Origin of the sequence: Sphingomonas sp. BAUL-RG-20F-R05-02 (assembly GCF_022662305.1) — a bacterium.
GTDB lineage: Bacteria > Pseudomonadota > Alphaproteobacteria > Sphingomonadales > Sphingomonadaceae > Sphingomonas.
Genome location: NZ_JAKNQH010000001.1, coordinates 968,114 through 1,059,081 on the forward strand (window position 1 = coordinate 968,114; position 90,968 = coordinate 1,059,081).

The following is a 90,968-nucleotide window of genomic DNA, read 5'->3' on the forward strand; positions in this document are numbered from 1 at the left end:
CTCCGCCAATCAGGGCGCATTGCAAGGTGGCATGGCAAGCCTCGGCAGCGTGGCGGAGGTGATCGGGCCGCTGGTGATGACCCAAACGCTTGCGTTCGGAGCGGAGCATGGCGCGCCGGGCGCGGCGTTTCTGCTGGCGGCGGCGTTGGCGGCAGTGGCGCTCGCGGTGCTGTGGTGGGGTATCGTTCGGCTGAAGCGACCGACGGTGGCGCAATTTCATTAGGCGTGACGGCGTGCGCTGGTGATCGAGCCGCGGATGCTACGGCCTTGATCCGCTCACTGCGGGCTGGCCTTCGCACCGCTTGCCCGGCAGCGATCCGAGCAGAACTTCACGTTCTCCCAATCCCGCTCCCACTTCTTGCGCCACGCGAAGGGGCGCTCGCAGGCCACACAAAGTTTGGTTGGAAGATGAGCTTTCTTATGCGCCATGCCGCTCCAACGCGCGATCGCCCGATTGGGCGCCGACGACAAATTGCGACACTTATCCCCGCCCGCTGACACACCGACGGCACAGGCTTTGTCTAGACCATGCTCGACGATCCGGATCAGCCCGGGTTCAGCGATAAGGGACGACATACCATGAATAGGCTTTTCCTGGCCGCAGCGCTTTCCGGATCGGTGTTCGCCGGGGTGGCTGGCACGGCGGCGGTGGCGCAGCGCGGCGGTGGCATGATGGCGAGCGCGGATGCCAACGGCGACGGCATCATCACACATGAAGAATTCGCCGCTCAGGCGGCACAGCGGTTCCAGCGGATGGACGCCAACAACGACGGCAAGCTTTCCGGCGACGAACTGCGTGGCCGCATGGCGGAGCGCGCGCAGGGCGGCGTCATAACCAAGGCGCAGTTCATGGCCGACGCCGACGAACGCTTTCAGAAGATGGATGCCAATCACGACGGCCGCATCACGCAGGACGAAATGCAGGCGATGATGCAGGCGTTCCGGGATCGCCGCGAACAGAATGGCGGTCAGCCGGCCGGCGATCGCGCCATGGCCCCGCCCCCTGGCGGCCCACGTGGCGAGGAGCGGCTCGAACGGATCGACACCAATCACGACGGCCGGATCAGTCGCGAGGAGATGCGCGCGGCCTCCGACCGCCGCTTCGACAAGATGGACACCAACCACGACGGTTTCATCGATCAGGCGGAGATGAGCGCCGGTCGACCGCCGATGCGGGGTGGCGACATGCCACCGCCGGATGCAGGCGCACCGGATCGAGATGCCGGCCAGTAAACCCCCGACTGGTCAGGCCTGCCGGGCGGGTACTCCCCTGCCCGCCCGGCGAACTTGGCAGACTGGAGCATTATGCTAAGCCCCGATCCCATGGGTGACACGCCGCATCTCCTGCTCGTCGACGATGAGCGTTCGATCCGCGAACCGCTCGCGCAGTTTCTTACCAAGCAGGGTTTTCGCGTTACGCAGGCCGGCGACGCCGAAGGCGCGCGGATGCGGATGGCGGCGTATGCGATCGATCTCGTCATCCTCGACATCATGATGCCGGGCGAGGACGGGCTCAGCCTGTGCCGTCACATCCGCGCGACCGGCGACACGCCCGTGATCCTGCTCACCGCCAAGACGGAGGAGACAGACCGCATCGTTGGGTTGGAGATCGGCGCCGACGATTACGTGGTGAAACCGTTTTCCCCGCGCGAACTCACCGCGCGCATCAAGGTGATCCTGCGCCGCGCCGCCGCCGGTGGCGTGCGGCAACACGCCCCCGCCGCTGGGTCGTTCGCCTTTGCCGGATGGGTGCTGAAATCGGGCGAACGCGCGCTGGTCGATCACGACGGCGTGTCGGTGCCGCTGTCGACCGGCGAGTATAATCTACTCCACGCACTGGTGACGCGCCCGCGCCAGGTCCTCACCCGCGACCAGTTGCTCGATCTGACGCAGGGGCGCGAGGCGGCGGCGTTCGACCGCGCGATCGACAATCAGGTCAGCCGCCTGCGCCGCAAGATCGAAGAAGATCCCAAAAATCCCGAACTCATCAAGACGGTATGGGGCGGTGGCTACACACTGGCCGCGGAGGTTACTCGCCTTTGAGGTTCCGCCCGCGCCTGTGGCCGCGCAGCCTGTCGGGTCAGATGGCGCTTGTCATCGCGGTTGCGCTGTTCGTGGCGCAGGCGATCAACTTCGCGCTCATCCTTCAGGAACGTCAACGCGCGCGGATTGATGGTACCACCGGGCCGGTGGTCGCGCGCATCGCCGATGCGGTCGAGCGCAATACGTTCGCCAAGCCTACCCGCTTCGATCGTGGACGCGTGCGGAGTGCCGCCAGCTCGCCCGTGTCGCCGACGGGCGAGCATCGCCGAGACATCGAACAAAGTCTGCGGACTGCGCTTGGCGAAGCCGGTTTGAACGCCGGCCGTGTCGAGACGGAGGTGCACCGCTTCGTGCCCGACGACTTCCGGCTGCGCTACACCGGCAAGGAACGCCGCGAACGCTTCCGCCGTGCGGGCGGCGAATTGATGATCGCCGTCGAGCGGCCGGGCAAGGACTGGCTGGTGCTGTCGGTGCCGTGGTTCGGCGGCAACGACTGGATCTTCTGGCGGCTGATCTGGCAAACGGTGATTCTCTACATCGTCGTGCTCGTGCCAGTGCTGGTCGCCGCGCGGCAGATTTCTAAGCCGCTGCGCACACTCGCCTTTGCGGCGCGCGGATTTCGCCCCGGCGGATCGGTCGACGCGCTCGCTGAAGCCGGGCCGCAGGACGTGCGCGACGTGATCGCCGCATTCAATGCGTTACGGCTGCGGGTTACCGCCATGCTGGACGAGAAGGACCGGATGCTTGGGGCGATCGGGCACGATCTACGCACACCACTTGCGGCCTTGAGGGTTCGCATCGAATCGGTCGACGACGATACCGACCGGCTGCGCATGGCTGAGACCATCGCCGAGATGAATCGCATGCTCGACGATATCCTGTCGCTCGCCCGGCTGGGGCGGCCAAGCGAACCCCTTACCGAGGTCGATCTGGCCGCGCTGGTCGAGGCAGTGGTCGACGATTTCCTCGATCTCGGCGAAAATGTCGCGTTCGAGGAGCGCGCGCGGCTGCGGATGCGGCTGCGCCCGTCGCTGATGCGGCGGGCGTTGCGTAACCTCATCGAGAATGCGCTGAAGTACGGCAGCGAGGTGGACGTGCAGCTTGCCGAACAACCCGATCAGGTTCGCATCATCGTGTGCGATCGGGGGCCCGGCATCCCTGAGGATCGCCTGAACGACGTTTTCGAGGCGTTCACCCGCCTCGAAAACTCGCGCAACAAGGATACCGGAGGGATCGGGCTCGGCCTTGCGCTCGCGCGTGCGATCGTGCGCGAGGCGGGCGGAGACATCCTGCTCGCCAACCGGGTCGGCGGCGGATTGACGGCGACCATCACGCTGCGCCGCTAAGCGCCCCACGAGTCGCCATGCTGGCGGTTAGGAACGCCTGGGCGCGAAGCTGGCGGGATGGACTTCGAAACCGACGATCAGGCGGCGAGCGCACTCTTGTGGCGCGGGCCGGCCACACTGAAACTGTCGTCGAGCCGGTTCCGATCGGTGCGGCGGCGCAGCTTCTCGGCGATGACGCGGCCGATCAGTTCATGGTCGGCCCGGAAATAGATGACACCGTTCATAGCGGATACTCCCTCATGGCGATGGGCGAACCTCCTTACTCACCTCATCGCCGATACTGCACGTCTTAACGCTAAGACTGAGGTATTGTTCCACCTCCGATCCTCGATCGCGGCGAGCCGGGGGCGGGGTGACGAATGCTGCGCTGCATGATAAGCGCTGCGCCATGCTCAATATCAACGGTATCACGGTGCGCCTCGGTGGACGGACGATCCTCGACAATGCGTCCGCGGCGCTTCCCGGCAAGAGCCGCGTCGGGCTGATCGGCCGCAACGGCGCGGGCAAGTCGACACTGATGAAGGTGATGATCGGCTCGATCGACCCCGACAATGGCGAGATCGAGATGCCGCGCAAGACGCGCATCGGCTATCTCAAGCAGGACGCGCCGCAGGGCACCGCCACGCCGGTAGAAACCGTGCTCGCCGCCGATGTCGAACGCGCGTCGCTGCTGACCGAATCGGAAGCGTGCGAGGATGCCGACCGCCTCGGCGAAATCTACGAGCGGCTGGGCGCGATCGATGCCTATACCGCGCCGTCGCGCGCCTCCTCGATCCTGGTCGGGCTCGGCTTCGACGAGGAGATGCAGAACCGCCCGCTCGACAGCTATTCGGGCGGCTGGAAGATGCGCGTCGCGCTCGCCGCGCTGCTGTTCTCCGAGCCCGATCTGCTGCTGCTCGACGAACCGTCGAACCACCTCGACCTCGAAGCGACCTTGTGGCTCGAGAACTTCCTCAAGTCATACCCCAACATGATGGTCGTCATCAGCCACGAGCGCGATCTGCTCAACAACGTGGTCGACACGATCCTCCACGTCGAGGGCGGCCGCGTCGCGATGTACTCGGGCAATTACGACAGCTTCGAACGGCAACGCGCCGAACGCGCCGCGCAATTGGCGGCCGCGAAGGCGTCGCAGGACGCGCAGCGTGCGAAGCTGCAGGAATATATCGCCAAGAATTCGGCGCGCGCCTCCACCGCGAAACAGGCGCAGTCGCGCCAGAAGATGCTCGCTAAGATGCAGCCGATCGCATCGATGGCGGAAGACCCCACGCTGTCGTTCGAATTCCCCAGCCCCGACGAGCTGAAGCCGCCGCTCATCACGCTCGATATGGCGGCGGTCGGCTATAACGAGAAGCCGATCCTCCAGCGCCTCAACCTGCGGCTTGACCCCGATGATCGCGTCGCGCTGCTGGGGCGCAACGGCAACGGCAAGACCACGCTCGCCCGCCTGCTCGCCGCACAACTCGCCCCGCTCGATGGCGGGATGACTTCGAGCGGCAAGATGCGCGTCGGCTACTTCACCCAGTATCAGGTCGAGGAGCTTGACGGCAACGACACGCCGCTCGAAACCATGGTCCGCGTCATGCCCGGCAAGACCCCGGCGGCGGTACGCGCGCAGCTTGGCCGGTTCGGCTTCCAGGGCGACAAGGCGGTCACCAAAGTCGGCAAACTGTCGGGCGGCGAACGCGCCCGCCTCGCACTCGCGCTCATCACCCGCGACGCCCCGCACATGCTGATCCTCGACGAGCCGACCAACCACTTGGACGTCGATGCGCGCGAGGCGCTGGTGCAGGCATTGAACGCCTATGACGGCGCGGTCATCCTCGTCAGCCACGATCGCCACATGGTCGAACTCACCGCAGACCGGCTGGTGCTGGTCGATAACGGCACGGCACGCGAATATAACGGCAGCATGGAGGATTACATCGCCTTCGTGCTGGCGGGCGATCCCACCAGCGGCGAAGGTGCCAAGAAGGCCAAGCCGGTCGACAAGGCCGCCGACGAGGCCCGCCGTCAGGCCGACGCGCTCAAGAAGCGCGCACACGAGGCGGAGGCGCTCGTCGCCAAGCTCACCCGCCAGCGCGACGCGATCGACCGCGCGATCGCCGATCCATCCGCCGCCGAGCCGTGGCTGGCGCGGATGAACGAACATGCCCGCAAGAAGGAACACGCGACGGTTTCGAAGAAGCTGGAAGCCGCCGAGGCGGTGTGGTTCGAGATCAGTGAATCGCTGGAGGGGATCGCGGCGTAACACCCGCCTCCTTCTGGACGAACCTCCGGGAAACACGCATGACGGCCACTACCCCCCGCATCCTCGTCGATGGCGACGCCTGCCCGGTCAAGGACGAGATCTACAAGGTCGCCTACCGCCGTGCGGTACCGGTGGTGATCGTCAGCAACAGCCACTTCCGCATTCCCCAGCATCCGCTGGTCAGCCGCGTGGTGGTGTCGGACGGGTTCGACGCCGCCGACGACTGGATCGCCGAACAGGCGGATAGCGCGAGCGTCGTCGTCACCGCCGACATCCTGCTCGCCGATCGCGCGCTGAAGGCCGGCGCGACCGTGCTCGCCCCCACCGGCAAGCCGTTCACCGCCAGCTCGATCGGCGGGGCGATCGCCACCCGCGCGATCATGGCCGACCTGCGCGCCGGCGGCGACGTGATCGGCGGCCCAGCACCCTTCGCCAAGACCGACCGCTCGCGCTTTCTGCAAGCGCTCGACACCGCGCTAGTGAAGCTCGCCCGATGAGTGCCGATCTTGCCATCCGGACGCGCCGCGCCGCCTTCAACCGCGCGCTGGCGGAAGCGAACCTTGCCGCGATCGGACCTTTGCTGGCAGCGGACGTGATCCTCATTACCGGCACCGACAGCGCCGTCATCTCGGGTCGCAAGGCGCAGCTCGCGGCATGGAAACGCGAGTTCGCCGCGCCCTCGCGCACCATCTATACCCGCACGCCCGACACGGTCGTTGCCTCGTCCGTCGAACCGATCGCGCTCGAACATGGCCATTGGCAAGGCGCCGTTGCAGGAACCGTGGTGGCGTCCGGTGCCTACTCCGCCAAGTGGCGTGCGACAGCCGGTGCGTGGGTCTTGGAGGCGGAGATCTACCTCACGCTTGCCTGAGGTCGATATAGCCGAAGAGCTAGTCCGATCCCGTTGCGACGAGCGCGAAAAGCCTGCGGTCTGACATAGGTGCAAGAACAGGCGGCTACGGTGATCCCGCGAGCTTGCCGGAAAACATCGGCAACCGTTTTAATCAGGGTGTCTGGCGATGACAGGAAGACTGCGCCTTGCGGAGTACGCGGGCGGCAACTTGAACTTCACGCGCTGAACGCATCCCCGCTGCCCGGTGGCGCCCTCTGCCACGTGGGCGTTCATGAAGGCATCGCGCGCTACGGTACCGAACATTTCATCCGGTTCCGACAGAAGCACCTTTACGTTCCCGACCGCACCCCACGGTGCCGTGTCATAACCGACGATCGCCACCCCTTCGATCCGACGCCGCGCGAACGGCGTTGGATAAGCGCTTCCGTTTAGCAGGCCGGAGATCGACTTCGGGTCGACCATGCATCCGGGTTGATCTGCTGAACCGCCAGGTGCGTCGGCAGGCAAGTCGGGTGCAGGATGGTCGGTCACGTCCGACAGGTGGAAGTGGTACGTGCAGCCGCGGTAGCCAGGCCCGGGCGCATAGCGGTTCGCAAGCAAGGCATGACGCCCCGCTGCGTCCAGTTCTGCATCACCGGATGTTCCAAGAACACGCACATCGGCCGGCTTGCCGCGGGCATCAACGTCAAAGGCAAAGAACACCCAAGCGGGATCGCCGGAAATTGGCCGCATTTTTTCGAACGCCGGCAGGTTCAGCCGGCGGTATTGGCCCGGTTCCCGGGGGCAGGTTGATCCCGCAGGTCGCACCCGCTCGTACAGGCTTGGCGCGTTCCCCGCCGGCTCGGGCCGGCTTGCCAGTTCGTACAGGTCCGACATGGCCGCCGTTTCGATTGGATCACATGACGCTTTATAGCGAATGGAGCATCTGTCGTGTGGGGCGCCGGCAGGGAAACGCGAGGCGGCAAGCGAGGGCGCGAGATCGCTCGCGTCGAAATAATAGGTTGGTGGCGGAGTAGCATCGCGCCGGATCGTGCGCACGCGCCCTTGCCCATCGATTGCGAAATCGAACCGGTACGTCGGCGGCGGTGCCGCATCGGAAACGGAACCGTACCGCGTCCAGACCGTCGTCCGCGGCCGGACAAGATCACCAGTCGCGACGGGACCGTTAGCGCACAAGATTTGCTCAACCTTAAAAGAAACGATCTCCGCGCGAGAATAGCCCGGCAGTGTCGGTGGCGCAGGAACGCTGAGTGAGGCGAGCAACGCGACAAGCATGCCTTGATCTCCGATCAACGTAGCTCGAGTCGTCCCGCTACAGTTCGGAGTTTAGCGCGCGCATCGCCGCTCGTGAATGGCTTGAGATGGTGGATAGCTGCCGTTCGCTATTGCGGCGAGACGTGCGATCCGCGAGTCAGCGGCCCTATCGAGGCAGGTGAATTCGGCGCAGGCGAACTCAGGAGTTGGGGCTTGGGAAGCTTTAATGGCGCACAAGCGGCGTCTCTGCAGATCCCATCTCTGCTGCTCGATCTGGAGGCGCGACGAAGCACGCGAACCCTTTTTAGCATGGAGGTTTTTGAGCGTGAGCTGCAAACGGCGCTCTGTCTCGTCGTGGGCCGTTTCGGCGAGGCACAAAGTGTAAGGCCGCATGCCCTCGGGGGTCGGGTGCGTGCATTCCCGTGGCCCGATCTCAATTGGGCCTATTTGCCACGCATCCTCCGTTTTCGTGATGCCGGAACGGTAGGAACCTGCGGCCTGAGCATGAACTGAGGCCAACGACTGGATCAGGAGCAGCACGACAAGAGCGGATCGGATCATAATTACCTGTAGGCGAGAGTTATGCTCATCGGGCGATGTCGGAAAGCAGGCAGCATCAGTCGCCAAACAAACACGAACAATCATCATGGCACGTGCGCGCCGGCTGCAGCCCACTTTGCGCACGGCGCAAGACCGGATAGCATTGGCGCCATGGTTCCAGCTCTTTTCGTACTCGCAGCCGCCGCGCCAGCATCGCTCCCCATCCCCGCTCCGATCCTCACCACGCCGCAAGCGCGGGACACGCTATCCTTTGCGCAACCTGAAACGGCGCGCGTTACGCATGTCGATCTCGATCTCACCGCCGACTTCGCCACGCAGCGCCTGAGCGGCACCGCCACGCTCGACATTCTCGCCAAACCGGGTGCCGACCGGATCGTTCTGGACGACGACGGGCTCGTCATCGCCCGCATCACAGACACCGACGGCCGCGCGCTGCCCTATACCGTCGGCGCGAGCGTCGCGGAAAAAGGCGCGCCGCTCACCGTTCGCATCGGCGCGGCGCGGCGGATCGTCGTCACCTACACGTCCGCGCCGAAAGCGAGCGCGCTGCAATGGCTGCCGCCTGCGCTCACCGCCGGCAAGTCCAAGCCGTTCCTGTTCAGCCAGGGCGAGCCGACCAACAACCGGAGCTGGATCCCCACGCAGGACAGTCCCGGTATCCGGCAGAGCTGGTCCGCGCACATCACCGTCCCCGCCAGCATGATGGCGGTGATGAGCGCCAACCGCCTCACGCCTGAGGGCGAGCCTGCGGGCAAGGGTGAGAAGCGCTTCGCCTTCAACATGCCGCATGCTGTGCCGCCGTATCTGATCGCGCTCGCGGTCGGCGATCTCGCGTTCAAGCCGCTCGGTCCCACTACCGGAATCTATGCCGAACCCGCCACGCTGGCACGCGCCGCCGCCGAACTCGACGATACGCAGAAGATGGTGGCGGCGGCGAGTGCGCTGTACGGGCCGTATCGTTGGGGCCGCTACGACATCCTGATGCTGCCGCCGTCGTTTCCCTACGGCGGTATGGAGAACCCCACCCTCACCTTCGCTACGCCGACGATCCTGACCGGCGACAAGTCAAACGTCGACGTGATCGCCCACGAACTCGCGCATAGCTGGTCGGGCAATCTGGTCACCAACGCGACCTGGTCGGACGTCTGGCTGAACGAGGGTTTCACCACCTATTTCGAAAACCGCATCGACGAAGCGGTGTACGGAAAGGAGCGTGCGGCAACGCTGGCCGATCTGAGCTGGGATAACCTCCAACGGGATCTGAAGGGTGCCGGTGGACCGGATGCACCTTCGACACGCCTACATGGCGACCCGAACGGCACCTACGGCGAGCTCGATTACAACAAGGGCGCGACCTTCCTGCGCACCATCGAGTACCGCGTCGGACGGGCGAAATGGGACGCGTATCTGCGCAGCTATTTCGATCGTCACGCTTTCCAGCCGCAGACGACCGCCGGCTTCCTTGCCGATCTGCGCGCCAATCTGATCCACGGCGATGTCGCGCTGGAGAAGGACCTGCAACTCGACCGCTGGGCCTACCAACCGGGCCTGCCCGACAATGCCGTCCATGTCCGTTCAGCGACTCTCGCGGCGATCGACACAAAGCTCGCCGCGTTCGACGCCGGTGCGCCCGCGACGTCGCTCGATAGGTCGAAATGGAGTACGCAGGAGTGGCTGCGCTTCCTTAACGGGCTGCCGCGCAAGCAGTCGCCCGCCCGGCTCGCCGAAATGGATTCGGCGTGGGGCCTGTCCAGATCGCCCAGCGCCTATATCGGCTTTGCGTGGTTCAGCCTTGCGATCTCCAATCACTACGACCCGGTGGTGCCGGCCTTGGATCATTATCTCCACACGATCGGGCGCGGGCTGTTCGTGTTCCCACTGTACCGTGGGCTGATGGCGCAAGGCCCATGGGGTCAACCGATCGCTCGCCGCATCTTCGCGACCGCGCGCGCAACCTATCACCCGACGGTTGCCGCCGCACTCGACAGCATCATCACCAAACCGTCTTAATGAGACCCTGTTCATAACCGCCGCAGAACGTATCGTGGCGCTCTATTTGCGTACGCATAGCGAAGCCTGAAGGCGCCTCGGGCCTAGGCCACTTCAAGTCTTCGGCTTTGGTGCGGGCGGTCGGGGTCGAACCGACACTCCTTTCGGAACGGGATTTTGAGTCCCGCGCGTCTACCAATTTCACCACGCCCGCAAGGCAACCGGCTTAGCCGGACAGCGAAGCGCGGCCTATATGCAAAGCTGGCGCGGATTTCCAGAGCCAATCGAAAGATCGTGACGCTTACGTGCGTCATCGAGCGCGGCGGACGATCACCTCGCAATCATCGCTGAACTCATATTGTGCAACTGCGAACGCGATCTTCGCATTTGTCACGGCACCCTCGGCCGATCATATCGCCGGTGACGTTGCAATGCAGCAAACCCAGAGGTCTAAGATGTTCACGCTTGTCTACCTGCTGCTCTCGATGCGGAGCAAAACCATGGTCGATGCCCCTAGCGCCGCCAACGATGCCGAAGCGCGGCAGGTTGCCCGCGCGGCCTGAACGTCTGTCCGGGCGGCAGCTTTGGGTACCGGCAGGGCTGCAAGTATTTCGGCGCGGTTATCTAGCCGAAGTCCGAACGCCGTTCTGACAGCAGCAGAGTCGACGTAGCGGAGGCATACAGCTTGTCATCCGCCCCAAGCAGCTTCGCCTCGGTATAGGCGACCCGCTTGCCGAGCGACAATAACCGACCAACCGCGCGCACTTCACCAGACCGTGCGGTCAACGCGGCATGGTAGCTGATCTTGATCTCCAGCGTAACGCAATTCATCGCCACAGCGGTGGCGCTGCTTGCGGCGAGCCCGCAGGCGGAATCGAGCAGCGTTGCCGCAAACCCGCCGTGGACGATGCCAAGCGGGTTGTAATGCAATCCGCTCGGCGTAGCGGTAAAGACGACGTAGCCGTGCTCGACTTCGGCAAGGTCGATGTCGAGCAGTTCCATCATCGGCGGGCGTTCACCGGCCGCGATCATCGCGCGTATCTCGTCCAGCCCGCTCATGCACACGCCTCCCGATACTGCGCGATCAGCGTTGCGCACAGCGCGCGCGCCGGCTGTACCGCCTGCGCCGCGCCTACGCCGTGCCCCGCCGACCAGATCGACTTCCACGCGCGCGCTTCCTCGGCAAGCGAGAGGCCGCCATGCGCATCCGGCAGGGTCGCAGCGTCGAGGCTGGGCTTGAGGAAATTGGCGGCAACGCCGGTTACGCGGTCGGTATGGACGATATCGGCGGCGCGCGCGCCGATCATCATCGCCTTTTGCGCGTCGCTTGCCATGCTCTCCTCTGCCACGATGAAGTGGGAGCCGAGATAGGCGAGATCGGCGCCCATCATCCGCGCGGCGGCGATGTGCCGCCCCTCGGTAATCGCGCCTGCCAACGCGAGCGGTCCGTCGAAGAACGACCGGATTTCCGCCACCAAGGCGAACGGGCTGAGCGTGCCGGCATGACCACCCGCACCCGCGCACACCGCGATCAGCCCGTCCGCGCCGGCGGCGACTGCCTTTTCCGCATGGCGGACGTTGATGACGTCGTGCAGCACGATGCCGCCGTACGAATGCACCGCCGCGACGATATCAGGCACCGCGCCAAGAGAGGTGATGACCACCGGCACCTTGTGCCCGACGATGCGGGCAAGATCGGCCTCCTGCCGGACGTTGCTCTTGTGGACGATCAGATTGATGCCGAATGGCGAGGCCTCGGCGCCCAGCCGGCTCTCTATCGCGTCCAGCCAGCGTTCGAGATCGTCACCCGTCCGCGCGTTGAGCGCCGGAAACGTGCCGAGCAGCCCCGCCGAGCAGCACGCCACCACCAGTTCCACGCCAGAAACGAGGAACATCGGCGCGACGATCGCCGGGATGGCGAGCCGCTCGGTCAGTACTGCCGGCAGCGTCAGAACGCCTCCGCGTCGAGCGCCATCATCGATTTCTTGCCCGCCTTGATCTGGAGGAACAGGGCGGCGGTCTGCGGCAGGATGCGTTCGTAGAAGAACGTCGCGGTCTTGATCTTGGCGTCGTAGAACGCCTTGTCCTCCGCGCCGAACATCAGCTTCAGCGCCGACAGCTTGGTCGCCTTGGCATAGCAATAGGCGATCGCTACCAGCCCGAGCAGCCGCAGGTAATCGGTCGAGGCCGCACCCGCTTCCTCAGGGTCGGCGAGCCCGCGCTGCGCGATGGTGGCGGTGGAGAGCTGTAATGCGCCGAACGCCCGGGCGAGGCCGTCGACCATCGGCTTGAGCGGCCCCTCGCCACTATTCTCCTCGATGAACTGCGACACCGGATGGAAGAAGCTGCGCAGATACCGCCCGGTATGCGCGCCCAGCTTACGGCCGACCAGATCGAGCGCCTGAATGCCGTTGGTGCCTTCATAGATCATCGCGATCCGGGCATCGCGGGCATATTGCTCGACACCGCTCTCGCGAATGTAGCCGTGGCCGCCGTAGCATTGCACCGCGAGATGCGCGCTTTCGTGGCCGAGATCGGTGAACAGCGCCTTCACCACCGGCGTCATCAGCGCCACGAAATCCTCCGCGCGCTGCCGCACCTCCGGGTCGGGCGAATGTTTCTCCGCGTCGAGCGCGCGCGACACCCATGCCGACAACGCGCGGCACCCTTCGTTATACGCGCGCATCGTCATCAGCATGCGGCGCACGTCGGGATGGACGATGATCGGATCGGCGGGGCCGTCCGGGTTCTTGACGCCCGACAGCGCACGGCCCTGCAGCCGATCCTTCGCGTAATACACCGCCGCCTGATACGCCGCCTCACCGACGCCAAGCCCCTGAATGCCAACCGAGACGCGCTCGGTGTTCATCATTGTGAACATCGCGGCCATGCCCTTGTTCGGCTCGCCGACCAGCCAGCCGGTCGAATCCTCGAAATTCATCTGGCACGTCGCCGAGGCTTTGAGACCCATCTTGTGCTCGATATTGGCGCACAGCACGCCGTTCGACGGGCCGACCGAGCCATCGTCCTTGGGGAGATACTTCGGCACCAGGAAGAGGCTGATCCCCTTCACGCCCTTGGGCGCATCGGGCAGCCGCGCGAGCACGAGGTGGACGATGTTCTCGGTCAGGTCATGCTCACCCGCCGAGATGAAAATTTTCGAGCCGGTGATACGGTAGCTGCCGTCGTCCTGCGGCACCGCGCGGGTGCGCAACATGCCGAGATCGGTGCCGCAATGCGCTTCCGTCAGGCACATTGTGCCCGACCATTTGCCGCTGACCATATTGGGCAAATAGGCCTGTTTGAGGTCCTCGCTGGCATAGCCCATGATCGCCGTGGTCGCGCCGGCGGCAAGGCCGGGATACAGGCCGAACGAGAGGTTGGCCGAACAGCTCATCTCCTCGACCAGCTTGTTGAGCGCCTCGGGCAAGCCCTGCCCGCCCCACTGCGGATCGGCGGCGAGCGACGTCCAGCCGCTATCGGCGAACTGCTGGTACGCCTCCCTGAAGCCCTCGGGCGTTCGCACGACGCCGTTTTCGTAGTGGCAGCCCTCCTCATCGCCCGACCGGTTAAGCGGTGCGAGTATCTCGCGGCTGAACCGCGCGGCTTCCTCCAGCACGGCGTCGGTCAGATCGGGCGTAAACTCGGCGAGCGCGGGGATGTCCCCGAAGCCATCGTCGGTGTGCAGCTCGTTGAGGACGAAGCGCATGTCGCGCAGCGGGGCGTCATAGACTTGCATGGGTGCGGTCTCTCAATTGCGGAGCGGTTTGCCGGTGTCGAGAATATGCTCGATCCGCGCCTGCGTGCGGGGGTCGCGCACCAGCTTGGCGAAGGCCTTGCGTTCGAGCGCGAGCAGGTCGGCTTCGGTGACGGTATCGACCAGATCTGCCTCGCCGCCGGTCAGCACATCGGCGAGATAGCCCGAGACGACGCCGTCATACTCGGTGGCGAGGCCGCGCTTCTGGAAGCCCTTCACCGCCATGTCGAGCGCAGTGCGGCCGCTCGGCCCAGGCAGGCGGAACTCGGGTGGCTTGGGCGGCTGATAGCCATCGACCAGCGATAGTGCCTTGGCCTTGGCGTCGGCGAGCAGCCGGTCGCGGTTCATGGTGACGCCGTCGTTGGGCCGCAGGAAGCCGATCTCCTTCGCCTGCGCAGCGGATTTGGATACGGTCGCGGTTGAGACGGTTTCGAACACCTTGGCGACGGCGGGCATCGGCCCCTTCGGCATGCCGGCTGCGCTGCGGAGGCGGTCGATCATCTCGCCGCAGCCGCCCCAACCGGGGACGAGGCCAACGCCGCATTCGACCAGACCGGTATAGGTCTCGGCATGTGCCTGCACCGCATCGCTGTTGAGCAGGATCTCGCACCCCCCGCCCAGCGCCATGCCGAACGGCGCGCTCACCACCGGGAACGGTGCGTATTTCAGCGCCTTGTACGCCTCCTGACCACCGGCGACGAGCTTGTCGATCTCCCCCCACGCCGCGATGTTGAGCGCGAACATGGCGAGGCCGAGGTTGGCACCGGCCGAGAAGTTGCTGCCCTCATTGTAGATCACCAGCGCCTTGAACTTCTCAGACACGATCGGAATGGCGAGGCCGATCGCCTTCATCACCTCTCCGTCGAGCGCGTTCATCTTGCCGGCGAATTCGAGCGCGGCAACGCCGTCACCGACATCCCACAGCGCGGCGGAGCCGGTCTTGACCAGCGGCTTGGCGGTGAGCTTCACATCGGCGAGCAGGGTCACGCCCGCGGGGCGCACCACGTCGTGATAGTCGCCGTCGAGGCCGAGGAACTGGCGCTTGCCGTCCTCCACCCGGTAGAAGCTGCGCTCCCCCGCGAGGCCGAGGATCGGCGGCACCGGCTTGCCCTCTGCCGCCAGCCGCTCTGCGAGCTTGGCCGCGCCGATCTTATCGATCAACTCGAACGGGCCGTACGTCCAGTTGTAGCCGAGCTTCATCGCGGTATCGACGCCGATCACATCGTCCGCCGCGTCCGGCACGAGGCTGGCGGCATAGGAGAGCGTCGCGCCGAGGATCGCCCAGGCGTATGCACCGACCTTGCCCGGAACGCTCAGCAGCGCGGCGAGATCGCCTTTCGCCGCCGCGCCCGGCAGCGACGCCGGAGCGACGACCGGGCGGTATTCGCCGGTGGTGAGATCGATCGCTTCCTTGCGCTTGCCCGCCTCGCGGTTGAGCCGGTAGAAACCGCCCTTGCCCTTGCGGCCGGTATAGCCGTCGGCGATCATCCGCTCGATCAGCGGCGGGATCGCCGAGATCGCCTGATAGGGATCGTCCTTCGCGAGCGTCCCGGTCAGGCTCTTCTGCAGATGCGGCATCAGGTCGATGCCGACCAGATCGACCAGCCCGAACACGCCGGTCTTAGGCACGCCCATCGGCTTGCCGGCGATCGCATCAGCTTCCTCGACGGTGAGGCCGAGCTCGAACGCCGCGTTGATCGCCGCCTGGATCCAGAAGGTGCCGACGCGGTTGGCGATGAAGCCGGGGGTATCCTTGGCGTGGACGATGGTCTTGCCCATGCGGCGATCGGCGAAATCGGCGACACGCGCGACCAGCGCGGCATCGGTCTGCGGTGCCGAGACGATCTCAAGCAACCGCATGTAGCGCGGCGGATTAAAGAAGTGGGTGATGAGGAAATCGCGCGCGAAGGTCTCCGACCGGCCTTCGGTCAGGTGCGCGAGCGGGATGGTCGAGGTGTTCGACGACACCGCCGTGCCGGGGCGGCGCACCGCCTCGATCTTCTCGTAAAGAGCCTGTTTGAGGTCGATCCGCTCGACGATCGCCTCGACAATCCAGTCGCACTCGGCGACGCGGGCGAGATCATCCTCGATATTGCCGACCTCGACCAGCTTCGCCGCCGCCTTCGACATGAACGGTGCCGGCTCGGTCTTGAGCATCTTTGCCACCGCCCCCGCCGCGACTGCGTTGCGATCCTCCGCGTCGCGGACGATGTCGAGCAGAAGCACCGGCACCCCGGCATTGGCGACCTGCGCGGCGATGCCCGCACCCATCGTGCCCGCGCCGATCACGCAGACTTTTGCGATCGTGTCACTCATTCCACCGCCTCCAGCACGGTGGCGATGCCCTGCCCGCCGCCAATACACTGGGTGGCGAGCGCGTATTTGCCGCCCTCGCGGCTGAGCAGCGCCGCCGCCTTGCCAACGATACGCGCGCCGGTCGCGCCGAGTGGATGGCCGATCGCGATCGCGCCGCCGTCAAGATTGACCTTGGCCTGATCGAGCCCGAGATCGCCGATGCAGGCGAGTGCCTGACTGGCGAATGCCTCGTTGAGTTCCACCACGTCGAGCTGGCCAACCTCGACCCCCGCCCGCGCCAGCGCCTTGCGCGACGCCTCAACCGGACCGATCCCCATAATCTCGGGCGAGCAGCCCGACACCGCCACCGACTTGATCCGCGCGAGGATCGTCAGGCCGTTGGCGCGCGCATAGTCCTCGCTCGTCACCAGCACCGCGCTGGCGCCGTCGGTGAGCGGCGAGGCGGTGCCCGCCGTCACCGTGCCGTCCTGGCTGAACGCGGGCTTCAGCCCGGCGAGCGCCTCCGCCGTGGTGCGGGGGCGCGGCGTGCCGTCCTTGTCGACCACACCCGCCTTGGTGGTGATCGGTACGATCTCGGCGTCGAGCTTGCCCGCCGCGATCGCCGCCACCGCCTTGTCCTGACTCGTCACCGCGAACGCTTCCTGCTGGGCGCGCGTAATCTGATACTTGGTCGCGACGTTCTCGGCGGTGTCGCCCATGCCCATGTAGGCGTCGCTCTTCTTGGCAAGCGCGGGGTTGGGCAGCGGGTTGAAGCCCATCATCGGCACCCGGCTCATCGCCTCGACGCCCGCGCAGATGAACGCCTCGCCCGCACCAAGCTGGATCTGGCCGGCGGCGATGTGGATCGCGCTCATCGACGATCCGCAGAACCGGTTCACCGTCATGCCGCCGACCGACAGCGGCAGATCGGCAAGCAGCCCGACCAGCCGCGCGATGTTGAAGCCCTGCTCGCCCTCGGGAAAGGCACAGCCGAGGATGATATCCTCGATATCCTCCGCCTTCACGCCGGTGCGTTCGATCAGCCCGCGGATCACGCTCGCGGCGAGATCGTCCGGGCGGACCCGCGCCAGCGCACCCTTGTTCGCCAGATGAAAGGGAGAGCGGGCATAGCCCGCGATAACCACGTCGCGCATCGAACAGCCTCTCCAAAGGACGCGGGAATCACCGTCCCGCTCACCATCCCCTAATGGTGCGATAATTGACCTATACGTCAACTGATTTTTGCGGCAGACTGCGATTCGCGGATTTCGTAAACAGCGGAACCGTCTGCGCCAGCACGCCGGATCAACCGGTATCGCGATGGTCGAAGGAGAGAGGATGTTAGAGCTTTTGGCAGCAGCGGCGGCCTATACGGCCACCCCGGATGCGGCGATCGGTCGCTGGCAGACGCCGGTGCGGCACGGCGTCGTCGAGATCACGAAATGCGGCGCATCGATCTGCGGATCGCTGATGGATTCGGATGGCCTGCGCGCCGATCCGCACCTGAAGGACATCAAGAACAAGGATGCCGCGAAACGGTCGCGCGCGCTGAAGGGGCTGGTGATCCTCGAAGGCTTCGCGTGGAAATCCAACGCGTGGGCGGATGGCACGATCTACAACGCCGACGACGGCGGCACCTATACCGCCACGCTCACCCCGACGAGCGCCAACCAGATCAAGCTGAAAGGTTGCATCGTGTGGCCGCTGTGCAAGACGCAGGTTTGGACGCGGATCCGCTGATCCGAAGATCACGGACATAAGAAAAGACGTAGGATGGAGGATTATATGCGCAATTTTCGGAAGATCTCCTCGCTCGCGGTGATGCCGGTGGCGTTCTTTGCCTATTCCGGCGCGGGCCACGCGAGTGCGTTCTACCTTCAGGAACAGTCGGTGAAAGGCGCCGGTCGCGCCTTCTCCGGCGAAGTCGCCGATCAGGGACCGGAGTCGCTGTGGTGGAACCCGGCGTCGATCGCCGATCAGCAGGGCTGCGCAGGCTCGCTCGGTGTCAGCGGGATCTTGCCAAAGGGCACCGTCGTCAACCAGGGTACGGTAATCGTGCGCCCCGGCCAGCCGGCACGGGCAGTCGGCGGCGATGCCCGCAGCGCCAATCCGATCCGCAACGGCGTACTACCCTCAGGCGCAATTTCCTGCGCGATCACGCCGCGCCTGAGCATCGGCCTGGCCGCGACTTCGCCGTTCAGCTTCACGACGGATTACCCGCTGACGAGCTGGGTACGCTACACCGCCGATCGCACCAAGCTGCGCACCTACGATCTCCAGCCCTCGGTCGCCTTCATGGTGACGCCGCAGATCGCGATCGGCGCGGCGCTCAACGCCGAATATTCCGATGCGCAATTGTCGAACGCGCTGCCGAACCTATCGCCCCTTCTCGCCGATGGGCATCAGGAGTTGAAGGGCAACGGCTGGGACTTCGGCTACACGGTTGGCGCGCAGTTCCGCACCGGGCCGATCACGCTCGCGGCGAGTTACAAGTCGAAGATCGAACATAACCTGAAAGGTTCGGTGACGACCACCGGGTTGCTGGGGCCACTCGCGGCGCAGAACAGCCGTATCGCCACCGACGCGCGGTTCAGCACCCCCTGGCAGGTGACGTTCGGCGCGCGCGCGGCGGTGTCGCCAAAGGTCACGCTCAACGCGCAGGCGGTGCGGTCCGGCTGGTCGGAATTCGACGCGATCCGGATCGGCGCGCCGCTCAACGTTGCGATCCCCGAAGGCTACCACGACACATGGAGCTATGCCGGCGGCATCGACGTCGCGGTCGCGCCGCAGTTGACGCTGCGTGCGGGCGTGCAGCACGACGACAGCCCGACCAGCGACGGCGACCGCGATGCGCGCGTACCGGATGCCGACCGCTGGAACTTCGCGACCGGCGCGAGCATTGCCGTCACCAAGGCGTTCACGCTCGACACTGCGGTGTCGTACATCATGTTCAAGAACGCCAAGATCGACCGGCTGACCGCCGCATACGCCGGCACCGCTGCGCAAACGCCGATCCTTGTCAACGGCGAGTTGCAGAAGGCGAGCGCGGTCGTGCTGTCGCTCGGCGGCCGGTTGCGGTTCTGATGCGGGAACGCTGACATGCCCACACTCGCATCCTCGCACCTGGACGCGTCGGAACCGGAGTTCCGGCCGCGCCTGCTGACCGATCTTCTCGACCATGCGGTCACCACATGGCCCGAGCGGATCGCGGTCGACTTTCTTGGACGCACCTGGACGTACAAGGCGATCGGCAGACTGGTCGATCATGCGGCGCGTGGACTTCAGGACCGGGGGCTGAAGCCGGGCGACCGCTTCGGCCTCTGCCTGCCGAACTGTCCATATTATGTGGTGCTGTACTTCGCGGCGCTGCGGGTCGGTGCGATTGTCGTGCCGTTCAACCCGCTCTACACCAAGCCGGAGCTCGACCATCAGATCCGCGACTCCGGCACGCGGATGATCGCGGTGCCCGATCTCGACGTGATCCACGGCAAGGTGCAGGCGGTCGCCTCCGCCGCCGGCATCGAACAGATCGTGTTGTGCGGCATGACGGACATGCTGCCGACCTTGCAGGCGATCGGCTTCCAGTTCTTCAAACGCAAGGATCACGCGCACGTCGCGGACGAAAGCCATACCATCCGGCTGCGCGCGCTGCTGTCGAACCATACCGCGCCCGATCGCGTCGAGATGAGCTCGCACAACGTCGCGGTGCTGCAATATACCGGCGGGACCACCGGCACGCCCAAGGGTGCGATGCTGACCCACGCCAATCTTGCCGCCAACAGCGCGCAGATGCTGGTGCATGTCGGCGGGCGCAAGCCGTACCAGGACCGCACGCTCGGCGTATTGCCGATGTTCCACGTCTTCGCGCTGACCACCGTGCTCAACTTCTCGGTCGAAATCGGCGCGGAAATGGTGCTGCTGCCGCGTTTCAACATGGCGCAGATGCTCGCCACCATGAAACGCAAACCGCCGACGCAGTTCTTCGGCGTGCCCACAATCTATGGCGCGATGAACGAATTGCCGAAGCACCAGATCCCAGACCTATCGCATGTCCGCGCCTGCATCTCGGGCGGCGCGCCGCTGCCGCTCGACATCCGCGAGACATTCGAGCGGCGCACCGGCGCGCGCGTGGTCGAGGGCTACGGCCTGTCGGAAAGCGCGCCGATCATCGCGTGCAACCCGCTCGACGGATTGGTCAAGGACGACAGTTGCGGGCCACGCTTCCCCGGCACCACCCTCGAAATCCGGGCATTAGCCGCTCCGCACTCCATCCTGCCGGAGGGCGAGCGCGGCGAGGTCTGCGCGCGCGGACCGCAGATCATGAAGGGTTATTGGCGCAAGCCCGAGGATAGCGAGGCGGTGTTTGTCGATGGCGCGCTGCGCACCGGCGATATCGGTTATCTCGACGCCGATGGCTATCTGTTCCTGGTCGATCGTATCAAGGACGTCATCCTGTGCGGCGGCTACAACGTCTACCCGCGCATGATCGAGGATGCCGCCTATCAGCACCCCGCCATCAAGGAAGCGATCGCGATCGCCATCCCCGACGCCTATCGCGGGCAGTCGCCGAAGCTGTTCGTCGCGCTGCATGAAGGCATGGAACTCGCCATCCCGGACCTGCAACATTTCCTGGAGGAGCGGCTCAACAAGATCGAGGTACCGCGCGCGTTCGAGATCCGCGACAGCCTGCCGAAAACGCTGATCGGCAAACTTTCCAAGAAGGAACTGGTCGAGGAAGAACGGGCGCGACTCGCTTGACGGGCCCGCAGGCGCTTGATTGGTGTTCCGCCACGGGTGGGCAAGATGTTGGATAGCAGGAACGCGGAACATGCCGGGGCACATTCTTTGGATGACGCGATGACCACGCGCGTGGAAAGCTCGCTCGATACGATGCGGGCCGTCGTGCGCAAACACGCGGTCGACGATGCCGGTAAGGGCATTCAGGAGGTCGCGCGCCAACTCGGCGTCACGCAGCGGACATTGCGATTTTACGAAGACAAGGGACTGGTCGAACCGCAGCGGATTGGTAGCACACGCGTCTACTCGAAACGCGACGTCGGCCGGATGCAGCTTATCCTGCGTGGCAAGCGGCTCGGATTCTCGATCCGGGAAATCAAGGAATTCCTCGACCTGTACGATGTCGACCCGGATCACGTCGAACAGATGGCGCGGCTCGCCGGTCGTGTGCGGGAGCGGATCGATGATCTCGAACACCAGCGTGCGGCGATCGAGGAAACCATACAGGAGCTGCGCCAGATCGAACAGGAAGCATCGGCGCGCGTCCGGCAGATCGGGCGAGCCGAAAGCCGCGACTGAGCGCCTGCGCCGTGCCCGACCACACCTTCTTCGAGCGTGACGCCGATCAGGTCGCACGCGACCTGATCGGCGTCTCGATCTTCGTTCGCGGTGTGGGCGGCGCGATCGTCGAAACCGAAGCGTATGATTCGGATGATCCCGCCGCGCACACGTTTCGCGGACCGACACGGCGCAACGCGAGCATGTTCGGCCCTGCCGCCCACGCGTATGTTTATCGCAGCCACGGCCTGCACTGGTGCATGAACGTCACCTGCGGGCACGGCGCCGGCGTGTTGATCCGCGCGATCACGCCGGACGTCGGCGTCGCGGCGATGCGCGCGCGGCGCGGTGCCGTCGATGACCGGCTGTTGTGCGCCGGGCCGGGTCGGCTGTGTCAGGCACTCGGCATCGACGGCCGCTTCGACGGCCTGCCGCTTGACCAGCCACCTTTCACGTTCGGTTTGCGAGAAGCCGAACCCACAATCATCTCGGGCCCACGGATCGGCATCAGCGTCGCGGTCGAACTGCCGAGGCGTTTCTGTCTGGACGGATCACGGTTTCTAAGCCGTCCCGCCGGTGCGCGCCGGCCGCGACGCAGCGCCTGACACCAGCTCGCTCGTCAATCACGGCCCCGTTCCGCACGTGTCGGCACCACGAGCTGTTCGACGAAGTTACGGATTTCAACCGAGCGCCGTTCTGGCACCGTCACCTCACGATCGAGACCGAGCCGCCACGCGAGATCGCGGCGATCCGGCGCGTCGTGCAGCGCCTCGATCAACGCGGCGTGCTCCTCGATCGCGCCGGCATCGCAAGCGAGTCCGTTTTCAAGCAGATCATCCGTCTGCCGGCGCAGCGCCGCCGCCACTTCGAACAGGCTGATCTCGGGGTGATATTGCACACCCCAGAACACACCCTTGCCATAGCGGATCTCGGCCGCCTGGACGTGCGTGGTGCCATTCGACGCCAGGAGTGTGGCACCATCGGGCAGTTGCTCGACCTCGTCCGTATGGATCGCCGGTGCGTCGAAGCTCGCCGCCCGCCCGGCAAGCAGCGGATGGTAGCGCCCGACGTCCGTCGCGACGATGCGGCGCGCGAAGCCCGCCTCGCGCCGCTCGCCCATCGGCCGCACGCTGCCGCCGGCCGCGACCGTGGCGACCTGAAGCCCTGCGCACGATCCGAACGCCGGCGTGCCGGAGGCGAACACCGCGCGCATGAAGTCGACGATCCGCCGACATTCCGGCGCATCCTCGTAAAGGTGCAACGGCGATCCGGTGATGAAGACGGCGTCGTAGTCGGCAAGCGTGTCGCTGCCGAGTGGTGCATCGCGATCGTCGGCCGGCGCAACGCGCGTACACCGCGCGCCGGGCGCGACGTGGCCGAGCAGCGCTTCGTAGGTTTCGCCAGAGCTTTTGCCGACGCTCTTGCGGCGTTTCTCGCGCGCGGCCGGTGGTTCGCTTTCGGCGATGAGGAAGTTCAACTGTCTGCTTGTCATAGGCTCGCTCGGTCGGAGCAGGCACCAACGGTCCAACAGTGGTTCAGGTCCGCAAAGACCGCCATTCCTCAAGAATATCAATATTCTGCGTGTAACAACCACCCGCCTGCGACGAAACGCCCGAGGGCGCGTTCAGCCAAGGATGATCGACCGCAGTTTCTCGCTACGCGCACACGCCAAGCACGGCATCGTCCAGCAAGTCGTTGGACTGTTCAACGATACATCCCGGGGCGAGCGGCCCGTCGTGCGCAGTGCCAACGCGCTGTTCACACCCGATTCGGCGATCTGGCGCGTGCACGGCGACGTTACCACGATGATTATCGGCGGCGTCTCGGCGCTGTTGCTTCAGATGCTGCATCCGGCGGTCCTCGCGGGGGTATGGGACCATTCCAACTTCCGCAAAGACATGGTCGGCCGGCTCCGGCGAACGGCGCGCTTCGTGTCGACCACGACCTACGGCGATCGCGCCGATGCCACTGCGGCGATTGCCCGCGTGCGTGCGGTTCACAGCCATATCGGCGGCACGCTGGTGGACGGCACGCCCTATCGCGCGGATGATCCCGATCTGCTTGCATGGGTTCATATCACCGAGGCGTGGTGCTTTCTTGCGGCGTGGCAACGCTACGGCAACCGGCGGCTTCCGCGCTCGGCGGAGGACCGCTATTTCGAGGATTTCGCCAGGGTCGGCGCGGCACTGGGGGCGAGCGATCTCCCGGTCGACAAGGCACACACCGCACGCGCGCTGGAATCTGCCCGGCCGCAGCTCGTCGCGGATGATCGCACGCGCGAGGTCGCGCGGCTCGTGCTCGGCCACATGCCGGACAATCCGCTGGCGATACCGCTGCAACGCGTGACGATGCAAGCGGCGGTCGATCTGCTGCCCGACTGGGCACGCCGGATGCATGGCCTCCCCGCCTCCCCGACGCTGGTGCGCCCGATCGTCAGCACCGGCGCGCTAGGCCTCGCCAAGACGCTGCGGTGGGCGTTCGCGACCCCCTGAGCCCTTATTTCGGTAATGCGTAGGCGATCACCGAGTCGCCGAGCCTGGTGCCGAGCGAGCCGTGTCCGCCTGCCACCACCACCACGAACTGCCGACCACTCGCCGCCGAACGGTACGACATCGGCGTCGCCTGACCGCCCGCCGGCAGCCGTGCCCGCCACAGCACTTTGCCGGTGCGGGTGTCGTATGCGCGCACGTAGTTGTCGATCGCCGCTGCCATGAAGGCGACGCCGCCGGCCGTCGTGATTGGTCCGCCAAGCGATGGCACGCCGAGCTTCAGCGCGATCGGCAGCGGCGTTTCGTCGCGTATCGTGCCGTTCTTATGCTCCCACACCTTTTTGCCGGTGGTGAGATCGATGCCCGCGACATAGCCCCATGGCGGCTGCTGGCACGGCAGGCCGGTGAACGACAGGAACGGGTTCATATCGACCGCAAACGGCGCGCCTGTGTTGGGGTTGTAGCCTTCTTCCGTCGATCCACGCCGATCCGAGCCGCCCGCTGGGCCGCGTTCGTTGGGCCCGCCGGCATCGTCCTTGCGCGGCACCAACCGATCGACGAACGCGACGTAGTTCGGGTGCGCAAAGGCAATCTGCCGTACCGGATCGATCGAGATGCCGCCCCAGTCCATCACCCCGAAATTACCCGGAAACACCAACGAGCCTTTCAGCGACGGCGGCGTGAACGCACCGCGATAGTCGAGCGAACGATAGCGGATGCGGCACCACAGTTGGTCGATCATGGTCGCGCCCCACATATCCTTCTCGCGCACAGGTGCGGGCATCAGCGACACGGACGAGAACGGCTGCGTCGGCGACGTGTGGTCGCCCGGCACGGCGCCGGCCGGCACCGGTCTTTCGGGGGCCGGAAAGATCGGCCGGCCGGTGCGCCGATCTAGCACGAACAGATTGCCCGTCTTGGTCGATTGTACCAGCGCCGGCACGCTGCCCCGGCCGGGCAGGTTCAGATCGACCAACACGGGCTGCGCGGGCACGTCCATGTCCCACAGGTCATGGTGCACGGTCTGGTAGATCCAGCGCGGCTTGCCGGTAGCGATGTCGAGTGCCAGCACCGACGTGGCGAACCGCTCGGTCGTGGCGGGGCGGTTGCCGCCCCATTGGTCGACCGCGCCCATCCCCATCGGCAGATACACCAGCCCGAGCGTCTCGTCGGCAGCCGGCGTGCTCCACGTATTCGGCGACGATGGCGTATACTGCCTGCCCGCACCCAGCGGGGCAGTGTCGCCGGGGTTGCCCGGATCGAAGTTCCACACGAGTTTGCCGGTGGCGGCGTCATAGCCACGGATCACGCCCGAGGGTACCTTGGTGGAGATATTGTCGAACACCGCGCCGCCGGTGATGACCATTCCGCGCGCCACCAGCGGGGCGGAGGTCACCTGATACCAGCCCTGGTTGTAATGCGGTTGGCCGGGCAGCAGGCTGACCGTACCGTTCTGCCCGAAGCTTCGGCACAACGTGCCGGTGCGCGGATCGAGCGCGATCAGGCGGCTGTCGTTGGTGGCGAGGAAGATGCGCTGCGGGCAATCCGCCGTGCTCGCGCCTGCCTTGGCGCTATCCCAGTAGGAGACGCCGCGACACGTCAGGTGCTGCATATTCTTCTTGGACGTGGCGATATGCGGGTCGAAGCGCCAGCGCTGCTTGCCGGTTTCCGCATCCACCGCGATCACCCAGTTGTGCGGCGTGCAGAGGTACACCGTGTTACCGATCTTGATCGGCGTCATTTCGTAAGTAGTCTCGCCGGGATCGCTCTCGCGCTTGATGTCGCCCGTTTCCAGCTGCCACGCGACCTTGAGATTGCCGACGTTGGCGGGCGTGATCTGCGCCAGCGGTGAGAATTTATCGCCGAACCAGCTGCGCGCATATGCCTGCCAGTCATCGTCAGCTACGCCGTGCAGGTTCGCAGCCAGCGCGACCCGTGGCCCCGGCAACGTTCCGTCGAGATCGTGCACATCGCGTGTCAGCGATATCGCGCCGAACAGGGCGGCGACAACCAACGCGATGGCGAGCGGCCCGCCCGCGCGCACCCAGCCGGCAGCCGGCGTGAGCCGCTTGACCGTTCCCGGCAGCACCAGCAACGCACCGAACACGAAGATGATGTCGCCGCGTGGCACCAGCGGCCACCAATCCGCGCCGATCTCCGCCCAGGCCCAGACGACCGTGCCCAGCACCAGCGCGGCGAACACATACAGAGCCGCCGTCCTCCGCCGCCACAACAGCACCGCGGTGGCGAGCATTGTCAGCCCCGCAATCGCATAAAACAGACTGCCACCAAGTGCCGCCAGCCAGCCGCCGCCGACGAGATTCACCACGCCCGCCACACCGATGATGATGGCGAGAATGCGAGGCCACCGCGCAGGGCGTCGAGCGTGGTTCATCATGAAACTCCGAATTCGCCGCTAGGACTCTCATGGCGCGGCAATGTTCCGGTGAGACGTCCTATACTACCGCACGACAGTTTTCAGCGCGGCAAAGGCGGCACGACCGTAGATTTCCGAGCTGGCCTCCTCCCCCTCCAACCACGCCGCAGTGGCCAGCTTGAGAAGGGAGATCGCGGCAGCGGCGGTGACACGGCAGCGAATATCGGTATCGGGCAGCCCCTTGCGATCGGCGAGTGCCTTGGCGAGCACGCGCTCGACCTTCTCGTATTTCGCCTGATCGCCCGCGCTCAGCGCCGGGGTGTCGCGGATCAGTCTCGCCAGATCGCGGGTCTGTGCGGACAGATGCCGCCGCGCCATGTCGATCAGCGCGTTCTCGACCATGTCGAGCAGCGGCTCATCCGCCGGCCGCGCCGCCACCGCTTGCCCAAGATGATCGGGAAAGTCGGCCTTTGCGGAAAAGACGATCTCTTCCTTGGAGGCGAAATAGTGAAACAGGCTGCGACGCGAGACATCGGCGGCGCGCGCGATGTCGTCCATCGTCGTCGGTTCGAAGCCGCGCTCCAGAAACAAACGCAATGCCGTTGCCTGAATACGGGCATGCGTCTCCGCGCGTTTGCGCGCCCGCAAGGAGGCCGAAGCGGAAGTACCTGCTTTTTGCACTTCTTGCATATTTGCACTCAATGCATGATATTGCAACCGCGCTGCCGTGGCGCGTGATCATGCAAGGGGTAGCGACGTTGGCGAACTGGACCATTGACGACATCCCGGATCTCTCGGGCAAACTGGCGATCGTGACCGGGGCGACCGGCGGACTTGGGCTGGAAACGGCGATCGCGCTGGCGGGAGCGGGTGCGGAGGTGATCCTCGCCGGCCGCAACACCGCGAAGGGCAATGCCGCCGAAACGACGATCCGCGCGCGCCATACCGACGCCAGGGTTCGTTTTGAGGCGATGGATCTCGCCAGCCTCGCATCGGTGGCGGCGTTCACCGACCGGATGCTGTTGGCGGGGCAGCCGATCGACATTCTCGTCAACAATGCCGGCGTGATGGCGCTACCCAGCCGCGAGACGACCGTAGACGGATTCGAGCGGCAGTTCGGCACCAACTACCTTTCCCATTTCGCGCTGACCGGCCGGCTGCTGCCGTTGCTGATCGCCGGCAGCGCCCGGGTCGTGCAACTCTCCAGCATCGCGCACCGCGCCGGCACGATCCGTCTCGACGATCTCAACTATGCACACGGTTACAAGCCGTGGCCGGTATATTCGCAATCAAAGCTGGCGATGCTGATGTTCGCGCTGGAGCTCGACCGTCGCAGCCGTGCGTACGGCTGGGGGCTGACCAGCGTCGCCGCACATCCGGGCATCGCCACCACCAACCTGATGACCAACGGACCGGCGGCGGGCAACTCGCTGATGACGATGGCGAGCCGGATTGCCGTAAACCTGATCGGCCAGCCGGCGCGCCTCGGCGCTTTGCCGCAACTGATGGCGGCGACCCTCCCGGTGGCGGTCGGCGGAATATATTTCGGGCCCAGCGGCTGGAAGGAACTGAAGGGCGCGCCGGGCATCGCCAAGGCTGCGCCGCAGGCATTTGACGCGGCGGTTGCCGCACAACTGTGGGCGCAATCGGAAGCGCTGACCGGCGTGACGTTCGGCTGAGCCCCTCACCCGCACTGCTCGTAGCCCGGCCATAGCCTTCATCAAGAGACCCCGCACGATGTTCAATCTGGTGTTTGCGCTACCCTGGCTCTACGTCGCCACGCGCTCGATCTGGCCATTGCCGTGGGACGTCACCGCCAAGCTCGCGGTCGCGCTGGTCCTGCTGATCGGCTCGCAATTCCATTACTGGAGCAAGCTGTCGTCCGGCTCGGTGTTCTCACCTGAATTTCCGCGCCCGGTGGTGATCGCGTTCAACTGGGCATTCGGCGCGGTGGTCCTGCTCGCCGCGTTCCAGATCGCGCTCGATCTCGCCCATCTGCTCGCGATCATCGTCCGCATCGGCGCCGGTGGCGTGTGGGTCATGCCGCGATACATCGCTGGCGCCACCGCCTTTCTGCTCGCCGGGTTCGGCGTGTCGCAGGCGGCGCGCGTACCGCGCCTCAAGGACGTGACGGTCGGCATCGCCAACCTTCCCGAAGCCTTCGATGGCTACACGCTGGTGCAACTCACCGATCTGCACATCAGCCGGCTGTTCCCGCCCGCCTGGACGCAAGCGGTTGTGGACGCCACCAACGCGCTCGGTGTGGACCTGATCGTCGTCACCGGCGATGTGATCGACGGCAGCGTCGCCAACCGCTGCGCCGCAGTAGCGCCGCTACGCGACCTTGCCGCGCGCGAGGGCGTGTACCTGATCCCCGGCAATCACGAATACCTCTCCGGCTACGATCCGTGGATGCAGCATCTCGCCGGCCTCGGCATGCGGATCCTCGCCAACGCCCACGTCGCGCTGACGCGTAGCGACGCGACGCTGGTGCTCGCCGGCGTCACCGATCCGTCGGCGCGCGGCGCCGGCAAGCCGCTGCCCGATTTAGCAGCCGCGCTGGCCGGTGCGCCGGTCGGTGCGCCCATCGTGCTGCTCGACCACGAACCCTCGCGGGCGCGACAGGCGGCGGAGCGCGGCGTCGCGCTCCAACTGTCCGGCCACACGCACGGCGGTATGATCGTCGGCCTCGACCGGATCGTCGCGCGCGCCAACGGCGGCTTCGTTTCGGGGCGCTACGCGGTCGGCGGGATGACGCTCTACGTCAACAACGGCACCGGCATCTGGCCCGGTTTCGCGCTGCGGCTCGGCAGGCCATCCGAACTGACCCGGATCACGCTGCGCCGGGCATGACTCCGCACCGGAATATCTTGGACGCGCTGTCGCAAACCAGCGACAAGCCGCGATGATCGATCAGGAGAAACAAAAGTGAGCGTGGCATTCCGACGCGAGAGCGACGAGGAGCATAAGGAACCCCGGTTCGAGCTGCCGATTCCGCCTGGCGCCAACCTCGTCACCGCACGCGGGCTGAACCTGATCCGTGAACAGGTCGTGCACTTCCGCGCCCGTGTCGCCGCGAGCGAAGGCGAGGACCGCGCCCTTGCCGAGCGTGACCTGCGCTATTGGGCGACGCGCGAAACGACGGCCGAAGTCGCCGCCCCGGCAACCGGCGATGCGGTCGCGATCGGCACCCGGGTCGGCTTTATCCTGAACGGCGCGCCCCGCGAGATCGAGATCGTCGGCTTTGACGAAAGCGACCCGGCGGCCGGTCGCATCGCCTTCTCCGCGCCGCTCGCCCGCGCGATGATCGGGGCGGAAGTGGGCGAGACCATCGATTTCGCTGGCAAGGCCGATGCGATCGAAGTGATGTCGATCACGCCGGCCGTCTGACCTCCCCGCGCGGATCGGCGCCGTAGTGATTTGCGCCGCCGGTACCCGGCCGACACAGGAAAAACAGCACGATCAGCGTACCGACATACGGCACGAGGTACAGCAGCAGGAACCAGCCCGACATGTCTTGATCGTGAAAGCGCCGCACGAGAACCGCGACGGATGGGATGAGCGTGCCGAGCGCGAACAGCAAAAGCAGCGCCATGAAGATCTGGAAGGCAAGCACCGGCCGGCCGGTGCCCGCGCCCTGTTCGAAACCGACGATTGTGGCCAGCAGCACATATCCGACTGCCAGCACGGTGATCTGAACCGCCTGCAAGGCCCAGACCTCCGCAGCACGCGATCGTCCCGAGAAGTCGGCATAGTGTCTGAACGGACGTATTATCAAGACCATCCGGCGTCCTTCTAATTCACCGGCGCACGCCGCCGATAGCTGAGCGCCTCGGCGATGTGTAGTCGCCCAACGCGCTCGCTCCCCGCCAGATCGGCGATCGTGCGCGCGACCCGCAGAATGCGCGTGTAGCCGCGTGCGGAGAGCCGCATCGTCTCCGACGCTTGCGCGAGCAAGGCGCGCCCCGCGTCATCGGGCGTAGAGAACGTATCGAGCAACACACCGTCCGCCTCCGCGTTGGTCCGCACCGGCTGGCCGGCATACCGTTCGGTTTGCACCGCCCGCGCCGCCGCAACGCGCCCGCGCACCTCCGCCGAGCCCTCCGCTGCGGGCGGCAGTACCAGATCGGCGGCGGTCAGCGCCTGCACCTCGACATGCAGGTCGATGCGGTCGAGCAGCGGGCCGGACACCTTGGCCTGATAATCCGCCGCGCATTTCGGTGCACGCGAACACGCCAGCGCCGCATCGCCGAGATGCCCGCAGCGGCACGGGTTCATCGCCGCGACCAGTTGTACGCGCGCCGGGAAGGTGACGTGCGCATTGGCCCGCGCCACACTGACCGTGCCGGTCTCCAGCGGCTGACGCAGCGAATCGAGCACCGCACGCTGGAACTCGGGCAGCTCATCAAGGAACAGCACGCCGAGATGCGCGAGGCTGACCTCGCCCGGTTTGACCTTGAGGCCGCCGCCGGTCAGCGCCGCCATCGACGCGGAATGGTGGGGCGCGCGGAACGGCCGCGCCCGCGTCAGCCGCCCGCCCGCGAGCGTGCCCGCGACGCTCGCCACCATCGACACCTCCAGCGCTTCTCCAGCGTCCAGCGGGGGCAGGATGCCGGGCAGGCACGCCGCCATCAGCGACTTTCCCGCGCCGGGCGGGCCGATCATCAGCAGGTTTTATATAGCTACACCTAGAAGGTTCCGCAGTCATCGATCCCCATTCACCTGAGCACGAACGTTGTAAGGAAGCTGAGCATGTACGATCGGGTGAGAGAGAAGATCATGTCGGAGGCGGCGATTAGCCGGGCGTGCGCGAACTTCCTTTCGGATGTGGATCTGAAACCCGGCCTCGCGCAGAGCGGAGGTGGCATCAACAGATCCGGCAGACAGCAAGTGCGGTTCGTGGCGAACCCTTACGGTGTCGACTCCGATTGCAACGTGCTCGTGCAAATGCGTGGTCTGGTGAGGGGCTCGCTCACGCACCAACGCTACCATCCGCGTGCGGTACTCGATCTCGAGTATAGCTGGTGCCGATACCGCGAGCATCTCCCGGGCACTTCGTCGCTGACGCTGTTCGACGTATCCCTTCCCGAGCAGGTCTGCATCGGTCTTCCGCGCGAAACCTACAGACTTTGTAAAATCATCGACTTCAGCAGATACAAGCCGTGGTTCTTCATTCGTGCGAACCCCATCGTGCGCTCCATTCGCAACGTCAAACGACTGCGAACCATGGAAAACGGTAACCGCGTACGAAGTGAAGGCCTCCTCTTTACCATGGTGGACGAATGGGCGCACGAACACTGGGCCTACTGGTCGAGCGAGAAGGGTTATTCCGATCGGATGGATTGATCCGAGGCTTGCAGCCCAGCTGTGCGACGCGCCCGTTTGCGCCAGCGAGCGGATCCACTCACACTCGCCCAAAAGGCGAATGGCCAATCAGCGTTCACGAAGACAAGACCGCCGCCACGTCCTCAGCATCTCCGCGTTGCGGACGACTCGTCTGATGTCGCGAGCTAGTACGTCAGCGTCGGAGATCGGATCCCGCCAAGGCAAGGCGTACCTAAGAACTGGGAGAGTTCAAGCGGACAGGCTTCGCGACGATCGACATTGCGGCCGACGGCGGGGGCAAGCTGGCGCGAGAGGTCGACGTAGACGTAGACGAGCAACGGTCCGCTCGGCGCGATGGCGCCCGCCCAGACCCACTCCCCCGGCTTCAGCTTCTCAGCCTGCCTCGCCAACTCCGGCGCTGAACTCGCCTTCGCCCCCTGTGCGAAGGCGGGAGTGTGCAGGACCATCGCGGAAACCGCGGCGAAGACTGTAAAGCAACGATCACGCATTCACGACTCCCGCTCGGCAGAACGCCGATCCCAAACAAGCCATGGCGGACGGCGATAATGATGTTGCCGCCCCGGGAACGATGATACCTAGGGATAGGAAAGGTCTACCCCCACGCGCCGTTGGCCCCGCCGAGGTGCACGGGCGTCCCTCATCCGTGAAGTCATCCGTGATGCGCTTGTCCCGGCACTACCGACGAAGACCCCGATCAGCCATCCCGCCGCTCCATTTCCGACACCCGGCGCGAAACCACCCGAGCCGCTCCAAGTCACGGGAGATGGTCCTCAGCCTGGCACCCGCATCCTTGCCGCTAGCGTGGCCGTCATGGGTCACTTGCGATCATGTGCTCCACAGCTGATCGACGCCTTGACCTTTAAGCTGGCCGGAAGTGCGAGCCGTCAAGTCGGTAAAGCAGTCAACGTTCCTTGACGTTGCGGAACGCCGAAGGGCGGGTTCGCCGCCGACGGACCGTAACGCCTCAGCTGCCTCCCGGCCAAGTGGCAAGCAGCCATTGCTGGATCTGCAGCGTCGCCTCCTCGCTCAGCTCGACCCAACTTCTGCGTCGATCCTTGGGATCTCGACATTCCGTGACGACCTTGGAGGCAAGCAGGCGGCGAACGTACCTGAACCCGGTCGTGCTGGGCACTCCTCCCGCGACGCTCGCCTCCATGATGCTCACCTCCCTGCCCGTGAGCTTCGCGCAGAAGAGGTCGAGCATGATGTCCCAGGCGGGTTCGCGAAGTAGCTCACCGCCCAAGGCGCCTCTGCGTAGCCGGCGTTGTCGCAGGTAGTGCCTGGCGAGTTCGAGCGACCGGACCGTGCCGCGAGCGTCGGTCCGAAGATCGTCCGCTGCCTTAACTTCGTTGCGGTAGGAATCTCCCGGGTCCAAACGAGTCGGAGCGGCTTCGATGATATCAAGCCTCATGCCTTCGGCCCCAGTCCAGCAGGACGCCAAGCAGCAGGATAACCAACTTCACAGGCGACCAGACGCTCTCCATCACAAAGTAGGCGCGAGCGTCGAAGGAGCCCACGAACCAGACCGACGCGTGCGACGTCACGGTCAGCACGTGGAGGCCGGCAATCCAGATGGTCCAATAGCGATTGCTGTTCAGCGCGACCGCCATGAGGCCGACCAGCAGAGAAAGATCCACGAGGAAGACCGGCAGGTGCGGACTTGCCCATGTGGGCACGGCGAGACGCGCGTAGTGCGTGCCGACGATTGCCAATCCATAGAGAAGTGCCACCCACCGGCCATCCCTTCCGCCGAGAAGCGCCGCCGTGCCGCAGCAAGCGACGGCCAGTGCAAGGAAGATCGCTCCGATCATCGCGCCCGCGCGTTCGGTTCAGTGTCCGCGCCGACGCTTTGTCGCATCCGCGATCAGGCTGCCGCCACGACGTCGATGCCGTCGGAGCGGCCCATCGGCGAGACGAAGCTCTGCGGAAATCCGTCCGCGCAGCCTTCCAGCCGCTCTTCGACACCCTTCGTGCGTGCGATCGCATGGAGCGTGCCGATCGACTCCGCCATCGCCTTCCGGCTCTGCAGGATGCCCTGCACCCCCTGGTCGAAGGACGTGTATAGACGCTGCGTCACGGCGATCCGGAGCGGGTGGGCCTTCGCCGCCTGCAGCGCAGTCACGAGCAGCTGGGCCTGGGCGAGAAGGGCGTCGTCAATGGCGGTCAGGGCCGCCCGTGTGTCCGCCACGATGACGTCGGCGGCGGCAGTGCAGTCGAAGTTGTTATCGATCTTCATGTGAACCCCTTCGCGCCGCAGTCACCTGCCCATCAGCCACACCAGCCCGCTGCCCAGCAGGACCAGCGCCGCGAAGACGGCGAGAGAGACCATGGCGACCTTCAGAATCGAGAAAGCGATCTCGACGCGGTTGAGACGATGCTCACCACCCCCGATCGGAGGAACGGTCAGCAGCCACCGCAACGCGGTGACTGCCGATAAACGACGCACTTCAGGCTCCAGAACAAGCCCCGCAAATCTGGATACAGAAGCCTGTACAGAATTCGGTTGAACGCCTCCTCCGGCGTCCACGAACGCCTTCGCCGCCTCCTCCCGTCCGCTGACGCCGAGTTGCCGCGCGGCACGCGAGAGGTAGTTGTCGACCGAGGAAGGTGCGAGACCAAGCTGCCCGGCGATCACCTTTGAACTGGTCACGCCCGCCGCCACCAGCCTCAGGCAATCGATCTGTCGCTCAGAAAGCCCGGTAGTCATCTCGCATGATCCTCGTTGCCGGCCATCAGAACAGTCTACATGCACAATAGTCGTTCTGAAAACCTCTCGGTCGCTGAACGCCTGCGACCCCATTCCCGCCCTTACTCCGGAGCGCGGTCGCTTCGCATCATGCAGTCGGCTCCCTGGATGCTGCCTCCGCGCACAGGCCATCGCCTTCACTACTGCTGCCAAAGATCAGTCGGCGTGCTGCAGCTAAAGTACGTGCTATATTTCATTCCATTATGAAACTACAAAGAAGCGCGCGCGTCGACGGCGTGGCCGGCCGAGTCGAGATCCTCGCTTCAGGCGGTCGGGCCAAGCCGGGGCGGGAGACCGCCTCGGCTTGGTCTTGAGTCGATCTACTGCCGCGAAGGCGGGCTGAACCACCATAACGAAAACGTCGGCTTCTGCCCGACCGCCGTCAATGGACCGCGTCCTCCTTGACCGACGCCAACCCTCACTGCGACATTGAGGCGAAATGGCTCGCTCGCTGCGCGGAGCTTGGCCCGCGCGAAGCTGTCCTCGATGATCCAAACACGCTAGCGGTTGATCCGACGTCCAGATGTTTCCCCTCGATCAGACTTGGCCGCAATGCCTGAAGGACGCACCGATCAGCCGTAGCGCTCCTCGTTCCAGGGATCGCCCCGCATGTGGTAGCCGTTGACCTCCCAGAAGCCTGGCTCGTCGGCTCCGATGAAGCCGATCGCGCTTATCCACTTCGCGCTCTTCCAGAGATAGAGATGCGGGATCACCAGGCGCAACGGTCCACCATGGTCGCGCGACAGGGGCTTGCCCTGCCAAGCGTGCGCCAGGATCGCGTCCTCCGCGGCAAAGTCGGCGAGCGGTACGTTCGTCGTGTAGCCGTCGTAGCCGTGGAGCATCACGAACGCCGCCTCCGGATCCGGCTGAACCAACGAGAGCAGGTCCCGCGTCCTCACGCCGACCCAGTCGTTGTCGTAGCGCGACCAGGTCGTCACGCAGTGGATATCAGAACGGGACTTCGTCTGCGGCATTGCCATGAGCGCGGCCCAGTCCAGCGTAACGGGCCGCTCTAACAGGCCTCCGACCTTCAATCGCCATCGCTCGTGCGAGATGTCCGGCTGCCGCCCGAGGTCGAGCACCGGCCAGTTCTGCACGAGATGCTGGCCAGGCGGCAGCCGCGCCTGATCCGACCGGCTCGCCCGGCCGGTGAGGAATCGACCCTCATCGGCCCAGTGCCGCTTCGAACGCGTCAGCTTCGATGGTTCGGGCAGGTCGTCTTCCAAGGTCGTCTCCGTCTTCCGGGCCGCGCAGCCTGCTGCAGACCGTCCCGATCATGGCGCTGCCTTCCCATCATCGGCTCGGGGTCGATATCCCGCAAGCCGCCGACGATGCCGCATGTGCGATCGGCCAGTCTCGTGTCGCTGGCGGCGATCGCTCCAGATCCTTCGTCGCGCGGCAACCATGAAGCCACGGCAGGTGTTCAGCAGCCATGCAATCCGAACTCCCGCCCAGCCTCAACACTTGGACCGAAGCACCGCGCGTGCGTCGATTGAACGAAGCTCCCGTGCAAAGCGCAGGCCGCTACCTCCTGTGCTGGCTGCAGCAGGCGCTGCGCGCGCGCGACAACCCCGTCATCGACGCGGCCGTACGGCTCGGCAACGAGCTGGGCCTGCCGGTGCTGATCTATCACGGGCTGCGTGAGGATTATCCATTCGCCTCGGACCGGCTCCACCGCTTCGTCCTCGGCGCGAGCCGGGATGTCGCGATCGAATGCGGGAAGCGCGGGATCGCCTGCGTCCAGTACGTCGATCGCGAGGAGAAGCGGGAACGCGGACTCGTCTACCAGCTGGCGGCACACGCCGCGGTGGTGATGCTCGAGGATCAGCCTGCTTTCGTCGCGCAGTGGCAGTCGGAACGACTGGCGGCAAAGACCGCGACGGCCGTCTTCGCCGTGAACGCCGCGTGCCTAGTCCCGCCGGCAGCGATCGAGCAGGGTGTCGGCACGACGTCCGCCTTCCGGCGCCGGCACGAGAAGGCACGCGCCGCATGGACGTACCACGTCGACGAGGAACCCGACGTGCCGCCGTATGATGGAGCGCTCGCGTTCGTCCCGGACCGGTTAGCCGAGATGGACGACGCCGAACTGGATGCGCTCGTCGCGTCGCTCGACATCGATCACGCACTTCCGCCGAGCGCCATGCTGCCCGGCTCCCGGTACGAGGCGCTGCTCAGGCTCGATCGGCTCACGCGCGAGGTCCTGCCCGCCTATGCCTACGCCCGCAACAATGCGGCCCGGCCGGAGGGTGCCAGCACGCTGTCGCCCTACCTGCACTTCGGGGTGATCGGACCGCGCGAGGTGATGGCGGTGATCGAGACTAGCGACGTCGCCGCCGACAAGCGCGAGAAATTCGCGGACGAGCTGCTCACCTGGCGCGAGTGGTTCCACTACAAGGCCCGAACTCTGCGCGTGCCTGAGAGCTACGCTCGGATCCCGAACTTCGCGAGGAAGCAGCTGGCCGCCCATTCGGACGATCCCAGACCGGAACTCGAGACGCTCGACGCGCTGATCCACGGCACGACGCCCGACGAGACGTGGAACGCGTGTCAGAAGCAGTATCTGATCGACGGCTGGATGCACAACAACCTGCGCATGTACTGGGCCAAGCGCATCATCGCGATGACCACTGATCCACAGACCGGCTGGGCGACCGCCTGCTACCTCAACGACCGGCTGAGCCTCGACGGCCGGGACCCATCGACCTACGGAAACCTTGCATGGGCGTGGGGCGACGCCGCGCCCGGCTACCGCGACGTTCCGATCTACGGCCTGGTGCAGACCAGGACCGACCGGTCGATCCGGGAGCGCACCGGCGGATCGGAGTGGCTGGCCGAGGCGGCCGCAAGGCCACCGCCCCGGCTGGACGTGCCCGACAACGTTCCGAGATCACCATACCTAGACGAGCGGCTTCCGATCTGACGCAAGCGGCCGAACGGTCATCTTCCCAAAAGGCTCGCGCCGACCTACAGAGACGCCGCTGACGTCGCGTGCGACGGATATTCGGGCCGCCCAGGCTTCCCCTTGTCCTCTACTAGCCTCACCGAAGCCGGGATGCGCCATGTCGGACGCATGCCCGTCAATCTTGGATAGGGATACTCCACATGATCACCGGAACCGTGAAATTCTTCGACGCCACCAAGGGCTACGGCTTCATCGCACCCGAGACGGGCGGCCCGGACGCCTTCGTCCACGTCACCGCCGTCGAGCGCGCCGGCATGCAGACGCTCGAGAAGGATCAGCGCGTCTCGTACGATTTGGAGCAGGACCGTCGCGGCAAAATGTCGGCCGTTAACCTGCAGGCAGCCTGAATTTGGACGCTGGGCGGCGGACCGCCGCCCGGCATCTGAAATCGTGGCCGCGAGGCGGCGCGGAGAGACGCAGAGCTGGCACACCGACGACACGACCGGCGACGCGCTTCCGGATCGGGCAGCGGAGCGCCTAACGATCCTTCAGAAGATGCCGGCGTCATCCCAATCGGTCATCAGCCCACGGTTGATCACCCGGATGGTCAGGTTCGGATCGTAGCAGCGCTCGTGAACGATATCCGTACGCCCAAACATTTAACGGTGACTCTGCTCAACACGACGCACGAGCGTGTCGATCTGACCGGCTCAAGCAGAAGGCCGTGAGCCCGCTGCAGGGCCTCATCGATCCCCGCGAGAGCCTGCATGTCACAGTGCTAGCACCCATGACACTTTCGAACAAAGGCGGGATCATCAGCTTGATCGATGCGGGCGGAGGGAAGGTGGACGGCGTCTCGTACACCGGCCAGTCCGCATCGCAGCCGGGCGCTCACTGATCGTCCGATGAGCGGCTCTCCCCCGGCAGCGGACACGGCAGCCTTGAGCGATGCACAGTCTGGAAGTCCACGAAGACACTTTGGCTTGTTACCGTCGATCACAGTAGTGGTCGCTGAACGGGATCCTGCGCCGCCACTCCGTCGTCGACCCCACGCCGACGCAACTCATTGCCGGCACTGTACCGCACGTCCACGTCGCGATCGCGCACGTAGCCGGCAAGTGACTCGTTGCTGAGGTCGCTCCACGGACGCCGGCGATACGGCCCCGCTGGCACGCGCGGCAGAAGGCCGGGCTGTTCGCTCCAGACGAGCAACTGTTCGAGCGAGGCAGCGTTCAGCATGTCCCTGAGATGATGCGCGGTGACATAGGCATCGGGCAGCGCCCGGTGCGCCGGAAGTCCGATCGTCCGGTCTAAGCCGACGGGCATGAGCTCGTAGCGCAGGCGCTGGTTCGAGAAGCTCGGTAGATCTGGCCAGGTCCGTAGCGCGCACTTCCATGTGCAGATCCACCGCGCACCGCCCGACAGTCTTGGTGTGCAGAAGCGCTGCTCGAAGGTCGCCCGGTGCGCCGCGAGCGCGACCGCTCCCCCGGTCGGCTGCAGGATCGGCGGCGCCGCATCCTTCCAAAACGGCGCGCCTGCGACGTCGGCGTCGATGATGTGATGGACCGCCATGGTCTCGGTCGAGATAGGCGCGCCAGGGTTGACGAACACGGCGCCACGTTCGTCGTCAACCGACCAGTGTCCGTCGTCGCCTTGTATCACATCCTGCCAGCCGATCTCGCAGACGTTGTGCGTCGATGGCCCGGACGTCTCCAGATCGATGACCCGTATGCGTCTCCCGCCGCGTACTTCCTCAGCGCTCACGCACCCCGGATAGCATACCCACGCGTTCTTGCAATGTTCTCATCCTGTGCAGTGCTGAAGCGCCGCTCGTCATCGCGAATGCCCTGCTGTGATGGACGGAATACCTTCAGGGACATACTTCTCATGATCCCTCACGCCCCACCCTTCCACCTAAATTCCAGGCAATCCAGCTAGTGGCAACCGCGCGCGCCATGTTGGCCGCTGCGGCAGGCGAACGGTTGCATTAGCTTTGACAGACGCCGCGCCGCCGGCGATGACCGTGCCCGAAGGGGAACGCGCATCCATGCTGAATCGTCGCGAAACACTGCTTATCGGCGTGGGCGCCGGTGCCTTGGGCTCCGCCGCGATGGCCGCCACACCCGGCGCGTGGCCCGCCTATCCTGCGGAGGAGATCGATTTGTGGCCGGGCACCTCACCCGGCGCCCCCGCGGTGTTGCCGGTCGAGCAGGTCATCGAGAACGGCACCGCGCAGCATCACGGCCGCATGGTCAAGGGCATCGCCCGTCCGCGCATGAAGGTGTTCAGGCCCGCGAAGCCGAACGGATCGGCGCTGCTTGTGACGCCCGGCGGCGGCTTCTCGGTAATCGTCATCGACGTTGAAGGATATCAGATCGGGCCCTGGCTCGCCGATCGCGGCTGGACGGTCTTCGTCCTCTACTACCGGCTACCGGGCGAAGGCTGGGCGAACCGGGCGGACGTGCCGCTGGCGGACGCCCAGCGCGCGATGCGGCTTATACGCTCGCGGGCGACGCGCTACGGCGTGAATCAGGCAAAGATCGGCGCGCTCGGCTTCTCCGCCGGCGGTCATGTCTGCGGAGACCTCGCCACGCGCCACGACGCGAAGGTGTACGCGCGCGTCGATGCCGCCGACCGGTTGAGCGCGCGGCCCGCGTTTGCGGCGCCGATCTACGCCGTCCAGTCGATGAGTCCGCCGCTCGCGCACGAAGGCTCTCGCGACATGCTGCTCGGACCGGATCCTTCGCCTGAGGTGTGTCGCGCGCACAGCCCGGCACACAACGTCACCGCCGCCGCGCCCCCCTTCTTCATGGCACATGCCGAGGACGACACGACCGTGTCGGTCGAGAACACCGTCGAAATGCGCGCCGCGCTGAAGGCTGCCGGGATGAAGGTTGAGACCCATCTGTTCACTGCAGGCCAGCACGGCCTCGGTCTGCCGGGTCCGGCGGGGGAGCCCGCGCGGCACTGGAGGGACATGTTCGCCGTCTGGGCCGAAGCCCAGGAAGTCGGCTGATAGGTCCCGGCCTGGCCCCACCCCCGCGATGTGCGATCGACGGCGCGAGATCGCAATCGGCAGCGTCATGGACGCCGTTCTTCGATAGGAAAAGGCGCGGTCGTTCCGAAGGCGGGCATCTTTGCGCGCGACCGCGACGCCTATGGCCTGACGGCGGTCACAGTGCTTCGGCCGCGCCTTGAAGCTCGCCATGTTCAATTCCGGCCCTCATCGGCGGCGCTGCGGCAAGCGGCCGCACGTGCTTGCGGTGCCACGCGAAAGCCTCCTGCATGCCAACCGCGGGCGGCGTATCCGGCGGAACCTTGGTCATGACGACAACGCCGATCATGAGGCGGTTGCCTACAGCCGGCCCGTCGACGATACCGTTCAGATGCATCGCCCGCAGCTGGACCGCTGCGCCGCTGTAGGGGGAACCGTGATGATCGGCTGGCGCATCTGCAGCACGGTGGTTCTGGCTCTGCTCGCCACCGCGTCGCTCGCGGCGGGCCCCTGGAACGCCGAGCAGGATCATGCCGACATGATGCGTCAGCTCGGCATAAAGGAACTCCGCCCTGGCGCGAACGGCGACCCGACCCCACCGAATGCCGCCAACTACGACCCAGCAAAGGCGAACCCGTACCCAATCTGGCCCGACCTGATGAGGATGGCCGACGGGCGGCCGGTGACCAACGCGGCGATGTGGCGAGAGCAGCGGCGGCCCGAACTCATCAATTTGTTCGAACGCGAAGTGTATGGCCGCATCCCATCAGGCGTGCCCGGCGTCACCTGGCGCGTCGAGGCCACGGATCGCGAGTACTTCGGCGGCAGGGCTGTCATGGCGCAGCAGATCGTCGGTCATGTCGACAATCGAGCGGCACCCGGCATTACTGTCGACATCCGCGCGACCCTATTGCTACCGGCCGGTGCCAGAGCCGCCGCACCTCTGCTCGTCATGTTCGCACCGGCACGGTATCCTTCTCCAAGCCAACCCAACCCAGTTGAGGCGGCGCGGCTCGACGCGGCCCTGAAGGCGACCCTGCTCGCGCGCGATGTTACGTTCGCAGCGATCTTCGCCGCGCACCCGGGGTTCGAGTTCGTCAAGCCCGGCGGCTTCCTCACGCCCCCGCCCGAAGATGACCGGGTGACCAAGCTCATCGCAGACGGCTGGGGCGTGGCGCTGCTCGACACCGCCACAATCCAGGCCGACGATGGCGCCGGACTTCGCCAAGGGATCATCGGCCTCGTCAACAAGGGTGCGCCGCGCACCCCCGAACAGTGGGGCGCCCTGCGCGCCTGGGGATGGGGTGCGAGCCGGCTGCTCGACTATCTAGGCACGCGTGAGGAAGTCGACGCCTCGCACGTGGGTATCGAAGGCGTGTCCCGCTCGGGCAAGGCGGCGCTGGTGACGGCCGCCTTCGACCAGCGCTTCGCCATGGTCCTGATCGGCTCGTCGGGGGAAGGCGGCGTCAAACCCCACCGCCGCAACTTCGGCGAGCAAATCGAAAACCTGACCGGAGCCGCCGAGTACCACTGGATGGCAGGCAACTTCCTCAAATACGGCACCGAACGGGGACGCCTTGGCCGCCGGACGGCAGAGGATCTCCCGGTGGAGTCGCACGAGCTGCTCGCTCTGGTGACGCCCCGTCTCGCGTTCGTCAGCTATGGCATCCCCGAGCAGGGTGACGCCAGATGGCTCGATCAGCAGGGAAGCTACATGGCCACGGTCGCCGCGGGGCGCGCCTGGACCCTCCTCGGTGCGCACGACCTCGGTCGCGGCAATGATTATCGCGCGGCGACCCTGCCCCCACAGGGAACGGATCTGCTAGACGGCGAACTCGCCTGGCGGCAACACGAGGGCGGCCACACCGACGCGCCGAACATGAGCCACTTCATCGCATGGGCCGATCAGAAGATGGGCCGCACGCCCCTTCCCTGACCACCCGAATGCCTCCGGCGCGCGCGCGACAGTCATCGGCCCTCCGGGCGAGACGGCAAATAGCGCACCATCCGACGAAGGCCGCCATCCAGGTGTCTGCCTGACGCGCGTGCGCGACGGCCGAACCAAATCGGCAGATCGCTCGTTCCACGTCATTGCCTGACGAAGCGAGATGACCAATGGAATACACGAAGCTCGGAACCACTGGCATGGACGTTTCGCGGCTCTGCCTCGGCTGCATGACGTTCGGCACGCCTGATCGCGGCAGTCATGCCTGGACGTTGGACGAGTACGCGAGCCGGCCGATCCTGCGCAAGGCCATCGAGGCGGGCATAAACTTCTTCGACACCGCCAACGTCTATTCGGACGGCACTTCCGAGGAAATCGTCGGCCGCGCGCTCAAGGAGTTCGCCAGTCGCGACGAACTCGTGATCGCGACCAAGGTCTACAACCGCATGCGGCCGGGACCCAACGGCGACGGCCTCAGCCGCAAGGCGATCATGACGGAGATCGACGCGAGCCTGACCCGGCTAGGCACCGACTATGTCGATCTCTACCAAATCCACCGCTTCGACCACGACGTGCCGATCGAGGAGACGCTGGAGGCGCTTCACGACGTCGTGAAGGCCGGCAAGGCGCGCTACATCGGCGCGTCCTCGATGTACGCTTGGCAGTTCGCGACAATGCTCCACGTCTCGGAGGCCAACGGCTGGACGCGCTTCGCCACGATGCAGAACTACCTGAACCTGCTCTACCGCGAGGAGGAGCGCGAGATGCTGCCGCTCTGTGCGGCGGAAGGCATCGGTGTGATCCCGTGGAGCCCGCTCGCCCGCGGCCGACTGACGCGCGACTGGGACGACACTACGGAACGCTCGCAGACGGACGAGTTCGGGCGGACGCTCTACGCACACACCATGGAAGCGGACCGACGGGTCATCGAAGCGGTGGCGGTCGTCGCCGGCGAGCGTGGCGTGCCCCGCGCGCAGGTCGCACTTGCCTGGGTGCTGGCGAAGCCGGAAGTCTCCGCACCGATCGTCGGGACGTCTAAGCCTGCACATCTCGACGATGCGATCGCCGCTCTGGAGCTCGGCCTCTCCGAGCAGGAGATCGCGCGCCTGGAAGGCGCCTACATACCCCACGGCGTGGTCGGCTTCTCTTGAGCAACCTGGCTGGCTTGCTTCCGCCCGGCGCGTTCGACAAGCAGGACCAGGAGAGCGACCTCGCGTTCTATGCGCCACCTCGACTGGTGACGCACATCGACGATGCGGCGGTGGCGGCGCTCATGTCATACTACACCGAGGTCATTCCGGATCGCGCGGTGGTGCTCGACCTGATGTCAAGCTGGGTGAGCCATCTGCCTGACAATCTGCCCACCTCGAAAGTCATCGGTCACGGCATGAACGCCTTGGAACTTGCTGCCAATCCGCGCCTCGACCGCTGGTTCGTCGCCGATCTTAACGCCGAACCGGTCCTGCCTCTCATGGACGCGGCGATCGACGTCGCGTTGTGCTGCGTCGGGGTCCAATACCTCCAGCATCCCGTGGAGGTGTTCTCGGAGGTCCGACGGGCCTTGACGCCGGGCGGCGTCTTCGCGGTGAGCTTCTCGAACCGCTGCTTCCCGACGAAGGCCATCCGGATCTGGCAATCGATCGACATGGCGGGGAAGGTCGAACTGGTCCAGCTCTACATGAAGCATGCTGGGTTCTATAGCTCGGAAACTGCGGTGCTGGCGGACGGAAGCACAGGCGATCCGATGGTGGTGGTCGCCGGGCGCACGGTGGCGACGAGACGGGATGGCGAGCTGCAAGCCTGATCATCGAAGGCGTCCTGAGGCATTGGCTATGCTGTGCCACGACCTCAAGGTAACCGTCGGCGACCCGCAGGGGCCATTCGTCGCAACAAAGGCTATTCGTGCCTAATGCAGCGGAAAGTACCGCTACCGAAGCAAAGTCATGTTACAATGCTGCGATGCAGCGTTCCGACGAAAGAACCGGATCTCCCACGACCGGCCGCGTGGCGCGCCGGCACAATCTGTTCGAGCCGATCGAGATCACCGTGGATCGGCAATCCGTACGAGCGCATCTCTTAAACGTCTCAGCCACGGGCGCGCTGGTTCACAGCGCAGCTCCTCCGGCCTTGGGTGCAACCGTAAAGCTCAAGATGCTTGGCATCGAGCGATCAGCTCGCGTAGTCTGGAGCAAGGCCTCGCGCTTTGGCGTTGCCTTCGACACCGAACTCGCGGATCCGTTTCTCGAAGCCGCACTCCGATAGCTAGAAGACCGTCAATCGCGGTGCGGCTCAGCGCGGCAGCGCCGCCGAGCCCGTCATGCGAAAGCTCGCCTGCGCACCCGGCGCGCCAGTGTCGGGCTGGCCGCCGCCGACCCACACCCGGTAGGTCGCCGCACTCGCGACCATCGCGCCGGTCGCGTCGGACAGTGCCAGATCGCGCGGATCGAGCTGGAAGGTCAGTGTCTTGCTCTCCCCCGCCGCGAGATGAACGCGCTGATAGCCCTTCAGCGAGCGGATCGGCGCGCCCTCGCGACCGGGCACGGAGAGGTAGAGCTGCGCGACCTCGTCGCCCGCCACCTTACCGATGTTGCGCACGGTCGCGGTTACGCTGGTGCCCGCCCCTGCCGCCACGACCGCACGCGACGGCTTCACCGCGCCATAGGCGAACCGCGTGTAGCTAAGCCCGTGGCCAAAGGGATATTCGACCTTGCCCGCGAAGTACCGATAGGTGCGGTTGGCCATCCGGTAATCGTCGAAGGCGGGCAGTTCGTCGGTCGAGGCGTAGAAGGTCACCGGCAGGCGCCCGCTCGGGTTGACCTTCCCGCTCAGCACGTCGGCGATCGCCTGACCGCCCGCCTCGCCGTGATACCACGCCTCGAGCACGGCCTTGGCCTTCGCCTCCTGCGCGCCCAGCGCCAACGCCGATCCGCTCTGGAGCACGATCACCAACGGCTTGCCCGTCGCGGCGAGCGCGTCGAGCATTTCGGTCTGCGCTGCCGGCAAGGCTATGCTCGTCCTGTCGCCGCCCGCGAAGCCCGGCACTTGAAGCGGCATCTCCTCGCCCTCCAACCAAGCGTTGAGACCGACGAAGGCGACCACCACGTCGGCCTGCCGGGCGGCGCGCACCGCCTCGTCCCGCAGCGCGGCGAGCGGCGGCTTCCATGCGAAGGTGACATCGCTCGCGCGCGACGATTCATGCGCGAAGTCGATGCGGATCGCATGCGGACTGGTATCGGCAAAATGCACCTTCATTGGCTCGAAGTCCTGGGCGCGGCCGTTGCACTTCGCGGTAACCGATTGATCGGGAAATCCGTCGATATTGATGGTGTAGCGTTCCGTGCCGTTGCCGACGTCGCAACGCTCACGCCGCTCCAGCTCGAACTGATAGTCACCGGGTGCGGGCGGTGCGAACATGCCGGTCCAGCGCACCGAAAAGGTTCGCGAGTCCACCCCGGCGGCAGGCGCGATCGAACCCCAGTTGACGTCGATGTCCGGCATGCGACGGGTCGTCACGGGCGAACCGCTGAAGCTCGCATTGTTGTAGAACGCGGCCGTCAGCCCACCGGGGAAGGCGCTACGCGGCACCGCGACGGCAAGTTCCCTGGTGAACGGCGCGCCTTGCGCATAGACGATCCGGTCCGCCCCGAACGCGGCCGCCATCCCGTCGACCGGCAACACCGCGCCGACGGGGGTACCATTGTAATTGCCCTCGAGCGCGATGAGCGACGCTGCGGTCGGACCGACGACGGCGATCTTGCGCGCGCCCGCGGCGAGCGGAAGCACGCCGTCGTTCTTGAGCAGCACGATGCTTTCGTGCGCCGCCTTCAACGCCAGCGCACGGTGCTCGGCCGAGTGGTTCTGGTCGATGCCGATGGTCGAGAACGGCACGTTCGCCGCCGGATCGAACATGCCGAGCCGGATGCGTGCGGTGAACAGCCGCTTCAGCGCGATGTCCATGTCGGCTTCGGTGAGATACCCCGCTTTCACGGCCTTGGGGAGATCGAGCATCTCGTCCTTGAAGTCGCAGCCGGTGTCGGTGCCCGCCTTGACCGCCAGCGCCGCGCCCTCCGGGTTGGTCGCCGTGTTGCGATGGCCGGTGGTGATGTCGTCGATGGCGCCGCAATCGCTGGTGATGAAACCCTTGAACCCCCACGCACCGCGCAGCGTGTCTTTCAGCAGCATCGTGTTCGCGCAGGCGGCCTTGGTGTCGACCGCGTTGTACGCGCACATCAGCGACGCCGCCCGACCATCGACGATCGCACGGCGGAACGCCGGCAGATAGGTCTCGGAAAGATCGCGTGGCGAGGGATCGACGTTGAAGCGGTGACGCAACTGCTCGGGTCCGCTGTGCACCGCGAAGTGCTTGGGCGTCGCGATCGCCTCGAAATACTTGGGATCGTCACCCTGCAGGCCACGCACGAACGGCACCGCCATGGTGCCGGTGAGGTACGGATCCTCCCCCAGCGTCTCCTGCCCGCGTCCCCACCGCGGATCGCGGAAGATGTTGATGTTGGGCGACCAGAAGGTCAGCCCGTAGTAGCGGTCGTAATTCTTCTGCGCTTGCGCTTGATTGTACTTTGCGCGCCCCTCGACCGCTATCGCCTTCCCCTCAGCCAACATCAGCGCCGCATCCCAGGTCGCCGCCATGCCGATCGCCTGCGAAAACACCGTTGCCTCGCCGGCCCGGGCAACGCCGTGTAGCCCCTCGTTCCAATAGTCGTAGGGAGGGATGCCGAGCCGTGGGATTGCGGGCGCGGTGTTCTGCATCTGCGCGGCCTTCTCATCCATGGTCATGCGACGGACGAGATCGTCGACACGGGCCTCGGTTGATTGTGTTGGATCACGATAGAGCTGAGCCGCAGCGTGGGTGGATGCCGTGAACGCGAGTGCCGCAAGAGAGACGGCCGCCAGCCGGTGGAGTCGTTTGTCCATCTCATCGCTCTCCTGATGACGCGGGTCCGTGCGCCGCTGTTTGCGCTGCCATAGCGCTCCGAAGCCCAGACGGAAGCCAATATGCCAACTGAACGTTATTTCCGCACGTTCGGCTTGGGCCTGAACGCAACTCCTGTGGCTGGATCGAGGACGAGGAACAGCTGGAGGTGTCAGAGGAGATGAAGATTCAGAACGGAGAGCCAGCTCAACTTAAGATCGCGTGACGCTTCCTGCCACGCCACTCCGCTGCCGCACGACGGCGATAGGTGATTGCGAAGTTGTCACGCTTGGAAAGCGCGGCGGCCGGTGCCAGGGATGCCAGGACCCACTTGCCTTCATCCTTTAGGACGGGCAGCAGTCGGGGGAGAGGCTTAGGAACACCGCAATTGTCACATGAAGATTGTAAAGACGCGCTTGTCGATCTTCCCCCCCCGATGCGGCGGAAGTCGGCCGTGGTCTCCTGTCGACGGCGTCTTCGAAATGAGCGCGTGAAGTTCCTCTGCGTCGATGAGGAAGCGTTGAACCTGCAAGTGCTCACGGACATGCTCCAGGTGGCGGGGGCTTCCGCATCGGCACACCTCTGCGCAGAGGCAGGCCTCATCGATCTCGCTACGAACGACTACGATATGATCCTTGTCGATCTGCGCATGCCCGGCATGGACGGCGTCGCCTTCATCGAGCACGTCCGCGGTCGCGCCGACGCCCGGCGATCCATTTCGATCATCGTCATAACTGCCGAAGGCTCCCCGGCTGAGCATGAACGATGCCGAAGGGCGGGCGCCGACGACGTGCTTGCGAAGCCGGTCGTCATGGACATGCTTTTCGACAAGATTGGGTCGGTCCTCGCGAAGGCGGGTCAGGTACGTTCATGATCGCCGCGCCGATCACGGCGCCATTCGCCGACCACGCACTGACGGTGGGGAGGCCTTGCCTAAAGCTACTTGGTGATCTGCCTGAATAGCGCCAGATCATAGGCCTCAAGCCCAGTTATGCCGTGAAGATGGTTGGCGGTGATCCAGGCAAGCCAGAGGCGGTGACTGCCAAAACCGCGACCCCGGCCGCCAGGACCCATGCCTAAATTTTCCTGCTGCCAACCGGTACCACGCATGTCATACTGCCGGCCAGGTAACGCGACCATCGCCTTGGTGTCGTTCAGCAGGATGCGCGCGACGTCGAGGTAGTGAGTATCGCCCGTCAGTTTTTACAGCTTCGCGTAGGATGGCACCGCCCAGTCGAGATACTCGTCCGCGCCGCCGGCAGATAACGCGGTGATCCCCTGCAGACCGGTGGTGGGCACGCCCTTCTTCCAGTGCAGCTGGGTGTCGTCGGCGTCGACCGGCATGGGCAGGTCCCAAAGCCAGATCCAGCTTTCGGCGAAGTCAGCCGCCGCCTTGGCGCGATCCAGCCATAGGCTTTCACCCGTCGCGTCATGGAGGCTGAGGAACGCCTCCATGCTCAGCATTCCCGCTTCCTTGTCGGTGATGTCGGGATTGTCGCTCGCGCCACCGATGAACAGACCCCGTACCCCGAAGCTGTTCCAGACGTAGTCGGCCGCACGCAGCGCCGCCTGCTGGTAGCGCGGGTCACCGGTCTGCTGCGTCAACAGGACTAGCAACGGCACCGGAGCATAGCTGGCGGTTCCGCTCGGCTCGGCGGCAACATTGCTGCTCGGGTACCATCTTCGGGGCCAGGATCCATCCGCGCGTTGCTGCGCAAGCAGCCAGTCGGCGTATTGCCGGGTCCAAGCCAACCATTCAGGATGATCGCGGCCGAGACCACGCTCGCGCACGTACGCCCCGACCAGCGCCCGCATGTCCTCGGTCGCGTTTCGCAACCAGGGCGCAAGCCAGATGTGATTGTAAGGCTTACCCGTCGCGAGATCATAGCCCGTCGCCGGCAGCGGCACTGTCGGAAGCGCGTTGATCATCGAGGTGATGATCGCCAGGCCGGTTGCCCGCATCTTCCTTCCGCGCTGGCTATGATCACGATCGCCCTCCAACAACAGTTGGTCGGCATTCTCGAGGTTCTTGCTGACGAAGCCCATGCCGGCCATCGTCCAGTTCCATTGGCGCTCGGGGGTCGGCACGGTCGACAGCACGAACGGGATCGCGGTGCGACCGCCGATCGTCGCGGCTTGAGCTTCGAGATGATCAAGCAGAACACGTCGGACCAAGTCGACATCGAGCGGCCGCACGACTGGCTTGAGCGTCGCCCACGCCCAACGCCAGACGTTGCGGCTCATCTCGGGAAAAGCCGCTTCCGCACCGATCCGGTAGCTTATTCGGTACTTGTCCACGTCGCCGCGCACGATGGGGTGGTAGCGGCGGAGCTGGACCGGTTCCGCTGAGGGATGGCGACGATCACCATAGCTCGTGACGTTTTCGGGATACGAGAAGCGCAGCGCCGTTCCCGTCTGCTGTTGCTCGAGTGCCAGCGCACCGAAGCGAAACCGTTTGTCGATTAGCTCCGGTTCGGCGAGCGTAGTATCGGCTTCAGTGGTATCCCCGCGCGGTGCCGGGTCAAGCATCGCCAGGGACCCGCCGCCCGCGAACGAAACCGCAAGCATCGGCGCCGGCAGAATATCTTCGCGCAGTTGCAGACGATGCGCAGCATAGGCGAGTGTACCACCCGGCGATCGCTCGCCATCATGGCTGGGATCACCATAGATGATACCTGGCGCCATGACCGTCATCTCGCCCCACCGCACGACGGGATCGATCGTCCAGCCGATTGCTGAGGCGAAGCCGCCCGGTGCGCTCGCGAGAACTTCGATGCGCCGCGCGATCGTCACGACCGAGCCGCGAAGTGACCAGTGATCATGGAAGCGAAACGTCGGTCGCCCCTCGACCAGAATGTCGGTCGCGGCGTCAACCCCGTCGGCGGCGGAGATTACCGAGCCATAGGCTTCGCGCATGGTGAGCGGGGCGCCGCCCGGATGGTAAACCTCAACCTCGGCCGGCTGCGGCTGCATGACCCGCGGCATGTTCGGGCCATTGACCGTCATGCCCCAGCCGTTGGCGCCGTGAATGAAGGTCACGACCGTGCCGTTCGGGGTTCGGCCGAGTTCGACCGCAGATCCAGTCGAGGCAGGTGGCAGCTGTCGACCATCCGCCGGTGCGGACGAGGACCAAGGCCTCGTGGAACCCACCGCCTGTGCACCGAGCATTGCCGACGATACGATCGCACCAAGCGCGACGATCGTGGGCGGACCTGACGGTGACTTCATCATCTTCCTCTCTCCCGCACCCGTTCGCGCTTCTTCGTCGCCGGATAGTTGTCGTTGGAGCCTTTTGCCTGTTACGCCCCGTTGATAAGTAACTGGTATGCTTCCACAACTAGTTCGGCAAGCGGGTATGTTAGCGCTCCCAAGTGAAGTCCTGGAGATCGTACGCGCATGACGTGCAGCGCTCGGATTGTTGGGGTCTCTACACAGGACGACCGGTACCCCACGCGCGAAGTGGTCAGATCGTCTTACGGCAAGAGTTCGAACGGTCGTAGTTCTCAAGTTGACGACCGCTCGTACGGAGGATCAGCGAGGCCTGATCCCGCATGAAGATCCGCGAGGCCAATTGCGATCCGACTGGCCGACTCGAACAGGCATGAAACCCTTCGCTGTTGCTCCCGCCGTCGTTCATACTCCGCCAAGCCTCGTGCTAACGGGAACACTGTCTAGGGTTTCATCACCGATCAGGAGGAACGGCGTGATGGTTTGGCTTCGAGGCCCGCCGTTACCGGTCGATGAAATTTACGGTCATGCGGTGACCTTGATCGCTGGAAGCATCACTGTCCTTTAGGCGACTTCGCCGAATTTTCGGCTTCATCCTGTTTCAAAAGACCCGGGTCGACCGATTGCGGGCTCGCCACCTCGCCGCCTCGCCGGCGATTCCCGGCTCCTGCGACATGTCGTTGCTGTCTGGTTCGTTGCCAGGAATGCAGGTCCGGTTCATTCTCTAGCGACTCCCGCCAAGAATGGCATCGAGCGGATTATCTCAACCGAGGATACCGCCACGTCCAACGACCGCGCCGGCCTGTCCACCGAATAACGGTGATCCGAGGATACCGCCCAGTCCGCCTTCGTTCTGCGTCGCGTTGGCCGCACCACAGTTCTGCGCGAAATACTTGGCGACCATCGCCGCCACGATCTACGCCATCGCCTTAATGACGGTGCTTGAGACGCCGCTCTCTCCCGCGGTATGGTCGGTAACTTGCCGGCTAACGTCTTTGCTGCGGAAGATGCGGCCCAGAATGTCGGTGCCCGCAGCGCTGTCGGGCTGATCGATGGCGCCAGCGCCCTGTGTGACTGAAACGAGGCCATCGTCGTCAGCACGCTTCGGCATTCCGCCGCACCATCCCAAGAAGGACGCGGCCGGCACGACGGGGGAGCCCGAGAGAAAACAGATGGAGAGATACCCCGACATCGCGATATTGCAAGGCTTGGATGGCCCGTTCTCTTCGAGGTCCCGACGTCTCGACCCTGCCCCGCTGAAAGGCTACCTTCGGTGCTCGGCTATGGAGGCAAACCGGTGACGACCAAAATCACCCGACGCGAAATGATGATGACGTCGTCTGCATTGGGCGCCAGCATAATCTTGCCCAGCGCTGTGGCGGCGGCGGATGCTTCGCCGCAAGACGCCGCGGCGGCAGCCATGCTGGAGACGATCGTCACGCGTCTGCTGCATGAGTACCCCGAGAACGCGACGCAGTACGGCGTGGATAGCGGACGCTTCGCCGCTTTGCGCGCGGCGTTGACCAATCGCTCGGCTGCCGCTGAGACGTCACGGGCGCGCTGGGCCGGTCAGACGCTCGCGAAACTAAAGAAAGTGGCCCGGGCCGGACTCTCCGCCGACACCGCGATGAACCTCGATGTCGCGCAGGAGGCGTTCACCCTGGCGATTGAAGGCTGGACGTTCCCGTTCGGCGACATGGCCGCGCTGTCAGGCGGCAACAGCTTTCGCAATACCCCCTACGTCGTCACGCAGCTAAGCGGTGCGTTCGTCGACATACCCGATCTGATGGACAGCAAGGCAATTGTCGCGACCCCGACCGATGCACAGGCCTATCTTGCCCGCGTCGAAGCCTATGCAGGCGAATTGTCCGCGGAGGCTGATCGGATCGACCGCGATCGCGGCCTTGGCATGGTGCCTCCAGATTTCATCCTCGACATCGTGCTGGGTCAGATGGTCCCAGCGGCGTCCGCACCGATCGGCGAATGGACGTTGGTCTCCGCGCTGCGGCGCAAGGCGGCGGCGGCAGGTCTTTCCGGACGCTACGGCAACGACGCGGAACGGCTGTGCCGGGACAAGGTCGGTCCCGCCATAAGCCGCCAGATCGCTGCGCTGAAGGCGGTACGAACGGACGCCGCATCAAGCCCCGGCATCGCGAGCCGCCCTCAGGGCGGGGAGTGGTACCGATGGGCGCTGCGCGCGGCAACGACCACGACCTTTTCGCCCGACGAGATCCACACACAGGGTCTCGAGCAGATCGCCAAGATCCAGGCTGAGATGGACATGCTGCTGAAGGCGCAGGGGCTTACCAAGGGCACGGTGGGTGAACGCATGACGGCGCTCAGCACCCGGCCCGACCTTGTGTTCTCCAATGACGATCACGGACGCGAACAGCTTTTGGGCTACCTCAATGGCCGCATCGCCGACGTGCGCTCGCGCCTGCCGCGCGCGTTCACCCGTCTGGTGAACGGCAGCCTCGTCATCAAACGGGTGCCGCCGTCGATCCAGGACGGCGCGCCGAACGGCTATGCGGCCGCCGGATCGATCGATGGCACACAACCGGGCATCTACTACATCAACCTCAAGACCACCGCGACCTGGCCGCGCTATTCGCTTCCGACCTTGTGCTACCACGAGGGCATTCCCGGACACATCTGGCAGGGTGAGTATGCGAACCGCCTGCCCCTGATCCGAACGCACCTCGCCTTCAACGCCTACTCGGAAGGCTGGGGCTTATACGCCGAACAGCTGGCCGATGAGCTCGGCGTCTATGATCAGGACCCGCTGGGCCGTCTCGGCTACCTCCAGTCGATGGGCTTCCGCGCCTGCCGTCTCGTGGTCGACACGGGCCTCCATGCCAAGGACTGGACGTTCGATCAGGCGTTGTCGTGGTTTCATGCCAACACCGGGATGCCGATGGTGCAGTTGCGGAGCGAGGTCCAACGCTACTGCGCAATGCCGGGGCAGGCCTGCGGCTACAAGGTCGGCCACAACAAGATCAACATGCTGCGCCTGAAGGCTCAGACCGCACTGGGTGCGAGATACGATCTCAAGCGCTTCGACGACGCGGTCGTCGAGACGGGCAACGTGCCGCTCAACCTCCTCGAGCGCGCCATCGACGCGTACATCGGGAAGGCGTAAGGGGCTCGCGATTTGGGCCAATAAGAATTCTTAGTTGCAGGCGTCTCGGCCAATGCTACCCGGCGTTGGGGCCTAGCCAGCCAAACGCCGAGACGATAGCACCGCCGTTCGCCCTTCCATTTGCCGCCGGAGCAGCCGTAAACAAACCGGTCGTACGCATCGACTACCGGCTGTGCCGCCCCAATGCCCTGACTGCAGAGCGTCGTGAACCGTTCGGCGCCATCGCAAGCCAGCGGTGCCCAGCTCCGCTCGGATCGCACGCTCGTGGATCACGCGCGCAGCGGCATGCAGTTGCGAATCGTGCCGCATCCCAACGCTCTCTGATTCAGATGGCCGTGCCTGCCGACAGTTCTCCCTCTCATATCACCGTTTAGGAACATTGCAAGAACATACCGGACCTGCCCTGCCCGCCGCATTGAACCGGGGGAGGCACAAGGTGACTGAACACAAGGATGAGCAGACTGCGCCGAGGCGAGCATTCGGGCGATGGCTGCGGACCCAGTGAGATAGAGGTGATTGGGTGGACGGGATCGCGGACGCCGCCCGCGCCGATCGCACGTTTCCGAAGGATGGCGCGCATGAAGCTGTTCGCGCCCAACTCCGGGGCCAGCAGGCGGACGGTGATGCGTTCGCCGCGGTCGATGACGCGGGAAGCGACTGGATGGCGATCTGACGTGGCGCCTGTCGTCACCACCGCGCCCCTCACATGCGTCGTGACACGCGTCCACGATGGTGACGGTCCGCTATGGTGCCGGTCCGGCGAGAAAATCCGCATCGCAGGCTTCCAGATGCGGACGTCACGAGTGCGGAGCCCTGCCGACGGCCGGACAACCGACGGGTAAATTACACGTGCGGTGATCGCGCGGCGGTGCGATCGCAGGAGATCGTCGCGCGCCTTGTGCTAAGAAAGCGTCTTATTTGCCTGCCGAAGGGGACGAGCCACCAGAGCGCCGTCGCCCGGTGCACGCTTCCGGACGGTCGATCCCTGTCGTGCACGGCGATAGCCGCCGGCGCCGCCGTGCGATGGGATCGATATTGGCGGTGCTATGGCATGGGGGAATGCCGTTGAGCCGTTCGGCACGACGCTCGCGCCGTTGAGGAGACAACGTAGCAGACGGAAAGATCGTGCCGGTAGAAGAGGATGGAAACAATCCGGCGACAAGCTGTTCCGCGCCGAACCAACAGGAGAAATGATCCTGAATTTGAAGGGCTTATCGCCATCCGTGAGCGCACTCGTTGAAAGCGTGCGCGATGCCGCCATCGAGGAGGGTTTCGACATCACCGACATCGATGAGGACGGCGACACGGTCGCGCTGACCTTCACGCGAGAAACAGATGTATCCGGCGATCACGAGAATGACGAGGACGAAGAGGAATAGTCGTGGCGCCGGACGAAAATAGGCGTGCCACGGCAACGCTCCTTATTGGCGTGGGCGTGCCGCTCCTGACCGCGTGGCGCGCGGTCAGCTGCGGGCCGCCCACGGAGGACGAGGTCGTGGTCGTCGCCGGAGGCAAGGGTCGGTCGGATACTGGCAGGTTCGGTATGGCTACACTCTTGATTTAAGGGGGGGGCGCAAACGCTCATACCGGGTCGCTCAGGCTGGCGATCAAGACCTTAGTAGCGGCCATTCGCTAAGCGCGATTTCCGGCAGAAGGTGCGTGCAATAACCTCCGGAAACAAAAAGTCATAAAGCACTAGCTAGGTTCATATATATCTTATAAATACGCCCAATACCGATCGTAAGGCCGGAAAAATCACACGTGCTCGCAAGGCACGGAGTTGGGAGGATCACATGATGGCGAAAAACCTTTTACTCTGCTCGGCGTCTGCAGTGGCGATGTTTTTGGGCGGTTCCCCGGCGCAGGCACAGCAAGCCCCTCCGGCAGGAGCAGGCGACACCGTCGGCGCCGGCACCATCGCCGATCAGGGGGCTACAGGCGAGGATGCGCCGACGCAGGATATCATCGTCACCGGCATCCGCAGTAGCCTCAAGGCCGCGCAGGACATCAAGCGCAACTCGGACCAGATCGTCGATGCGATCGTCGCGCAGGATATCGGCAAATTTCCCGATCCAACTGTCGCCTCCGCGCTGCAGCGCGTGCCTGGCGTGCAGGTCGTGGTCGGTGATAACAACGAGATCGCCAATCCATTGGTGCGCGGTCTCGGCGACATTCTCACCACCTTGAACGGGCGCGAGGTGTTCACCGGCGACGGTCGCGGCTTCTCGTTCCAGGATATACCGGCCGAGGCGCTTGCCGGTGCGCAGGTTTACAAGAACAACAGCGCGAACATGATCGAGGGCGGCGTCGCCGGCGTCATCAACATGGATCTGCACCGCCCGTTCGACTTCAAGGGCTTCGTGCTGGCGGGATCGGTCCGCAACACGCTGTCGACCAACCTCAACAAGTCCTACCCGGCGGCCAGCCTGCTGCTGTCGGATCGCTTCGACACCGGCATTGGTGAAATCGGCGTGCTGTTAAGCGGATCATACGCTCGCAACGATTTCGATCGCCCGGTGGCCTTCGATGATCTGATGCGCTCGGGTAATCATGGGCCAGGTGGCACGACCGGCGGCGCGGCGGGTGGCTTCCTGCCAACCGGCGTTGGTGGCCTTAACCAGTTCGGCACCTATTCCCGCCCGCAGATCAACGGCTCGATCCAGTGGCAGGCGTCGCCCGACCTTCAGGTCTATGCGGACGGACTGTGGGCGGGGTATCGCAACACCTCGTCCACCGCGTTCCTCATAAACGATGCATTCTCCGGCAGCTCACTGACGAACGTGCAGAAAGACGGCAATTGTAACACGTATAACGTCAACCCCGCCGGCTTCAATCCGTCTGGAGCCGACCCGTCGCAGGTGGAGCGACTCTGCAACGTCACTTCGTACACGGCTAACAACGGCAACGGCTTCACCAGCAACCAGGCGCACAAACAAAGCACCGACGATTACATCTTCGGCGGGGGTGTGAAATACGATCATGGCCCGCTGCACCTCAACCTTGACGGGTCGTATGAAAAGTCGACCTACAACAGCAAGACCTTCATCATCGACATCGGCAAGCGTCTGTCGCAGGTCAACATCACCACCAACGATGGCGGCGGGGTAAACTTCACCGCTCCGGGGAACGAGCTCAGCCAGCCGGGCGGCTTCTTCTTCACCAACGGCCTTGACGACGATCGTCTCAAGTCGACCGGCACGCTCGCCGCTATCAAGCTCGACGGGCAGTATGATGTCGGCGGCTTCCTCAAGCAGATTCAGTTCGGCGCGCGCGCGGCGAGCCGTATTGGCCAGTATCAAGAAATCGTTGTTAATCCGGGCGCGCCGGGCGGTGCCTATGCCACTTCGATTGACGGCCAAGGCTTGCCCGCCAACTTCCTCCAGCCGGTGCCGGGTGTGCCGCGCATCTATGGCGGCACGCCTTGGCTCCAGCCGGGCACCGACGTACTGCTGAACGAAGCCGTTGAGGATCAACTGCGCACCATCTTCAAGGTGCCGACCGGCGACCAACCCTATGATCCGGCGCGCAGCTTCCGCGCGCGCGAGCGGACCTATGCCGGCTACGTGCAGGGCAAGTATGAGATACCGTTCGGCGGCGCGATCGCGCTCGACGGTCTGGTCGGCGTGCGCGTGACCCGCACCGAGCGCACCATCGCCGGCACGGGCACGGTGAACAATCCAGACAATACGACCACGCTGGTGCCGGTCGCACGCGATACAAGCGACACCGACGTGCTGCCCAACGCCAGCGCCCGTCTGAAGCTGGGCGGCGGCCTGCAACTGCGCGCCAGCTATGCCAAGACGCTGTCGCGCCCCGATTTCGGTTCGCTTAATCCGGGGCTGAACTATGCGGTATCGACCAACGCCAACATTCAGAACGGCGGATCGCAGGGCAATCCCAACCTGAAACCGCAGAAGGCTGACGAATTCGACGCGATCGGCGAATTTTATTTCGGCAAGTCGAACACGATCTCGGTCGGAGTGTACCAGAAGAACATCTCCGATCGCGTCGTTACTGAAGGCGTTCTCACCCCGATCGGCGGTATCAACTATCTTATCCAGACGCCGCGTAACCTCGGCAAGGCGCGACTGCGGGGGATCGAGGCTTCGGCGCAATATTTCTTTGATTTCCTGCCCGGGCCGCTGGCGGGCTTCGGCGTCTATGGCAACTACACGCTTGCTGACAGCAAGGTAACGAGCGCGGGCGATCCGCTGTTTGGTTATCAGCTTCTCGGCGTGTCGAAGTACAACTACAACGCTGGGCTAATCTACGAGAAATATGGCATCTCGGGCCGCCTGGTCTATACGCATCGCTCGCATTACTTCGACGGTGATAACACGACGTCGGTCAACCTCCGTCCGACCGACCAGGCGGTGTTCCTGAACGGGGTGCGTCCAAACGGCCGGCTCGACTTCAGCCTCAACTACGACGTCAACGCGCATCTCACGCTCACCGCCGATGGCACGAACGTCACGCGCTCCACCTACCGAAGCTATTATTTCTACGGGCTCAACCCGCACGATATCCGCTTCGACGATACGAGCTACTCGATCGGTGCGCGCATCCGCTTCTGATCTCCTTCCTGGCCGGGGCCGTGTGTCCCGGCCTTCTTATAGCGGGGGGCGCATATGCGGCTTTCGATCCTGATCGCGGCGGCGGCCGCGCTCGCCGGGGCGGCACCGGCCAGTCACAATCCTGTCTTCGCGGGTGCCGACCCCGACATGGTTGCGCTGTGTGGGCGCTGGTGGATCTATCCAACCGACGGCACCGCCAAACGGTTCTACGCATACCAGTCGCCCGACCTGCAACACTGGACGCGCTCCGCGCCGCTGCTCGACATGGCCGATGTCGCGTGGATCGGTGCGGACGGCGTGCACGACCACGGACTGTGGGCGCCAAGCCTGACCGCCGCCAACGGGCGCTATTACCTTTATTATGCGGTCGGCCCGCAGAACCCGACACCGAGTCTGCTCGGCGTCGCGGTGGCGGATAGCCCCGACGGCCCGTTCCTGGACAGCGGCAAACCGCTGCTGACTGGCGGCAACGGCTTCGAGGCAATCGATCCGATGGTGTTCGTCGATCCCGCGAGCGGCAAAGCCTATCTTTATGCAGGCGGCAGCGCAGGCGCGACGCTGCGCATGTTCGAGCTGGAGCCCAACATGACCGAGATCGCGCGCGAGATCCCCATCGAGACGCCGCCGAATTTCACCGAAGGCGCGTTCCTGCACGTCCGGCGCGGCATCTATTATCTGTCGTACAGCCACGGCCATTATAACAGGCCTGACTATTCGGTGCACTACGCGACCGCGCCGCACGCCACCGGGCCGTGGACCTATCGCGGCGAAATCCTCCATTCGGATGCGACGCATCAGGGGCCGGGCCATCACGCCTTTGCGCAGAACCCGGCGACCGGCCAGTGGTTCATCGCCTATCACCGCTGGGAGCGCGGCCCCGGCCCGGGCCCGTATCGCGGCGCGCGTCAGATCGCGATCGATGCGATCCGCTATGCGGCCGACGGCCGCATCCTGCCGGTGCGGATGACCGATACGCCTCCGCCCGCCTCGCCGCTGCCCGCCTCTTCCTGCCGAAAGGATCGCCCATGATTTCGTCCAGCCGTCGCGCCCTGTTGAAGGGTGCGCTCTCGGTCTCCGCGGGCGCGGCGCTGCTGCCGCCTGCCGCCATCGCCGGTGCGGCGCCCGACACGCTCAACGCGCATCTGTCGGGCTATCTTACCGGGCTGCATGATCCGGTCATCATCCGTGAGGGCGACACCTATCACGTGTTCGGCTCGGGTGGGTGGCAGGGCCATCCGGGGCCGAGCTGGCGCACGTCGAAGGATCTGCGCGTGTGGACCGACAATGGCTCGCCGTTCGACATTCCTGCCTGGGCGCACGCCGCCATCCCCAAGGCGACAAGCATATGGGCGCCCGACATCCACTTCGTCGACGGGGTGTTCCGGCTGTATTATTCGGTCTCGACCGGGGGCAGCATGCGCTCGGTCACCGGCTTCGCGACCAATCCGACGCTCGACCGCACTGCACCCCTTTACAAATGGACCGACCACGGGCTGGTAATCGAGACGCACCCCGGCGACGGCTTCAACGCGATTGATTCGAACTTCTTCCGCGACGAGGGCGGCAACGACTGGCTCGAGTTCGGCAGCTATTGGGGCGGGCTGAAGCTGATCCGGCTCGACCGCAAGACCGGCAAGCGCGCAGCCGGCGACACGCAAATCCGCTCGCTCGCCTATCGCCCGGCCCCGGAGGGCGCGGACAACCCGATCGAGGGCGGCTTCCTGTTCCGCCACGGCGGCTATTACTACCTGTTCGCGAGCTTCGATTTCTGCTGCCGAAAGCTCGCCTCCAACTATTTCGTCGCGTGCGGGCGTTCCAAGTCGGTTACCGGCCCCTATGTCGATCGCGCGGGCAAGCCGATGATGGAAGGCGCGGCCAAGACCGTGCTGATCGAGCAGCCGTGGGGCAGCACGCGCTGGCGCGGACCCGGCCATTGCGGGCTGATGCACGACGGCGCGCGCGACCTGATCGTCTATCACGCTTATGATGCCGAGCATGACGCCGCGCCGACGCTGCGCCTGGCCGAGCTGCGCTGGGACGCCGAGGGCTGGCCGATCGCGCTAAGCTGAGCGCGCGGCGAGCAGCGCCTCGACCGCCTGCGCGGTCGCCGCTGCACCCGCCGCATCGGGATGGAACGCCGCGCCGGTGGCGGGATGCGCGCCGTTGGTCCACGGCACGGCGCTGCACGCGTCGTGATCCTGCGACGCGGCGGCCATGTCCACCACCGCCGCGCCCGCCGCACGCGCCGTCTCGCGCGTGACCACCGCGAGCCGATCCGCCACCGCGCGCAGCGTCGCGACCTGCGCAGGCGTCAGGCCGAGCGCGTCGCAGCTTCCCTGCCGTGGCAGCACGGCCGGATAGGTGACGATCACGATCCGCGCGTGCGGCGCGCGCGAGCGGATCTGCGCGAACATCGTCTGCAACCGCTTGCGCAAGGTATCGAACGGCCGCAACCCGGCCGGGCGAAGCATTGCGCCGGGATCGTGCGTCGCGGCGGTGTGGATCATGTCGCCGACATAGTCGACATCGTTGCCGCCGGCGGTGATGGTGACGAGCGTCGCATCGCCGCGGACCGCCGCGATCTGCGGCGGGAGGCCGCCCTGCCCGGTCGCAACGATCTGCTCGACGGTGGCGCCGCCGCACGAGGCGTCGAGCAGCCGCAGCCGCAGGTCGCGCGCAACGCGCTGCGGATAGCCAAGCGCGGTCCGCCCGCAGATCGCGGGCGCATCCGCCAGCACCGGCCCGAGCCCGACACCGGCGGCATAGGAGCTGCCGAGCGCGACATAGCTGCCCATCGGTTCGGGTGCGGCGGTGGCCGCGCTCGCGCCGATCATGGCGAGGGCGGCAAGTCCGGTGCGCATCGTCATCGCTGTCGTCTCCGCTCAGAACGCGAACGCGTCGGTGGTGCGCCGCTCGGCGAGCATGAACGCGTCAGCGACGATTTCCAACGGGCGAACGTCGACATCGCTCCGCCCCGCGGCGATCAGCTCCGCGAAGCGCGCGTACAGCCGCCGATATTCGTGGTCGGGCGCCTGCTGCGGCGCCACGCCGGGCAGATGCAGGATGCTGCCACCCATCGCCAGCCGCAGCGTGCCCGCATCGGTGTCGATCTCGATATCCCAGGTTTGCGGTCCGGTTTGCAGGAAGTCGAACGCCGCGGTAACGGGCGCGCCGCCGCTGCGCATCGTCAACTCCGCCGCGAGCGGTGCGCCGCGCCCGGCGGGCACCTCCATCCATGCCGATTCGAGCAAGAGCGCCTCGGGCAACAGGCCGGTGACGATCGACAGCGCGTTGATGCCGGGATCGAACACGCCGAACCCACCGCTCGCGAGGATCCACTCCTGCCCGGGATGCCAGCGACGGACATCCTCTTTCCAGAAGATCCGCACCGCCCTGACGTGTTTGTCCGCCAGCCATGCCCGCGCCGGCGCGACCCCAGCCGCCTCGCGCGAATGCCATGTGGTGAACAATGTGACGCCTTTCGCCTCTGCCAGTGCGCGCAGATCGGCGACCTCGCACAGCGTCGCGGCGGGCGGCTTCTCCAGCATGACGTGCAACCCCGCCGCGATCGCTGCGGCGGCCTGCGCGTGCCGCCCGCCGGCCGGCGTGCAAAGCGACACCGCACCGAGTTCCGCATGTTCGAGCATTTGCGCGATGTCGGCATAACCCGGTATGCCGTCGACCACATCGTGCGGACTCGCCGTGGCGGACAGTTTGAAGCGCGCATCGCCAGTGATCGCGGGGAGATGCTGATCGCGGGCGATCTTGCCGATGCCCACCACGCCAAGCCGTATCGCGTCCATCACCAGCCTTTTATATGATATATATGCTATTCCTATTGCGCGCGTCCGGCGGTATCAAGTCGATAAGAGGGAGAGACATATGAAGCGTTTCACGACAGCCGCGGGCATCGCCGCAATGGCCCTGATGGCCGCCACCCCCGCGCATGCGACCAGCTCGAAGCGCGCCACCTTCGGCACCATGCCCGACGGTCGGCCGGTCGGATCGGTCACGCTCACCAATGCCAAGGGTATGTCAGCGACGGTGATCGCCTATGGCGCCGCGCTCCAGTCGGTGATCGTGCCCGACCGGGCCGGGCAGAAGGCCGACGTGCTGCTCGGCTATAGCGACCTCCAGCATTATCTCGACAAGGGCCAGTATTTCGGCGGCACCGTCGGCCGCTTCGCCAATCGCATCGCAGCCGGCCAGTTCACGCTCGACGGCAAGCGCTATCAGGTGCCCGTCAACGACGGCAAGAACGCGCTGCACGGCGGCACGCAAGGGTTCGACAAGGTGCTGTGGCAGATCGTCTCGGTCAAGGATGGCGCCACCGCGTCGGTGACGCTGCGCTACGTCAGCCGCGACGGCGATCAGGGCTATCCCGGCACGATGACGGTCGATGCGACCTATTCGCTCGGCGAGAACGACCACCTCACCATCGAATATGTCGCCACCACCGACAAGCCGACGATCGCCAACATCAGCAACCACAGCTATTGGAACCTGTCGGGCGAAGGTTCGACCAACGGCGCGATGGGGCACCGCGTGACGATCCCGGCGGAGACCTATCTGCCGACCGACGCCGGATCGATCCCGACCGGCGCGTTCCAGCCGGTGGCGGGCACCGTGTTCGACTTCCGCACGCCGCACGTCATCAACGATCGCGTACGCGACGCCAGCGACCAGCAGATCGCGTTCGCCCGCGGCTACGATCACAACTGGGTGATCGGCAAGACGGTGACGCGCGACCAGCACATGATGGCGAAGGTCGAGGATCCGGCCTCCGGGCGCGGGTTCGAACTGTGGTCGAACCAGCCGGGCCTGCAATTCTACTCGGGCAATTTCCTCGACGGGACGACGCACGGCAAGGCCGACCGCGTCTATCGGATGGGCGACGCGATCGTCATGGAACCGCAGATCTTCCCCGATGCGCCCAACCAGAAGGGCTTTCCCGACGCACGGCTGGCGCCGGGCCAGACCTATCGCAACGTGATGACCTATCGGTTCACCACCGGCGCGGGAGCGAACTGACATGGGTGACCGCATGATGATGCGTCGCACGTTCCTGATCGCCACCGCCGCGATCACGCTGGCCGCCGGAGCGACGCCCGCTGCCGCGCGCGACCAGTGGAGCAAGGCGCAGGCGAATGCCTGGTACGGCAAGCAGGCGTGGCTGGTCGGATCGAATTACACGCCCGCCACCGCTATCAACCAGCTCGAGATGTGGCAGGCGGACAGCTTCGATCCGGCGACTATCGACAAGGAACTCGGCTACGCCCAGTCGATCGGCATGAACACGATGCGCGTGTTCCTGCACAACATGCTGTGGGAAAATGATCCCGAGGGGCTCAAGAAGCGCATGGACCAGTTTCTTGCCATCGCAGCGAAGCACAAGATCCGCCCACTGTTCGTGCTGTTCGATAGCTGCTGGGATCCGAACCCGAAGGCCGGACCACAGCGCCCGCCGATTCCGGGTGTGCACAACTCGGGCTGGGTGCAAGCCCCCGGTGCTGCGCGGCTGAAGGATGTTGCGCAATACGGCAAGCTCGAAGCCTATGTGAAGGACGTGGTCGGGCATTTCGCGGGCGACCAGCGTATCCTGGGCTGGGACGTATGGAATGAGCCCAACAATGAGGGCGGTGGCAATTACGTACCGACGCCGGACAAGAAGGCCTATGTCGCGAAGCTGCTGCCGCAAGTGTTCGCCTGGGCGCGTTCGGCGAACCCGACGCAGCCGCTCACCTCGGGCGTGTGGACTGGCGATCATTGGGACGATCAGGCGACGCTAGATGCTGTCGAAAAGACGCAGATCGGCCAATCCGACGTGCTGAGCTTCCACGATTACAGCTGGCCCGAAACGTTTGAGAAGCGTGCGCGCCAGATGCTGAGCTACGGCCGTCCAGTGTGGTGTACCGAGTTCATGGCGCGCGGTAACGGATCGACCTTCGACGGATCGCTGCCGATCGGCAAGCGCCTCAACATCGCGATGATCAACTGGGGCTTCGTCGACGGCAAGACACAGACGCGCATGCCGTGGGACAGCTGGAAGAAGCCCTATACCTATGAGGAGCCGACGCTGTGGTTCCACGAGGTGTTTCGCGCCGACGGCACGCCGTACCGCCAAGCGGAAACTGCCCTCATCAAGCGGCTTAGCGATGCGCCGCGCGGCGTCGTGCCAAGCGCTGTGCGGTGATGGCGACGCGGAGGGTGGTACGAACTCTTCCCCCCGCGTCGGCCGCTCGCTAAGCAGCTTTGATCAATAGGTGGATTTATCTGATCTTTCGTCGGTGACGCTTACGGATGTGGGGAGTGGGCGATGTCTTCGGAGCCGGAGGAAATTAGGACGTCGCTCGGTCGCAATCTGACCTACGGCCTGCTTGACCATCTCGGCAAGACCATCGTCACCGGCGGCTATGCCGAGCGGCAGTTTCCCACCGAGGCCGAGTTGTCCAAACAGCACGGTGTCAGCCGTTCTGTAACGCGCGAAGCGGTCAAGATGCTGACGACCAAGGGGCTAGTCAGCGCGCGCCCGCGTCGGGGTACAATCGTCGAGCCGTCGAGCGCGTGGAACCTGTTTGACCCGGACGTGCTTCGCTGGCTTCTCGATCGCAAGTTCTCGATCGATCTGTTGCGCGAATTTAGCCAGCTTCGCATCGCGATCGAACCCGCCGCCGCCGCGCTTGCCGCGAGGTTCGCCGACAATGCCGGACTAGCCGCGATCCGTGCAGGGTTCGACCGCATGCGGGTGGCCGAGACAGGCGGAGACGATACTTTAGAGGCTGACATCGCCTTCCACGTTGCGATCCTACGCGCGTCGGGAAATCCCTTCTTCGCACAATTCTCTGACGTGGTCGCGACCGCGCTTCGCACCTCCATCCGCTTCACGAACCGCATTCAGGGCCGCACCGCCGATCTTGCCGCGCACGAGGCGGTTCTACGCGCGATCGAGGCGCGCGACGTCAGGCGTGCGCGCACTTCGATGCTATACATCATCGACGAGGTGATGGAGTTGATCGTCCGCTCGCCCGCTGTTTAATGTCACGACGGGCCGATCACAGCCGGATTATGATCGCGGCTGCAACGCAACGGCGGCAAAGAAGACAATCGGGAAACTGGCGTAACATATGACCACGCGCGACAAGGCTTTATACCGCTCAGGGCATGCTTCGAGCGCCTGCGGCGCAGGTGGAGGCATATTTTCCATGACCGGATCGCTGCGGGATCTAAAGTCTGAAATCGAAAATGCGATGTGGTTTCCAAACTAAATTCACTTACGCCCAGCGCGTTCATCAGGTTCGCTCAGATGACGTCCGGATGATGGCACTCGATTCAGCTCGACGTGCTAGAGGTTTTGGCAAGTGAAGTGACACGGCGTCCGGGAAAAGCCATATGAACCGAAGCCCTCCAACTGTCGGAACATGTGCTCGGCGAAATCGTGTAGATAGTCGGTCATTTATCTTACCAACACGCTACTTGCCGACACGACCTTTTCACGCTCAACGGGATGTATATCGACTGCAGATATATCCCAACGCTCTTCGCAGGAGGTTGTGCACCTAGCAGGTTCGATACAGCTACACCGAGTTATATAAATTCTGTGTATAACGGCCGAGCCGGCGACCATAATGTGCTGTGCTCGGTGCGCTTCCTATCTGTGGCACCTTCGGCTTACGATAAGAATGCGTCTTTCGCCGATCGGGCTCGCAACGGCAGATTTGACACAACTTGCCATTCGCTGAGCGCGAATCAACCCTCCGCGCGCGTCAATCGTCGACGCCGAAAACCATCTTGAGTCACGCGTGCGGTCGGCGGACCGGATAAATAGAGATCAATTCATCGGCCGCGTCGTGCTCGGGCTGACCCCCGTCCATGAGGGAGACCCGATCTACGAAGAAGCTCAGGACTGGCTGTCCGACCAACTCGCCCGCGGTATTCACCCATCTTACGACGGCAACGCCGAGGTGGAGCGCAGTCTCCGGCAGATGTGAGCGGCCGGCCCCTTGGGTCTGATCACCTCCGTTGTCCGGGGAGACTGCACATCCGGTTTCGAACGCTATAGCATCACGGCATGACAAGGGCTTCATCCGGCAGAGTGCGTCTCGTCCATACGTCCGACTGGCACATAGGTCAGGAGCTCCACGGCCACGGTCGCGACGAGGAGCACGACGCGTTCCTCGCGTGGTTGCTCGATCGGCTGGTCGAACTCGACGCCGACGCCCTGGTCGTGACGGGCGACATCTACGACGTCGCCAATCCGCCGGTGACGGCGATGGCGCGGTTCTACGGCCTCCTGCGCGATGCGCTCGCGCGGTGCCCCCGCTTGCAGATCGTCGTCGTGGGCGGGAACCACGATTCCGCGGCCCGCATCAGCCTTCCCGGCGCCTTGCTCGGGCGCGGTCGCGTCCATCTGGTCGGCCAGATTCCCCGTCGGGAAGGTGAGCTGGACGTCGATGCGCTCGTCACGACACTGGCCGGACACGATGGCAAGCCGGCTGCGGTCCTCGCCGCGATACCGTTCTGCCGGCCGGGTGATCTCGGTCGGGGCGATCTCGCAGCTCTCTACTCCGAGGTAACCGCCGCGGCGTTGGATCGGGCGCAGGGTCTCCCCGTCGTCCTCACTGGCCACCTGCATGTATCAGGCGGCGACGTGTCGGTCGACTCCGAGCGCAGGATCGTGATCGGTGGCGAGGAGGCGCAGGCCTCGACGCTGTTCGACGCCCGCGCCGCCTATGTCGCCCTCGGCCACCTCCATCGGCCGCAGAACATCCCCGGCGGAACGGTGATCCGCTACGCTGGCTCTCCTCTCCCACTGTCGGTCGCAGAGCGGGATTATCGCCACTCGATCAGCGTCGTCGACGTCGGTCCCGAAGGGGTCACGCTCGACGTCGTCGAGATACCCCGCCTCGCACCGTTTCTGTCGTTGCCGGTCGGCGACCCGCTCCCGCTCGACGAGCTCGAGATTTCACTCGCCGCCTTCGACTTCGGTGATCCCGCCACGCCCGGCAGTCGTCCATTCGTCGAGGTATCGGTCCTTCTCGACAGACCGCAGCCGGGCGTGTCCGCGCGTGTCCATGCCGCGCTTGCGGGCAAGCCGGTCAGGCTGACCCGCGTCCGCTCGGTCTTCCCGGAGGCGGCCGTCCGCGACCGGCTGGACCGGGGCGAGACGCTCGATGAGCTCGAGCCGGCCGCCGTCTTCGCGTCGCTGCACGCCGACCGCCATGGTGGCGAGCCTGACGAGGCGCTGGCCCGGGCGTTCGCCAAGCTCGTGGTCGCCGTCCAGTCGGAGGATCTACCGTGAGAATCCTCGCGATCAGGGGCAAGGACCTGACCAGCCTCGCCGGCGAGTTCGAGGTGAACTTCGACGCGGAGCCGCTGGCTTCCGCGGGCATATTCGCCATCACCGGACCGACCGGCGCGGGGAAGTCGACCCTCCTCGACGCGGTCTGCCTTGCGCTCTTCAACGACGTCCCGCGCCTCAGCTCCGTGTCGTCCGGCCACGTCGGCACGTCCGGTGGCGAGATGCTGACGTCGGGCGATTCGCGTGCGCTGCTGCGGCACCGCGCCGGCGAAGGTTTCGCGGAGGTCGACTTCGTCGGCCTCGACGGTGGCCGCTACCGTGGCCGGTGGTCGGTCCGGCGCGCGCGTGGGCGGCCCGACGGCGCGCTCCAGCAGGTCGTCCAGACCCTGGTCAACCTCGATACCGGCGACGCGATGGGCGGCACCCGGACCGAGACGCTAGCCGAGATCCGCCGCCTGATTGGGCTCAGCGCCCATCAGTTCGGACGGGCGGTGATGCTGGCGCAGGGCGAGTTCAACGCCTTCATCGACGCCGACGCCAACACACGTGCGGAACTGCTCGAGAAGCTGACGGGCACCGAGCTCTACGCCCGCCTCGGTGCCGCCGCGCGCCTTCGGGCCGAATCACTGCGCCAGGGGATCGCCGCGATCGAGGTGCGCATCTCCGCGCAGAACGGCCTTGACGACATTGCGCGGGCGGCAGCCGAGGAGAGCCTCGCCGAGGCCCGGCGGTTTCACGGCGCGGCGGCCGGCGATCTCGCCGCGCGAGGACGCGACCACGACTGGCATGTCCGCGCCGGAGAACTGGCGCGTCTCGTCGAAGTCGCCGAGGGCGAGCGGGCGGCTTCGGTCGAACGCAGGTACGAGGCCGAACCGCGCCGCCTCGACCTGGCGCGAAAGAGGCTGGCCCATTCCGCGGTCCCGACCTGGCGGGCGGCCGCCGACGCGGACGCCAAGGCGGCTGAGACCAGGACGAGGATCGAGGCGCTGAGAACCGAGGCCGACGACGCGCGCGCGCGAACGGCCACCGCCACGACCGCGGAGGCTGATACCGTGCGCGGCTTGGCCGAAGCCGCAGCGGAGCGCGATCGCCTTCGACCGGAACTCGAAGCGGCCAGGGCGCTAGATTGCCGGCTTGCTGACGCCGAAGGCAAGCTCCTGCCGCTGGCCGACGCGCGGGCAGCGGCGACCGCCCAAGCCGCGGCGAGTGCAGATGCGCATGCGTCGGCGACCGTTCAGCGGGAAGAGGCGAGCGGGCGTCGCGACGCGCTCGCCGCGTGGCTGAACGAGAAACAGACGCGTGAAACCTGGTCCAGCCGTGTCGACGATTTGAAGGCCGATATCACCGATCGGGCCGCTCTCGCCGAACGCGTCACCGACCTCGACGCGGCACGCGTGTCGCTCGGTGGCCGCATCGAAGCCGCGCGCAAAGCGAGAGACGAGACGGCGACGGCCGCCGCCGCGGCGCGCGACGCCCTGGCGGCGGCGGCATCTGCCTCTCGCGATACGGAAGGGGCGATCCCCGCCGCCGGCGAGGCGAACGAGATTGAGATGACGCGCAACGCATTGCTGGCGATCGAACCCCGTATGCTCACGTTCGAGCGGGCGACCGCGGACATCGGCAGGGAGTCGGCGGCGCTCGCCGCCAACCGCGCTGAGCTCGCACGACTCGAGCAGGCCATCTCGACCTCGGGCGACCGGCTCGACGTGATCGAGGCCGAGCTGCCGGCCCTTCGCGAGCGGCAGGAGGAGGCCGCACGAGCCGGTGCGCTTTCGGCTGCAGCGTCCGACGACGCGGCCGCGCGTCTGCGCGAGACGCTCGTCGACGGCGAACCATGTCCGGTCTGCGGCGCTGTGGACCACGCGGTCGCGGCGCTCGCGGGCCTGATCGACGGCCGTGCCGCCGCCGATGCGGCCCGCGTCGCGGAACTAGGTGCCGCGATCGGCGCGCTCGACGCTGAACGCGCGGTGCTCACCGACCGTATGGAGGGCGACCGGTCCCGGTTGGCCGCGACGGCCCAGATAGCCGGGGGCGGATCAGCTATGGTTGCCGGTGCCGAGGCGATACTCGCCGACGCGGGCTCGGCGCTCGAAACCGTGCTCGCCGCGTGCGGCATCGAGAATGACGTGGCGGAGGTGAGGTCGCTCGTCTCGGAACGCCTCGCCGCGCTCGATGCGCGGCGCGACCGGCTGGCGGCGGCGCGCGAGGCCGCGCAGTCGGCACAGCGCGATCTCGACGGGGCGCGGATTGCCAACGAAGGTGCGCGCGACGCGGAGCAGGAGGCCGGGAGGGCACTACGCGATCTGGAGATCGAGGCGGCCGGTAACACCGAGCGCCTCGCCGAAGCGACGTCACGCCTCGGCCAGGTGGAGCGCGACCTTGACGAACGCCTGTCCGTGCACTTCGCCTGGCGCGACGACCGCGCACCGCTGGAGACGCTCGAGCGCCTAGTCGAGGAGTGGCGGACGCGACGCTCGGATCTGGCTGAGATCGAGACGGGCATGGCCGGACTGACCGACGCGGTGCATCGCGCGGACGTCGTGAGGGAGCGGGACGTCGCCCGGCTCGCCGATGCAGAACAGGCGGAGAAGGCGACGTCGGCTGAGCGCAACGCTTTCGTCGCGGAGCGCGCTTCCAAGCTCGGCGGCGAGAGCGTCGGAGCTGTTGCCGAGCGCCTCGACGGTGCCGTGGACGCCGCCACGGCGGCGAGGGAGGACGCGCGCCTGGTGCTCGGGCGCGCACGGACTGACGCCGCGGGCGCGGCGGCCCGTCAGGAGGAGGCGGTCGGCCGGCTCGCCCTAGAGGAAGCCGATGCCGGGCGCCGGCGCGAAACCCTGTCGCGTGAGCTGTCGGAGAAGGATCTTGACCCGACCTGGGTGCAGGCCGCCGCGGAGGCGGGGACCGGCGAGCTGGACGCCGAGGAGGCGGCCTTGGCGCAGCTTGATCGCGCGGTTGTCGCGGCGGAGGCCGGCCTTCTCTCCCGCGTCGCCGACCGTGACGCTCACGCGCGCACCGAGGCGCCGGCGATCGCGGTCGACGACCTCGAACCGGCCCTGGACGCCGCCCGCTTGGCGGAAGCGGTTGCAAGGGAGGTCTTGTCCGAGGCGGAGATGGTCATCCGCCAGGATGACGCGGCGCGCACGGCGACCGCCGAACTCCGTCGTACGCTCGAGGGTGCGCGCACGGACGCGCAGCCGTGGTTCGCGCTGGACGCGCTGATCGGCGACGCGACCGGCAACCGCTTCCGGCGCTATGCGCAGGGACTGACGCTCGAACGGCTACTGATTCACGCGAACGCGCGGCTGGCGGAACTCAAACCGCGCTATTCGCTGGAGCGCGCACCCGAGAGCGAGATGCTCGTGCAGGTCATCGACAACGACATGGCGGGCGAGGTCCGGGGGCTGCCGAACCTGTCGGGCGGCGAGCGGTTCCTCGTGAGCCTCGCCCTGGCGCTGGGCTTGTCCGAGATGTCGACCGGTGGCGGATTGCGCGTCGAGAGCCTGTTCATCGACGAGGGCTTCGGATCGCTGGACAGCGCCAGCCTAGGGCAGGCGATCGGAGTCCTGGAACACCTTCACGCGACGGGCCGCAGGGTCGGTGTCATCAGCCACATCGACGATGTGAAGGAGCGAATAGCCGTGAAGATCGCGGTTTCACCGACGTCCAACGGGACCAGTTCGATCGAGGTCGTCGAAGGGTGAGCGACCAGCCGTTCCGCGACCGGGTCCGCGAGCGCGACCTCGACAACTTCCTGATCGAGGAGTTGCAGGCCTCGGCTGGGTTCCGCAACTGGTTCGTCGGGAACGTGGTGCCGGCGTTCGCCGAGCCGGCGGGGCTGGAGATCCGACTGCAGAAGTCGCCGCCTAGGTTGCAGGACGCCCGGCAGACTGACGTGCAGATCGGCTGGTTCGACGCCGCCGGTGAACTCCGGGCGGTCGTGCTCATCGAGAGCAAGGTGACCGCCGATTTCCAACCGGGCCAGGTCGAGGCCTATGTCGCGGAGCTTGCGGCTGCGCGGGACCGCCTGGGAACCGCCAACGCAGCGACGATACTCGTAACGCCGGAGGGCCGTCTGGCCGGTTTGACCGGCGCGGCGGCGTTTGACGCCCGCGTATCGATCGAGGAGATCATCGACCATCTGGAAGACCGGCGGCGGTCGGACGGCCTGTCGCCCGAGCTCGATGCCCGGCTCGATATGCGTGTCCAGCTGCTTGAGGCGCTCTGCGGCAAGCGGGCCGCGTCCGGTTGGATCGCGACGACCGTCCCGGAGAAGCGCGACTTCGCCGATGCCTATGCGGCGCTCGCGCGCGAGCGTCTCCCCGGTCTGAAGGTCCGCCTGTCGACTGACGGGCCGAAGGCGATCACGCGCATCTTCGAGGGTCTGGATCTGCCGGGATTGCCCACCCCGGCACTCCGCCACGAGTTCGGCAGCGGCGTCGCGTGGAAATGGGCCAACGCGCAGTTCGCCGGCCTCTCGAGCGCGGTCGACCGCCTTCGGTCCTCGGGCGTGCTGGCTGGCACGAGGTTTACCGCCGAGCCGGCGGGCAAGTCGCTGGCGATCCGCGTCCAGACCCCGGGGATCGATCCCACCGCCCCGTTTGAGGGCCAGCGCGAAGCGGTCGTGGCGGGCCTCGACGCGATCGGCGAACTCGCCACTTGGCTGACCGGGAACGTAGCTGGGCTCGCACCGCTACTGTCCAGCAGCGCGCCATCGCCGAGCCCCGCTGCTCCGGCCGCAATCGTTTCTCAAGATCGCGAGCGGGTGGAGCGCGAGTTCGTCGCAGCGCTCCGGGACATCTACGCCCAGTGCGACGCCCTCGGCTATCAGCCGACCGGCATGCTGCAGATGGTAGACCGTCTCGGCGGGATCGGCACCGCGCGACGGCTGCTCGAACTACCGCCGTCAGACGGCTTCGGGCGGCTGGCGCTGCTCGGGCGCGTCGACCTGGCGGTCGAATCGCTCGTGCTGCAGTCGCGATGGGCCGGCGTGTTCGCCGAGGATGAGCTTCGGACAGCCAGGAGGCGCCTCCGCTAACGAACTGTCGGAGCTCAGTTGCCGGATAGGAACGAGATGCGCGGATCCTGGTCCGGAGTCACGCTCAGGACAGTCTCCTCGTCGTCATCGTATTCGTCGGCGACGACCGCGCGGAAGGAGACGTCCATCTTCACGGCGACCCTGGCCGAGGCGCTCGCATCGAAATAGTTGTAGTCATCGAAGTCTCTTATCGACACCGACACCCAGTCGGGCACCGAATACGCGTCCCCCTTGTGCACCATTAGGTGCAACTGGACGTCGCAGGTGAGCGTGATGGTCGCAGAGAGGTCTCCGCCGCCCCAGTCCGTGAACTCCGAGATTTCGACCTTGTCCGGCTCTTCGGCGAACTCGATCTCGCCGTCGTTGCCGTCGCTGGGGATTTTCTCGCTCCAGACCGTCTTGCCCTCGAGAAACATGTGCAGTCGTTCCGTGGCCCAGGTCACGAGTTCCTCCCGCGCCCTCTCGACCGGGTAGTGATCCTTGACCCTCAGCCAGGCCTTGTTGGTTTCAAGCTCCATGCTGAGATCGCCGATCTCAGGCATCTTCAGCGCGTCTTCGACGCTAGTCAGGACCGCCGCCCCGTCGATCTCGGCGACCGCGCTGGCGAGCTCATTGTCCTTGCAGAGGAAATACGCGCTCTTGACCTTGGCGATGATCTCCGCGGCCGCAGCGAACACGAAGCCGTCGGGGATGTCGTTGCGCGCCTTGACGTCCTTGAACGGCTTGGCGCCCGCGAAGTAGCGCGAGAAGGCGACCTCCGCCTGCCCCACCGTCAGGCCGAACACCTCGAATCGGGCATCCCTGAAGTACCGCTCGAACGAGTCGATGCAGAGTTGCTCGTAGTCGTGCTCCGGCAATGCGGCGCTCGTCGCCGCGTAGGCGGCGCGCTGATCGTCGGTGAGTAGCGGGTCATTGGCATACCTCTCCAACGACTTCTTGACTCCGGCGGCCGCCTTGATGAGGTCTTCGCGCCATTGCGTCCGCCGCTCGTTGAGGACGATCTCAGGTATGTAGACTTGGATCTTCCTGGACGCTGATATTTCTATCAGCTGGCGGAATGGAGCGGACTGCCAGCTCGTGTTCCGCAGCACGTTCGTGTCGAAAATGATCACCGGGTCGCCGGCCATTCTGGTCTCCGTTTTCCGGACTCCGACTGGCCCAATTCCCAACGTTGCCACTCTGATCAGCGATCACCGCATGTGACGCAACCGCCGAGTGAGGGCGCTGTCGCGGAAGGTTGCCGTGACGTGTTCGATATCGCGCAGCGAGCCGCGGGCAGCGCCCAAGCGGAATGTCCTATGTGTTGCCTCTCTCGTCATGAGCCGCCGCAGACTAGGCCACGTCCGCGTGAAACGGCGCCCAAGATAGGTCGCTTTGCGGAGGCCGCCGACAAACATATAAGCGCAGGGGGCCTCCAGCTCTCCCGACAAGAAGGGGTTACACGGAGATGAACTATCATACCGACTTGGCGAACCGTCTACCGCCCGGAGTGCGCAACGCCGCATATATGATCGATTGGGAGCTGACTAAGGGCGGAAGGACCGACGTTCCTCGTCTCGTCGACGTTACCGTTCCAATGCGCGACGACGAGTCCGGCTTCGTACGTTTCGTGTTCGAGATAGCGTCCGGAATTTTGATAGCTCTAGGTTGGTATCGGACTCCTGCCCATTATGAGCGCGCGGAGTACAGAGAGGACGCCGTCAAGAATATCTGCACAAAGGCTTGCGCCATCTTCAAAGACCATTTTTTCATCAAAAACTTCGAGACCATTAGAACATGCGCGGAGGATCTGGTAGCCAACGCGAGGGACTGCGGGCTGCCAGTTCAATTGATCGACGTCCGCCTCACCGAGACCGGAGAATTCGGGGAGAATATCGGAATTCTTCTGGAAATCGAGACACTTGCGCATAATCTGCGTTACCGCACGATATTCTTGACCGCCTCTGATAAGGAAACACTTAAACTAAAGTTTTCGTACGAGATGGACTCGGTAAAGCATTTTGTCGACGCCCGCTCACATTTGAAAGCAAACGGCGCTCATGGCACGATCGATCTTCTAGCGCTAAACACCCTAAAAATTTCCGGTCGTTTGGATTGCGATTTACGTTCTATGATAGACAAATTAAAAATAACTAATCGCAACGACGAAGAATTATTCTGGAAGTTTGGACGGATAACGTCGAAGAGTAATAAATATAAAGACGTTCACTGGAATGAGAATTGCCTGATTATCAATAATATCGTCTTGCCTGACGTTGTTTGCGCAGGTGCGTTAGGAAGGCCGGTCACAGATTTGATCGAGGGACCCGCGTTCTCGAGCAATATGATGATAATAAAAGTTAATACTTGGCCAGAAGAAGGACTAGAATTTTCCAAGGTTACCCTAGACTTGCCGAAATACTTCTTCAACATCAACAGTAACCGAATTTGGCCAGTACCAAGCCGACGCACTCCGCCCCTTCGATGATCCGCATCCCTGGGTTGCCGAAGTCTGTTGTGAAAATGTCGACATGTGTACATAAAACGCTTGCTTAAAACCAAATCCGGTCACCGTTTCAGCCAGACGTTCGGCAGGTTCATCATAACGGCCGGTCCACGTTTTCGCCTTGATCCCGCGAGCCGGGCCGGGAGGTGCAGGTGCAAGCGACGACGCTCTCACCCGTAGTCGCCTGGCCGAACGTCCCCTCCAGATCGATCTACTCAGAAGGCCTCCGGAACTGCTCCCCCCACCCAAGCGCCTTCTTCCATAGGTGAGCGGGTAGACCGCCGGACCCGTCAAACAACCTGACCATTTGCGGTGCTATCAACCGCGACATGCTGCCGACGGACGATCCCCGAGTTGCGCGTCAATCTTTCCAGATCAGTGCGGTTGCGAAGCGGTTGTAGAGGGAAAACTTTAGAACCGAACCTGGCACGGGTCGCTTTCGACGCAATAAGAAAAGGGTATTTGCATGACGGAAGAAACAGAATCGATGCGCGACGCACGCCACGAGCTCGAGATGCTTTCGGCGTCCGATCCGATAGCGCAGGCTAACATGCTCCGCCACGTCGTCGCCTTTCGGATGTTGCTCACGGGGCATCGGTACGATCAAAACTGCGACGATCTTCTAATCGCCGCCGGTTTCATCCTCAAGCACAGGCCCGAAAATCTCCTTGGTGCCGCCTGCCGCATGGATGCACGCGAACGCATCCACATCGGGTTCGATGTCGACGACGCCGCAGCGCCACCACTGTCCCTGGCACTTTTCGTTCCGCAATGGGGACAGGTAACGTGCTACGATTCGTGTCGGATATGGTCACCGGCGAATGACGGACGGGCGCTGATCGTTCCGTCGAACGATCCCGGTTTCGGCCATTACGCGTACCGTCCCGGCGCGAAACTCCGCCGTTTGCACGGCCTCCCGTCAGGCGATCTCGATGCTGGCTTTCGACGCGCCGATGCGCGGATAGCGAGACTTTTGAAGTCGGACGAGCTTACACGACTGCGTTCCAATCGTTTCCTCCACGTGCTCCGCAGCGGAGATGGCGAACTCGCCTGCCACACGACGAAGCTCGCCGCTTGATGTCCGCTGGGCGGATGCGCCCGATGCAGCCTCCCCCACGACCCTCCCCGGTTGGATGGCCGGCGGAGAGGGAGCCGAACTGACGCCGGGCGCGCGCGCGTTACGATTTCACGCTGATGAGATTTTGGCGGGTTGGCGTCGACCAAGTGCGCGAGCAGATCAACGCGAAATTCCAGTCGTCCAAGGCGCTCGGCGATAGAAACCGCCGCATGCGCCGCGGTACGGTGGGACGGATAGGCATAGGTCCGGCGTGGGCACATACCCAAATCGGGTATAAATCTACTTATAAGTTGTATTTGCTGTGACTAGCTTGGGACCTCACAAAGATGGAGGCATTATGCTGGAGCATGGTACGGACGTGCACGAAATCCTTGGCGCGACCGCGCACGAGTTGCAGATCGACGACCTCACTATCTTGAGGGAGGGATGGCGCCGTTTCGAACGCGAGCTCGAAGCCTCGATCGCCGCTTTTCGCCGCGTTGGCGCTCCGTCTTCGCACAGTCATCACCAGTCCGCAGAGCATGAGGCGGCGCTGGACAGGATGGAGGCCGTGGGTGACCTCCACAGGCTGCTGCGCTCGGCACCCGATCGCGTCGCATTGGACGAGCACGTCTCCGAGCTGATCCTCACCCTGGCGCGTTGCACCCCACTGCAGATGATGCCGACAATAGAGATGGATCTGATCACTGCACCGGTCGATGGACGCGTCTGCCGCGGCGTGAATCTCATGCTCGTGGCTCTCATCGCCGGCGAACTCGCCGGCGGCCCCATCCACACGGACGGACACGTCGAGATCGACATCACCCTCGGCGCGTTCTCCCTGGAGGTTCGGGTACGCGACGTCGCGGGCGAACCACCGGATCGCGTGGTCGTCGGCGGGAAGCTCCTCAGAAAGGTGGTGTCGTCGCTTGGGGCCAAAATGACGTCGTCCAGAGGTCCGGGCATCGCGACCGTGCTGATCACCGTGCCGCTGCCCACCGCGTTCCCCTGGCGGACCTCGGGCAATGCGTAGGCTGCCCAACCACATTACCGCCACCATGGTCCGCGATCTCTCGATCTGCGAGCATCGCTTCCACCTGGATCTCGCCGGCGATCACGCGAAGCGCGACGCCGTCGGCGTCTTCGTGCAGATGCTGTGGGCTGGCGGCATGCGCCATGAAAAAGAGATCTTGTCCACGATCGAAGGCCCCGTCGCCGATCTCCGCGACGTCGATCTGGACGAGCGCGAAGAGGAGACCTCGCGGGCGGTGGCGGCGATGGCCCCGGTCATTCTCGGAGGCCGCATAACCCACGCGGACCAGCTCGGCATGCCCGACGTCATGCGACTCGATCCCTCGCGCGGATACATTGCAGGCGACGTGAAGTCCGGCGCGGCCGATGAGCCCGGCGGCCCGACTGGACGCAGATGCAAGAAGGACTACGGCGTCCAGATCAGTCATTACGGCAAGATCCTGGCGCAGAAGCGATGGGGCCCATCCGGGTCGGCGTTCATCATCGACCATGACGGCGAGGAGGTCGAATACGACCTGATGACCGCGATCGACAACCGCGGCACCACTATCGACGGACTCCACACAAAGCTGCTCAGCCGAGCACGACTGATTCGAAACGGCTGCATCGAAACCTCGCCGGCGGCGAGCGCCGCCTGTGCGCAATGCCACTGGCGGTCGTCATGCCGGCGCGAATTGGAGGAGCGCAAGGATCCCACCCTGCTACCCCAAGTCGGCCGATCGCTAAGGCATGCCTTGGGACCGACGCTCGCGAGCGTCCCGCAAATCGCCGCGATGCGCATGTCGAACTACAGCACCACGAACGGATCCTGCGTACTGAAGGGCATCGGCATCGAACGCCTCGCGCGAATCCGGGACCGTGCCATCCTCCTCACCGAACCCGATGCCAAGCCGTTCGCGCGGCGTGCCCTCGATCTGCCGGTCCACGCGCATGAGATTCACTACGACGTGGAGAGCGATCCGCTGCAGGGGGGCGTGGTCTATCTCCACGGCTTCCACGAGGTCGTTCGCGGACCCGCCGGCGTCGAAACGCGCTACACGGCGTTCTTCGCCTACGACATCAAGGATGAAGGGACGGCGTTCGAGAATGCTCTGAACTTCCTGGCCGCGAGACCCGACGCCCACATCTACATCTGGTCGCGGTTCGAGCGCACCAGCATGCGCCAACTGCAATCGCGCTACCCCGCGGTCTGCGGCACCGAAGAAATCGAGGACCTGTTCCGAGAGGAGCGCTGCACCGACCTCTACACGGATGTCGTGCTCAAGCACACGGAATGGCCGCTGCATTCCTACGGATTGAAGAAGATCGCGCGGTACTGCGGGTTCGAGTGGCGCGACGAGGATCCGTCGGGTGCGAATTCGATAGCCTGGTTCTCGAGCTGGCTCGAGACCGGCGATCGCGCGATCCGCGACCGCATCATCCAGTACAACGAGGACGATGTGATCGCGACCGCGCGCGTCCTCGAAGCCCTTCGCCTGCTCGAGGTTCGTCAGTGAACGGCATCGGCAACCCCATGCCGGGCGAGCGACAGCTGTTAGATGATGCGCGCCCGCGCGGTTCCGCGCCGCTTGCGACGTTGCACTCCTTCCCCGCCATCGGCACGCGTCGGGACGGCTTCAGTCCCGACGCCGGCGATCATGCGCGCGCCCTCCCCGGTTGCCCGGTCGCGGCTGCTTGCACAGTCCGCGACGGCCATTCGTCGTGAGCACGGAAGCGAACGCCGCTGCAGAGCATCTGAGGATGCTGTCGGGCCGTATCGTCGATCTGGTGGACGGATGCATCGAGCTCGGCACGACCGTACGCCGCATCGGCGATGAATCGGCCGCCAACTACATCGACGGGGCCGGCATGAGCCTGCGCATCGCCGGCCGCGCGCTGGCGGCCCACCTGCCCTCCAACATTCTCCTCGAGGGCGATCTGACGCGGGCGCTCGAAATGCGTGTCGGCGCTCCCGGCCTTACGACGACCATCACCCCCGCGCGGCGTACCGGTCCGGACCTCGGCGTCTGCCTGCTCAAGTGCACCGGCACCTGTGCCTCCTTCGGCGATCCGCTCGGCAGCGCGCTGCTGGAGGACGCGCTCTGGCGCTGGGCGTGGCTGCATGTGGACGCCCGGACCACATGGCAGACAACACGCGAAGGCGCACGCGCCCTCGTCGCTGTCCTTAACGACGCCCGACCGCCTGTCGAAATCGGGAACGGAATGGCAGGACGCGTTGACGGGGAAGTCGTACGCGTGCTCGCAGGCCTTGGCTGGATGATCCATCCCGACCAGCTCTGACCGGCGCCGTCCAGGCGTCCGAGATCCGACGGACGTCACCTGCGCGATTTCACGCCGAACTTCGGCAGGCTCTCCCTCATGGCGTCGTACATCATCGCCTTCTCGGCGAACGCTTCCGTCTTGGCGATCTGATCGGCCAGGAGGCTTCGCGAAGCCTGGAGGCTCGCGGCAAGTCCCCTCGCCCCGATCCGATCCGGCGACCAGTCCGGTTCGACGAGCCTCTTACCCTCGCGCTGGATGAGGTACCAGATCCAGCGATACTTGGCCTGCTCGAACCCTATCGGCGCACGCTCCGCCCCGCCGAGCTCGGCGCAGACGCTCGAGACCGTCACCCGGAGTCTGCGAGCCTCCCATTTCCGCAGATTGTCGGCGTTCTCTGGCCGCCTACCCTCCTGCAGATGCAGGAACGCCTCGTAGTATTCGCGCTCGCGCGTGTTCATGATCTCGCGCGGTCGCGCCGCGAACCGGTCGACGTCGTCATCGCTCAACGGCGGCAGCGGCACTCCGCGTGTGCCCGAACGACGCGCAGTGACGCCTGCATCCGCTGCGCTTCGATCATCGGGTTCAGCCATGATCTCCACTCCTCAACTCCTTGTCCGTCGGGGGATCGATCCCAAGTTCGGCAAGTCGCCCGGCGATCCGCTCCGAGCGCACACGAAAGCTGTCGTATTCCCGCCGACGCCCCACCGTGATGGCGGTGAGCCAGATCGGCCGGACCACGCGGTACTGCTCCAGCAGCGCATCGGCGCGGTCCGACCGCGACGGCACCACCGACTGACCCACCGTCTGGCGGGGGCGTGACAGGCTGCGCTCGAGCACGATCCTGTTGACCGCCTCGAGCAGTTCCGACGGCTCGGCCGCCGCGTGCAACGCGGCGACATCGGCGAGGTGCGGAAGATGGGTGGCGGGCAGCTCCGCCGCAGCGACCGACGGCACCGCCCGCGAAAGCTGCAGCATGATCCGTGCGACCTCGCGGCTCGCGAACTCCCGCGCCGGTTCCAGCATAGTGGGGTCGTTCATGACGTAGTCGACGTCGGTCTCGTCCTCGGAGTCGTGCTTTAGCTGAACCGAAAGCGGCCCGAGCAGGCGTTCGTCCAGCCGCATGAAGTAGTTGGTCAGGGACTTGCGCATGTTGGTGGGTACGATCTCGTCGCCCTTCTCCTTGACGATCGCGGCGACCTGGGCGTCCGTCAGCTGCAGAACCGGCCAGTCCACCTGAGAGTAGAAGCGCTTGAGATGCTTGCGAACCTTATTAAGCGTCATGCCGTCGCACGGCTTCGACCGAAGCTTTGGATCGGGATGAAGGTTGAAACGCACCTGCAGCTTGTCGCAATCACCGCGCCACGGCGTATGCATCCAGTCAATCAGCTCGATCGCTCGGACCGACGGGGGCGGCAATGCCGCGCCGATCGGCGTGACCCCCATCGCCCAGACGTTCGGCTGGGGCTGCTCCTTGTGTTTGAAAAGCGTCCCGTGCAGCAGATACAGGACGAGCCCTTGGTCCGGCACAGACACAGCCTCGACACAGCGTGGCAACCCCGTATCCTCGTCGTAGCCAGCCACCGGCGAGACGTATTCACTCGGCCTGAGTCCGATCTCGTGGAAGATTAGGTGCGCCATCGCACCCTCGATCAGTCCGATCAGCCAACGGACGTGAATGACCGCCTTGGCCGGTGTGTCGACCGAGCCCGGAACCATATGCCACGGCCTGCCACCGATGGCCCGATATGGGCCCCGCCTGACCTCCGTCAGCAGTTCTGGCGGAGGCGTGCCGCCGTTCTCCGCGAGCAGGTTGAGGATCCTCGTCTGAAGCGACGCGACGTCCTGGCCGAACTCCAGATGCCGCTCGCTGCTTACGAACAGCAGAGCCGCCACTTCGTCCGGCAACGGGGGACGCCTGCCGTGCTCGCGGCAGCCGAACGACGCGATCACCTCACCGAAGCCTTCGACCGCGAACGGATCGAACCGCAGCTCCGCCATTCCGGCCGCAGCGAACGCGTCGCGTTGATGCCAGAGGTCGCGCCAGATACCCAGTTGCCCGCGGATCGGCTGCTCGGGCGGTCCGCCTCCATTGGGCCCAATCGGATAGCCCTCCTTGAGCGCGTCGACGAGAAGCGCGAAGTGGGCCGGGATCAGCCGGTCTGGTCGGTTCGCGAACCTTTGCATGAACGCAAAGCCGCTGGCGAGCCGCTCGGGGGTGCTCGCCATCGTTGAGATCCGCATGGGTGCCACCGCGCCGACGCCGCCGATGGCGAGCCAGATCCACATCTTGGCGGTGTTGCGATAGCGCGACGGCGTCCGCCGGAAGTCGAACGTGTGCGCGACCAGGCCATCCTGCTCGCTATCGAGCCGCCAGACGCTCTCGCGCCACAGAGACGTGGTGGAGACACGGAAGCCCCCACCGCGGATTTCCCTCAGGGTCGGTCGCGGACGCAGACGGACCATGTCCCGCGTCTTCAGAACGTCGGCCATCGCAATGCTCCCCTCAACGAAGGAACCCGCGGCAGATCGGCGGTCGGCGTGTCGCGCACGGCCTTGTCGAACGATGGTAGCCAGCGGTTGACGATCTCGCTCTCGATCACGCGGAAGACCCCGATCCACTCGACCTCCCGGCCCTTGACGTTCTCCGCGCGCACCGCGTCGAGCAGCGCCAGAGTGCTGGCGTAGCTGCGGACGCAGTCAAGGTCCGGGCGGCCGAACCTGCACGCCGGGCAGCGCCCGATCGCATCGCACATCTCGCCCTCCGGCGCGGTCGAGAAACCGCGGTAGTAGGGCTGCGAGCAGTTCCATCCCGGCGTCGCCGCCTGGTGGTTGCCGCCGACCTGGCCAAGCGTGCGCGCGGCGAACCTCGCGCGCATGTCGCGAGCCCTAACCGGCATCGCCATCGCCAGACGCAGGAGGTCGCGCCACACGCTCTCCTGCGTAGTGTAGTTCCGCCGCCGCACCTTGCGAGAGTGGCGCCCCACCGCCGGAGCGAGCGCCTGCGACCCCTCGCTCACCCGGTCGACCAGCTCGATCGTCGTCGGACGGATCGACGCGGCGGTGAAGTGCGGCAGCCCGTACTTCTTCTCGAAGTTTCCCAGCAGCCGTTCCGGCGCGTTCTTGCTTCCCAAGTGGCAGATGAAGGGGCCCGATGCCGAAGGCAGGCCCAGCCACATGATGAACACCCGCCGCGCCTCCTTCCCGGCACACAGACGGAGATCGGAGGTCCAGTCCCGAAGAAAACTACGCAGCATGCCCGGGTTGACCGGCTCCGTGCCGTTCAAATATCCGGGAAGCTGCCGGACCCCGCCGGCGCGGTCCTTCTTCTTGCTCGTGATCGTCTCGACCCCAATCGTGTCGAACTGCCCCCAGTTCATGTCGCGCGCGAGTGCGAGGTTGAGACGGAAGAAGTAGATCAGCAGCACGAGGCTCGACCCGAGGTTCCTGTAGCCGGGGCCCCACCACTCCTGCAGCGTGGGATAGCCGATCGCCGCGCATGCGTCGGCAAGGTCAGGAGCGAGTATCCTCATTTCGCCCCGCAACGGCAATCGGCGGATCCCGTCGCCTTCCGGGCCGTCCGGGAATCTCGCCCGGATCTGCGCCATAAGGGTAAGGATCCTCGCAGCGTCCGGGTCGGACCAGAGAGAATGGCTCGCGTCTCTCCGTGCGTCGAACCTAGCCTTGTGGACGAGGATGTCGTCCGCGGCGGCGGAAAGCACCCGGTGCAGGTCGCTGCCGATGAGGACGTCCGTCTCCCCCGCCTTTGCGCTTGAGAACGGGTTCGCCGGACATTCCGCGGTAAACCCGGGAAGGCCCGTCAGGCAGCGCACCGCGAACCAGTACGAAACCGACTTGTGGCTCTCGCCTCCGGGTTGGACACGCAGGAAGTCGATGAACCGGATCATGTCGCCGTAGCCGAACGAGGCCGGGGTCAGCGCACCGTTCTCGGGAAGCGCCAGGAAGGCGAAAAGGCCGCGACGGAGGGTCTTCGCGCTGTTCTTCGGCGTCTTGCCAGAATGCTCGGTGTTGAACAGCCCGGCCACGAACGTCGCCACCGGAATAGCGAACGCCGGTGCATCGGCGAGGAAGGCGAACGCCTGCTCATATGCCAGGGAGCCATCCTCCCGCCGCCACTCGATGCGGTGCGGCAACCCCGTCGACGGGTTCACAACGACCGTCCCAGGTCGCGGTGGCGGCTTGAGCTCGCGACCAGAGCCGGATAGCCGGGCGGCCTGCGGCGTGCCCTCCATCATGCGGTGGATCAAGCCGGCCTTACCCATGCTGGGAAATGTCCCAGTCGCAGGCCGCATGAAAATGGCGGCGCAAAAGGTTACTGATCTCCGGCTCAAGAAACCTGGAGACATCGAGGTACGTGCCGAGCGTCACTTCGATGCTCGCGTGTCCCAGCCGCGCCGAGATGTACTTCCACGGTTCCTGGTCGATTCCGAGGATGTATTTGCGCGTGAAGTACATCCAAATCGCGAAACTGTGCCGGAGCGAGTGGAAGGTGAACTTCGGCACCTTTACGTCCATGACTTCGCCGTTCGGCAGCGTCACGGACAGCCTGTGGACGAGGTCGGCCGCAACGCACGCGTCACGGAAGAACTTCTGAAGGCTCTGGCGCGTCAGCGGGCGTCCGGCCGCCCGTCCGGCGCCGGGGCCGTGCAGGAAGAGCTCTTTCGGCTCCACGAACGCATCGCCCTCGCGAGCGCGACGCATCTCCAGCGCCTCCTTCCGCTCCGTGGCGTCGTAGTAGCGGAGATACGCCAGCAGCAGATTGGGCAGCGCGACGTCGCGAACCTTGTTACCCTTGGTGTTGAACAGCGTAAGCGGCACGTGGCCCGTCGTGTCGCCGTTCCACGGGATCGACATCACCGCCTCACGCAGGATCAGCACCTCGGACACGCGCGGCCCCATCTGGAGCGCGACCTCGCAGGTCAGCCGGGGGCACATCGATGGCATATCCGCCGTCCAGGGATCGGATTCCAACCGCGGCTCACCCAAATGGCCGCTTATCTTCACCCACTCGTTCTCCGTGAACGCCTTCTTGCTGAAGCGCTTCACCGTCCTCGCGCCGAAGCCGTTCTGGTCGGCCGGAAAGTCCAGGTCATCATCCTTCAGGCCATCGAGAACTTCGGCCGGATCCAGATCGACGTCCACATACCCGCGCGACCTCGCGAACGCGTAGCAATCGGCGATGTACTTCGCCGTCATGTACATGTAGTCGGAGCTGAGCATGTCGCCGGTGCGCTCATTGATGCGCGACAGCATGTTGTCGGCGAACATCCGAAAGGCGGCCGGAGTCGCCGTCGCCCAACCGAGCTGGAAATACCCCAGCATATCGTCCCACTGCCGCAGCGCGTATGCGCGGTTCCTGACCTTGGAAAGGTTCCAGCGGCCGTTACGTTCGAAGCTCTTGCTGAGCCCGACGTTCCGCAGGAACGCAAATGTCGGCTCATGGACCTCCTCCGTCATGGGATCGACGAAGAACGGGAAGTGCAGCGGCAGCTTGAACCCCTTCATCATCTCCGCGGAGACGTCCTGGTAGCTGTGGCTGCCTGCAAACGGATTGAAGTGGACGAGCTCCATCGCACTCAATCCCGCGCGATCAGGTTGCGACGGCCGATGGCGGCGCTGCCGTCGGCGCCCAGATCACCCGCCGCGTCGGCTGCGATCACGTCTGTGTCCACGTTGGGCTTCGGCACGCTCGGGCTCGCCGGAGTGCGCGCTTGGTCGCCAAAACGGCACCGCAGGATCTTTATGGATTTATTCATACGAAAATAGCATCTCGATCGTATGTGGATGGATGGCGCAGCTAGTTCACGCGCACCGAGAAACAAGTCAGAGAGCTGAACAATTTCTCGTGAAAATGTACAAGACGGGTTGTACTGTCTAAACGGTAATTTTGTTTAGTTCCTGACAATAGCTCTACCCAATGCAACGCGCTCTGAAGTCCTCTGAAACTCACCGAAATCTCTTAGGTTTCTTTGAGATATTCCGAGATACGCTTCCAGGTAGCTTTGCGGAAAGTGTTTAGTTGCTTCAGCAGGTGACCAATCGCACGCTGCGACACGGCGCACGTGAGCAATTGGCCACCTCCAGCGATCACGACGCGGGCTCATTGCGCCACGCAGCCCGGATCTGGCTCCGCAACGCGTAGATGGTACGCGCGCGGGTGAAAGTGGGGAGCAGCTTCTGCCTGTGCAGACGCGCGGTCTTGGCTTCGTCGAAACCACAGAAGTCGGCGATCTCGGCGATCCCCGTGAGCAGATCTTCCCTCATGAACTATTCCTCAATGTAGAACCACATTGATCGTTAGCTAAGCCTTTGCACCTGTCAGCGCAAGTGCGTAGAGCCGCATCGGTGTCTCAAAGCAGTTCACCCAGCGTCGCGCTAAGGTTCGGCAAAGTGCGCGATGCGCTCGGCGCCATGGTCGGAATCGCTCCGCCCGTCGCCGACGAGAACAGTGAGATCACAAAGGCCCGCGCGGCGCTCTCGGAACGAATGGCGAATCTCAAGCGGCTCCACTTCCCGCCGGGCTTGAACGTGAGCAAAGCGGCGAAGGCTGAATACAAGGCTACCGCGATCGCCTCGCTGGCGCTGGCCGTTCACTTGGAGAACATGCACCTCAATCCCCGCGTGGTGATAAGGGCGTTAGCGGATAGCGAGGCCAACGTCTGGAAGTTCGCCGCCGTGGCGCTCTCGTGTGCAGGGGGTGATGAATTCGGCTATGCGCCTGCTGGCGAGTTTCTTCTTCTTTTTGCACCTAACGGCCTAGACGATCTCGGAACGAAAGCCGCACGAGCAGGCCGATACAATGTGGCTCCCTCGCCCTCGCGGCTGGTTCACACCCATTTCAAGGATTCCACTAGAATCCACGGAATCTGCATCGACAGCCGAGTGTTGGGAATGGGTCTCACCGACGGGCTTGGGTTGGTCGGCGTCGATGCCGGCATCGTATCGCAAGAGCTATGGCTGAAGAGCGGCGGAACGAGCGTGGCGCCGACGGGAACGACAGCCGGATACCGAGCGAATGCCAAGAGCCTCCTCAACGTGCTGCAGATGCATCCGCCGGGCGAAGCGTGGTCGGTCCGCGCCGTTACGGAAATCCTGGTCCTCCTCAACGCCATGGCCAGAGGTGGCGCCGACGCTGCCGCGTTCGCAAACGCTTCAATCAACGCCACGCAGCCGCTGATTGGCTTCCGAGAGGCGCTGCAGGGGTACATGGAACTTCTCGACGTTCCGGTCATACCGAATAGGTCGCAACCAGCGTCCATCGGCATGATGTACCTTCTGGATGCTCTCGGCGTCAGGCATGATAATGAAATCCAGCCTCGGCTCCTCGAAAGACTTTCCAAAGCCAGCCTATAGAGAACCACCGGTCGTAATGCAGCCGGCATGACGACTTTTCTTATCAAAAGGTCGTGTTCGCAAGTCCGTGTCGGATCGAGGCCGTCCGGCGCGCCTTCACGCATACTCTGGGATCTCGCCGCAGCCAGTGAAGACAGGCGAAACCGGCTCGTCCGAATCTTCGGACGTAAGCGGCGGCTGCAACCAAATGATTGCGAATGATGCAGGGGTGTCGATTTGCCTCGTGCCGCCGATCGTCGGGCCGAGCGAAGATTCATCTTTCGCGACGCCGCGTCCGCACCGCTACCCGCATGGATCCAACGGCCTCGTCCGCGCGACGCGATCAAGAGGGTGCTGCGGTCCGGCGGTGAAGTGCTTCCCTTCAAGAAAGTCTGCTGGGCCCGCCTGAACCCATTGAGCGGCAGTTCATGGCCCCCTAGCCAATCGTCACGTCCTCCGACCAACCGAAACGAGCGCCGTATTCCATCATGCCATTCTTCGCGCTGCGTACCAGTCGGCCATCCAGAGCGAGAGCAAGCCTGCTGGCGCGGGAGAACGATTGTGCCGACGACGATCTCGGAACAGGAAACGCGATCACGTCAGGCGAGGCGATCGCGAGCGTCAGCTCCCCATCCCACTCGCAGGACAGATGGATCAAAGCTCGCGCTGGCTGGACCTGACTGGCGATGGTCCGGATCAACTCCATGACCAACGCGGACATGGCTCTTGCAAGCCGGGCTTCGGCATTCACGGCGCGGACGCTTGCGAACATCTCCGAGATCTGCGGCGTTCGACATACCATCCTGGTCGCCACAGCGGTGATACAGTCGCCGAGATCCACCTCTCCGTGCTGCGGCGCCCTCACAAGACGCCGGATGGAAGCGACATATGCCTGTGCATCGCGGGGGTCCGCTGAATGGCAGAGCGGCGGTGCGGCGAGCACCGCCGCTATGGCGGCGCGCAAGGCCGTCTGGTCCACGTTGGGAGCATACACGGTAGACAAAGGATCCTCCATTCAGCACCACCAATATACTACTTATAAGTTTCTTTGTTCCCGGCGGGACCGACGCGGCGCTGGCCCGATCGAAGGGTGAATCGATCGTTGAGCTGAACCGCCTTCGCGGACAATGACGCCGTTTGGGGGTGTGTGACGAAGGGGCGACTGCACCGTTTGCCGTCACCGCGGTCTGAAGGAGCTGGTCACCCGGTGGACGCCACGTCGGAAGCTCGCTTCGAACGGCGCGCTCATAGGCCTCATCTTAGTCGACTTCGCCGGTTGGTCCCAGACGCTTTCCGTCATGGCGGATCGTTCGAGGGATCTACCACCCCGACGACCTCGTCCTCCGGCAGGCCGGGCGGCGCCGCAGGGGGCGTCTAATCTTGATCTTGGCGTACTGATGCAGCCATCCTAAAAGCCGGTCATGGACCAACCCGACGACAACCCGGGCGACGACGTGCTACTGCTGGCCGTAGGCGCCAAGATCAGGCAGTTTCGCCTCGATGCGGGCATGACGCAGCAGCAGTTCGCCAAGGCAGCGGGCATGAGCGTCCAATACGCCCAGAGAGTGGATGCAGGGCAGCAGAACCTTTCGCTTCGATCCCTCTCCCGGGTCGCGATCGCTTTAAGGACGACGATGTCCGCGCTGCTCGAAGGCGTCGCAGCGGATCCCGGTTCGCTTGGTACGCGGAGCTGGATCAGACGCGGCGAGGATTCAGGAAGCTGAATCCGCAGCCGCCGAGATCGCGAGTCACGCTTGAAAGGAAGTGGCGCCAGGGGCGATCCGCCGGAAACCAGATGTCGAGCAGTCGGGAATACCGCTCCGACGCGCTCCTTCGGCGCGTTCGCGACGAAGTCATGCGCGATGATCAAGATACACCGCGCGACTTCGCCCGCCGCCCATTTCCGATTGGGGCGATCGGGTGGCAAGACCGGACCCTGTTAACGCAGTTTTGGCGATAGCGTCGTAGTCGAGGCTGTCGATCACATTCAGCCGACACCGAGAAAAAGAAGAGCGTCAAGACTGCTCCGCATCGGCGCCGCCCTCGCAAATCTGCGCGGCAAGTCTCATCAGATCCTGGATCGTGAAGCCTGGATCCATGCCCACGAGGAAGACAGGCGCGAAATCGTCGATGAGCATCTGAGAAGGCTGCAGCATGCGCTTCACGAAAACATGCGCCGACTTGAGGTCATCAGGGCTCGGCTCCCTACGGACGACCGCACCGCACAGTTGCTCAATGCAGCAGCGATCTTCGCGGTCGGCTTCCTCATGCGGCCGCTCGGCGCGTGGCTGATGGGCATGTATGCCGATCGGCATGGGCGTAAGGCCGGCCTCACGCTCTCGGTGATGTTGATGGGCGGCGGCTCGTTGCTGATCGCGGTAACGCCGGGCTATGCGACGATCGGCGCGGGCGCACCGCTGCTGCTGCTGCTCGCCCGATTGCTGCAGGGGCTGTCGGTCGGTGGCGAATATGGCGCCAGCGCGACATACCTTTCCGAGATGGCGCAGCGCGACTATCGCGGCTTCTTCTCCAGTTTCCAGTACGTCACCTTGATCGCGGGGCAGTTGATCGCGCTGTGCGTGCTGCTCGCACTTCAGACCGTGCTGCCGGACGTCGCGCTGGAGCGCTGGGGCTGGCGCGTCCCGTTCGCGATTGGCGGCGCGTTGGCAATCAGCGTGTTCTATCTGCGTCGTGGGCTGCTCGAAACGCAGGACTTCATGGCAGTCGCGGCAGACGCCACCGTACCGCGCTCCAGCGGGATGCAATTGCTGCGGCATCATCCAAAGCAGGTGCTGACGGTGATGGCACTGACGGCTGGCGGTACGCTCGCGTTCTATGCCTACTCGACATACATGCAGAAGTTCCTCGTGAACTCGGTCGGCTTCGCACGTGATACCGCGACCGGCATCATGGCGGCAGCGTTATTCATCTACATGTTGCTGCAACCCGTCGCGGGATGGTTGTCGGACCGCATCGGCCGAAAGCCGCTGCTGATCGGCTTCGGCGTTGCAGGCATGACGTTTACCGTACCGATCTTCACCCAGCTGGAGACTGTATCGAGTTCATTCGAGGCGTTCCTATTAGTGCTCGGCGCGCTGGTGATCGTCACCGGCTACACCGCGATCAACGCGGTGGTAAAGGCCGAATTATTTCCCGCCAACGTTCGTACCCTCGGCGTCGCCCTGCCGTACGCGCTCGCCAACACGATCTTCGGCGGCACTGCGGAATATGTCGCGCTGGCGTTCAAGCAGTCGGGGATCGAACGCGGTTTCTACTGGTACGTCTCGGGCATGATCGCAGTTTCGCTGGTTGTCTATTTGCGAATGAGTGAGACGAGCGAGGCAGCGGTTGATCGACAACTTAGAAAGCGTGCAACAGCCGCGATGTTGGTTACTGATACGGACGATGCAGTCCCGCGGAAATATTCCTAATTTGAGGCGGGCAGACCCATTCCCGGACGCTCAGCGGGCCGCAAAGATTTCCTGGTAACGGACATTCGTTCAGCTGCTGCATGACAACGGAAGGCGGCCGCGAGCGAGCTTTCGACTCTCAGGACTGGGCTGCGAATTGCGGCTGTTCGAAGCGAATAGCAATTTGTCCGCAGCTGTCGGCAAGGCGGTTGATCGTTGCGCGGTAGCATGACAGCATGTTCGCTCTTCGGGGTCGCTCTCTGCGCAATGGATAGATCATCGTCATGGCAGATGTTACGATCACGACCGACCTCAAGCTCGATGATACGACTATACGCGCCTTGTGTGGCTTGTTCGGTTGCACTGAACGGGAAGTCGGCGCAAAGCTCAGGCCTTACGTAAAGGCCGCGGCTCACGAATACATCGACATGTTCACCGGTGCTGCGCCGATTACCACTGCTACTGACGCACGCGAACGCCGCTTAGTCGCGGTCATTCGCCATGGCCTCGGCGTGATCCCCAGTCCGGCAGAGCTTGGTCGACTATTCAAGATGACCACGACTAGAGCGGTTTCTTTTCAGTCTGGGTCATAGCCGCAGGAGCCGAAGTAGTTGGCGCATTCCTGTGGCTGGAAGAGGTCGACCAGGTTGCCGATGAGGGACTACAGCCCGGACACTGTTCGCTCGCCAGCCTTGCGGAGCATGGCCTTGAGGCGGGCGAACGC

81 protein-coding genes, 1 tRNA gene and 2 pseudogenes (1 of these 84 cut by a window edge) are annotated in these 90,968 nt (G+C 64.9%); 48 read left to right on the forward strand and 36 right to left on the reverse strand.

Features of this window, described 5'->3' with window-relative positions:
* Positions 1 to 223 carry the 3' portion of an MFS transporter gene (locus tag L8F97_RS04625; protein WP_242146899.1) on the forward strand. 998 nt of this gene lie to the left of the window's left edge, so only the last 223 of its 1,221 coding nucleotides appear in the window; its start codon lies beyond the left edge, outside the window; it ends in the stop codon at positions 221 to 223.
* Positions 224 to 276: 53 nt separating this feature from the next.
* Here L8F97_RS04625 and L8F97_RS04630 read toward each other — a convergent pair whose 3' ends face one another.
* A complete protein-coding gene (locus L8F97_RS04630) occupies positions 277 to 429 on the reverse strand; it encodes a DUF2256 domain-containing protein (protein ID WP_242146901.1) in 153 nt (50 codons plus the stop codon).
* A gap of 150 nt (positions 430 to 579) precedes the next feature.
* Here L8F97_RS04630 and L8F97_RS04635 point away from each other — a divergent pair, with 150 nt between their 5' ends.
* The 3 genes from L8F97_RS04635 to L8F97_RS04645 all read left to right on the forward strand — a co-directional run bounded on the left by L8F97_RS04635 (position 580) and on the right by L8F97_RS04645 (position 3,389).
* Positions 580 to 1,233: an EF-hand domain-containing protein gene (locus L8F97_RS04635; RefSeq protein ID WP_242146903.1), complete on the forward strand. Its 654-nt coding sequence runs from the start codon at positions 580 to 582 to the stop codon at positions 1,231 to 1,233.
* A gap of 90 nt (positions 1,234 to 1,323) precedes the next feature.
* Complete coding sequence (locus tag L8F97_RS04640; protein ID WP_242146905.1) at positions 1,324 to 2,043, forward strand: response regulator; 720 nt, start codon at positions 1,324 to 1,326, stop codon at positions 2,041 to 2,043.
* A 41-nt stretch (positions 2,044 to 2,084) separates the two neighbouring features.
* Positions 2,085 to 3,389 carry a sensor histidine kinase gene (locus L8F97_RS04645; RefSeq protein WP_242147180.1) on the forward strand — a complete coding sequence of 435 codons (1,305 nt, stop codon included), beginning with the start codon at positions 2,085 to 2,087 and terminating at the stop codon, positions 3,387 to 3,389.
* 77 nt (positions 3,390 to 3,466) lie between these two features.
* Here L8F97_RS04645 and L8F97_RS04650 read toward each other — a convergent pair whose 3' ends face one another.
* Complete coding sequence (locus tag L8F97_RS04650; RefSeq protein WP_242146907.1) at positions 3,467 to 3,613, reverse strand: hypothetical protein; 147 nt, start codon at positions 3,611 to 3,613, stop codon at positions 3,467 to 3,469.
* 164 nt (positions 3,614 to 3,777) lie between these two features.
* Between L8F97_RS04650 and L8F97_RS04655 the strand changes: the two genes are divergently transcribed.
* Genes L8F97_RS04655 through L8F97_RS04665 form a run of 3 tightly spaced genes read left to right on the forward strand, consistent with a single transcriptional unit; the run spans position 3,778 to position 6,511 of the window.
* A complete protein-coding gene (locus L8F97_RS04655; protein WP_242146909.1) occupies positions 3,778 to 5,640 on the forward strand; it encodes an ABC-F family ATP-binding cassette domain-containing protein in 1,863 nt (620 codons plus the stop codon).
* 38 nt (positions 5,641 to 5,678) lie between these two features.
* Positions 5,679 to 6,137: a YaiI/YqxD family protein gene (locus L8F97_RS04660; protein WP_242146911.1), complete on the forward strand. Its 459-nt coding sequence runs from the start codon at positions 5,679 to 5,681 to the stop codon at positions 6,135 to 6,137.
* Positions 6,134 to 6,511, forward strand: a complete 378-nt coding sequence (locus tag L8F97_RS04665) for a nuclear transport factor 2 family protein (protein WP_242146913.1) — start codon at positions 6,134 to 6,136, stop codon at positions 6,509 to 6,511. The genes L8F97_RS04660 and L8F97_RS04665 overlap by 4 nt, the downstream gene beginning before the upstream one ends.
* Positions 6,512 to 6,640: 129 nt before the next feature.
* Here the strand turns inward: L8F97_RS04665 and L8F97_RS04670 are convergent, their stop codons facing one another.
* Positions 6,641 to 7,768: an energy transducer TonB gene (locus L8F97_RS04670; RefSeq protein ID WP_242146915.1), complete on the reverse strand. Its 1,128-nt coding sequence runs from the start codon at positions 7,766 to 7,768 to the stop codon at positions 6,641 to 6,643.
* A gap of 690 nt (positions 7,769 to 8,458) precedes the next feature.
* Between L8F97_RS04670 and L8F97_RS04675 the strand changes: the two genes are divergently transcribed.
* Positions 8,459 to 10,318, forward strand: a complete 1,860-nt coding sequence (locus tag L8F97_RS04675; RefSeq protein WP_242146917.1) for a M1 family metallopeptidase — start codon at positions 8,459 to 8,461, stop codon at positions 10,316 to 10,318.
* Between the two features lie 108 nt (positions 10,319 to 10,426).
* Here L8F97_RS04675 and L8F97_RS04680 read toward each other — a convergent pair.
* The 6 genes from L8F97_RS04680 to L8F97_RS04705 form a co-directional block, all read right to left on the reverse strand.
* Positions 10,427 to 10,511 (reverse strand) — tRNA-Leu (locus L8F97_RS04680).
* Positions 10,512 to 10,921: 410 nt separating this feature from the next.
* Entirely contained in the window at positions 10,922 to 11,356 is a 435-nt protein-coding gene (locus tag L8F97_RS04685) for a PaaI family thioesterase (protein ID WP_242146919.1), read from the reverse strand.
* Positions 11,353 to 12,249, reverse strand: coding sequence for an NAD(P)H-dependent flavin oxidoreductase (locus L8F97_RS04690; RefSeq protein ID WP_242147182.1), 897 nt, complete (start codon positions 12,247 to 12,249; stop codon positions 11,353 to 11,355). Before L8F97_RS04690 ends, L8F97_RS04685 begins: the two co-directional genes overlap by 4 nt.
* Positions 12,246 to 14,036 (reverse strand): acyl-CoA dehydrogenase C-terminal domain-containing protein, encoded by a 1,791-nt coding sequence (locus tag L8F97_RS04695; protein WP_242146921.1) that lies wholly within the window; start codon positions 14,034 to 14,036, stop codon positions 12,246 to 12,248. The genes L8F97_RS04690 and L8F97_RS04695 overlap by 4 nt, the downstream gene beginning before the upstream one ends.
* Positions 14,037 to 14,048: 12 nt before the next feature.
* Positions 14,049 to 16,370, reverse strand: a complete 2,322-nt coding sequence (locus L8F97_RS04700; RefSeq protein WP_242146923.1) for a 3-hydroxyacyl-CoA dehydrogenase NAD-binding domain-containing protein — start codon at positions 16,368 to 16,370, stop codon at positions 14,049 to 14,051.
* Complete coding sequence (locus L8F97_RS04705; protein WP_242146925.1) at positions 16,367 to 17,503, reverse strand: thiolase family protein; 1,137 nt, start codon at positions 17,501 to 17,503, stop codon at positions 16,367 to 16,369. Before L8F97_RS04705 ends, L8F97_RS04700 begins: the two co-directional genes overlap by 4 nt.
* Before the next feature lie 184 nt (positions 17,504 to 17,687).
* Here L8F97_RS04705 and L8F97_RS04710 point away from each other — a divergent pair, with 184 nt between their 5' ends.
* The 5 genes from L8F97_RS04710 to L8F97_RS04730 all read left to right on the forward strand — a co-directional run bounded on the left by L8F97_RS04710 (position 17,688) and on the right by L8F97_RS04730 (position 22,249).
* Positions 17,688 to 18,089, forward strand: coding sequence for a DUF2147 domain-containing protein (locus tag L8F97_RS04710; RefSeq protein ID WP_242146927.1), 402 nt, complete (start codon positions 17,688 to 17,690; stop codon positions 18,087 to 18,089).
* 45 nt (positions 18,090 to 18,134) lie between these two features.
* On the forward strand, positions 18,135 to 19,433 hold the full coding sequence (locus tag L8F97_RS04715; protein WP_242146929.1) for an OmpP1/FadL family transporter: 1,299 nt from the start codon (positions 18,135 to 18,137) through the stop codon (positions 19,431 to 19,433).
* A gap of 15 nt (positions 19,434 to 19,448) precedes the next feature.
* Positions 19,449 to 21,107, forward strand: a complete 1,659-nt coding sequence (locus L8F97_RS04720; protein WP_242146931.1) for a long-chain-fatty-acid--CoA ligase — start codon at positions 19,449 to 19,451, stop codon at positions 21,105 to 21,107.
* A gap of 132 nt (positions 21,108 to 21,239) precedes the next feature.
* On the forward strand, positions 21,240 to 21,665 hold the full coding sequence (locus tag L8F97_RS04725) for a MerR family transcriptional regulator (RefSeq protein ID WP_242147184.1): 426 nt from the start codon (positions 21,240 to 21,242) through the stop codon (positions 21,663 to 21,665).
* A gap of 11 nt (positions 21,666 to 21,676) precedes the next feature.
* Positions 21,677 to 22,249 carry a DNA-3-methyladenine glycosylase gene (locus L8F97_RS04730; protein ID WP_242146934.1) on the forward strand — a complete coding sequence of 191 codons (573 nt, stop codon included), beginning with the start codon at positions 21,677 to 21,679 and terminating at the stop codon, positions 22,247 to 22,249.
* A 14-nt stretch (positions 22,250 to 22,263) separates the two neighbouring features.
* On the opposite strand, the gene L8F97_RS04735 is transcribed toward L8F97_RS04730, so the two are convergent.
* Positions 22,264 to 23,136, reverse strand: coding sequence for a type 1 glutamine amidotransferase (locus L8F97_RS04735; RefSeq protein ID WP_242146936.1), 873 nt, complete (start codon positions 23,134 to 23,136; stop codon positions 22,264 to 22,266).
* A 142-nt stretch (positions 23,137 to 23,278) separates the two neighbouring features.
* On the opposite strand from L8F97_RS04735, the gene L8F97_RS04740 reads away from it, so the two are divergent.
* Entirely contained in the window at positions 23,279 to 24,136 is an 858-nt protein-coding gene (locus tag L8F97_RS04740) for an oxygenase MpaB family protein (protein ID WP_242146937.1), read from the forward strand.
* A gap of 4 nt (positions 24,137 to 24,140) precedes the next feature.
* Here L8F97_RS04740 and L8F97_RS04745 read toward each other — a convergent pair whose 3' ends face one another.
* Together L8F97_RS04745 and L8F97_RS04750 are read right to left on the reverse strand one after the other, a co-directional pair.
* Complete coding sequence (locus tag L8F97_RS04745; protein WP_242146939.1) at positions 24,141 to 26,528, reverse strand: membrane-bound PQQ-dependent dehydrogenase, glucose/quinate/shikimate family; 2,388 nt, start codon at positions 26,526 to 26,528, stop codon at positions 24,141 to 24,143.
* Between the two features lie 66 nt (positions 26,529 to 26,594).
* Positions 26,595 to 27,107 (reverse strand): TetR/AcrR family transcriptional regulator, encoded by a 513-nt coding sequence (locus L8F97_RS04750; protein WP_242146941.1) that lies wholly within the window; start codon positions 27,105 to 27,107, stop codon positions 26,595 to 26,597.
* 161 nt (positions 27,108 to 27,268) lie between these two features.
* Between L8F97_RS04750 and L8F97_RS04755 the strand changes: the two genes are divergently transcribed.
* From L8F97_RS04755 to L8F97_RS04765, 3 genes are all read left to right on the forward strand, one after another.
* Positions 27,269 to 28,189, forward strand: a complete 921-nt coding sequence (locus L8F97_RS04755; RefSeq protein WP_242146943.1) for an SDR family oxidoreductase — start codon at positions 27,269 to 27,271, stop codon at positions 28,187 to 28,189.
* Between the two features lie 58 nt (positions 28,190 to 28,247).
* On the forward strand, positions 28,248 to 29,363 hold the full coding sequence (locus tag L8F97_RS04760; RefSeq protein WP_242146944.1) for a metallophosphoesterase: 1,116 nt from the start codon (positions 28,248 to 28,250) through the stop codon (positions 29,361 to 29,363).
* Between the two features lie 75 nt (positions 29,364 to 29,438).
* On the forward strand, positions 29,439 to 29,900 hold the full coding sequence (locus L8F97_RS04765) for a GreA/GreB family elongation factor (protein WP_242146947.1): 462 nt from the start codon (positions 29,439 to 29,441) through the stop codon (positions 29,898 to 29,900).
* Here the strand turns inward: L8F97_RS04765 and L8F97_RS04770 are convergent.
* Together L8F97_RS04770 and L8F97_RS04775 are read right to left on the reverse strand one after the other, a co-directional pair.
* The gene (locus L8F97_RS04770; protein WP_242146949.1) at positions 29,884 to 30,294 is read right to left on the reverse strand and encodes a DUF805 domain-containing protein; all 411 of its coding nucleotides are present in this window, start codon (positions 30,292 to 30,294) and stop codon (positions 29,884 to 29,886) included. The genes L8F97_RS04765 and L8F97_RS04770 overlap by 17 nt on opposite strands.
* Before the next feature lie 11 nt (positions 30,295 to 30,305).
* A pseudogene (locus tag L8F97_RS04775) lies at positions 30,306 to 31,184 on the reverse strand (YifB family Mg chelatase-like AAA ATPase); the annotation flags it as partial.
* Positions 31,185 to 31,262: 78 nt separating this feature from the next.
* Here L8F97_RS04775 and L8F97_RS04780 point away from each other — a divergent pair.
* On the forward strand, positions 31,263 to 31,856 hold the full coding sequence (locus L8F97_RS04780; RefSeq protein WP_242146951.1) for a hypothetical protein: 594 nt from the start codon (positions 31,263 to 31,265) through the stop codon (positions 31,854 to 31,856).
* 164 nt (positions 31,857 to 32,020) lie between these two features.
* Here the strand turns inward: L8F97_RS04780 and L8F97_RS04785 are convergent, their stop codons facing one another.
* From L8F97_RS04785 to L8F97_RS04810, 6 genes are all read right to left on the reverse strand, one after another.
* A complete protein-coding gene (locus L8F97_RS04785; RefSeq protein WP_242146952.1) occupies positions 32,021 to 32,344 on the reverse strand; it encodes a hypothetical protein in 324 nt (107 codons plus the stop codon).
* A 476-nt stretch (positions 32,345 to 32,820) separates the two neighbouring features.
* Entirely contained in the window at positions 32,821 to 33,267 is a 447-nt protein-coding gene (locus L8F97_RS04790; protein WP_242146954.1) for a hypothetical protein, read from the reverse strand.
* The gene (locus tag L8F97_RS04795; protein WP_242146956.1) at positions 33,257 to 33,667 is read right to left on the reverse strand and encodes a hypothetical protein; all 411 of its coding nucleotides are present in this window, start codon (positions 33,665 to 33,667) and stop codon (positions 33,257 to 33,259) included. Before L8F97_RS04795 ends, L8F97_RS04790 begins: the two co-directional genes overlap by 11 nt.
* 53 nt (positions 33,668 to 33,720) lie before the next feature.
* Positions 33,721 to 34,092, reverse strand: coding sequence for a hypothetical protein (locus L8F97_RS04800; RefSeq protein ID WP_242146959.1), 372 nt, complete (start codon positions 34,090 to 34,092; stop codon positions 33,721 to 33,723).
* A 21-nt stretch (positions 34,093 to 34,113) separates the two neighbouring features.
* A complete protein-coding gene (locus tag L8F97_RS04805) occupies positions 34,114 to 34,563 on the reverse strand; it encodes a helix-turn-helix domain-containing protein (RefSeq protein WP_242146962.1) in 450 nt (149 codons plus the stop codon).
* A gap of 611 nt (positions 34,564 to 35,174) precedes the next feature.
* A complete protein-coding gene (locus L8F97_RS04810; RefSeq protein WP_242146964.1) occupies positions 35,175 to 35,828 on the reverse strand; it encodes a sulfite oxidase-like oxidoreductase in 654 nt (217 codons plus the stop codon).
* A gap of 281 nt (positions 35,829 to 36,109) precedes the next feature.
* On the opposite strand from L8F97_RS04810, the gene L8F97_RS04815 reads away from it, so the two are divergent.
* The 3 genes from L8F97_RS04815 to L8F97_RS04825 all read left to right on the forward strand — a co-directional run bounded on the left by L8F97_RS04815 (position 36,110) and on the right by L8F97_RS04825 (position 38,402).
* Positions 36,110 to 37,522 carry a deoxyribodipyrimidine photo-lyase gene (locus tag L8F97_RS04815; protein WP_242146966.1) on the forward strand — a complete coding sequence of 471 codons (1,413 nt, stop codon included), beginning with the start codon at positions 36,110 to 36,112 and terminating at the stop codon, positions 37,520 to 37,522.
* Between the two features lie 182 nt (positions 37,523 to 37,704).
* Positions 37,705 to 37,911: a cold-shock protein gene (locus L8F97_RS04820; RefSeq protein ID WP_242146968.1), complete on the forward strand. Its 207-nt coding sequence runs from the start codon at positions 37,705 to 37,707 to the stop codon at positions 37,909 to 37,911.
* Positions 37,912 to 38,228: 317 nt separating this feature from the next.
* A complete protein-coding gene (locus L8F97_RS04825; RefSeq protein WP_242146969.1) occupies positions 38,229 to 38,402 on the forward strand; it encodes a hypothetical protein in 174 nt (57 codons plus the stop codon).
* Between the two features lie 98 nt (positions 38,403 to 38,500).
* Here the strand turns inward: L8F97_RS04825 and L8F97_RS04830 are convergent, their stop codons facing one another.
* The gene (locus L8F97_RS04830) at positions 38,501 to 39,268 is read right to left on the reverse strand and encodes an exonuclease domain-containing protein (protein WP_242146971.1); all 768 of its coding nucleotides are present in this window, start codon (positions 39,266 to 39,268) and stop codon (positions 38,501 to 38,503) included.
* Between the two features lie 283 nt (positions 39,269 to 39,551).
* On the opposite strand from L8F97_RS04830, the gene L8F97_RS04835 reads away from it, so the two are divergent.
* The 5 genes from L8F97_RS04835 (at position 39,552) to L8F97_RS04855 (ending at position 44,706) form a co-directional block, all read left to right on the forward strand.
* Positions 39,552 to 40,520 carry an alpha/beta hydrolase gene (locus L8F97_RS04835; RefSeq protein WP_242146973.1) on the forward strand — a complete coding sequence of 323 codons (969 nt, stop codon included), beginning with the start codon at positions 39,552 to 39,554 and terminating at the stop codon, positions 40,518 to 40,520.
* Between the two features lie 178 nt (positions 40,521 to 40,698).
* Positions 40,699 to 42,435: a hypothetical protein gene (locus L8F97_RS04840; RefSeq protein ID WP_242146976.1), complete on the forward strand. Its 1,737-nt coding sequence runs from the start codon at positions 40,699 to 40,701 to the stop codon at positions 42,433 to 42,435.
* Between the two features lie 179 nt (positions 42,436 to 42,614).
* A complete protein-coding gene (locus L8F97_RS04845) occupies positions 42,615 to 43,595 on the forward strand; it encodes an aldo/keto reductase (RefSeq protein WP_242146977.1) in 981 nt (326 codons plus the stop codon).
* Entirely contained in the window at positions 43,592 to 44,248 is a 657-nt protein-coding gene (locus L8F97_RS04850) for a class I SAM-dependent methyltransferase (protein ID WP_242146979.1), read from the forward strand. Before L8F97_RS04845 ends, L8F97_RS04850 begins: the two co-directional genes overlap by 4 nt.
* A 155-nt stretch (positions 44,249 to 44,403) precedes the next feature.
* Positions 44,404 to 44,706 carry a PilZ domain-containing protein gene (locus tag L8F97_RS04855; protein ID WP_242146981.1) on the forward strand — a complete coding sequence of 101 codons (303 nt, stop codon included), beginning with the start codon at positions 44,404 to 44,406 and terminating at the stop codon, positions 44,704 to 44,706.
* Positions 44,707 to 44,733: 27 nt separating this feature from the next.
* Here L8F97_RS04855 and L8F97_RS04860 read toward each other — a convergent pair whose 3' ends face one another.
* Positions 44,734 to 47,376 carry a glycoside hydrolase family 3 C-terminal domain-containing protein gene (locus tag L8F97_RS04860; RefSeq protein ID WP_242146983.1) on the reverse strand — a complete coding sequence of 881 codons (2,643 nt, stop codon included), beginning with the start codon at positions 47,374 to 47,376 and terminating at the stop codon, positions 44,734 to 44,736.
* 386 nt (positions 47,377 to 47,762) lie between these two features.
* Here L8F97_RS04860 and L8F97_RS04865 point away from each other — a divergent pair, with 386 nt between their 5' ends.
* The gene (locus tag L8F97_RS04865) at positions 47,763 to 48,248 is read left to right on the forward strand and encodes a response regulator (protein WP_242146985.1); all 486 of its coding nucleotides are present in this window, start codon (positions 47,763 to 47,765) and stop codon (positions 48,246 to 48,248) included.
* Between the two features lie 329 nt (positions 48,249 to 48,577).
* Here the strand turns inward: L8F97_RS04865 and L8F97_RS04870 are convergent, their stop codons facing one another.
* The 3 genes from L8F97_RS04870 to L8F97_RS04880 all read right to left on the reverse strand — a co-directional run bounded on the left by L8F97_RS04870 (position 48,578) and on the right by L8F97_RS04880 (position 51,713).
* The gene (locus tag L8F97_RS04870; RefSeq protein WP_242146986.1) at positions 48,578 to 50,605 is read right to left on the reverse strand and encodes a hypothetical protein; all 2,028 of its coding nucleotides are present in this window, start codon (positions 50,603 to 50,605) and stop codon (positions 48,578 to 48,580) included.
* A 760-nt stretch (positions 50,606 to 51,365) separates the two neighbouring features.
* A complete protein-coding gene (locus L8F97_RS04875) occupies positions 51,366 to 51,515 on the reverse strand; it encodes a hypothetical protein (protein WP_242146988.1) in 150 nt (49 codons plus the stop codon).
* Between the two features lie 3 nt (positions 51,516 to 51,518).
* Complete coding sequence (locus L8F97_RS04880; protein ID WP_242146990.1) at positions 51,519 to 51,713, reverse strand: hypothetical protein; 195 nt, start codon at positions 51,711 to 51,713, stop codon at positions 51,519 to 51,521.
* Positions 51,714 to 51,899: 186 nt separating this feature from the next.
* On the opposite strand from L8F97_RS04880, the gene L8F97_RS04885 reads away from it, so the two are divergent.
* From L8F97_RS04885 to L8F97_RS04910, 6 genes are all read left to right on the forward strand, one after another.
* On the forward strand, positions 51,900 to 53,741 hold the full coding sequence (locus L8F97_RS04885; protein ID WP_242146992.1) for a DUF885 domain-containing protein: 1,842 nt from the start codon (positions 51,900 to 51,902) through the stop codon (positions 53,739 to 53,741).
* 520 nt (positions 53,742 to 54,261) lie between these two features.
* Positions 54,262 to 54,414: a hypothetical protein gene (locus L8F97_RS04890; protein WP_242146994.1), complete on the forward strand. Its 153-nt coding sequence runs from the start codon at positions 54,262 to 54,264 to the stop codon at positions 54,412 to 54,414.
* A 373-nt stretch (positions 54,415 to 54,787) separates the two neighbouring features.
* Positions 54,788 to 55,120 carry a hypothetical protein gene (locus L8F97_RS04895; protein WP_242146996.1) on the forward strand — a complete coding sequence of 111 codons (333 nt, stop codon included), beginning with the start codon at positions 54,788 to 54,790 and terminating at the stop codon, positions 55,118 to 55,120.
* 459 nt (positions 55,121 to 55,579) lie between these two features.
* A complete protein-coding gene (locus L8F97_RS04900) occupies positions 55,580 to 58,315 on the forward strand; it encodes a TonB-dependent receptor (protein WP_242147186.1) in 2,736 nt (911 codons plus the stop codon).
* A gap of 54 nt (positions 58,316 to 58,369) precedes the next feature.
* On the forward strand, positions 58,370 to 59,344 hold the full coding sequence (locus L8F97_RS04905; RefSeq protein WP_242146998.1) for a family 43 glycosylhydrolase: 975 nt from the start codon (positions 58,370 to 58,372) through the stop codon (positions 59,342 to 59,344).
* Positions 59,341 to 60,384 carry an arabinan endo-1,5-alpha-L-arabinosidase gene (locus L8F97_RS04910; protein WP_242147000.1) on the forward strand — a complete coding sequence of 348 codons (1,044 nt, stop codon included), beginning with the start codon at positions 59,341 to 59,343 and terminating at the stop codon, positions 60,382 to 60,384. The genes L8F97_RS04905 and L8F97_RS04910 overlap by 4 nt, the downstream gene beginning before the upstream one ends.
* Here L8F97_RS04910 and L8F97_RS04915 read toward each other — a convergent pair.
* Both L8F97_RS04915 and L8F97_RS04920 read right to left on the reverse strand, forming a co-directional pair.
* Positions 60,376 to 61,182: an SGNH/GDSL hydrolase family protein gene (locus tag L8F97_RS04915; protein ID WP_242147002.1), complete on the reverse strand. Its 807-nt coding sequence runs from the start codon at positions 61,180 to 61,182 to the stop codon at positions 60,376 to 60,378. The two genes, L8F97_RS04910 and L8F97_RS04915, sit on opposite strands and share 9 nt — an antisense overlap.
* A 15-nt stretch (positions 61,183 to 61,197) precedes the next feature.
* Positions 61,198 to 62,118, reverse strand: a complete 921-nt coding sequence (locus tag L8F97_RS04920) for a Gfo/Idh/MocA family protein (RefSeq protein WP_242147004.1) — start codon at positions 62,116 to 62,118, stop codon at positions 61,198 to 61,200.
* Positions 62,119 to 62,197: 79 nt separating this feature from the next.
* On the opposite strand from L8F97_RS04920, the gene L8F97_RS04925 reads away from it, so the two are divergent.
* From L8F97_RS04925 to L8F97_RS04950, 6 genes are all read left to right on the forward strand, one after another.
* Positions 62,198 to 63,346 carry an aldose epimerase family protein gene (locus L8F97_RS04925; protein ID WP_242147005.1) on the forward strand — a complete coding sequence of 383 codons (1,149 nt, stop codon included), beginning with the start codon at positions 62,198 to 62,200 and terminating at the stop codon, positions 63,344 to 63,346.
* A gap of 1 nt (position 63,347) precedes the next feature.
* The gene (locus L8F97_RS04930; protein ID WP_242147007.1) at positions 63,348 to 64,508 is read left to right on the forward strand and encodes a cellulase family glycosylhydrolase; all 1,161 of its coding nucleotides are present in this window, start codon (positions 63,348 to 63,350) and stop codon (positions 64,506 to 64,508) included.
* 123 nt (positions 64,509 to 64,631) lie between these two features.
* Positions 64,632 to 65,351: a FadR/GntR family transcriptional regulator gene (locus L8F97_RS04935; RefSeq protein WP_242147008.1), complete on the forward strand. Its 720-nt coding sequence runs from the start codon at positions 64,632 to 64,634 to the stop codon at positions 65,349 to 65,351.
* Between the two features lie 1,032 nt (positions 65,352 to 66,383).
* Positions 66,384 to 67,613, forward strand: coding sequence for an exonuclease SbcCD subunit D C-terminal domain-containing protein (locus L8F97_RS04940; protein WP_242147010.1), 1,230 nt, complete (start codon positions 66,384 to 66,386; stop codon positions 67,611 to 67,613).
* A complete protein-coding gene (locus L8F97_RS04945) occupies positions 67,610 to 71,314 on the forward strand; it encodes an AAA family ATPase (RefSeq protein ID WP_242147011.1) in 3,705 nt (1,234 codons plus the stop codon). Before L8F97_RS04940 ends, L8F97_RS04945 begins: the two co-directional genes overlap by 4 nt.
* Positions 71,311 to 72,648, forward strand: a complete 1,338-nt coding sequence (locus L8F97_RS04950) for a hypothetical protein (protein WP_242147013.1) — start codon at positions 71,311 to 71,313, stop codon at positions 72,646 to 72,648. Before L8F97_RS04945 ends, L8F97_RS04950 begins: the two co-directional genes overlap by 4 nt.
* A 14-nt stretch (positions 72,649 to 72,662) precedes the next feature.
* Here the strand turns inward: L8F97_RS04950 and L8F97_RS04955 are convergent, their stop codons facing one another.
* The gene (locus L8F97_RS04955; protein WP_242147015.1) at positions 72,663 to 73,775 is read right to left on the reverse strand and encodes a PIN domain-containing protein; all 1,113 of its coding nucleotides are present in this window, start codon (positions 73,773 to 73,775) and stop codon (positions 72,663 to 72,665) included.
* Positions 73,776 to 74,095: 320 nt separating this feature from the next.
* Between L8F97_RS04955 and L8F97_RS04960 the strand changes: the two genes are divergently transcribed.
* From L8F97_RS04960 to L8F97_RS04980, 5 genes are all read left to right on the forward strand, one after another.
* Positions 74,096 to 75,115: a hypothetical protein gene (locus L8F97_RS04960; protein WP_242147017.1), complete on the forward strand. Its 1,020-nt coding sequence runs from the start codon at positions 74,096 to 74,098 to the stop codon at positions 75,113 to 75,115.
* Positions 75,116 to 75,599: 484 nt separating this feature from the next.
* Entirely contained in the window at positions 75,600 to 76,211 is a 612-nt protein-coding gene (locus tag L8F97_RS04965) for a hypothetical protein (protein ID WP_242147019.1), read from the forward strand.
* 337 nt (positions 76,212 to 76,548) lie between these two features.
* Positions 76,549 to 77,223 carry a hypothetical protein gene (locus L8F97_RS04970; RefSeq protein WP_242147020.1) on the forward strand — a complete coding sequence of 225 codons (675 nt, stop codon included), beginning with the start codon at positions 76,549 to 76,551 and terminating at the stop codon, positions 77,221 to 77,223.
* Entirely contained in the window at positions 77,216 to 78,718 is a 1,503-nt protein-coding gene (locus tag L8F97_RS04975) for a TM0106 family RecB-like putative nuclease (protein ID WP_242147023.1), read from the forward strand. The genes L8F97_RS04970 and L8F97_RS04975 overlap by 8 nt, the downstream gene beginning before the upstream one ends.
* Before the next feature lie 205 nt (positions 78,719 to 78,923).
* Positions 78,924 to 79,502, forward strand: a complete 579-nt coding sequence (locus tag L8F97_RS04980; protein WP_242147025.1) for a hypothetical protein — start codon at positions 78,924 to 78,926, stop codon at positions 79,500 to 79,502.
* 35 nt (positions 79,503 to 79,537) lie between these two features.
* Here the strand turns inward: L8F97_RS04980 and L8F97_RS04985 are convergent, their stop codons facing one another.
* The 5 genes from L8F97_RS04985 to L8F97_RS05005 all read right to left on the reverse strand — a co-directional run bounded on the left by L8F97_RS04985 (position 79,538) and on the right by L8F97_RS05005 (position 85,766).
* Positions 79,538 to 79,990: a hypothetical protein gene (locus tag L8F97_RS04985; protein WP_242147028.1), complete on the reverse strand. Its 453-nt coding sequence runs from the start codon at positions 79,988 to 79,990 to the stop codon at positions 79,538 to 79,540.
* Between the two features lie 76 nt (positions 79,991 to 80,066).
* Positions 80,067 to 81,974, reverse strand: coding sequence for a hypothetical protein (locus tag L8F97_RS04990; protein ID WP_242147029.1), 1,908 nt, complete (start codon positions 81,972 to 81,974; stop codon positions 80,067 to 80,069).
* Complete coding sequence (locus L8F97_RS04995) at positions 81,959 to 83,749, reverse strand: hypothetical protein (protein ID WP_242147031.1); 1,791 nt, start codon at positions 83,747 to 83,749, stop codon at positions 81,959 to 81,961. Before L8F97_RS04995 ends, L8F97_RS04990 begins: the two co-directional genes overlap by 16 nt.
* Positions 83,750 to 83,756: 7 nt before the next feature.
* Entirely contained in the window at positions 83,757 to 85,073 is a 1,317-nt protein-coding gene (locus L8F97_RS05000; protein ID WP_242147033.1) for a tyrosine-type recombinase/integrase, read from the reverse strand.
* 516 nt (positions 85,074 to 85,589) lie between these two features.
* A complete protein-coding gene (locus tag L8F97_RS05005) occupies positions 85,590 to 85,766 on the reverse strand; it encodes a hypothetical protein (protein WP_242147035.1) in 177 nt (58 codons plus the stop codon).
* Between the two features lie 126 nt (positions 85,767 to 85,892).
* Here L8F97_RS05005 and L8F97_RS05010 point away from each other — a divergent pair, with 126 nt between their 5' ends.
* Entirely contained in the window at positions 85,893 to 86,855 is a 963-nt protein-coding gene (locus L8F97_RS05010) for a hypothetical protein (RefSeq protein ID WP_242147038.1), read from the forward strand.
* A 415-nt stretch (positions 86,856 to 87,270) separates the two neighbouring features.
* On the opposite strand, the gene L8F97_RS05015 is transcribed toward L8F97_RS05010, so the two are convergent.
* Positions 87,271 to 87,837, reverse strand: a complete 567-nt coding sequence (locus L8F97_RS05015) for a hypothetical protein (RefSeq protein WP_242147040.1) — start codon at positions 87,835 to 87,837, stop codon at positions 87,271 to 87,273.
* A gap of 418 nt (positions 87,838 to 88,255) precedes the next feature.
* Here L8F97_RS05015 and L8F97_RS05020 point away from each other — a divergent pair, with 418 nt between their 5' ends.
* The gene (locus L8F97_RS05020; protein ID WP_242147042.1) at positions 88,256 to 88,558 is read left to right on the forward strand and encodes a helix-turn-helix domain-containing protein; all 303 of its coding nucleotides are present in this window, start codon (positions 88,256 to 88,258) and stop codon (positions 88,556 to 88,558) included.
* A gap of 291 nt (positions 88,559 to 88,849) precedes the next feature.
* Here L8F97_RS05020 and L8F97_RS05025 read toward each other — a convergent pair whose 3' ends face one another.
* Positions 88,850 to 88,999 carry a hypothetical protein gene (locus tag L8F97_RS05025; protein WP_242147044.1) on the reverse strand — a complete coding sequence of 50 codons (150 nt, stop codon included), beginning with the start codon at positions 88,997 to 88,999 and terminating at the stop codon, positions 88,850 to 88,852.
* 6 nt (positions 89,000 to 89,005) lie between these two features.
* Here L8F97_RS05025 and L8F97_RS05030 point away from each other — a divergent pair, with 6 nt between their 5' ends.
* Both L8F97_RS05030 and L8F97_RS05035 read left to right on the forward strand, forming a co-directional pair.
* Positions 89,006 to 90,265, forward strand: a complete 1,260-nt coding sequence (locus tag L8F97_RS05030) for an MFS transporter (protein WP_242147046.1) — start codon at positions 89,006 to 89,008, stop codon at positions 90,263 to 90,265.
* Positions 90,266 to 90,528: 263 nt separating this feature from the next.
* Positions 90,529 to 90,837, forward strand: coding sequence for a hypothetical protein (locus tag L8F97_RS05035; protein ID WP_242147188.1), 309 nt, complete (start codon positions 90,529 to 90,531; stop codon positions 90,835 to 90,837).
* Here L8F97_RS05035 and L8F97_RS05040 read toward each other — a convergent pair.
* Positions 90,822 to 90,968 (reverse strand): annotated as a pseudogene (locus L8F97_RS05040) (IS630 family transposase); the annotation flags it as partial. The gene L8F97_RS05035 and the pseudogene L8F97_RS05040 sit on opposite strands and share 16 nt — an antisense overlap.

What these genes read in the sequence shown, in the direction of transcription:
- L8F97_RS04630 (WP_242146901.1), bottom strand. Translation starts at nt 429, where the DNA reads ATGGCGCATAAGAAAGCTCATCTTCCAACCAAACTTTGTGTGGCCTGC.
- L8F97_RS04635 (WP_242146903.1), top strand. Translation starts at nt 580, where the DNA reads ATGAATAGGCTTTTCCTGGCCGCAGCGCTTTCCGGATCGGTGTTCGCC.
- L8F97_RS04640 (WP_242146905.1), top strand. Translation starts at nt 1,324, where the DNA reads ATGGGTGACACGCCGCATCTCCTGCTCGTCGACGATGAGCGTTCGATC.
- L8F97_RS04645 (WP_242147180.1), top strand. Translation starts at nt 2,085, where the DNA reads ATGGCGCTTGTCATCGCGGTTGCGCTGTTCGTGGCGCAGGCGATCAAC.
- L8F97_RS04650 (WP_242146907.1), bottom strand. Translation starts at nt 3,613, where the DNA reads ATGAACGGTGTCATCTATTTCCGGGCCGACCATGAACTGATCGGCCGC.
- L8F97_RS04655 (WP_242146909.1), top strand. Translation starts at nt 3,778, where the DNA reads ATGCTCAATATCAACGGTATCACGGTGCGCCTCGGTGGACGGACGATC.
- L8F97_RS04660 (WP_242146911.1), top strand. Translation starts at nt 5,679, where the DNA reads ATGACGGCCACTACCCCCCGCATCCTCGTCGATGGCGACGCCTGCCCG.
- L8F97_RS04665 (WP_242146913.1), top strand. Translation starts at nt 6,134, where the DNA reads ATGAGTGCCGATCTTGCCATCCGGACGCGCCGCGCCGCCTTCAACCGC.
- L8F97_RS04670 (WP_242146915.1), bottom strand. Translation starts at nt 7,768, where the DNA reads ATGCTTGTCGCGTTGCTCGCCTCACTCAGCGTTCCTGCGCCACCGACA.
- L8F97_RS04675 (WP_242146917.1), top strand. Translation starts at nt 8,459, where the DNA reads ATGGTTCCAGCTCTTTTCGTACTCGCAGCCGCCGCGCCAGCATCGCTC.
- L8F97_RS04685 (WP_242146919.1), bottom strand. Translation starts at nt 11,356, where the DNA reads ATGAGCGGGCTGGACGAGATACGCGCGATGATCGCGGCCGGTGAACGC.
- L8F97_RS04695 (WP_242146921.1), bottom strand. Translation starts at nt 14,036, where the DNA reads ATGCAAGTCTATGACGCCCCGCTGCGCGACATGCGCTTCGTCCTCAAC.
- L8F97_RS04700 (WP_242146923.1), bottom strand. Translation starts at nt 16,370, where the DNA reads ATGAGTGACACGATCGCAAAAGTCTGCGTGATCGGCGCGGGCACGATG.
- L8F97_RS04705 (WP_242146925.1), bottom strand. Translation starts at nt 17,503, where the DNA reads ATGCGCGACGTGGTTATCGCGGGCTATGCCCGCTCTCCCTTTCATCTG.
- L8F97_RS04710 (WP_242146927.1), top strand. Translation starts at nt 17,688, where the DNA reads ATGTTAGAGCTTTTGGCAGCAGCGGCGGCCTATACGGCCACCCCGGAT.
- L8F97_RS04715 (WP_242146929.1), top strand. Translation starts at nt 18,135, where the DNA reads ATGCGCAATTTTCGGAAGATCTCCTCGCTCGCGGTGATGCCGGTGGCG.
- L8F97_RS04720 (WP_242146931.1), top strand. Translation starts at nt 19,449, where the DNA reads ATGCCCACACTCGCATCCTCGCACCTGGACGCGTCGGAACCGGAGTTC.
- L8F97_RS04725 (WP_242147184.1), top strand. Translation starts at nt 21,240, where the DNA reads ATGCGGGCCGTCGTGCGCAAACACGCGGTCGACGATGCCGGTAAGGGC.
- L8F97_RS04735 (WP_242146936.1), bottom strand. Translation starts at nt 23,136, where the DNA reads ATGACAAGCAGACAGTTGAACTTCCTCATCGCCGAAAGCGAACCACCG.
- L8F97_RS04740 (WP_242146937.1), top strand. Translation starts at nt 23,279, where the DNA reads ATGATCGACCGCAGTTTCTCGCTACGCGCACACGCCAAGCACGGCATC.
- L8F97_RS04745 (WP_242146939.1), bottom strand. Translation starts at nt 26,528, where the DNA reads ATGAACCACGCTCGACGCCCTGCGCGGTGGCCTCGCATTCTCGCCATC.
- L8F97_RS04760 (WP_242146944.1), top strand. Translation starts at nt 28,248, where the DNA reads ATGTTCAATCTGGTGTTTGCGCTACCCTGGCTCTACGTCGCCACGCGC.
- L8F97_RS04770 (WP_242146949.1), bottom strand. Translation starts at nt 30,294, where the DNA reads ATGGTCTTGATAATACGTCCGTTCAGACACTATGCCGACTTCTCGGGA.
- L8F97_RS04780 (WP_242146951.1), top strand. Translation starts at nt 31,263, where the DNA reads ATGTACGATCGGGTGAGAGAGAAGATCATGTCGGAGGCGGCGATTAGC.
- L8F97_RS04785 (WP_242146952.1), bottom strand. Translation starts at nt 32,344, where the DNA reads ATGCGTGATCGTTGCTTTACAGTCTTCGCCGCGGTTTCCGCGATGGTC.
- L8F97_RS04790 (WP_242146954.1), bottom strand. Translation starts at nt 33,267, where the DNA reads ATGAGGCTTGATATCATCGAAGCCGCTCCGACTCGTTTGGACCCGGGA.
- L8F97_RS04795 (WP_242146956.1), bottom strand. Translation starts at nt 33,667, where the DNA reads ATGATCGGAGCGATCTTCCTTGCACTGGCCGTCGCTTGCTGCGGCACG.
- L8F97_RS04800 (WP_242146959.1), bottom strand. Translation starts at nt 34,092, where the DNA reads ATGAAGATCGATAACAACTTCGACTGCACTGCCGCCGCCGACGTCATC.
- L8F97_RS04805 (WP_242146962.1), bottom strand. Translation starts at nt 34,563, where the DNA reads ATGACTACCGGGCTTTCTGAGCGACAGATCGATTGCCTGAGGCTGGTG.
- L8F97_RS04820 (WP_242146968.1), top strand. Translation starts at nt 37,705, where the DNA reads ATGATCACCGGAACCGTGAAATTCTTCGACGCCACCAAGGGCTACGGC.
- L8F97_RS04835 (WP_242146973.1), top strand. Translation starts at nt 39,552, where the DNA reads ATGCTGAATCGTCGCGAAACACTGCTTATCGGCGTGGGCGCCGGTGCC.
- L8F97_RS04845 (WP_242146977.1), top strand. Translation starts at nt 42,615, where the DNA reads ATGGAATACACGAAGCTCGGAACCACTGGCATGGACGTTTCGCGGCTC.
- L8F97_RS04855 (WP_242146981.1), top strand. Translation starts at nt 44,404, where the DNA reads ATGCAGCGTTCCGACGAAAGAACCGGATCTCCCACGACCGGCCGCGTG.
- L8F97_RS04860 (WP_242146983.1), bottom strand. Translation starts at nt 47,376, where the DNA reads ATGGACAAACGACTCCACCGGCTGGCGGCCGTCTCTCTTGCGGCACTC.
- L8F97_RS04870 (WP_242146986.1), bottom strand. Translation starts at nt 50,605, where the DNA reads ATGATGAAGTCACCGTCAGGTCCGCCCACGATCGTCGCGCTTGGTGCG.
- L8F97_RS04880 (WP_242146990.1), bottom strand. Translation starts at nt 51,713, where the DNA reads ATGCCGAAGCGTGCTGACGACGATGGCCTCGTTTCAGTCACACAGGGC.
- L8F97_RS04895 (WP_242146996.1), top strand. Translation starts at nt 54,788, where the DNA reads ATGGCATGGGGGAATGCCGTTGAGCCGTTCGGCACGACGCTCGCGCCG.
- L8F97_RS04900 (WP_242147186.1), top strand. Translation starts at nt 55,580, where the DNA reads ATGTTTTTGGGCGGTTCCCCGGCGCAGGCACAGCAAGCCCCTCCGGCA.
- L8F97_RS04905 (WP_242146998.1), top strand. Translation starts at nt 58,370, where the DNA reads ATGCGGCTTTCGATCCTGATCGCGGCGGCGGCCGCGCTCGCCGGGGCG.
- L8F97_RS04910 (WP_242147000.1), top strand. Translation starts at nt 59,341, where the DNA reads ATGATTTCGTCCAGCCGTCGCGCCCTGTTGAAGGGTGCGCTCTCGGTC.
- L8F97_RS04915 (WP_242147002.1), bottom strand. Translation starts at nt 61,182, where the DNA reads ATGACGATGCGCACCGGACTTGCCGCCCTCGCCATGATCGGCGCGAGC.
- L8F97_RS04920 (WP_242147004.1), bottom strand. Translation starts at nt 62,118, where the DNA reads ATGGACGCGATACGGCTTGGCGTGGTGGGCATCGGCAAGATCGCCCGC.
- L8F97_RS04925 (WP_242147005.1), top strand. Translation starts at nt 62,198, where the DNA reads ATGAAGCGTTTCACGACAGCCGCGGGCATCGCCGCAATGGCCCTGATG.
- L8F97_RS04930 (WP_242147007.1), top strand. Translation starts at nt 63,348, where the DNA reads ATGGGTGACCGCATGATGATGCGTCGCACGTTCCTGATCGCCACCGCC.
- L8F97_RS04935 (WP_242147008.1), top strand. Translation starts at nt 64,632, where the DNA reads ATGTCTTCGGAGCCGGAGGAAATTAGGACGTCGCTCGGTCGCAATCTG.
- L8F97_RS04940 (WP_242147010.1), top strand. Translation starts at nt 66,384, where the DNA reads ATGACAAGGGCTTCATCCGGCAGAGTGCGTCTCGTCCATACGTCCGAC.
- L8F97_RS04955 (WP_242147015.1), bottom strand. Translation starts at nt 73,775, where the DNA reads ATGGCCGGCGACCCGGTGATCATTTTCGACACGAACGTGCTGCGGAAC.
- L8F97_RS04960 (WP_242147017.1), top strand. Translation starts at nt 74,096, where the DNA reads ATGAACTATCATACCGACTTGGCGAACCGTCTACCGCCCGGAGTGCGC.
- L8F97_RS04965 (WP_242147019.1), top strand. Translation starts at nt 75,600, where the DNA reads ATGACGGAAGAAACAGAATCGATGCGCGACGCACGCCACGAGCTCGAG.
- L8F97_RS04970 (WP_242147020.1), top strand. Translation starts at nt 76,549, where the DNA reads ATGCTGGAGCATGGTACGGACGTGCACGAAATCCTTGGCGCGACCGCG.
- L8F97_RS04975 (WP_242147023.1), top strand. Translation starts at nt 77,216, where the DNA reads ATGCGTAGGCTGCCCAACCACATTACCGCCACCATGGTCCGCGATCTC.
- L8F97_RS04990 (WP_242147029.1), bottom strand. Translation starts at nt 81,974, where the DNA reads ATGGCCGACGTTCTGAAGACGCGGGACATGGTCCGTCTGCGTCCGCGA.
- L8F97_RS05000 (WP_242147033.1), bottom strand. Translation starts at nt 85,073, where the DNA reads ATGGAGCTCGTCCACTTCAATCCGTTTGCAGGCAGCCACAGCTACCAG.
- L8F97_RS05005 (WP_242147035.1), bottom strand. Translation starts at nt 85,766, where the DNA reads ATGAGGGAAGATCTGCTCACGGGGATCGCCGAGATCGCCGACTTCTGT.
- L8F97_RS05020 (WP_242147042.1), top strand. Translation starts at nt 88,256, where the DNA reads ATGGACCAACCCGACGACAACCCGGGCGACGACGTGCTACTGCTGGCC.
- L8F97_RS05030 (WP_242147046.1), top strand. Translation starts at nt 89,006, where the DNA reads ATGCGCCGACTTGAGGTCATCAGGGCTCGGCTCCCTACGGACGACCGC.
- L8F97_RS05035 (WP_242147188.1), top strand. Translation starts at nt 90,529, where the DNA reads ATGGCAGATGTTACGATCACGACCGACCTCAAGCTCGATGATACGACT.